109 protein-coding genes and 2 pseudogenes (2 of these 111 cut by a window edge) are annotated in these 115,343 nt (G+C 40.5%); 89 read left to right on the top strand and 22 right to left on the bottom strand.

Annotated features, from left to right (window positions below):
• The 14 genes from DF216_RS01100 to metK all read left to right on the top strand — a co-directional run.
• Positions 1-87 carry the end of an ABC transporter ATP-binding protein gene (locus DF216_RS01100; RefSeq protein WP_129325670.1) on the top strand. The gene continues 672 nt to the left of window position 1, outside the view, so only the last 87 of its 759 coding nucleotides appear in the window; its start codon lies off the left edge, out of view; it ends in the stop codon at positions 85-87.
• A 196-nt stretch (positions 88-283) separates the two neighbouring features.
• A complete protein-coding gene (gene dnaG / locus DF216_RS01095; RefSeq protein ID WP_129325669.1) occupies positions 284-2,044 on the top strand; it encodes a DNA primase in 1,761 nt (586 codons plus the stop codon).
• A gap of 2 nt (positions 2,045-2,046) precedes the next feature.
• Positions 2,047-3,156, top strand: a complete 1,110-nt coding sequence (gene rpoD / locus DF216_RS01090) for an RNA polymerase sigma factor RpoD (RefSeq protein ID WP_000201893.1) — start codon at positions 2,047-2,049, stop codon at positions 3,154-3,156.
• Between the two features lie 13 nt (positions 3,157-3,169).
• Positions 3,170-3,499 carry a metal-sulfur cluster assembly factor gene (locus tag DF216_RS01085; protein ID WP_000331930.1) on the top strand — a complete coding sequence of 110 codons (330 nt, stop codon included), beginning with the start codon at positions 3,170-3,172 and terminating at the stop codon, positions 3,497-3,499.
• A gap of 102 nt (positions 3,500-3,601) precedes the next feature.
• Complete coding sequence (locus tag DF216_RS01080) at positions 3,602-4,654, top strand: glycosyltransferase family 4 protein (RefSeq protein WP_164978978.1); 1,053 nt, start codon at positions 3,602-3,604, stop codon at positions 4,652-4,654.
• A gap of 8 nt (positions 4,655-4,662) precedes the next feature.
• On the top strand, positions 4,663-5,979 hold the full coding sequence (locus tag DF216_RS01075; RefSeq protein WP_129325668.1) for a glycosyltransferase family 4 protein: 1,317 nt from the start codon (positions 4,663-4,665) through the stop codon (positions 5,977-5,979).
• A gap of 22 nt (positions 5,980-6,001) precedes the next feature.
• A complete protein-coding gene (locus tag DF216_RS01070; protein ID WP_162279173.1) occupies positions 6,002-6,193 on the top strand; it encodes a PspC domain-containing protein in 192 nt (63 codons plus the stop codon).
• A 42-nt stretch (positions 6,194-6,235) separates the two neighbouring features.
• The gene (locus DF216_RS01065) at positions 6,236-6,370 is read left to right on the top strand and encodes a DUF4044 domain-containing protein (RefSeq protein ID WP_061453515.1); all 135 of its coding nucleotides are present in this window, start codon (positions 6,236-6,238) and stop codon (positions 6,368-6,370) included.
• A gap of 65 nt (positions 6,371-6,435) precedes the next feature.
• On the top strand, positions 6,436-7,746 hold the full coding sequence (gene obgE / locus DF216_RS01060; RefSeq protein ID WP_129325667.1) for a GTPase ObgE: 1,311 nt from the start codon (positions 6,436-6,438) through the stop codon (positions 7,744-7,746).
• A 9-nt stretch (positions 7,747-7,755) separates the two neighbouring features.
• Complete coding sequence (locus tag DF216_RS01055; RefSeq protein ID WP_061453516.1) at positions 7,756-7,929, top strand: hypothetical protein; 174 nt, start codon at positions 7,756-7,758, stop codon at positions 7,927-7,929.
• A gap of 288 nt (positions 7,930-8,217) precedes the next feature.
• Positions 8,218-11,970 carry an SHIRT domain-containing protein gene (locus DF216_RS01050; protein ID WP_129325666.1) on the top strand — a complete coding sequence of 1,251 codons (3,753 nt, stop codon included), beginning with the start codon at positions 8,218-8,220 and terminating at the stop codon, positions 11,968-11,970.
• Positions 11,971-12,244: 274 nt separating this feature from the next.
• Positions 12,245-13,588 carry a DEAD/DEAH box helicase gene (locus DF216_RS01045; protein ID WP_129325665.1) on the top strand — a complete coding sequence of 448 codons (1,344 nt, stop codon included), beginning with the start codon at positions 12,245-12,247 and terminating at the stop codon, positions 13,586-13,588.
• Positions 13,589-13,786: 198 nt separating this feature from the next.
• On the top strand, positions 13,787-15,166 hold the full coding sequence (locus tag DF216_RS01040) for a VWA domain-containing protein (RefSeq protein ID WP_129325664.1): 1,380 nt from the start codon (positions 13,787-13,789) through the stop codon (positions 15,164-15,166).
• Positions 15,167-15,629: 463 nt separating this feature from the next.
• Positions 15,630-16,820, top strand: a complete 1,191-nt coding sequence (gene metK / locus DF216_RS01030) for a methionine adenosyltransferase (protein WP_129325663.1) — start codon at positions 15,630-15,632, stop codon at positions 16,818-16,820.
• Positions 16,821-17,166: 346 nt separating this feature from the next.
• On the opposite strand, the pseudogene DF216_RS11135 reads toward metK, so the two are convergent.
• Positions 17,167-17,268 (bottom strand): annotated as a pseudogene (locus DF216_RS11135) (AraC family transcriptional regulator); the annotation flags it as partial.
• Between DF216_RS11135 and DF216_RS01025 the strand changes: the two are divergent.
• From DF216_RS01025 to DF216_RS00945, 17 genes are all read left to right on the top strand, one after another.
• Positions 17,261-18,169 (top strand): LysR family transcriptional regulator, encoded by a 909-nt coding sequence (locus DF216_RS01025; RefSeq protein ID WP_129325662.1) that lies wholly within the window; start codon positions 17,261-17,263, stop codon positions 18,167-18,169. The pseudogene DF216_RS11135 and the gene DF216_RS01025 sit on opposite strands and share 8 nt — an antisense overlap.
• A complete protein-coding gene (gene lspA / locus DF216_RS01020; protein ID WP_129325661.1) occupies positions 18,166-18,633 on the top strand; it encodes a signal peptidase II in 468 nt (155 codons plus the stop codon). Before DF216_RS01025 ends, lspA begins: the two co-directional genes overlap by 4 nt.
• Entirely contained in the window at positions 18,617-19,516 is a 900-nt protein-coding gene (locus DF216_RS01015; RefSeq protein ID WP_129325660.1) for an RluA family pseudouridine synthase, read from the top strand. Before lspA ends, DF216_RS01015 begins: the two co-directional genes overlap by 17 nt.
• A gap of 101 nt (positions 19,517-19,617) precedes the next feature.
• Positions 19,618-20,727 carry a glutamate 5-kinase gene (gene proB, locus DF216_RS01010; RefSeq protein ID WP_240659309.1) on the top strand — a complete coding sequence of 370 codons (1,110 nt, stop codon included), beginning with the start codon at positions 19,618-19,620 and terminating at the stop codon, positions 20,725-20,727.
• A 9-nt stretch (positions 20,728-20,736) separates the two neighbouring features.
• Positions 20,737-21,999 carry a glutamate-5-semialdehyde dehydrogenase gene (locus DF216_RS01005; protein WP_129325658.1) on the top strand — a complete coding sequence of 421 codons (1,263 nt, stop codon included), beginning with the start codon at positions 20,737-20,739 and terminating at the stop codon, positions 21,997-21,999.
• Positions 22,000-22,002: 3 nt separating this feature from the next.
• Complete coding sequence (gene proC, locus DF216_RS01000; protein ID WP_129325657.1) at positions 22,003-22,800, top strand: pyrroline-5-carboxylate reductase; 798 nt, start codon at positions 22,003-22,005, stop codon at positions 22,798-22,800.
• A gap of 120 nt (positions 22,801-22,920) precedes the next feature.
• Complete coding sequence (gene tmk / locus DF216_RS00995; RefSeq protein ID WP_129325656.1) at positions 22,921-23,559, top strand: dTMP kinase; 639 nt, start codon at positions 22,921-22,923, stop codon at positions 23,557-23,559.
• Positions 23,556-24,446, top strand: coding sequence for a DNA polymerase III subunit delta' (locus tag DF216_RS00990; RefSeq protein ID WP_129325655.1), 891 nt, complete (start codon positions 23,556-23,558; stop codon positions 24,444-24,446). The genes tmk and DF216_RS00990 overlap by 4 nt, the downstream gene beginning before the upstream one ends.
• 36 nt (positions 24,447-24,482) lie before the next feature.
• Positions 24,483-24,800, top strand: coding sequence for a DNA replication initiation control protein YabA (gene yabA / locus DF216_RS00985; RefSeq protein WP_000358227.1), 318 nt, complete (start codon positions 24,483-24,485; stop codon positions 24,798-24,800).
• A 2-nt stretch (positions 24,801-24,802) separates the two neighbouring features.
• Complete coding sequence (gene rsmI / locus DF216_RS00980; protein ID WP_129325654.1) at positions 24,803-25,681, top strand: 16S rRNA (cytidine(1402)-2'-O)-methyltransferase; 879 nt, start codon at positions 24,803-24,805, stop codon at positions 25,679-25,681.
• Positions 25,682-25,831: 150 nt separating this feature from the next.
• Positions 25,832-27,166 (top strand): methylenetetrahydrofolate--tRNA-(uracil(54)-C(5))-methyltransferase (FADH(2)-oxidizing) TrmFO, encoded by a 1,335-nt coding sequence (trmFO, locus tag DF216_RS00975; RefSeq protein WP_129325653.1) that lies wholly within the window; start codon positions 25,832-25,834, stop codon positions 27,164-27,166.
• Between the two features lie 83 nt (positions 27,167-27,249).
• Complete coding sequence (gene pyrH / locus DF216_RS00970; RefSeq protein ID WP_129325652.1) at positions 27,250-27,987, top strand: UMP kinase; 738 nt, start codon at positions 27,250-27,252, stop codon at positions 27,985-27,987.
• Between the two features lie 8 nt (positions 27,988-27,995).
• Entirely contained in the window at positions 27,996-28,553 is a 558-nt protein-coding gene (gene frr, locus DF216_RS00965; RefSeq protein WP_129325651.1) for a ribosome recycling factor, read from the top strand.
• 59 nt (positions 28,554-28,612) lie between these two features.
• The gene (gene cvfB, locus DF216_RS00960) at positions 28,613-29,467 is read left to right on the top strand and encodes an RNA-binding virulence regulatory protein CvfB (protein ID WP_129325650.1); all 855 of its coding nucleotides are present in this window, start codon (positions 28,613-28,615) and stop codon (positions 29,465-29,467) included.
• An 11-nt stretch (positions 29,468-29,478) separates the two neighbouring features.
• Positions 29,479-30,084 (top strand): GrpB family protein, encoded by a 606-nt coding sequence (locus DF216_RS00955; RefSeq protein ID WP_129325649.1) that lies wholly within the window; start codon positions 29,479-29,481, stop codon positions 30,082-30,084.
• On the top strand, positions 30,081-30,296 hold the full coding sequence (locus tag DF216_RS00950) for a YozE family protein (protein ID WP_001232085.1): 216 nt from the start codon (positions 30,081-30,083) through the stop codon (positions 30,294-30,296). Before DF216_RS00955 ends, DF216_RS00950 begins: the two co-directional genes overlap by 4 nt.
• A gap of 80 nt (positions 30,297-30,376) precedes the next feature.
• Complete coding sequence (locus DF216_RS00945; protein ID WP_129325648.1) at positions 30,377-31,363, top strand: PhoH family protein; 987 nt, start codon at positions 30,377-30,379, stop codon at positions 31,361-31,363.
• Between the two features lie 248 nt (positions 31,364-31,611).
• Here the strand turns inward: DF216_RS00945 and DF216_RS00940 are convergent, their stop codons facing one another.
• Positions 31,612-32,082: an arginine repressor gene (locus tag DF216_RS00940; protein ID WP_001043005.1), complete on the bottom strand. Its 471-nt coding sequence runs from the start codon at positions 32,080-32,082 to the stop codon at positions 31,612-31,614.
• Positions 32,083-32,098: 16 nt separating this feature from the next.
• Positions 32,099-34,372, bottom strand: a complete 2,274-nt coding sequence (locus tag DF216_RS00935) for a Xaa-Pro dipeptidyl-peptidase (protein ID WP_129325647.1) — start codon at positions 34,370-34,372, stop codon at positions 32,099-32,101.
• 266 nt (positions 34,373-34,638) lie between these two features.
• Between DF216_RS00935 and DF216_RS00930 the strand changes: the two genes are divergently transcribed.
• The 9 genes from DF216_RS00930 to sdbB all read left to right on the top strand — a co-directional run bounded on the left by DF216_RS00930 (position 34,639) and on the right by sdbB (position 45,940).
• Positions 34,639-37,740: a DNA polymerase III subunit alpha gene (locus DF216_RS00930; RefSeq protein WP_129325646.1), complete on the top strand. Its 3,102-nt coding sequence runs from the start codon at positions 34,639-34,641 to the stop codon at positions 37,738-37,740.
• A gap of 81 nt (positions 37,741-37,821) precedes the next feature.
• Positions 37,822-38,829 carry a 6-phosphofructokinase gene (pfkA, locus tag DF216_RS00925; RefSeq protein WP_000820883.1) on the top strand — a complete coding sequence of 336 codons (1,008 nt, stop codon included), beginning with the start codon at positions 37,822-37,824 and terminating at the stop codon, positions 38,827-38,829.
• 66 nt (positions 38,830-38,895) lie between these two features.
• Entirely contained in the window at positions 38,896-40,401 is a 1,506-nt protein-coding gene (gene pyk / locus DF216_RS00920) for a pyruvate kinase (protein ID WP_129325645.1), read from the top strand.
• A 173-nt stretch (positions 40,402-40,574) separates the two neighbouring features.
• Entirely contained in the window at positions 40,575-41,834 is a 1,260-nt protein-coding gene (locus tag DF216_RS00915) for a UDP-N-acetylglucosamine 1-carboxyvinyltransferase (protein ID WP_061453534.1), read from the top strand.
• Between the two features lie 15 nt (positions 41,835-41,849).
• The gene (locus DF216_RS00910) at positions 41,850-42,401 is read left to right on the top strand and encodes a GNAT family N-acetyltransferase (RefSeq protein ID WP_125827301.1); all 552 of its coding nucleotides are present in this window, start codon (positions 41,850-41,852) and stop codon (positions 42,399-42,401) included.
• On the top strand, positions 42,394-43,671 hold the full coding sequence (gene spxR, locus DF216_RS00905; protein WP_000033805.1) for a CBS-HotDog domain-containing transcription factor SpxR: 1,278 nt from the start codon (positions 42,394-42,396) through the stop codon (positions 43,669-43,671). Before DF216_RS00910 ends, spxR begins: the two co-directional genes overlap by 8 nt.
• Positions 43,672-43,686: 15 nt before the next feature.
• On the top strand, positions 43,687-44,547 hold the full coding sequence (locus DF216_RS00900; protein WP_061453536.1) for a methionyl aminopeptidase: 861 nt from the start codon (positions 43,687-43,689) through the stop codon (positions 44,545-44,547).
• 127 nt (positions 44,548-44,674) lie between these two features.
• Positions 44,675-45,382, top strand: coding sequence for a thiol-disulfide oxidoreductase-associated membrane protein CcdA2 (gene ccdA2, locus DF216_RS00895; protein WP_129325860.1), 708 nt, complete (start codon positions 44,675-44,677; stop codon positions 45,380-45,382).
• A 12-nt stretch (positions 45,383-45,394) separates the two neighbouring features.
• Complete coding sequence (gene sdbB, locus DF216_RS00890) at positions 45,395-45,940, top strand: thiol-disulfide oxidoreductase-associated lipoprotein SdbB (RefSeq protein ID WP_129325644.1); 546 nt, start codon at positions 45,395-45,397, stop codon at positions 45,938-45,940.
• A 34-nt stretch (positions 45,941-45,974) separates the two neighbouring features.
• Here the strand turns inward: sdbB and pbp3 are convergent, their stop codons facing one another.
• Positions 45,975-47,219, bottom strand: coding sequence for a D-alanyl-D-alanine carboxypeptidase PBP3 (gene pbp3, locus DF216_RS00885; protein ID WP_129325643.1), 1,245 nt, complete (start codon positions 47,217-47,219; stop codon positions 45,975-45,977).
• Positions 47,220-47,322: 103 nt separating this feature from the next.
• Here pbp3 and DF216_RS00880 point away from each other — a divergent pair, with 103 nt between their 5' ends.
• From DF216_RS00880 to ffh, 4 genes are all read left to right on the top strand, one after another.
• Complete coding sequence (locus tag DF216_RS00880; RefSeq protein WP_129325642.1) at positions 47,323-48,438, top strand: AI-2E family transporter; 1,116 nt, start codon at positions 47,323-47,325, stop codon at positions 48,436-48,438.
• 238 nt (positions 48,439-48,676) lie between these two features.
• On the top strand, positions 48,677-49,873 hold the full coding sequence (tuf, locus tag DF216_RS00875) for an elongation factor Tu (protein WP_001040719.1): 1,197 nt from the start codon (positions 48,677-48,679) through the stop codon (positions 49,871-49,873).
• Between the two features lie 140 nt (positions 49,874-50,013).
• Entirely contained in the window at positions 50,014-50,346 is a 333-nt protein-coding gene (locus DF216_RS00870; RefSeq protein WP_000402066.1) for a putative DNA-binding protein, read from the top strand.
• A gap of 11 nt (positions 50,347-50,357) precedes the next feature.
• Entirely contained in the window at positions 50,358-51,929 is a 1,572-nt protein-coding gene (gene ffh, locus DF216_RS00865) for a signal recognition particle protein (protein ID WP_129325641.1), read from the top strand.
• Between the two features lie 81 nt (positions 51,930-52,010).
• Here the strand turns inward: ffh and DF216_RS00860 are convergent, their stop codons facing one another.
• From DF216_RS00860 to guaA, 5 genes are all read right to left on the bottom strand, one after another.
• The gene (locus DF216_RS00860) at positions 52,011-53,009 is read right to left on the bottom strand and encodes a sensor histidine kinase (RefSeq protein WP_129325640.1); all 999 of its coding nucleotides are present in this window, start codon (positions 53,007-53,009) and stop codon (positions 52,011-52,013) included.
• On the bottom strand, positions 52,999-53,682 hold the full coding sequence (locus DF216_RS00855; RefSeq protein ID WP_129325639.1) for a response regulator transcription factor: 684 nt from the start codon (positions 53,680-53,682) through the stop codon (positions 52,999-53,001). Before DF216_RS00855 ends, DF216_RS00860 begins: the two co-directional genes overlap by 11 nt.
• Before the next feature lie 32 nt (positions 53,683-53,714).
• Positions 53,715-55,769 carry an FtsX-like permease family protein gene (locus DF216_RS00850; RefSeq protein WP_129325638.1) on the bottom strand — a complete coding sequence of 685 codons (2,055 nt, stop codon included), beginning with the start codon at positions 55,767-55,769 and terminating at the stop codon, positions 53,715-53,717.
• The gene (locus DF216_RS00845) at positions 55,759-56,532 is read right to left on the bottom strand and encodes an ABC transporter ATP-binding protein (RefSeq protein ID WP_129325637.1); all 774 of its coding nucleotides are present in this window, start codon (positions 56,530-56,532) and stop codon (positions 55,759-55,761) included. Before DF216_RS00845 ends, DF216_RS00850 begins: the two co-directional genes overlap by 11 nt.
• A gap of 259 nt (positions 56,533-56,791) precedes the next feature.
• On the bottom strand, positions 56,792-58,354 hold the full coding sequence (guaA, locus tag DF216_RS00840; protein ID WP_129325636.1) for a glutamine-hydrolyzing GMP synthase: 1,563 nt from the start codon (positions 58,352-58,354) through the stop codon (positions 56,792-56,794).
• 140 nt (positions 58,355-58,494) lie between these two features.
• Here guaA and DF216_RS00835 point away from each other — a divergent pair, with 140 nt between their 5' ends.
• The 11 genes from DF216_RS00835 (at position 58,495) to DF216_RS00785 (ending at position 67,508) form a co-directional block, all read left to right on the top strand.
• Entirely contained in the window at positions 58,495-59,193 is a 699-nt protein-coding gene (locus DF216_RS00835; protein WP_129325635.1) for a GntR family transcriptional regulator, read from the top strand.
• Between the two features lie 136 nt (positions 59,194-59,329).
• A complete protein-coding gene (locus tag DF216_RS00830) occupies positions 59,330-60,616 on the top strand; it encodes a peptidase U32 family protein (RefSeq protein WP_000169096.1) in 1,287 nt (428 codons plus the stop codon).
• Between the two features lie 14 nt (positions 60,617-60,630).
• Complete coding sequence (locus DF216_RS00825; RefSeq protein WP_008279616.1) at positions 60,631-60,942, top strand: CHY zinc finger protein; 312 nt, start codon at positions 60,631-60,633, stop codon at positions 60,940-60,942.
• Between the two features lie 231 nt (positions 60,943-61,173).
• Complete coding sequence (locus DF216_RS00820; RefSeq protein WP_001054551.1) at positions 61,174-61,374, top strand: F0F1 ATP synthase subunit C; 201 nt, start codon at positions 61,174-61,176, stop codon at positions 61,372-61,374.
• A 32-nt stretch (positions 61,375-61,406) separates the two neighbouring features.
• The gene (gene atpB, locus DF216_RS00815; protein ID WP_000392937.1) at positions 61,407-62,123 is read left to right on the top strand and encodes a F0F1 ATP synthase subunit A; all 717 of its coding nucleotides are present in this window, start codon (positions 61,407-61,409) and stop codon (positions 62,121-62,123) included.
• An 18-nt stretch (positions 62,124-62,141) separates the two neighbouring features.
• The gene (gene atpF / locus DF216_RS00810; protein ID WP_129325634.1) at positions 62,142-62,636 is read left to right on the top strand and encodes a F0F1 ATP synthase subunit B; all 495 of its coding nucleotides are present in this window, start codon (positions 62,142-62,144) and stop codon (positions 62,634-62,636) included.
• Positions 62,636-63,172: a F0F1 ATP synthase subunit delta gene (locus DF216_RS00805; protein WP_129325633.1), complete on the top strand. Its 537-nt coding sequence runs from the start codon at positions 62,636-62,638 to the stop codon at positions 63,170-63,172. The genes atpF and DF216_RS00805 overlap by 1 nt, the downstream gene beginning before the upstream one ends.
• A 14-nt stretch (positions 63,173-63,186) precedes the next feature.
• Positions 63,187-64,692, top strand: coding sequence for a F0F1 ATP synthase subunit alpha (atpA, locus tag DF216_RS00800; RefSeq protein ID WP_129325632.1), 1,506 nt, complete (start codon positions 63,187-63,189; stop codon positions 64,690-64,692).
• 15 nt (positions 64,693-64,707) lie between these two features.
• Positions 64,708-65,586 (top strand): F0F1 ATP synthase subunit gamma, encoded by an 879-nt coding sequence (locus tag DF216_RS00795; RefSeq protein ID WP_129325631.1) that lies wholly within the window; start codon positions 64,708-64,710, stop codon positions 65,584-65,586.
• Between the two features lie 85 nt (positions 65,587-65,671).
• Positions 65,672-67,078 (top strand): F0F1 ATP synthase subunit beta, encoded by a 1,407-nt coding sequence (gene atpD, locus DF216_RS00790; RefSeq protein ID WP_129325630.1) that lies wholly within the window; start codon positions 65,672-65,674, stop codon positions 67,076-67,078.
• Between the two features lie 10 nt (positions 67,079-67,088).
• Positions 67,089-67,508, top strand: coding sequence for a F0F1 ATP synthase subunit epsilon (locus DF216_RS00785; protein WP_061453553.1), 420 nt, complete (start codon positions 67,089-67,091; stop codon positions 67,506-67,508).
• 43 nt (positions 67,509-67,551) lie between these two features.
• Here DF216_RS00785 and DF216_RS00780 read toward each other — a convergent pair whose 3' ends face one another.
• The gene (locus DF216_RS00780; protein WP_129325629.1) at positions 67,552-68,565 is read right to left on the bottom strand and encodes a lactonase family protein; all 1,014 of its coding nucleotides are present in this window, start codon (positions 68,563-68,565) and stop codon (positions 67,552-67,554) included.
• 143 nt (positions 68,566-68,708) lie between these two features.
• Between DF216_RS00780 and DF216_RS00775 the strand changes: the two genes are divergently transcribed.
• From DF216_RS00775 to DF216_RS00755, 5 genes are all read left to right on the top strand, one after another.
• On the top strand, positions 68,709-69,875 hold the full coding sequence (locus DF216_RS00775; protein ID WP_061453555.1) for an AI-2E family transporter: 1,167 nt from the start codon (positions 68,709-68,711) through the stop codon (positions 69,873-69,875).
• Entirely contained in the window at positions 69,865-71,094 is a 1,230-nt protein-coding gene (locus DF216_RS00770; protein WP_164978977.1) for a tetratricopeptide repeat protein, read from the top strand. Before DF216_RS00775 ends, DF216_RS00770 begins: the two co-directional genes overlap by 11 nt.
• Before the next feature lie 151 nt (positions 71,095-71,245).
• Entirely contained in the window at positions 71,246-71,887 is a 642-nt protein-coding gene (locus tag DF216_RS00765) for an amino acid ABC transporter permease (RefSeq protein WP_061453557.1), read from the top strand.
• Positions 71,888-71,897: 10 nt separating this feature from the next.
• Positions 71,898-72,527 (top strand): amino acid ABC transporter ATP-binding protein, encoded by a 630-nt coding sequence (locus tag DF216_RS00760; RefSeq protein ID WP_129325628.1) that lies wholly within the window; start codon positions 71,898-71,900, stop codon positions 72,525-72,527.
• Positions 72,528-72,536: 9 nt separating this feature from the next.
• On the top strand, positions 72,537-73,376 hold the full coding sequence (locus DF216_RS00755) for an amino acid ABC transporter substrate-binding protein (protein WP_129325627.1): 840 nt from the start codon (positions 72,537-72,539) through the stop codon (positions 73,374-73,376).
• Positions 73,377-73,530: 154 nt separating this feature from the next.
• Here the strand turns inward: DF216_RS00755 and DF216_RS00750 are convergent, their stop codons facing one another.
• The 7 genes and pseudogenes from DF216_RS00750 to DF216_RS00720 all read right to left on the bottom strand — a co-directional run bounded on the left by DF216_RS00750 (position 73,531) and on the right by DF216_RS00720 (position 79,685).
• Positions 73,531-74,577 carry an FRG domain-containing protein gene (locus tag DF216_RS00750; protein WP_129325626.1) on the bottom strand — a complete coding sequence of 349 codons (1,047 nt, stop codon included), beginning with the start codon at positions 74,575-74,577 and terminating at the stop codon, positions 73,531-73,533.
• Between the two features lie 118 nt (positions 74,578-74,695).
• Positions 74,696-75,070, bottom strand: a pseudogene (locus DF216_RS00745) (transposase); the annotation flags it as partial.
• A gap of 132 nt (positions 75,071-75,202) precedes the next feature.
• Positions 75,203-76,693 carry a lysine--tRNA ligase gene (gene lysS / locus DF216_RS00740; RefSeq protein ID WP_129325625.1) on the bottom strand — a complete coding sequence of 497 codons (1,491 nt, stop codon included), beginning with the start codon at positions 76,691-76,693 and terminating at the stop codon, positions 75,203-75,205.
• 138 nt (positions 76,694-76,831) lie between these two features.
• A complete protein-coding gene (locus DF216_RS00735) occupies positions 76,832-77,455 on the bottom strand; it encodes a histidine phosphatase family protein (protein ID WP_125838676.1) in 624 nt (207 codons plus the stop codon).
• On the bottom strand, positions 77,455-77,937 hold the full coding sequence (locus DF216_RS00730; protein ID WP_049479415.1) for an aminoacyl-tRNA deacylase: 483 nt from the start codon (positions 77,935-77,937) through the stop codon (positions 77,455-77,457). The genes DF216_RS00735 and DF216_RS00730 overlap by 1 nt, the downstream gene beginning before the upstream one ends.
• Complete coding sequence (locus DF216_RS00725) at positions 77,937-78,779, bottom strand: DUF368 domain-containing protein (protein ID WP_129325624.1); 843 nt, start codon at positions 78,777-78,779, stop codon at positions 77,937-77,939. The genes DF216_RS00730 and DF216_RS00725 overlap by 1 nt, the downstream gene beginning before the upstream one ends.
• Before the next feature lie 105 nt (positions 78,780-78,884).
• Positions 78,885-79,685, bottom strand: a complete 801-nt coding sequence (locus tag DF216_RS00720) for a glycoside hydrolase family 25 protein (protein WP_084972302.1) — start codon at positions 79,683-79,685, stop codon at positions 78,885-78,887.
• Between the two features lie 156 nt (positions 79,686-79,841).
• On the opposite strand from DF216_RS00720, the gene glmU reads away from it, so the two are divergent.
• The 7 genes from glmU to DF216_RS00685 all read left to right on the top strand — a co-directional run bounded on the left by glmU (position 79,842) and on the right by DF216_RS00685 (position 85,822).
• On the top strand, positions 79,842-81,221 hold the full coding sequence (glmU, locus tag DF216_RS00715; RefSeq protein ID WP_129325623.1) for a bifunctional UDP-N-acetylglucosamine diphosphorylase/glucosamine-1-phosphate N-acetyltransferase GlmU: 1,380 nt from the start codon (positions 79,842-79,844) through the stop codon (positions 81,219-81,221).
• 9 nt (positions 81,222-81,230) lie between these two features.
• Entirely contained in the window at positions 81,231-81,776 is a 546-nt protein-coding gene (locus DF216_RS00710) for an NUDIX hydrolase (protein WP_084972304.1), read from the top strand.
• An 11-nt stretch (positions 81,777-81,787) separates the two neighbouring features.
• Complete coding sequence (gene macP / locus DF216_RS00705; protein ID WP_129325622.1) at positions 81,788-82,099, top strand: cell wall synthase accessory phosphoprotein MacP; 312 nt, start codon at positions 81,788-81,790, stop codon at positions 82,097-82,099.
• Positions 82,100-82,114: 15 nt separating this feature from the next.
• A complete protein-coding gene (locus DF216_RS00700) occupies positions 82,115-82,807 on the top strand; it encodes a 5'-methylthioadenosine/adenosylhomocysteine nucleosidase (protein ID WP_129325621.1) in 693 nt (230 codons plus the stop codon).
• Between the two features lie 76 nt (positions 82,808-82,883).
• A complete protein-coding gene (gene rocS, locus DF216_RS00695; RefSeq protein ID WP_061453567.1) occupies positions 82,884-83,378 on the top strand; it encodes a chromosome segregation protein RocS in 495 nt (164 codons plus the stop codon).
• Positions 83,379-83,459: 81 nt separating this feature from the next.
• A complete protein-coding gene (locus DF216_RS00690; RefSeq protein ID WP_129325620.1) occupies positions 83,460-84,050 on the top strand; it encodes a 3'-5' exonuclease in 591 nt (196 codons plus the stop codon).
• Positions 84,051-84,058: 8 nt separating this feature from the next.
• Positions 84,059-85,822 (top strand): glycerophosphoryl diester phosphodiesterase membrane domain-containing protein, encoded by a 1,764-nt coding sequence (locus DF216_RS00685; RefSeq protein WP_129325619.1) that lies wholly within the window; start codon positions 84,059-84,061, stop codon positions 85,820-85,822.
• Positions 85,823-86,018: 196 nt separating this feature from the next.
• Here DF216_RS00685 and DF216_RS00680 read toward each other — a convergent pair whose 3' ends face one another.
• Positions 86,019-86,318: a YbaB/EbfC family nucleoid-associated protein gene (locus DF216_RS00680; protein ID WP_061453840.1), complete on the bottom strand. Its 300-nt coding sequence runs from the start codon at positions 86,316-86,318 to the stop codon at positions 86,019-86,021.
• 954 nt (positions 86,319-87,272) lie between these two features.
• On the opposite strand from DF216_RS00680, the gene DF216_RS00675 reads away from it, so the two are divergent.
• From DF216_RS00675 to lacG, 17 genes are all read left to right on the top strand, one after another.
• The gene (locus DF216_RS00675) at positions 87,273-87,980 is read left to right on the top strand and encodes an IspD/TarI family cytidylyltransferase (RefSeq protein WP_129325618.1); all 708 of its coding nucleotides are present in this window, start codon (positions 87,273-87,275) and stop codon (positions 87,978-87,980) included.
• A 4-nt stretch (positions 87,981-87,984) separates the two neighbouring features.
• Positions 87,985-89,007, top strand: a complete 1,023-nt coding sequence (locus DF216_RS00670) for a ribitol-5-phosphate dehydrogenase (RefSeq protein WP_061416922.1) — start codon at positions 87,985-87,987, stop codon at positions 89,005-89,007.
• Between the two features lie 16 nt (positions 89,008-89,023).
• Complete coding sequence (locus DF216_RS00665) at positions 89,024-89,881, top strand: phosphotransferase family protein (RefSeq protein WP_129325617.1); 858 nt, start codon at positions 89,024-89,026, stop codon at positions 89,879-89,881.
• Between the two features lies 1 nt (position 89,882).
• Entirely contained in the window at positions 89,883-90,761 is an 879-nt protein-coding gene (locus DF216_RS00660; protein ID WP_129325616.1) for a DMT family transporter, read from the top strand.
• Between the two features lie 11 nt (positions 90,762-90,772).
• Entirely contained in the window at positions 90,773-91,462 is a 690-nt protein-coding gene (locus DF216_RS00655; protein WP_129325615.1) for a sugar phosphate nucleotidyltransferase, read from the top strand.
• A 219-nt stretch (positions 91,463-91,681) separates the two neighbouring features.
• The gene (locus tag DF216_RS00650; RefSeq protein ID WP_164978976.1) at positions 91,682-92,158 is read left to right on the top strand and encodes a PTS sugar transporter subunit IIA; all 477 of its coding nucleotides are present in this window, start codon (positions 91,682-91,684) and stop codon (positions 92,156-92,158) included.
• A 38-nt stretch (positions 92,159-92,196) separates the two neighbouring features.
• A complete protein-coding gene (locus DF216_RS00645; RefSeq protein ID WP_038805326.1) occupies positions 92,197-92,502 on the top strand; it encodes a PTS sugar transporter subunit IIB in 306 nt (101 codons plus the stop codon).
• Positions 92,503-92,546: 44 nt separating this feature from the next.
• Entirely contained in the window at positions 92,547-94,022 is a 1,476-nt protein-coding gene (locus DF216_RS00640) for a PTS galactitol transporter subunit IIC (protein ID WP_000382509.1), read from the top strand.
• 108 nt (positions 94,023-94,130) lie between these two features.
• On the top strand, positions 94,131-95,027 hold the full coding sequence (locus tag DF216_RS00635) for an aldose 1-epimerase family protein (RefSeq protein WP_129325613.1): 897 nt from the start codon (positions 94,131-94,133) through the stop codon (positions 95,025-95,027).
• A gap of 286 nt (positions 95,028-95,313) precedes the next feature.
• Positions 95,314-95,739 (top strand): galactose-6-phosphate isomerase subunit LacA, encoded by a 426-nt coding sequence (gene lacA, locus DF216_RS00630; protein ID WP_000029277.1) that lies wholly within the window; start codon positions 95,314-95,316, stop codon positions 95,737-95,739.
• A 30-nt stretch (positions 95,740-95,769) separates the two neighbouring features.
• Positions 95,770-96,285, top strand: coding sequence for a galactose-6-phosphate isomerase subunit LacB (gene lacB / locus DF216_RS00625; protein ID WP_045591451.1), 516 nt, complete (start codon positions 95,770-95,772; stop codon positions 96,283-96,285).
• A 10-nt stretch (positions 96,286-96,295) separates the two neighbouring features.
• Positions 96,296-97,225, top strand: a complete 930-nt coding sequence (locus DF216_RS00620) for a tagatose-6-phosphate kinase (protein ID WP_129325612.1) — start codon at positions 96,296-96,298, stop codon at positions 97,223-97,225.
• Position 97,226: 1 nt separating this feature from the next.
• Entirely contained in the window at positions 97,227-98,207 is a 981-nt protein-coding gene (lacD, locus tag DF216_RS00615) for a tagatose-bisphosphate aldolase (RefSeq protein ID WP_129325611.1), read from the top strand.
• Between the two features lie 234 nt (positions 98,208-98,441).
• On the top strand, positions 98,442-99,278 hold the full coding sequence (locus tag DF216_RS00610; RefSeq protein WP_129325610.1) for a PRD domain-containing protein: 837 nt from the start codon (positions 98,442-98,444) through the stop codon (positions 99,276-99,278).
• Positions 99,279-99,313: 35 nt separating this feature from the next.
• The gene (locus DF216_RS00605; RefSeq protein ID WP_001078323.1) at positions 99,314-99,631 is read left to right on the top strand and encodes a PTS lactose/cellobiose transporter subunit IIA; all 318 of its coding nucleotides are present in this window, start codon (positions 99,314-99,316) and stop codon (positions 99,629-99,631) included.
• Complete coding sequence (locus DF216_RS00600; RefSeq protein WP_129325609.1) at positions 99,631-101,325, top strand: lactose-specific PTS transporter subunit EIIC; 1,695 nt, start codon at positions 99,631-99,633, stop codon at positions 101,323-101,325. Before DF216_RS00605 ends, DF216_RS00600 begins: the two co-directional genes overlap by 1 nt.
• Before the next feature lie 84 nt (positions 101,326-101,409).
• On the top strand, positions 101,410-102,816 hold the full coding sequence (gene lacG, locus DF216_RS00595; protein ID WP_129325608.1) for a 6-phospho-beta-galactosidase: 1,407 nt from the start codon (positions 101,410-101,412) through the stop codon (positions 102,814-102,816).
• 40 nt (positions 102,817-102,856) lie between these two features.
• Here the strand turns inward: lacG and DF216_RS00590 are convergent, their stop codons facing one another.
• The 4 genes from DF216_RS00590 to nrdH all read right to left on the bottom strand — a co-directional run bounded on the left by DF216_RS00590 (position 102,857) and on the right by nrdH (position 107,378).
• Complete coding sequence (locus DF216_RS00590) at positions 102,857-103,624, bottom strand: DeoR/GlpR family DNA-binding transcription regulator (protein WP_000917581.1); 768 nt, start codon at positions 103,622-103,624, stop codon at positions 102,857-102,859.
• 138 nt (positions 103,625-103,762) lie between these two features.
• On the bottom strand, positions 103,763-104,725 hold the full coding sequence (nrdF, locus tag DF216_RS00585) for a class 1b ribonucleoside-diphosphate reductase subunit beta (protein ID WP_000451379.1): 963 nt from the start codon (positions 104,723-104,725) through the stop codon (positions 103,763-103,765).
• 194 nt (positions 104,726-104,919) lie between these two features.
• Positions 104,920-107,079, bottom strand: a complete 2,160-nt coding sequence (gene nrdE / locus DF216_RS00580; protein ID WP_129325607.1) for a class 1b ribonucleoside-diphosphate reductase subunit alpha — start codon at positions 107,077-107,079, stop codon at positions 104,920-104,922.
• A gap of 80 nt (positions 107,080-107,159) precedes the next feature.
• Positions 107,160-107,378 (bottom strand): glutaredoxin-like protein NrdH, encoded by a 219-nt coding sequence (gene nrdH / locus DF216_RS00575; protein ID WP_000259240.1) that lies wholly within the window; start codon positions 107,376-107,378, stop codon positions 107,160-107,162.
• A gap of 651 nt (positions 107,379-108,029) precedes the next feature.
• Here nrdH and DF216_RS00570 point away from each other — a divergent pair.
• From DF216_RS00570 to DF216_RS00550, 5 genes are all read left to right on the top strand, one after another.
• The gene (locus DF216_RS00570; RefSeq protein ID WP_009730105.1) at positions 108,030-109,250 is read left to right on the top strand and encodes an alpha/beta hydrolase family protein; all 1,221 of its coding nucleotides are present in this window, start codon (positions 108,030-108,032) and stop codon (positions 109,248-109,250) included.
• Between the two features lie 268 nt (positions 109,251-109,518).
• Positions 109,519-109,782, top strand: coding sequence for a phosphocarrier protein HPr (locus tag DF216_RS00565; protein WP_000146948.1), 264 nt, complete (start codon positions 109,519-109,521; stop codon positions 109,780-109,782).
• A gap of 5 nt (positions 109,783-109,787) precedes the next feature.
• The gene (gene ptsP / locus DF216_RS00560) at positions 109,788-111,521 is read left to right on the top strand and encodes a phosphoenolpyruvate--protein phosphotransferase (protein WP_129325606.1); all 1,734 of its coding nucleotides are present in this window, start codon (positions 109,788-109,790) and stop codon (positions 111,519-111,521) included.
• Positions 111,522-111,766: 245 nt separating this feature from the next.
• Entirely contained in the window at positions 111,767-114,304 is a 2,538-nt protein-coding gene (locus tag DF216_RS00555; RefSeq protein ID WP_129325605.1) for a pneumococcal-type histidine triad protein, read from the top strand.
• 195 nt (positions 114,305-114,499) lie between these two features.
• Positions 114,500-115,343, top strand: the 5' portion of a protein-coding gene (locus DF216_RS00550; RefSeq protein WP_129325604.1) for a metal ABC transporter substrate-binding protein. The gene runs 74 nt beyond the window's last position; the window shows 844 of its 918 coding nt (coding positions 1-844); it begins with the start codon at positions 114,500-114,502; its stop codon lies off the right edge, out of view.

Raw genomic sequence — 115,343 nt, 5'->3', positions numbered from 1 at the left:
ATGAAGGAAGGTCGTATCATCCAAGACCTCAATAAAGAAGAAAAAGCTAAGATGGAAATCTCAGACTACTATCAATTATTTGAATAGATGAGTTAAATAATCATCAAAAAATAGTGAAGATTAACTTAGAAACATGGAAGTGTTTCTGAGTTTTTTATCTTCCCATTCTATCAAGAAAAATAAGGCAAAGAGAATTACGGAAAGCGTATGAAATGGTTTACTTTTTTTCAGAAATAAGCTATACTAGTTTACGTGAAACTATGATAAGATGGAGGTATTGTGTATGGTTGACAAACAAGTCATTGAAGAAATCAAAAACAATGCCAACATTGTGGAAGTCATAGGTGATGTGATTTCTTTACAGAAGGCTGGACGGAACTATTTAGGGCTCTGTCCTTTTCATGGTGAAAAGACCCCCTCTTTCAACGTTGTGGAAGACAAGCAGTTTTATCACTGTTTTGGATGTGGGCGTTCAGGAGATGTCTTTAAGTTCATCGAAGAATACCAAGGTGTGTCCTTCATGGAAGCCGTTCAACTCTTAGGAGAGCGTGTCGGTATTCAACTAGCTATGCCTGTACAGTCTCGTCCTCAACAGGCTTCACCTCATCAAGCTCTATATGATATGCATGAAGAAGCCGCCCGTTTTTACCATGCCATCCTCATGACGACCAAGATGGGAGAAGAAGCAAGGGCTTATCTCTACAAACGTGGATTGACGGATGATGTTCTGAAGCACTTCCAGATTGGACTAGCTCCAGCAGAGAGAACCTATCTCTACCAACGTTTATCTGACAAGTTTGAGGAAAAGGATTTATTGGATTCGGGCTTGTTTTATCTGTCAGATGGTAATCAATTTTATGATACTTTTTTTGGACGGATCATCTTTCCTTTGACCAATGACAAGGGGCAGGTTATTGCATTTTCAGGTCGTATCTGGCAAGAAACGGATAGTCAGACTGCCAAATATAAAAATAGTCGCTCGACTGCAATTTTTAACAAGAGTTACGAATTGTATCATTTGGACAAGGCAAAAAAGGGAACAGGTAAGATTACAGAGCTCTATCTGATGGAAGGTTTCATGGATGTGATCGCAGCCTACCGTGCTGGTATAGAAAATGCTGTGGCTTCCATGGGAACAGCCTTAAGCAAGGAGCATGTTGACCACCTCAAACGCTTTACCAAAAAGATAGTTCTCAGCTATGATGGTGACAAGGCAGGGCAGGCAGCAACAGCCAAGGCTCTAGAGGAATTAGAAGACTTCTCAGTGGAGGTTGTTCGAGTACCTGATGCCATGGATCCAGATGAGTATTTGCAAAAGAATTCTCCTGAAGATCTGGCCTACCTCTTAACCAAGACACGTATCAGTCCCATAGAGTTCTATATTTACCAACTCAAACCTGAGAATAGTGATAACTTGCAAGCGCAAATTGAGTTCATTGAAAAGATTGCGCCCTTAATCGCCAAAGAAAAGTCAATCACAGCCCAGAATTCTTACATCCACATTCTGGCGGATAACCTACCTTCCTTTGATTACCAGCAGGTGGAACAGATTGTAAATGAAAGTCGGATTGTTCAAAGGCAGGAGAGGGTCAAAGAGCATCCTACGCCAGTAGCGATTAGTTTACCTGTGACGCGGCAACTGACAGCAGTCATGAGAGCAGAGGCTCATCTCCTTTATAGGATGGCTGAAAATCCAGTTGTGTTAAATGACTACCGATTAAGAGAAGATTTTTTCTTTGATACCCCAGAATTTCAGATTCTTTACGAATTATTAAGTGTAGAGGGAGAAATCGGATCAGAGGAACTTTCTCATCAGAGTCCTGAAGTTGAAAATGCTTGGTACCATGTGCTTAGTCTGGATTTGCCAGCTGAGATGTCGCCTCAGGAGCTAGTGGAAGTCGAAGAAACTCGAAACCGTGCCCTCCTCAGCAAGGACAACTTACGAATTAAAAAGAAAGTGCAGGAAGCTAGTCATGTAGGAGATACAGACACAGCCTTGGAAGAATTGCAACGATTGATTTCCCAAAAGAGAAGAATGGAGTAATAATGGCAACAAAACAAAAAGAAGTAACGACATTTGATGTGCAAGTAGCAGACTTTATCCGTAACCACAAAAAAACAGGAACAGCAACAGATGACGAAATCAATTCAAGTCTGGTTATTCCTTTTACCTTAGATGCAGACGGCATTGAAGACCTTTTGCAACGGATTCAGGATGCTGGAATTTCTATCACTGATAACGAAGGGAATCCAAGTGCGCGTGTGCTTAGTACAGAAGAAGAGCCAGAGCTCAGTGATGAGGACTTGATTGGTTCAACTTCTGCTAAGGTTAATGACCCTGTCCGTATGTATTTGAAGGAAATTGGGGTTGTTCCTCTCTTGACCAACGAAGAAGAAAAAGAATTGGCCCTAGCTGTTGAAGCTGGTGATATCGAAGCCAAACAACGTCTTGCAGAAGCCAACCTACGTTTGGTAGTTTCGATTGCTAAGCGCTACGTAGGTCGTGGTATGCAGTTTCTTGACTTGATTCAAGAAGGAAACATGGGCTTGATGAAGGCCGTGGATAAGTTTGACTATTCAAAAGGATTCAAGTTTTCTACTTACGCAACTTGGTGGATTCGTCAGGCGATCACTCGTGCCATCGCTGATCAGGCTCGTACCATTCGTATTCCTGTTCACATGGTGGAAACCATTAACAAGCTTGTCCGTGAACAGCGTAATCTCCTTCAAGAATTGGGCCAAGATCCAACTCCTGAACAAATCGCTGAGCGTATGGATATGACACCTGACAAGGTCCGTGAAATCTTGAAAATCGCCCAAGAACCAGTATCCCTTGAAACACCGATTGGTGAAGAGGACGATAGCCACCTTGGGGACTTTATCGAAGACGAAGTGATTGAAAATCCAGTGGACTACACAACTCGTATCGTTTTGCGTGAACAGTTGGATGAAGTCTTGGATACTCTCACAGACCGTGAAGAAAACGTTCTGCGCCTTCGTTTCGGTTTGGATGATGGGAAAATGCGCACCCTTGAAGATGTTGGCAAAGTTTTTAACGTAACTCGTGAACGTATCCGTCAGATCGAGGCCAAGGCTTTGAGAAAATTGCGTCAACCAAGTCGCAGCAAACCGCTTCGTGATTTTATTGAAGATTAGAGTGAGGATGAATATGGCTTATACAGAAGAGCAAATTGAGACTATCAAAACACGCATTTTAAATGCCTTGGAAGAAGTCATCGACCCTGAGTTGGGGATTGATATTGTCAACCTAGGTTTGATTTATGAAATTCGTTTTGATGGTGAAACTGGCCACACTGAAATTGATATGACCTTGACAACTATGGGCTGCCCATTGGCTGACCTTTTGACAGACCAGATACACGATGCGATGACAGATGTGCCTGAGGTAACTAATACCGAGGTCAAATTGGTCTGGTATCCAGCTTGGACGGTTGAAAAAATGAGCCGATACGCGCGTATCGCCCTAGGAATTAAATAAACAGTAGAAAAATATGAGAGACGATTGGAAAATAGGATAAATTCCTCCTTTTTCCACTGGTCTCTCTTTCTTTTGCTGATTTTCTAGAAATAAAATGGTATAATGAAAGGTATGGAAAACGAAAAATTGCGTATTAATATGCTAAGCTCAAGTGAAAAAGTGGCTGGTCAAGGAGTATCAGGAGCCTACCGTGAGTTGGTCCGTCTCCTACATCGTGACGCCAAAGACCAGTTAATTGTTACGGAAAATCTTCCTGTAGAGGCGGATGTAACTCACTTTCATACCATTGATTTCCCTTATTATTTGTCTACTTTCCAAAAGAAACGCTCTGGGAGAAAAATTGGCTATGTACATTTTTTGCCTGATACACTTGAGGGAAGTTTGAAAATTCCATTTTTCTTAAAGGGAATTATCAAACGCTATGTTTTCTCTTTTTACAACCGAATGGAACACTTGGTGGTGGTCAATCCCATGTTTATCGAAGATTTGGTGGCAGCTGGTATTCCACGTGAAAAAGTAACGTATATTCCAAATTTTGTAAACAAAGAAAAATGGCATCCGCTGCCAGCTGACCAAGTAGCAAAACTTCGTAAGGAAATGGATTTAGCTGAAGATCAGTTTGTTGTTGTCGGTGCAGGTCAGGTTCAGAAGCGTAAAGGAATTGATGACTTTATACGTCTTGCGGAGGAATTGCCAGAAATTACTTTTATCTGGGCCGGAGGTTTTTCATTTGGCGGGATGACAGATGGTTATGAACGCTATAAAAAAATTATGGACAATCCACCTAAAAATCTAATTTTCCCAGGTATTGTTCCTCCTGAGCGAATGCGAGAGCTCTACGCTTTGGCGGATATCTTCTTGCTACCAAGTTACAATGAATTATTCCCTATGACCATCTTAGAGGCTGCTAGTTGCGAGGCGCCTATTATGTTGAGGGATTTAGATCTATACAAGGTCATTCTCGATGGGAATTATCGTGCTACAAGTGATGTTTCAGAGATGAGAGAAGCCATTCTCGAATACAAAAATCATCCTGAAAAGTTGAAAGACTTGAAAGAAAAAGCTCGCGAGATCTCCAAAGAGTACTCAGAAGAGCATTTGTTGGAAATCTGGTTGAAGTTCTATCGGGAGCAGGCGGCTCTAGGCAAAAAGTGAGGTAATCTATGCGAATTGGTTTATTTACTGACACCTATTTTCCTCAGGTTTCTGGGGTTGCGACCAGTATTCGAACCTTAAAGACAGAGCTTGAAAAGCAAGGACATGCAGTTTTTATCTTTACAACCACTGATAAAGACGTGAACCGCTACGAGGATTGGCAAATTATCCGAATTCCGAGTGTTCCCTTCTTTGCATTTAAGGATCGACGTTTTGCTTATCGTGGCTTTACAAAGGCACTTGAAATTGCCAAACAGTATCAGCTAGATATCATTCATACGCAAACAGAGTTTTCGCTAGGTTTACTAGGGATTTGGATTGCAAGAGAATTGAAAATTCCTGTTATTCATACCTACCATACCCAGTACGAAGACTATGTACATTACATTGCCAAGGGTATGCTGATTCGGCCAAGTATGGTAAAATATCTGGTACGGGGCTTTCTTCACGATGTGGACGGAGTGATTTGTCCTAGTGAGATTGTTCGGGACCTTCTCTCTAAGTACAAAGTCAAGGTTGAAAAACGTGTTATCCCAACTGGTATTGAGCTAGCTAAATTTGAACGACCTGAGATTAAAGAAGAAAATTTAACTGCCCTTCGATCTAAACTTGGAATTCAAGAAGATGAGAAAATGTTACTGAGTCTTTCTCGTATCTCCTATGAGAAGAATATTCAAGCGGTTCTGGCCGCCTTTGCGCAGGTTTTGAAAGAAGAAGACAAGGTGAAACTGGTTGTTGCTGGTGACGGTCCTTATCTGGACAGTCTGAAAGAACAAGCAGTCCAGTTGCAAATTCAAGATCAGGTGATTTTTACTGGTATGATAGCCCCAAGTGAAACAGCCTTATACTATAAGGCGGCAGATTTCTTTATCTCTGCATCCACTAGTGAAACCCAAGGCCTGACTTATCTAGAGAGTCTAGCCAGTGGAACGCCTGTCATCGCTCATGGCAATCCTTATCTGGATAATCTGATTAGTGACAAGATGTTTGGAACCCTCTACTATGGAGAACAGGAACTTGCAGGTGCCATCTTGGAGGCTTTGATTGCCACTCCGGATATGGATGAGCAGAAGTTGGCTGACAAGTTGTATGAGATTTCTGCTGAGAATTTTGGGAAACGAGTCCATGAGTTTTATCTCGATGCCATTATTTCAAATAAATTTGAGCAGGAGCTACGTGGCGACGAACCCATGACACAGCGATTCCTGAAGACGGTTCTTTATCTACCTCAGCAGGCTGTTTCAGCTCCAGTTAAAGAATCCAAACGAATATTAAAGGCTTCTAAAAAGCAGTTGTCTAGCATCCGGGATTACTGGAGAGATTAGTAAAAATATAGGAGAATAAAATATGGCAAAAAAATTTATGAGAAGTGGTAGAGATCAAAAAATTGGAGGTGTTTGCGCAGGTGTAGCCCATTATTTTGATATTGACCCTACCATTGTCCGTGTGATTTGGGGAGTTCTTGCCTTTTGTTATGGGGCAGGGGTACTTGCTTACATAATCCTATGGATAATTGCGCCAGTCTCTACAGACTATTAAGCTATAATTTAAAAAATAAAAATAAATTGAAAAGGAGACCACATGGCTTTCGGAGATGAAGGAAAACGTAAAAAAACAATGTTTGAAAAATTAACATTATTGATTGTTATTGTCATGTTGCTTGCAAGTTTGCTTGGTATTTTTGCAACAGCAATAGGTGCGTTGAGTAATCTATAAAATGTGATAAATCAGGATTGTTTAGTGACTGGATTTTCCAGTCCTTTTTAAAGTGAGAAGAAAATATGAGTATGTTTTTAGATACAGCCAAGATTAAGGTCAAGGCTGGTAATGGTGGCGATGGTATGGTTGCCTTTCGCCGTGAAAAATATGTCCCGAATGGCGGTCCTTGGGGTGGTGATGGCGGACGTGGAGGTAACGTTGTTTTCGTTGTAGACGAAGGCTTGCGTACCTTGATGGATTTCCGCTATAACCGTCATTTTAAGGCCGAATCCGGTGAAAAAGGGATGACCAAAGGAATGCATGGGCGTGGTGCAGAAGACCTTCGTGTTCGCGTACCACAAGGAACGACTGTACGCGATGCAGAGACAGGTAAAGTCATTACAGACTTGATTGAGCATGGCCAAGAATTTATCGTGGCACATGGCGGTCGAGGTGGTCGTGGAAATATCCGCTTTGCAACACCAAAAAATCCTGCACCTGAAATTTCGGAAAATGGAGAGCCGGGTCAGGAACGTGAGTTGCAACTAGAATTAAAAATCTTAGCGGATGTCGGTTTGGTAGGTTTCCCCTCAGTCGGTAAATCAACCCTTCTTAGCGTGATTACCTCTGCTAAGCCCAAAATCGGTGCCTACCACTTTACGACTATTGTCCCTAATTTAGGCATGGTTCGTACACAATCAGGTGAATCTTTTGCCGTAGCGGATCTTCCCGGTTTGATTGAGGGAGCTAGTCAGGGTGTCGGCTTGGGGACTCAGTTCCTTCGTCATATTGAACGCACTCGAGTTATCCTTCATATCATCGATATGTCGGCCAGCGAAGGACGTGATCCTTACGAAGATTATCTTGCTATCAATAAAGAATTGGAATCATACAACCTTCGTCTGATGGAGCGTCCACAGATCATCGTAGCTAACAAGATGGACATGCCTGAAAGTCAGGAAAATCTGGAAGCCTTCAAGAAGAACTTGGCAGCAAACTACGATGAGTTTGAAGAACTTCCAGCCATCTTCCCTATTTCTGGTTTAACCAAACAAGGGTTGGCACCCCTTTTGGATGCGACAGCTGAATTGTTAGATAAGACTCCAGAGTTCTTGCTCTATGACGAGTCTGATATGGAAGAAGAAGCTTACTATGGCTTTAATGAGGAAGAAAAAGCCTTTGAAATTAGCCGTGACGATGATGCTACATGGGTACTTTCTGGTGAAAAACTCATGAAACTCTTTAACATGACCAACTTTGACCGTGACGAATCTGTCATGAAGTTTGCTCGTCAGTTACGTGGTATGGGAGTTGACGAAGCCCTTCGTGCGCGTGGTGCCAAAGATGGAGACTTGGTTCGAATCGGTAAATTTGAGTTTGAATTTGTAGACTAGGAGATTGATATGGGAGATAAACCGATATCATTCCGAGATGCAGATGGAAATTTTGTCTCCGCAGCAGACGTATGGAATGAAAAGAAACTAGAAGAATTGTTTAATCGTCTCAATCCCAAACGTGCCCTTAGATTAGCACGAGAAAAAAAAGACAATGAGAAGGTTGATAAAGAAGAAAAATAGCCTATCGATATTGATAAAAAACTCTTTGAAATTTGTAGTAGAAGTTGAAAAGCTAATAGTGGGAGAGAACAAAATTTGTTCTCCCCCTTTTGATATGTCTTGTAGAATCAAGTAAAATTAAATCTACAGAAGTTTATTATTATAATTATTTTATAGAATAAACTTTTAAAATAGTTGTATATTATAAAAAAATATCGCCAGATAATTTTTAAAAGATTTAGAGCAAAAATTCGATAATATCAGTCAGTTATGGTAGAATAAAAGTTATAAAAGAAAAGGAGGGCTGAAATGTTTTTTCAGGATAGAGAGATAAAATATTCAATTCGCAAGTTGTCAGTTGCTACTGTCTCCCTTGCAATTGGATTTTTATTTGCTCCGGCTTCTCTTGGAGCGACTCAGGTAACTCATGCAGATGAACTTGCGGTGACAGAGAAGGTGGAGCAGAAACTAGAGTCTCAAGTTTCGGCAGAGGCTGGTGAAATATCTCAAGCAGAGTCTAGCCGTGAAATGCAGAAATCTGCTGCGACAGAGACAAGTCAAGCGACAGATTCGATTGCCTTTAAAAATGCTCAGTCAGCTGTAGCCACTGTTCAACCAGCGACAGCAAATGCAAGTCTAAACAAGAGCACTTTAGAGAACTACCTCAAAAACTTGCGTAGCAAGGACTTCTCAAGTAAGACAGACGATAGTCTAGAAATCTTGAACGGCGTGATGACAGCCGCTGATGGTGTGCTTCAAACTGCAACCAAGCAAGAAGAAATTGATAAAGTTTATCGAAATCTGGTAACCTTCGTTAATTCGGGACTTCGTAATAAAAAACCGAAAATCATCTTGGGAAAGGATAAGATTCCTTCAAAAGAAGTAGAGTCTGGAGACACTTCCTCTAAAGGAAAATTGCCTGAGGATTCTACCAAACAGACGGATACTACCTACAGAGTAGAATATAAATTTAAGAACTCAACTCCGATCTATCCTCTGCCCAATAAGATTCGCGATATGCTTCCAGCTGGCACTGATTTCGTTGCAAGAGCTGACGATTATAAAGATGCAAGCAAACTTGATACATCCACAGTAACAGTTCCGACAGGTACATGGACCTTCCATGGTTTTGATGCGGATAAATACGGAAAAGCTATTGTAGGTACGAAAGTGAAGACCATCACAGGATCTTGGAGCTTTACGCCAAATGGTATAGACTATCAGTTCCAATCAACTGATCCTGATTTCGTATTGCCAGATCATATCACCAAGTTGACTCCGAAAAACCCAATTGATTATAAAATGGGCGGTCTGTTCCTTACAGAAGTAGACGCTGAGCAACCAAGTGAAGCGACTTATGTTGACAGAGCAAACAAGGTAACTTGGACATTTGCAGGATACGATAAAGAAAAAATCGTTGTAGCAAAAGGTAGACAGACTTTCCTTGGAAGCTGGGTACCTACTCCAAATCCAGAATATGTATTCAAATCTTCTAAAGCAGGTGTTCCATTGCCACAAAGTATTTTGGGAATGCTCCCAAGTGATGAGGCTTCTTATAAGGTTGGTGATACCATTGTAGCCAAGCAACTTGCTAAAGAATCAGTAGTTGAAGAAGAAAAAGATTATGTCTGGACCTTCAAAGGTTACGATCAGAAGAATGCGACGTATAATGGCAATCGCGTGACATTTACGGGTATCTGGGAAGTAACGCCTAGACCACATCATGTAAGCTATGCTTTTGTGAGCGAAACGGCTGGTGTTGATTTGCCTGAATTTATCCAGAAGAAAGCACCAAAAGATAGCTCAAGCTATTACAACACGCAAAAGGTTGTACCAGAAGAGTTGACTACAACAACTTACACAGATGATGTGAACGACGGTACCTGGACTTTCGCTGGTTACGATGCCAAAAGTAAGATTGTGAAAAAAGCTGATTTGACTTTCACAGGTAAGTGGGCATTTAAGGCGAATCAGTATCAAGCAGGTTACCGTTTCGAAAGTGCGACAGCCGGAAAAGATCTTCCAGTAGCTATTACAGCCTTGTCTCCAAATGATAGTGTAACTTATGTGAATGGCGCAGCGGTTTCAGCTAAACAGCCAGCGAAGACGATTTACACAGACACGGTACATGACGGTACCTGGACCTTCAAAGGCTACGCTGCAAATAATGCGGTCGTGAACAAGGCTAATGTAGAGTTTGTAGGTAAATGGTCATTTGAAGTCAATAAGTACCAAACAAATTACCGCTTCGAGAGCGCAACAGCAGGTAAGCAACTTCCTGCAGAAATCACAGGTTTGACTCCAAGCGACAGTGCAACATATCTGAATGGTGTTGCAGTTTCGGCTAAGCAGCCAATCCAAACCACTTACGTAGATTCAGCGAACGATGGGATATGGAAATTTAAGAGGTATATTCCAGCTGGTGCAGTGGTCAATAAGACAAATGTCACCTTTGTTGGTCAGTGGGAGTTTAGAGCCAACAAGTATCAAGCAAGTTACCGCTTCGAAAGTGCGACAGCCGGAAAAGATCTTCCAGTAGCTATTACAGCCTTGTCTCCAAATGATAGTGTAACTTATGAGAATGGTAACCCTGTTTCAGCTAAACAGCCAGCGAAGACGATTTACACAGACACGGTACATGACGGTATCTGGACCTTCAAAGGCTACGCTGCAAATAATGCAGTCGTGAACAAGGCTAATGTAGAGTTTGTAGGTAAATGGTCATTTGAAGCCAATAAGTACCAAACAAATTACCGCTTCGAGAGCGCAACAGCAGGTAAGCAACTTCCTGCAGAAATCACAGGTTTGACTCCAAGCGACAGTGCAACATATCTGAATGGTGTTGCAGTTTCGGCTAAGCAGCCAATCCAAACCACTTACGTAGATTCAGCGAACGATGGGATATGGAAATTTAAGAGGTATATTCCAGCTGGTGCAGTGGTCAATAAGACAAATGTTACCTTTGTTGGTCAGTGGGAGTTTAGAGCCAACAAGTATCAAGCAAATTATCGCTTCGAGAGCGCAACGACGGATAAAGCACTTCCAGCAGCCATCACCGCTTTGACTCCAAGCGACAGTGCAACTTATGAAAATGGTAATACTGTTTCCGCTCAGCAACCATCACAAACCACATACACAGATTCAGTGAATGATGGCACTTGGACCTTCAAGGGCTATGATGCAGCTAGCGCCGTTGTCAACAAGGCTGATGTAGAGTTTGTAGGAAAATGGGAATTCAAGGCGAATCCGACAAATGCTGAAACTTATACGCCTCAAGTAACGGAAGAAACTATCAAGGTTGGAGAAACACCAGACTTGACCGATAATGTGACGAACTTGCCAAGCCTTCCAGCTGGCACTAAGGTAGTAGATATCACGCCTGCGGATCAAATAGATACTACAAAACCAGGTACTTATAGCGGTACAGTTCGTGTTGATTATCCAGATGGTTCTTCTACTAAAGTTCTTGTACCAGTTAATGTTTTACCTGCACCGGTAATTGAAACCTATAAAGCAACCTACCGCTTCGAGAGTGCTACAGCAGACAATAACTTGCCAACAGAAGTATTGAGTTTACTTCCACAAAGTGGAACATATACTACAAGTTCTTCTGCAGCGATTACTTTTGTTCCAGAAGCACCGATGCCTGTAGAAGTTGCTGTTGCAAATGGTACATGGACATTCCTAGGTTATCAAGAAGTGGAAGAGGGAGGAAATCTGACCTTAGTTGGTAAGTGGGGCTTTGAAGCCAAGCAAGCTCCTAGTCCACAGCCACAACCTCAGCCAAGTCCAGTTCCACCAGTGACTCCAGAAGTGAAGCCAACTCAAGAGACTGATTCAGCAGCTAAAGTTCAAACGGATCAGTTAGAGAAGAAGCTTGAAAGAAAACCTGTTGCAAATGATAAGCCAGCTGTTCCAATTCCTGCAGGAGATAAGACTAAACAAGCGACTTTGCCAAATACAGGTAGCACTTCTCTAATTTCAATTGAGGGAGCAACGACAAGTGCTATTCTTGCAGGTCTAGGAGGATTACTTCTTGGTCGCAAGCGGGAAGATGATTAAGTACTGATTTTATCTAGAGTATATCGACTTTTAAAAGATTCTTAAGCATCTGCTTGACTGTTTGACAAATCTATCTGAGTCACTAGCTTTAAGGCAAAGAGAAGACCAATTTGGTCTTCTCTTTTTGAATTTTGGATAGAAATAAAATGTGTGATTTCAAGTCTAAGAGTGGTATTTAGAGAAGTTGATAGCCTTGTGATAGGTCAGACTAGTTGAACTACTGAAAATGCTCAAAATATGGTATAATGGTTAGATGAATAGAAGCGAGGATAATATGTCATTTACGAAATTTCAGTTTAAAAACTATATAGAAAAGGCTTTGGAGGAGATGGAATTTACAACTCCGACAGAGGTACAGGATAAGTTAATTCCTATTGTCTTAGCAGGTCGAGACTTGGTCGGTGAGTCAAAAACAGGTTCAGGAAAGACTCATACTTTTTTACTCCCCATTTTCCAGCAATTAGATGAAACTAGCGATAGTGTGCAAGCGGTCATTACTGCACCGAGTCGTGAGTTGGCTACTCAAATCTACCAAGCAGCTCGTCAGATTGCAGCTCACTCAGATGTCGAAGTTCGTGTGGTTAATTATGTGGGTGGGACGGATAAGGCGCGTCAGATTGAAAAACTTGCCAGCAACCAACCACATATCGTTATCGGAACGCCAGGTCGCATCTATGATTTGGTCAAATCTGGTGATTTGGCTATTCACAAGGCCAAGACCTTTGTCGTCGATGAAGCCGATATGACCTTGGATATGGGATTCTTGGAGACAGTCGATAAGATTGCAGGGAGCCTTCCAAAAGACTTGCAATTCATGGTCTTTTCAGCGACAATTCCACAAAAATTACAACCGTTCTTGAAAAAATACTTGTCAAATCCTGTCATGGAAAAAATCAAGACCAAGACAGTCATCTCAGATACGATTGATAACTGGTTGATTTCGACCAAGGGCCGCGACAAGAATGCTCAAATTTACCAGTTGACTCAAGTCATGCAACCGTATTTGGCAATGATTTTTGTTAACACCAAAACGCGTGCAGATGAATTGCATTCTTATTTGACTGCTCAAGGTTTGAAGGTAGCGAAGATTCATGGAGATATTGCCCCTCGCGAGCGCAAGAGAATCATGAATCAGGTGAAAAATCTTGATTTTGAGTATATTGTTGCAACAGACTTGGCAGCACGTGGAATTGATATTGAAGGTGTCAGTCATGTCATCAATGACGCCATTCCGCAAGACTTGTCCTTCTTTGTTCACCGTGTGGGACGTACTGGACGCAATGGTCTTCCTGGTACAGCTATTACCCTTTACCAGCCAAGTGATGACTCGGATATCCGTGAGTTGGAGAAACTAGGAATCAAGTTTACTCCTAAGATGGTCAAAGACGGAGAGTTTCAAGATACCTATGATCGTGATCGTCGTGCCAACCGTGAAAAGAAGCAGGATAAGCTTGATATTGAAATGATTGGCTTGGTTAAAAAGAAAAAGAAAAAAGTCAAACCAGGCTATAAGAAGAAGATTCAATGGGCGGTGGATGAAAAACGTCGCAAAACCAAGCGTGCTGAAAATCGGGCGCGTGGCCGTGCTGAACGGAAAGCCAAACGCCAAACTTTTTAAAAATTATTCAAAAAGTATAATAATTATATCTTTAAAATAATTTGACAAATAAAATAGTAATAGCCTTAAAATTTATTTTTAGTTCGATATGATATCGAAAATGTAAGAAAAAAATTGAAAACTATACAAATTTGTGTTATTATACTATAAAACAATCGGATTATATAATTTGATCCGTGAAAAGAAAAGGGGACTTCTATGGATAAAACATTTATGAAACAACAACGTTTTTCATTTCGTAAAATGAAAGTTGGGTTGGCTTCTGTAGCAATTTTGTTTGCTTTTGCTCAGGTCGGACAAGTGTCTGCAGATGAAGCAACAAAAACAGCGTCTACTTCAACTGAAACAGTAAAGAAAACCGAAGCAAGTATGTCTGCTGCCGAAACTGCTGTAGCAGAAATCAAAGCTGACGAGGCAAAACCAGTCGTTAACAAATCAGATGCAAAACCTGGAGAACTTGTAGACGTTTCTAAGAAGGTTTCACCTATTGACGTGAAAGAACGCCAAGAGGGTAACCAAAAGATTCATGAAGAAACTGCAACAGTCGAAGTCACAAAGACAGAAGTGGCACCTGTAAAAAGCGAAGAACTTCCTGCTCCAAAGACTGAAACAACTGAGAGTACAGTGAGCGGGAAAGATGAAGATGGAAATTCTTATACCCAATATGAACGTGTTGATAAAACAACTACAGTCGAAATCAAGAAAGCGACAAGGACGATTTCAGAATCTAAATCAGCCGATATCGTTTTTGTTGTTGACCGTTCAGCATCTATGTATCGAACTATTGACACTGTCCGTAACAATATCAATGAGTTTGCAAGAAATCTTACTAAAGATGGAGTAGCAGCACGTTTTGGATTAGCTACCTTTAGTGATGAAGTATATGGACGTAAAAGTGGAGAAGCAGATGAGGGTACAATTTTAACAAAATTTAATGGATCTTATTTTACCTCTGACCCAGCTGAGCTTGAAAAAGCCTTAGCAGGCATTAAGATTGCACATGGTGGAGACTTCCCTGAAACACCTACACCTGCTCTTACACAAATTGTTTCAACCTACGACTGGTCTAAGTCACCTAAAAATAAAAAGTTTGTCGTATTGTTGACAGATGCTCCAATGAAGGAGGATCCTTCAATTCCAACGATTGCGAATACTCTTGCGTCTTTGAAAGCCGCAAAAATCGAAAGAATTGTTGCAACTTCGAAGGTGATTGGTATTGGCTATAAAGATTTTGTATCTGAAGGTCGATTAATGGATATTGATCATAACTTAGCTGATTCTTTAACTAAGGATGCAACTACATGGATTGTAGAAACTGTGACTGAAGGACACAATTATAAGGTAACGAAAGATAATTATCGTTTTTACTTAGAACGTCGTACAACATTACCAGTTGTTCAGACAGAGAATCCGATTCAAACGACCTCTCTTCCAGTAGCTACAGCTCATAAACAAGAATCAGCTAAACTCCCTGATACAGGAAGTAATGATACAGCGAACTATGGTATTGCTGGACTTGGCCTCCTAATAGCTGGACTCGGCTTAACTGTAAGCAATAGAAAGTCAAAGGAACAGTAACCTAAAACTGGCAGATTGTTTGTAAAAATATCATGAGAAAATAAAAGCAGATAATAAAAAGTAGGTAGTATGTATACCTATGCATAGAAGCATAGGTATATATTTCGTATTGTAGAATACAAGCCGAATTTTTATGACGAAAAAAGAGCCGTAAGGTTCTTTTTTCGACTTAGAGAAAATACTGCAAAAAAAATTAAAAAGTGGTATAATGATAAGGTTATATAGTCCCGATAAGATGGTAGAAATATCTATCAGTACTTTGTAACTCGCAAAGAATGACGGCTCCAAAGTCGCTCGTCATTCTACGGTTGCCGCTATAATGCGGTCACCCTATGCGCCTTACTAGCTTCAGAAATAAAAAAGTATCGTTTTTATTTCTTTCGCGTCGTAACTCTTAGACAATAGAAATATCTACCAGTACTTTGTAACTCTATAACAATATTTTTTAAGGGGGGACATTTTTATGTCAGAACGTAAATTATTCACGTCTGAATCTGTATCTGAGGGGCATCCGGATAAGATTGCAGACCAAATTTCAGATGCGATTTTGGATGCTATTTTAGCTAAGGATCCAGAGGCGCACGTTGCTACTGAGACAGCTGTATATACAGGTTCTGTCCATGTTTTTGGTGAAATTTCTACAAATGCCTATGTGGATATTAACCGTGTAGTTCGTGATACCATTGCAGAGATTGGCTATACCAATACCGAGTATGGATTTTCTGCGGAGACGGTGGGAGTCCATCCGTCTTTAGTGGAACAATCTCCAGATATTGCTCAAGGTGTTAACGAAGCCTTGGAAGTTCGTGGAAATGCAGATCAAGACCCATTGGACTTGATTGGAGCTGGCGACCAAGGTCTTATGTTTGGATTTGCTGTGGATGAGACTGAGGAACTCATGCCATTGCCAATCTCACTTAGCCACAAACTGGTTCGTCGTTTGGCAGAACTTCGCAAGTCTGGTGAAATCAGCTATCTTCGCCCAGATGCCAAATCCCAAGTGACTGTTGAATACGATGAGAATGACCGTCCAGTGCGCGTGGATACAGTCGTTATTTCTACTCAGCATGATCCAGAAGTCAGCAACGAACAAATTCACAATGATGTTATTAACAAGGTTATCAAAGAGGTCATTCCAGCCTCTTACTTGGATGAGCAAACAAAATTCTTCATCAATCCAACTGGTCGCTTTGTCATCGGTGGACCTCAAGGAGACTCAGGTTTGACTGGTCGTAAGATTATCGTGGATACTTATGGTGGTTACTCTCGTCACGGTGGTGGTGCCTTCTCTGGTAAGGATGCGACTAAGGTGGACCGTTCAGCCTCATATGCGGCTCGTTATATTGCCAAAAATATTGTTGCAGCGGGTCTAGCTAAAAAGGCAGAGGTTCAATTGGCTTATGCTATCGGTGTTGCCCAGCCTGTTTCTGTCCGTATCGATACCTTTGGTACGGGCACAGTAGCTGAAAGCAAACTTGAAAAAGCGGCTCGTCAAATCTTTGACCTTCGCCCTGCAGGAATTATCCATATGCTGAACCTCAAACGCCCAATTTATCGTCAAACAGCGGCTTATGGACATATGGGACGTACAGATATTGACCTTCCATGGGAACGTTTGGACAAGGTAGAGGCCTTGAAAGAAGCTGTGAAATAAAAAATTTCCAATGTACTGACTCTCAAAAGTTAGACAGCTAATTTAAGTAAAGGATTTAGTTCTGTATTGTACAGGGCCAAGTCCTTTTAGTTTGACTTTAAGTGGGTAAGGAATCCAGTGGGAGTTGACCTTCTCAAGGTTTGCTAATGATTAAATATCTTTGAGTTGAAAGTAAAACAACATTTTTTGAAAGCTTTTTTAAACGGGCTCTTTATTCCCCTAATTTATGATTTTAGACTCTATTGTCATAACAGATAACTTCTAAAAGAATGTATTCTTGTGTCGAACTTCTGGGAAATTATAGATGAAATCTTATGTTTTTATTAGCTCTATATACCCGATTTGAGTGTAGTTGAATTTTATGATGGATATTCTTTTTCCTTTGTGGAAAACTTCTGAATTATGGTATAATGAACAGATAGAGAAGTTGGGGGTAAAAGATGAACATTCAACAATTACGCTATGTTGTGGCTATTGCCAATAGTGGTACTTTCCGTGAAGCTGCTGAAAAGATGTATGTTAGTCAGCCGAGTCTGTCAATTTCTGTTCGTGATTTGGAAAAAGAGCTAGGTTTTAAGATTTTTCGTCGGACCAGCTCAGGGACTTTCTTGACCCGTCGTGGTATGGAATTTTACGAGAAAGCGCAGGAATTGGTCAAAGGATTTGATGTTTTTCAAAATCAGTATGCCAATCCTGAGGAAGAAAAAGATGAATTCTCTATTGCTAGTCAGCACTATGACTTCTTACCACCAACTATTACGGCTTTTTCAGAGCGCTATCCTGACTATAAGAGCTTCCGTATTTTTGAGTCTACTACAGTTCAAATCTTAGACGAAGTAGCTCAGGGTCACAGTGAGATTGGGATTATCTACCTCAACAACCAAAACCAAAAGGGCATCATGCAACGGGTTGAAAAATTAGGTCTCGAAGTCATTGAGCTGATTCCTTTTCATACCCACATCTATCTGCGTGAAGGACATCCCTTGGCGGAAAAAGAAGAACTGGTCATGGAGGATTTAGCTGATTTACCAACAGTTCGCTTTACTCAGGAAAAGGACGAGTACCTTTACTATTCAGAGAACTTTGTCGATACCAGTGCTAGCTCCCAGATGTTCAATGTGACGGACCGTGCTACCTTGAACGGTATTTTGGAGCGGACGGATGCTTATGCGACTGGGTCTGGATTTTTAGATAGTGACAGTGTTAATGGCATTACAGTTATTCGTCTCAAGGATAATTTAGATAACCGCATGGTTTATGTCAAACGTGAAGAAGTGGAGCTGAGTCAAGCTGGGACACTCTTCGTTGAGGTTATGCAAGAATATTTTGATCAGAAGAGGAAATCATGAAAAAAAGAGGAATAGTGGCAGTGATTGTACTGCTTTTGATTGGGCTGGATCAGTTGGTCAAAAATTATGTTGTCCAGCAGATTCCACTGGGTGAGGTGCGCTCTTGGATACCCAGTCTCGTTAGCTTGACCTATCTGCAAAATCGTGGGGCGGCTTTTTCCATGTTGCAAGACCAGCAGTGGCTATTTGCTGTCATTACACTGGTCGTCATGGTCGGTGCTATTTGGTATCTACATAAACACATGGAGGATTCTCTCTGGCTGGTTTTTGGACTGACTTTGATAATCGCGGGAGGTCTAGGCAACTTTATCGACAGAATGAGTCAAGGTTTTGTGGTGGATATGTTTCACCTAGACTTTATCAACTTTGCGATTTTTAATGTGGCTGATAGCTATTTGACGGTTGGTGTCATCGTTTTATTAATTGCAATGCTTAAAGAGGAAGTAAATGGAAATAAAAATTGAAACGGGTGGGCAACGTCTTGATAAGGCTCTGTCGGACCTGACAGAATTATCACGTAGTCTCGCTAATGAACAAATCAAAGCAGGACAAGTTTTGGTCAATGGCCAAGTCAAGAAAGCTAAATACACTGTCCAAGAGGGGGATGTCGTCACTTATCATGTGCCAGAACCAGAGGTTTTGGAGTATGTTGCCGAGGACCTTCCTCTGGAAATTATCTACCAAGATGAGGACGTAGCCGTTGTCAATAAGCCACAGGGTATGGTGGTTCATCCCAGCGCCGGTCATACCAGTGGAACCTTGGTCAATGCCCTCATGTACCATATCAAGGACTTATCAGGTATCAATGGGGTTCTCCGCCCAGGAATCGTTCACCGCATTGACAAGGATACGTCAGGTCTTCTCATGATTGCTAAGAATGATGAGGCCCACTTAGCACTTGCCCAAGAACTCAAGGATAAAAAGTCTCTCCGCAAATATTGGGCGATTGTTCATGGCAATCTTCCCAATGATCGTGGTGTGATTGAAGCGCCGATTGGTCGGAGTGAAAAAGACCGTAAGAAACAGGCTGTGACTGCTAAAGGGAAGCCAGCAGTGACCCGTTTTCAGGTCTTGGAACGTTTTGGTAATTATAGTTTGCTCGAGTTGCAACTGGAGACAGGGCGTACCCACCAAATTCGTGTTCACATGGCTTATATTGGCCATCCCGTCGCTGGGGATGAGGTCTATGGTCCTCGCAAGACCTTGAAAGGACATGGACAATTTCTCCATGCTAAAACTCTAGGTTTTACCCATCCGAGAACAGGTGAGACCTTGGAATTCACAGCAGATATTCCAGAGATTTTTAAAGAAACGCTGGAAAGATTGCGTCAAACTGAGAATAGATAAAAGAGTTGAGATGCCTTGTCTCAACCTTTTTTATTTCAAGTCTTTTCTATTTTAAAGCATTCATGTTATAATGGATAAATATGAAGAATCGGAGTGAGAATATGAACTACAAACGAATCGTCTTTAAGGTGGGGACTTCGTCCTTGACAAATGAAGACGGAAGTTTATCAAGGAGTAAAGTAAAGGCCATTACCCAACAATTAGCTATGTTGCATGAAGCTGGGCATGAGTTGATTTTGGTATCTTCTGGGGCAGTAGCGGCTGGCTTTGGAGCTTTGGGTTTTAAAAAACGTCCGACCAAGATTGCAGATAAGCAGGCTTCGGCTGCAGTAGGACAAGGTTTGCTCCTAGAAGAATACACAACCAACCTCCTCATGCGCCAAATCGTCTCTGCGCAAATCTTGCTGACACAGGATGATTTTGTAGATAAACGTCGCTATAAGAATGCCCATCAGGCCTTGTCTGTATTGCTTCATCGTGGTGCCATTCCTATCATCAACGAGAATGACAGTGTTGTTATTGCTGAACTCAAGGTTGGGGACAATGATACTCTAAGTGCTCAGGTAGCGGCTATGGTTCAAGCTGACCTTTTGGTTCTCTTGACAGATGTGGACGGTCTCTATACTGGAAATCCCAACTCAGATCCAAGAGCCAAACGTCTTGAGAAAATCGAGACTATCAATCGTGAGATTATTGATATGGCTGGTGGAGCAGGTTCGTCTAATGGTACTGGGGGTATGCTAACAAAAATCAAAGCAGCTACGATCGCAACGGAGTCAGGGGTGCCAGTCTATATCTGCTCGTCCATGAAATCAGATGCCTTGATTGAGGCAGCGGAAGAGACCAAGGATGGTTCTTTCTTTGTTGCGCAAGAGAAGGGACTTCGTACTCAGAAACAATGGCTAGCCTTCTATGCTCAAAGTCAGGGAACGATTTGGGTAGATGGTGGAGCTGCAGAAGCACTTTCAAAAAACGGAAAAAGTCTCCTTTTATCAGGTGTGGTAGAAGTGGAAGGCAACTTCTCTTACCATGATATTGTTACAGTAGCAGATAAAGAAACAGGTCAATCTCTTGGAAAGGGACGAGTCCAATTTGGTGTCTCAGCCCTAGAAGATATGCTCCGTTCTCAAAAAGTCAAGGGAGTCTTGATTCACCGTGATGACTGGATTTCCATCACTCCTGAAATCCAGCTACTCTTTACAGAATTTTAGAGGTGAGCGATGGTAAGGATACAAGAACAATTTGAACAAGTACAGGCTGTTAAAAAGTCGATCAACACAGCCAGTGAAGCAGTGAAAAACCAAGCCTTGCTAGCCATGGCTGATCATTTATTGGCAGCTACTGAGGAGATTTTAGCGGCCAATGCCCTCGATATGGTATCAGCCAAGGGGAAAATTTCAGATGTCATGCTGGACCGTCTTTATTTGGATGCGGGACGTATAGAAGCGATGGCAAGAGGGATTCGTGAAGTGGTTACTTTACCAGATCCCATTGGTGAAGTCCTAGAGACAAGTCATCTTGATAATGGCTTGCTTATTACCAAGAAACGTGTGGCTATGGGTGTTATCGGTATTATCTATGAAAGCCGTCCAAATGTGACATCTGACGCGGCTGCCTTGGCTCTTAAGAGTGGAAATGCGGTCGTTCTTCGTAGTGGTAAAGATGCCTATCAAACTGCCCATGCTATTGTCTCAGCTTTGAAGAAGGGCTTGGAGACGACTACCATTCATCCTGATGTGATTCAACTAGTGGAAGATATCAGTCGAGAAAGTAGCTATGCCATGATGAAGGCTAAGGGTTATCTAGACCTTCTCATTCCTCGTGGAGGGGCTGGTTTGATCAATGCCGTGGTTGAAAATGCTATCGTGCCTGTTATTGAGACAGGAACTGGGATTGTCCATGTCTATGTAGATAAGGATGCAGACGAAGACAAGGCTCTAGCCATCATCAACAATGCTAAAACCAGTCGTCCTTCTGTCTGCAATGCTATGGAGGTTCTGCTGGTTCATGAAGACAAGGCAGCAAGCTTCCTTCCTCGTTTGGAGCAAGTTCTGGTTACAGATAGAAAAGAAGTTGGACTGGAACCGATTCAATTCCGCCTAGATAGCAAAGCAAGTCAGTTTCTTTCAGGTCGAGCAGCTGAGGCTCAAGACTTTGACACCGAGTTTTTAGACTATATCTTAGCGGTTAAGGTCGTTAGCAGTTTAGAAGAAGCGGTTGCGCATATTGAAGCCCACAGTACCCATCATTCGGATGCCATTGTGACAGAAAATGCTGAATCTGCGGCTTACTTTACAAATCAAGTGGACTCTTCAGCGGTTTATGTCAATGCCTCAACGCGTTTCACTGATGGTGGGCAATTTGGGCTTGGATGTGAGATGGGGATTTCTACTCAGAAACTGCATGCGCGTGGTCCAATGGGCCTGAAAGAGTTGACTAGCTACAAGTATGTGGTTACTGGTGACGGACAGATAAGGGAGTAAGAGATGAAGATTGGATTTATCGGTTTGGGGAATATGGGAGCTAGCTTGGCCAAGGCTGTCTTGCAGGCCAAGACGGGTGCTCAGATTCTCCTTGCCAATCGTAGTCAAACCAAGGTGGATGCTTTCATTGCTAACTTCGGTGGTCAGGCTTCCAGCAATGAAGAAATTTTTGCAGAAGCAGATGTGGTTTTTCTAGGAGTTAAGCCTGCTCAGTTTTCTGAACTGCTTGCTCAATATCAGACCATCCTTGAAAAAAGAGAGAGTCTTCTTTTGATTTCAATGGCGGCTGGATTGACCTTGGAAAAACTGGCAAGACTTCTTCCGAGTCACCACCGAATCATTCGCATTATGCCCAATACTCCAGTGGCTATCGGCCAAGGAGTGATTAGTTATGCCATGTCCGCAAACTGTCGTGCTGAGGACAGTGAACTCTTTTGTCAATTATTAGCCAAGGCTGGTCTCTTGGTTGATCTTGGAGATGGCTTAATCGATGCAGCGACAGGTCTCGCAGGTTGTGGACCAGCTTTTGTCTATCTCTTTATCGAGGCTATGGCAGATGCGGGTGTACAGACAGGATTGCCACGAGAAATGGCTTTGAAAATGGCAGCCCAAACAGTAGTCGGCGCTGGACAAATGGTCCTCGAAAGTCAGCAACATCCTGGAGTCTTGAAAGACCAAGTTTGTAGCCCAGGAGGTTCGACTATCGCTGGTGTAGCAAGTCTGGAAGAACATGCCTTTAGAGGCACAGTCATGGATGCAGTTCATCAAGCCTATAAACGAACACAAGAACTAGGTAAATGAGAGGTTGGATGAATTCCAGCCTCTTTTATGGTCGATTGAATAGAGAGGACGCAAAAAGATTGTCACAAAACCCCATTTTTTTGATAGAATAGAAGGTAGAAAAAAAGAAATGAGTTAGACATGTCAAAAGGATTTTTAGTCTCTCTTGAGGGACCAGAGGGAGCAGGAAAGACCAGTGTTTTAGAGGCTTTACTCCCAATTTTAGAGGAAAAAGGAGTAGAGGTGCTGACAACTCGTGAGCCAGGCGGAGTCTTGATTGGGGAGAAGATTCGTCAAGTGATTTTGGATCCAAGTCATACTCAGATGGATCCTAAAACAGAGCTCCTTCTCTATATCGCTAGTCGCAGACAGCACTTGGTGGAAAAAGTTCTGCCTGCTCTTCAAGCTGGTAAGTTGGTCATTATGGACCGCTTTATCGATAGTTCCGTTGCTTATCAGGGATTTGGTCGTGGCTTGGATATTGAAGCCATTGATTGGCTCAATCACTTTGCAACAGATGGTCTCAAACCCGATTTGACACTCTATTTTGACATCGAGGTGGAAGAAGGAATGGCTCGCATTGCTGCTAATAGCAATCGTGAGGTCAATCGTTTGGACTTGGAAGGTTTGGACTTGCATAAAAAAGTCCGTCAAGGCTACCTTTCTCTTCTGGAAAAAGAAGGAAATCGTATTGCCAAGATTGATGCCAGTCTCCCTTTGGAGGAGGTTGTGGAAACTACCAAGGCTATCTTGTTTGAGAGAATGGGATTGGCAAAATGAAACAAGATCAACTAAAGGCTTGGCAACCAGAGCAGTTTGACCGTTTTGTCCGTATCCTAGAACAAGGGCAGCTCAATCACGCCTACCTTTTTTCAGGTTTCTTTGGAAGTTTGGAAATGGCGCAATTTTTAGCTAAGAGCCTCTTTTGTAGGGATAAGGTAGGTGTTTTACCGTGTGAGAAATGCCGAAATTGCAAGCTGATTGAACAGGAAGAATTTCCCGATGTCACCTTGATTAAGCCAGTCAATCAGGTCATCAAGACAGAACGGATTCGAGAATTGGTGGGGCAGTTTTCCCAAGCAGGGATTGAAAGCCAGCAACAGGTCTTTATCATCGAGCAGGCGGAGAAAATGCATCCCAACGCAGCCAACTCTCTGCTTAAGGTCATTGAAGAACCCCAGAGTGAAGTTTACATTTTTTTCTTAACCAGTGATGAGGAAAAGATTTTACCGACCATTCGTAGTCGGACCCAGATTTTTCACTTTAAAAAGCAAGAAGAAAAGCTCATCCATCAATTAGAACAAGCCGGTCTGGTCAAGAAAAAAGCGATTCTCTTAGCTCAGTTTAGTCAATCACAAGCTGAAGCTGAAAAGTTGGTAAATCAGGCAAGCTTTTGGACTATAGTTGATGAAAGCGAGCGCTTACTGACCTGGTTAGTAGCCAAGAAAAAAGAAAGTTATCTCCAAGTAGCTAAATTAGCGAGTTTGGCAGATGACAAGGAAAAACAAGATCAGGTTTTGCGCATCCTCGAAGTTCTCTGTGGACAGGATTTCTTGCAAGCAAGGATTCGTCAGATTTTACAAGATTTGCTAGAAGCTAGAAAAATGTGGCAAGCCAATGTTAGCTTTCAAAATGCCATGGAATATCTGGTCTTGAAAGAAATATAAACTCAATGAAGAATAAAGAAAGGAAAGGGCTGGTTTATGGATAAGAAAGAATTATTTGATGCGCTGGACGATTTTTCCCAACAGTTATTGGTGACCTTGGCCGATGTGGAAGCCATCAAGAAAAATCTCAAGAGCCTGGTAGAGGAAAATACAGCTCTTCGCTTGGAAAATAGTAAGTTACGAGAACGCTTAGGTGAGGTGGAAGCAGATGCTCCCGTCAAGGCCAAGCATGTTCGTGAAAGCGTCCGTAGGATTTATAAGGACGGGTTTCATGTATGTAATGATTTTTATGGACAGCGTCGAGAGCAGGACGAGGAATGTATGTTCTGTGACGAGTTGTTGTATAGGGAGTAGGCATGCAAATTCAAAAAAGTTTTAAGGGGCAGTCTCCCTATGGCAAACTTTACCTAGTAGCAACGCCGATTGGCAATCTAGACGATATGACCTTTCGTGCCATCCAGACATTGAAAGAGGTGGACTGGATTGCTGCTGAGGACACGCGCAATACTGGTCTTTTGCTCAAGCATTTTGATATTCAAACCAAGCAGATCAGTTTTCATGAGCACAATGCCAAGGAAAAAATTCCTGATTTGATTGGTTTTCTGAAAGCGGGGCAGAGTATTGCTCAGGTTTCGGATGCGGGGCTGCCTAGCATATCGGATCCTGGTCACGATTTAGTCAAGGCAGCCATCGAGGAAGAGATTGCTGTTGTCACGGTTCCAGGTGCCTCTGCTGGGATTTCAGCCTTGATTGCTAGTGGTTTAGCGCCACAACCACATATCTTTTATGGTTTTTTACCGAGAAAATCAGGCCAGCAAAAGCAATTTTTCGACTCAAAAAAAGAGTATCCAGAAACTCAGATTTTCTACGAATCACCCCATCGTGTGGCAGATACATTAGAAAATATGCTAGAAGTCTACGGTGACCGCTCAGTAGTCTTGGTTAGAGAATTATCCAAAATCTATGAAGAATACCAAAGAGGAAAGATCTCTGAATTGCTGGAAAGCATGGCTGAAACTTCACTCAAAGGCGAGTGCCTTCTCATCGTTGAAGGTGCTAGTCAGGATGTGGAGGAAAAAGACGAGGAGGACTTGTTCTTAGAAATTCAAGCTCGTATCCAGCAAGGCATGAAGAAAAATCAAGCTATTAAGGAAGTTGCGAAACTCTACCAGTGGAATAAAAGTCAGCTCTACGCAGCCTACCACGAATGGGAAAAAAATCAAGAAAATGACTAAACAGGGAAGTTTGCCTTCTTCCCTTTTTTTGTTATACTAGTAAGAGTGATTATCTATAGAAAGCTTATGGGAGGCTGTTACTAATAGCTAAGAAAAGGAGGAGCGAATTGTTCTCTTCGGATTTTACTCTCATAATGGTAAAAAAGTCTTATGTCTCAATCTTATATCAATGTTATCGGTGCAGGTTTAGCGGGGTCTGAAGCTGCCTACCAAATTGCAGAACGTGGTATTCCAGTTAAACTCTATGAAATGCGTGGTGTCAAGTCAACACCCCAGCACAAAACAGACAATTTTGCAGAGTTGGTTTGTTCCAATTCTCTTCGTGGAGATGCTCTAACCAATGCTGTTGGGCTTCTCAAGGAAGAAATGCGTCGCTTGGGTTCGGTCATCTTGGAATCTGCTGAGGCTACTCGTGTTCCTGCAGGAGGAGCTCTTGCAGTGGATCGTGACGGTTTCTCTCAAATGGTGACCGAGAAAGTAGCCAACCATCCCTTGATTGAGGTGGTGCGTGATGAAATTACAGAATTACCGACAGATGTTATTACGGTTGTCGCTACTGGTCCTTTGACCAGCGACGCCCTAGCTGAAAAGATTCATGCCCTTAATGGCGGCGATGGCTTCTATTTCTACGATGCGGCGGCACCTATCATCGATGTCAACACCATTGATATGAGTAAGGTTTATCTCAAGTCCCGTTATGATAAGGGAGAAGCGGCCTATCTCAACGCTCCTATGACCAAACAAGAGTTTATGGATTTCCATGAAGCCTTGGTTCATGCGGAAGAAGCTCCTCTCAATTCTTTTGAAAAAGAAAAGTACTTTGAAGGTTGTATGCCGATCGAAGTCATGGCCAAGCGTGGTATTAAAACTATGCTTTATGGTCCTATGAAGCCAGTTGGTCTGGAGTATCCAGATGACTACACAGGCCCGCGTGATGGTGAATTTAAAACACCTTATGCGGTTGTCCAGCTCCGTCAGGATAATGCGGCTGGTAGCCTCTACAATATCGTCGGTTTCCAGACCCACCTCAAATGGGGAGAACAAAAGCGTGTCTTCCAAATGATTCCAGGTCTTGAAAATGCTGAGTTCGTCCGTTATGGGGTTATGCACCGCAATTCTTACATGGATTCACCAAATCTTCTTGAGCAGACCTATCGTTCTAAGAAACAGTCCAATCTCTTCTTTGCTGGTCAGATGACGGGTGTGGAAGGCTATGTCGAGTCAGCAGCTTCAGGCTTAGTTGCAGGTATTAACGCGGCTCGTCTTTTCAAGGGAGAAAGCGCAGCTATTTTCCCAGAGACAACAGCGATTGGCAGTCTGGCTCATTACATCACCCATGCGGACAGCAAGCATTTCCAACCGATGAATGTCAATTTCGGGATTATCAAGGAGTTGGAAGGTGAGCGTATCCGTGATAAGAAGGATCGTTATGAAAAAATTGCAGAGCGTGCTCTTGCTGACTTAGAGGAATTTTTAACTGTCTAATTTTTTTGAAAGAATTGCTCATGATACTATAAAAATCTTAGAAATTGTGATAAAATAGGTAGGATGAAAAAAGGAGAGTAAAAATGGCGAACCCCAAGTATAAACGTATTTTAATCAAGTTATCAGGTGAAGCCCTTGCAGGCGAACGTGGCGTAGGAATTGATATCCCAACAGTTCAAAAAATTGCAAAAGAGATTCAAGAAGTTCATAGTCTAGGGATCGAAATTGCCCTTGTAATTGGTGGAGGAAATCTCTGGCGTGGTGAACCTGCTGCTGAGGCAGGTATGGACCGCGTTCAGGCAGATTACACTGGAATGCTTGGGACCGTTATGAATGCTCTTGTAATGGCAGATTCATTGCAGCAAGTTGGTGTAGATACGCGTGTGCAGACAGCTATTTCTATGCAACAAGTGGCTGAACCTTACGTACGTGGACGTGCCCTTCGTCATCTTGAAAAAGGCCGTATCGTTATCTTTGGTGCCGGAATTGGTTCACCTTACTTCTCAACCGATACAACAGCGGCACTTCGTGCAGCTGAAATCGAAGCAGATGCCATCCTTATGGCTAAAAATGGTGTCGACGGTGTTTACAATGCCGATCCTAAGAAAGACAAGACAGCCGTTAAGTTTGAAGAATTGACTCACCGTGATGTTATCAATAAAGGTCTTCGTATCATGGACTCAACCGCTTCAACCCTCTCAATGGATAACGACATTGACTTGGTTGTCTTCAACATGAACCAACCAGGCAACATCAAACGTGTCGTATTTGGTGAAAATATCGGAACAACAGTTTCAAATAATATCGAAGAAAAGGAATAAGAAAGATTATGGCTAACGCAATTATTGAAAAAGCTAAAGAGAGAATGACTCAGTCTCACCACTCACTTGCTCGTGAATTTGGTGGTATCCGTGCCGGTCGTGCCAATGCAAGCTTGCTGGACCGTGTCTATGTAGAATACTATGGAGTCGAAACTCCTCTTAACCAAATTGCTTCAATTACTATTCCAGAAGCGCGTGTCTTGTTGGTAACACCATTTGACAAGTCTTCATTGAAAGACATCGAACGTGCCTTGAACGCTTCTGATCTTGGTATTACACCAGCTAATGACGGCTCTGTGATCCGCTTGGTTATCCCAGCTCTTACTGAGGAAACACGTCGTGACCTTGCTAAAGAAGTGAAGAAGGTCGGTGAAAATGCCAAAGTAGCTGTTCGTAACATCCGTCGTGACGCTATGGATGAAGCAAAGAAACAAGAAAAAGCAAAAGAAATCACTGAAGACGAATTGAAGACTCTTGAAAAAGATATTCAAAAAGTAACAGACGATGCTGTCAAACACATCGACGACATGACTGCCAACAAAGAAAAAGAACTCTTGGAAGTCTAAAAATAAACAGAAAAACTCAGTTGGCATTGCTGGCTGAGTTTTATTCGAAAGAAGGAAATATGAATACAAATCTTGCAAGTTTTATCGTTGGACTCATCATCGATGAAAATGACCGTTTTTACTTTGTGCAAAAGGATGGTCAAACCTATGCACTTGCCAAGGAAGAAGGTCAACATACAGTAGGGGATACGGTCAAAGGTTTTGCCTACACGGATATGAAGCAAAAACTCCGCTTGACCACTCTAGAAGTGACTGCGACTCAGGACCAATTTGGTTGGGGAACCGTAACAGAAGTTCGTAAAGACTTGGGTGTCTTTGTGGATACAGGTCTACCTGACAAGGAAATCGTTGTGTCACTCGATATTCTCCCTGAACTTAAGGAACTCTGGCCTAAGAAGGGTGACCAACTCTACATCCGTCTTGAGGTGGACAAGAAAGATCGTATCTGGGGACTATTGGCTTATCAAGAAGACTTCCAACGTCTGGCTCGTCCTGCCTACAACAACATGCAGAACCAAAACTGGTCAGCCATTGTTTATCGTCTCAAATTGTCAGGAACCTTTGTCTATCTACCAGAGAATAACATGCTTGGTTTTATCCATCCTAGTGAGCGCTACGCAGAGCCACGTTTGGGACAAGTGTTAGATGCGCGTGTCATTGGTTTCCGTGAGGTTGACCGCACTCTGAACCTCTCCCTCAAGCCGCGTTCATTTGAAATGTTGGAAAATGATGCCCAGATGATTTTGACTTACTTGGAAAGCAATGGCGGTTTCATGACTTTGAATGATAAGTCATCTCCAGAGGACATCAAGACAACCTTTGGCATTTCTAAAGGTCAGTTCAAGAAAGCACTCGGTGGCTTGATGAAGGCTGGTAAAATCAAACAAGACCAGTTTGGGACAGAGTTGATTTAGGCTTTTTAAGTATGATAAAGAAACTTGAAGAAATGAGTTTAGAGGAACTCTGGCAACTTTTTCCTATTTTTCTGGTAGAGCATAAATCAGAGTGGAAAGACTGGTATGAATCGGAAAAAGCAAATCTGAAAAAAATATTGGGTGAAAATGTCATTAAAAGAATAGAACATATCGGTAGCACTGCTATCCCTAATATTTGGGCCAAGAACATCGTTGATATTCTATTAGAAGTAGGCAAAATAGAGGATTTAGCAAAGGTCAGGGATCTATTGGTGAAGAATGGTTGGCTAGTGATGTCGGAGAGTCCTAACAGGATTTCGCTAAATAAAGGCTACACAGAGCAGGGCTTTGCCGAAAAAGTTTTTCATCTACATTTGCGACTGATGGGAGATCATGACGAGATCTATTTTAGAGATTATCTCTGTCAGCATCCAGACATCGCCCAAGCGTATCAGGAATTAAAACTGGATTTGTGGAAAAAATTTGAACACAATCGAGACGCCTATACTGATGCGAAAACGGATTTTATAAACCACTACGTTTCAGAGGCTAAGTCCAGTAATTTTCAAGAATTAGAAAAGTGTCATCAAAAAACTCTTGATAGGAGAAAGAATTGAGAAAATCATTTTACACTTGGCTCATGACCGAGCGCAATCCTAAAAGTAACAGTCCTAAAGCTATCTTGGCAGATCTCGCTTTTGAAGAGTCAGCCTTTCCAAAACACACGGATGATTTTGATGAGGTGAGTCGCTTTTTGGAGGAACATGCCAGTTTCTCTTTCAACCTAGGGGATTTTGACTCTATTTGGCAAGAATACTTAGAACACTAGAGACAATGAGATGAGGCTAGTATTTTATTGTTCTCTTTGTTATAATAAAAAGAAATAAACGGATTAGAGAGGTTCTTTATTTGAAGGAACATTCAATAGACATTCAACTGAGTCATCCAGATGACCTGTTTCATCTTTTTGGTTCCAATGAACGCCATCTTCGTTTGATGGAAGAAGAGCTCGATGTGGTGATTCATGCCCGTACGGAGATTGTTCAGGTTTTGGGAGAAGAGACTGCCTGTGAGGAAGCACGTCAGGTTATCCAAGCATTGATGGTTTTGGTGAATCGAGGAATGACGGTTGGGACACCAGATGTGGTGACTGCGATTAGCATGGTCAAAAACGATGAAATCGATAAGTTTGTCGCCCTTTACGAAGAAGAAATCATCAAGGACAATACTGGGAAACCAATCCGTGTCAAAACCTTGGGTCAAAAGCTTTATGTGGACAGTGTCAAACAGCATGATGTGACCTTTGGAATTGGGCCAGCAGGGACAGGGAAGACCTTTCTTGCAGTGACCTTGGCCGTGACTGCTCTTAAACGTGGGCAGGTTAAGCGGATTATCCTAACTCGTCCAGCAGTTGAGGCAGGAGAGAGTTTAGGTTTTCTTCCGGGTGATCTCAAGGAAAAGGTGGATCCTTACCTTCGACCTGTTTACGATGCCTTGTATCAGATTCTCGGCAAAGACCAAACGACTCGTCTCATGGAGCGTGAAATCATTGAGATTGCGCCCCTTGCCTACATGCGTGGACGGACCTTGGATGATGCTTTTGTTATTCTCGATGAGGCGCAAAATACGACCATCATGCAGATGAAGATGTTCTTGACGCGTTTAGGTTTTAATTCTAAGATGATTGTCAATGGAGATATTAGTCAGATTGACCTACCGCGTAACGTCAAGTCCGGTTTGATTGATGCCCAAGAAAAACTCAAGAACATTCACCAAATTGACTTTGTTCATTTTTCAGCCAAGGATGTGGTTCGTCATCCAGTTGTCGCTCAAATTATCCGGGCCTATGAACCAGCTCCAGTTAAAGATGAAGAAAAGAATCAAGAAGTAGAATAACTTGCATAAAGCCTGAAAGCATAATATTGAGAGAATATATTTTGATCCCCCTTTTATCTTAAGGTGATGAAAATCAATTTCTTAAAGTTGAAGCCATTTCTAACATGAGATCATGTTCATTATAGATTATATGGGATTTTTCCCTATGGTAACAGAGGGTTTATAACCCTTACATTGGTTTTGCATATTGTAGAAATTATACCGTTATAAAACAGAACCCCGTGATTGGATTCATCACGGGGGATTTTTTAGTCATTGAAGAAAAAAGGTGGCGCAAATTTTTTAAGAATTTCAAAGCAAGTCTGTGCTTCTTCAGCATTTTCACAGATAAGAAGGCAGACATCATCACCACATACGGTGGCAATGATTTGTTTAAAATCAAGTGCATCAAGAACAGCTCCAAACGATTGGGCAAGGCCTGGCAAGGTCTTGAGGACAACCTGATGCTGAACAGGGCGTAGCATGACCAAGCCATCTTCCATATAGTTTTCTAGGCGTTTTTCCCATTTGGAGATGGAACCAGTATTTAAAACGTAGTAAGAATGATCTGCTTCGCGAACCTTTGATAGATTCATGGTTTTGATATCGCGTGAGAGAGTGGCCTGTGTGACTTGAATATCATTTTCAGCTAGTAAAGCTTGCAACTCTGCCTGTGTATGAATCTTATTTTTAGCTACAAGTGCACGGATGAGTTGGTGTCTATGTTCAGATTTATTCATATAAAGCTGCCTCCTTTTATGAGGGGATGATGATAGTGGACTGTGCTAAATCAACAGTCAAGTGATAGTCTGTATTATCTCGAATTGTAATCTCAAAGTCTGTTGTATAGAGGACCAAGCGGAGAGTGTCACCTTTTTGAAGTTTGTAGATAGTTGGTTGAAGCTCTAGCTTGAAATCCATCCATTCATTGGGTTGAATTGCTTCAATCCTTAAGAGCTCACTTCGATTTTGCAAATTAAGGTAGCCTTTGGTGATGACACGTTGGGCGCTTGGATTGAATGGCAGTTCACAGAGATTTTCAAGTATGTGGTAGCGACCGTTGTCAATGGTTCTAGCACTTAAAACAGCTGGATAAGGCTGTAGGTACTTCTTTTGTCCAAGTTCTAGCAGTTGGGCAGAAAGTAGACCCTTGTTTGTACTTGATTTGACCCGAAGTTTCAGCTCCACTCGGCCATTTAAATGAATGTCTTGGTTTACTGGAAGGTCAATGGTGATCTGATTGGCTTTTCCTTGGTAAAGTTCTGTGTTAAAGGTTTGGTAAGTCTTGTCATAACGCTCAAAATCTTTTTGACTATACTGGTTTTGAATCACTTTTTCTTCAGTTCCAAGTGAGAAAGTATGCAATTCATCTTGTTTGCCAAAACCATCAAGACTCTGCCATGTTTGCGGTGCTGTATTGTCCTGCCAGATAACAGTAGGAAGTTGATAGCCTGAGTCAAGTCCTAACAATTTCTTACTTAACAAGGCATTCATGGACTCGCGGAAGTCAATCGACTGCCAGTTATTCATATAAACATGAGCACCATGATGGAAAAAGAGGTGCTTTCGAATATTGTCAGGAAGAGCATGAAACATCTGATATACATGAAGTGGTTTGACGTTCCAATCCTGGGAACCATGCGTAAAGACTACCTCAGCTTTAACCTTGTGAGCATTGAGTAGATAGTTGCGGTCATGCCAAAATTGATTGTAGTCACCAGTCTTGCGATCTAATTGTTCTTTTACCTTCTCTAAGTCTGCTTGGTGGGCTTCATTAGCACGGATATAGTCACCGGCTAAGAGATTGCGGGAGTAGGTCAATTCAGCAAGTGAGTCAAAATCCTCACCTGGATAACCACCAGGGCTGGTTACCAGACCATTTTCACGATAGTAGTTATACCAAGAGGAAATACCTGCTTCTGCGATGATTACTTCTAAGCCATCCACACCAGTTGTCGCAAGACCATTGGACATGGTGCCTAGATAGGAAATACCTGTTGTTGCGACTTTTCCGTTTGACCAGTCGGCCTTGACTTGACGTTTGCGTGTGTGATCCGTGAAAGCACGGCAACGGCCATTAAGCCAGTCAATCACATTTTTATATGCTTCAATCTGCTGGTAGTCCCCATTGGTCATGAGACCTTGGGAATCCTTGGTTCCAACACCTGATACATAGAGATTGGCAAATCCTCGTGGGAGGAAGTAATCGTTGAGAGTGTAAGAGCTATTGATGTGAGTTAGCTTTTCCTCAGCCTCAGAGACGAGTTCGGCTTGACCAAGAGGCTCGACTAAATTTAGCTTAGGCTTCTCAAGTTCAATGGTGTGGGGCGGTTTGACCTCAATCTCTCCTTCCATTTTGTAGAGAGCCTTGTCGCTGGCTTTGTCGTTAGTCCCTTGGTGATAAGGGCTTGCAGTCATAACCGCAGGAATTTTTCCTTCATAGCGAGGACGAATAACACTAACCTTGACTAAGTCAGGGAGACCGTCTTTATCAGTATCCACACGACTCTCTACATAAACAACTTCACGAATAACATCGTGACTAGAGAAGGTTGCCAAGCTCTTGCCGTTAAAGTAGTGGTAGTGATTATCTTCTGCAATTAGCCCATCACTAACAAGCTGATCTATGAGTGTATTTCCCTTTTTGGTTCGAGTGTTGAGCAAATGATAGATATTTTCAATCAAATCTCCGTAAATAATAGGAAATCCAGTTTCTTTACGGAATTGTTCAGCATCCCCAAAGTCAATAAGAAAGTTGAAGCCCAAAAGTTGAAAAACTACGGTATAGAAAATATCAGCAGTCAACTCTTTATCAGACTGAAAGAAGCTCAGTAGATCCGTTTCTCTATCTGCAGCTAAAGTGGATAGGGCATAATCCGTGTTAGAATAAGTGAAAAAACTCCAGCGGACAAATTGTTCAAGTTGTTTTTTTGATGCTTGTTCTGGTACCAGCTTCAAACCAAGCTGAGATAACTCGCGTAAAATTTGCGAATGAGAAACAGGCAAGTAGCTGAATTGATTAAAACGCATGGCGCTCTCCTTTAGAAATATTCTAAATTTAGTATATCAAAAATAAGGTAAAAAAGATATTGTTGACCCATGATGAAGTCAATTTAAAAAGAAGCAGAAACATGACTCAAACCATCTTAAAACGTGGAGATTTCAGCACGATAGCATTCAGATTATGAAAACAGTTTAGTTTTATAGGTGAGAGATAAAGGAATGGTCTTCTACCTTTTCATTCTAGTTTTTAAAATGGTATAATAGTAATAAAACGAAAGCAAGGAGGAGATGGAATGATTGCGCAGCTCGACACCAAGACTGTTTACAGTTTTATGGAAAGTGTGGTTTCGATTGAAAAATACGTACAAACAGCTAAAGAGTATGGCTATTCTCACCTTGCTATCATGGATGTGGATAATCTCTATGGAGCCTATCACTTTTTAGAAGTGACTCGGAAATATGGAATCCAACCTTTAATTGGTCTTGAAACGACCTTGATTATAGACGAGAAGGCGACCTCTTTCCGTTTTCTAGCTCTATCTACTAAAGGTTACCAAGAGTTGATGAAGTTATCAACTTTAAAAATGACTGGACGAAATAACTGGTCTGATTTCACCTCCCACCTCGAAGATGTTGCCATTATTGTTCCCTATTTTGATGGAATCGAACAGCTGGATTTGGGACTTGAATATTTTATCGGCGTCAGTCCAGATACTCCTCAAGAGGTCTTTACCAAACCCATTCTTCCACTGTATCAGGTCAACTCTTTTGAGAAAGAAGACATACAGGTTTTGCAAATCTTGTCAGCAATCAAGGATAATGTCAGTCTGAGAGAAGTGGATGTGCATTCACAACAAGGAATCTTTCTACCAGCCTCAGACTTAGAAGCTCGATTTAAAAATCGCTTCCCTCAGGCACTTACCAATCTCCAAGGTGTGATAGAGAATGTTAGCTACCAAATTGATCCAAGTTTAAAACTCCCTCGCTTTAACCCGGAAAGACCAGCGGTAGAAGAACTTAGAGAGAGGGCTGAGCAAGGGTTGATAAGCAAGGGGCTAACCTCAGCTATCTATCGTGAACGACTGAATGAAGAATTAGCTGTGATTCATGATATGGGATTTGACGACTATTTCCTTGTGGTTTGGGATTTGTTGCGTTTTGGACGTTCTCAAGGCTACTATATGGGAATGGGACGAGGCTCAGCTGTAGGTAGCTTGGTAGCCTACTCACTTGACATCACAGGGATTGATCCAGTCGAGAAGAACTTGATTTTCGAGCGCTTTTTAAATCGTGAGCGTTACACCATGCCTGATATTGATATTGACATTCCAGACCTTTATAGACCAGAGTTCATTCGTTATGTTCGTGATCGGTATGGAAGTCAACACGTGGCGCAGATTGTCACTTATTCGACCTTTGGAGCCAAACAAGCAATTCGGGATGTTTTCAAACGTTATGGTGTCCCTGAGTATGAATTAACAAATATTACGAAAAAAATCAGTTTCCGAGATACGCTAACGACAGCTTATGAGAAGAATTTGCAATTTAGGCAGGTCATCAATAGCAAGATTGAATACCAAAAAGCTTTTGAGATTGCTCGAAAGATTGAAGGTTATCCTCGTCAGACCTCTATCCATGCGGCAGGAGTCGTTATGAGTGACCAAGATCTGACAGACTATATTCCTCTAAAATACGGTGAGGACATGCTAATCACTCAATATGATGCACATGCAGTTGAAGCAAATGGCCTTCTAAAAATGGATTTCCTAGGTCTGCGTAACTTGACTTTCGTACAGAAAATGCAGGAATTACTTGCGGAATCAGAGGGCGTTCATCTAAAAATCGAAGAGATTGATCTGGAAGACAAAGAAACCTTAGCTCTCTTTGCTACTGGAAATACGAAAGGTATTTTCCAATTTGAACAACCAGGAGCCATTCGACTCTTGAAACGAGTTCAGCCGCAAGTCTTTGAAGAAGTGGTAGCAACGACATCCCTCAACAGACCTGGTGCTAGTGATTATATCGATAATTTTGTGGCTCGTAAGCATGGCAAAGAAAAGGTGACGGTGCTGGATCCTGCCTTGGAGGACATCCTCTCATCAACCTACGGTATCATGCTCTATCAAGAGCAAGTCATGCAGGTAGCTCAGCGCTTTGGAGGCTTTAGTCTTGGAAAAGCTGACATTCTCAGACGAGCCATGGGTAAGAAAAATGCTAAAGAGATGCATTTGATGAAGGAAGATTTTATCGCTGGTGCAGTTAAACTCGGGCATTCAGAAGAAAAAGCCAATCAAGTTTTTGCAGTGATGGAAAAGTTTGCAGGCTATGGATTTAATAGATCCCACGCCTATGCCTACTCAGCCCTGGCATTTCAGCTTGCTTATTTCAAGACGCATTATCCTGCTATTTTCTTCCAAGTCATGTTGAATTACTCCAGCAGTGATTACATAGTAGATGCTCTGCAGATGGGATTTGAAGTAGCGTCTTTAGCAATCAACAGCATTCCCTATCATGATAAGATTACCCAGAAGACAATCTATCTTGGTTTGAAAGCCATTAAGGGTATGCCAAGAGATTTTTCTTATTGGATTATTGAAAACCGTCCCTTCTCAAGCATTGAAGATTTTGTCACACGTCTTCCAAAGAATTACAAGAAACTATCGCTTTTATCTCCTTTGGTTGAACTTGGGCTCTTTGATGACTTTGACAAGAACCGCCAGAAAATCCTAGTGAACCTACCAAACCTATTTGTCTTTGTTGAGGAGTTGGGAGGACTATTTGCAGATGCAAGCTATAGTTGGACGGAGGCTGATGATTTCTCAGAAGCAGAGAAATTTTACAAGGAGCAGGAACTGATTGGGGTTGGTATCAGTGCTCATCCTATCCAAACGCTTGCCAAACAAGCCCTTTATCCAACGACACCCATTGCTACTCTTACTGAGGGGAGTCAAGCAACACTTCTAGTTGAAGTGCAAAAGCTAAAAGTCATTCGAACCAAGAAGGGCGAAAGCATGGCCTTTCTACAGGTTCATGATAGTAAGTCTCGGATGGATGTGACTGTATTTTCGGATCAGTATCGAAAATTCGCCTCTATCCTATCCGAAGGGAAATTTTACTATATCAATGGGAAGGTTCAATCTCGAGATGGTCGTCTGCAAATGATTGCACAAGATTTGAAAGAAGCAGTGGCTGAGCGATTCTGGATTCAAGTTAAAAATCACGACTACGATAAAGAAATTTCAACTATCTTGGAACAATATAAAGGATCAATTCCTGTTATTATCAGGTATGTAGAGGAAGAAAAAACAATTGTTTCCTCCCGCCATTTTGTAAGAAAAGATTCTACTCTACAGGAAAAATTAGAGGGAATTGCTATGAAAACGATTTATCGCTAAAAATACGGAAAATAGAAGAATTTTCGATTTAAATGTGGTATAATCAGTAAGAATGTTAAAAGAAAAAGGAGCATAAACCAAATGAAACGTATTGCTGTTTTGACCAGTGGTGGAGACGCCCCTGGTATGAATGCTGCCATCCGTGCGGTAGTTCGCCAAGCAATCTCAGAAGGAATGGAAGTTTTTGGTATCTATGATGGATACGCAGGTATGGTTGCCGGTGAAATTTATCCACTTGATGCTGCTTCAGTAGGAGACATCATTTCACGTGGTGGTACTTTCCTTCACTCTGCTCGTTATCCTGAGTTTGCACAACTTGAGGGCCAACTTAAAGGGATTGAGCAGTTGAAAAAACACGGTATCGAAGGAGTCGTAGTTATCGGTGGAGATGGTTCTTATCATGGAGCTATGCGCTTGACTGAACATGGGTTCCCAGCTATTGGACTTCCAGGAACTATTGATAATGATATCGTAGGAACTGATTTCACAATTGGATTTGATACTGCAGTTACTACTGCAATGGATGCGATTGATAAAATTCGTGATACATCATCAAGTCATCGTCGAACTTTCGTTGTTGAAGTAATGGGACGTAATGCTGGTGATATCGCTCTTTGGGCAGGTATCGCAACTGGTGCTGACGAAATCATCATCCCTGAAGAAGGTTTCAAGATGGAAGAAATCGTAGCAAGCATCAAAGCTGGTTATGAGCACGGTAAAAAACACAACATTATCGTTTTGGCAGAAGGTGTTATGTCGGCAGCTGAATTTGGTCAAAAACTAAAAGAAGCTGGAGACACAAGCGACCTTCGTGTAACAGAACTTGGTCACATCCAACGTGGTGGTTCACCAACCGCTCGTGACCGTGTATTGGCATCACGCATGGGTGCACACGCTGTTAAACTCCTTAAAGAGGGAATCGGTGGTGTTGCTGTTGGTATCCGAAACGAAAAAATGGTTGAGAATCCAATTCTTGGCACAGCAGAAGAAGGAGCTTTGTTTAGCCTAACAGCTGATGGTAAGATTGTTGTTAACAACCCTCATAAAGCTGATCTTGAACTTTCTGCGTTGAACAAGAGCTTGTCCTAATCAACTTTCATTAATTTGGTAACATGACCATAAAAGGTCGAATTATATAAAGGAGTCACAAAAATCATGAACAAACGTGTAAAAATCGTTGCAACTTTAGGTCCTGCGGTTGAAATCCGTGGAGGTAAAAAATTCGGTGAAGACGGATACTGGGGTGAAAAACTTGACGTTGAAGCTTCAGCTAAAAATATTGCTCAGCTGATTGAAGCTGGAGCAAACACTTTCCGTTTCAACTTCTCACACGGTGACCACCAAGAACAAGGTGAGCGTATGGCAACTGTTAAACTTGCTGAAAAAATTGCAGGTAAAAAAGTTGGTTTCCTTCTTGATACTAAAGGACCTGAAATCCGTACTGAATTGTTCGAAGGTGATGCAAAAGAGTACTCTTACAAAACTGGTGAAAAAATCCGCGTTGCGACAAAACAAGGAATCAAATCAACTCGCGATGTGATTGCTTTGAACGTTGCTGGTGGACTTGATATCTACGATGATGTTGAAGTAGGTCGCCAAGTATTGGTTGACGATGGTAAACTTGGTCTTCGCGTTGTAGAAAAAGACGATGCAAGCCGTGAATTTGTAGTTGAAGTTGAAAATGACGGTGTTATCGCTAAACAAAAAGGTGTAAACATTCCTAACACTAAAATTCCTTTCCCAGCTCTTGCTGAGCGCGATAACGATGATATCCGCTTCGGTCTTGAACAAGGTATCAACTTCATCGCGATTTCATTTGTACGTACTGCTAAAGACGTTAACGAAGTTCGTGCAATCTGTGAAGAAACCGGAAACGGCCATGTTCAATTGTTCGCGAAAATCGAAAACCAACAAGGTATCGACAACTTGGATGAAATCATCGAAGCTGCTGACGGTATCATGATTGCCCGTGGTGATATGGGTATCGAAGTACCATTCGAAATGGTTCCGGTTTACCAAAAAATGATCATTACTAAAGTCAATGCAGCTGGTAAAGTTGTTATCACAGCAACAAACATGCTTGAAACAATGACTGAAAAACCACGTGCAACTCGTTCAGAAGTATCAGACGTATTTAACGCTGTTATCGACGGAACTGACGCTACAATGCTTTCAGGTGAGTCTGCAAACGGTAAATACCCACTTGAGTCAGTAACAACAATGGCTACAATTGACAAGAATGCACAAACTCTTCTTAACGAGTACGGACGTTTGAACTCAGATACTTTCGAACGTAACTCTAAGACAGAAGTTATGGCTTCAGCTGTTAAAGATGCTACGAACTCAATGAACATCAAATTAGTTGTTACCCTTACTAAGACTGGTCACACAGCACGTTTGATTTCTAAATACCGTCCAAATGCTGATATCTTAGCATTGACATTCGATGAATTGACAGAGCGTGGATTGATGTTGAACTGGGGTGTTATCCCAATGTTGACTGAAGCTCCATCATCAACTGATGATATGTTCGAAATCGCTGAACGTAAAGCAGTTGAAGCAGGACTTGTAGAATCTGGTGACGATATCGTTATCGTGGCAGGTGTGCCGCTTGGAGAAGCTGTCCGTACAAACACAATGCGTATCCGTACAGTACGTTAATCTAACATTTCAAAGCCTATCATATCAAGCTTCATGGCTTGTGTGATAGGTCTTTTTTCTATCTTAGAAGATAAAAAGAGAGAGAATTTTATTAAACAGAAATGGGAAAAATAGGAGAACTATGGTATAATAGAATGTAAAGACCTTTTTAGTAAATTTTGAAAGAGTATAACATGAGAAAAATTGTCATCAATGGTGGACATCCATTGCAAGGTGAAATCACTATTAGCGGTGCTAAGAATAGTGTTGTAGCATTAATTCCTGCTATTATACTGGCAGATGATGTTGTCACTTTGGATTGTGTCCCAGATATTTCAGACGTTGCTAGTCTTGTAGAGATTATGGAAATCATGGGAGCGAAAGTAAAACGCTACGATGATGTTTTGGAGATTGATCCTAGAGGTGTTCAGAATATTCCAATGCCTTATGGCAAGATCAATAGCCTTCGTGCATCTTATTATTTCTACGGAAGTCTTTTAGGTCGCTTTGGTGAAGCTACGGTTGGACTTCCTGGCGGATGTGATCTGGGGCCTCGTCCGATTGATCTTCATCTCAAAGCTTTCGAAGCTATGGGAGCTAAGGTGAGTTATGAGGGAGACAATATGAATTTGTCTGCTCAAGGAATGGGTCTTCATGGTGCAAGTATCTACATGGATACAGTCAGTGTTGGTGCGACGATTAATACCATGATTGCGGCTGTTAAGGCTAAGGGACGTACTGTCATTGAAAATGCAGCTCGTGAACCAGAAATCATAGATGTGGCTACCCTTTTGAATAATATGGGGGCCCACATTCGTGGTGCAGGGACTGATATTATCATTATTGATGGTGTCGAGAAACTTCATGGAACGCGCCACCAGGTCATTCCAGACCGCATTGAAGCTGGAACCTATATTTCACTTGCGGCAGCGGTCGGTAAAGGAATTCGTATTAACAATGTTCTCTATGAGCACTTAGAAGGCTTTATCGCCAAACTTGAGGAAATGGGCGTTCGTATGACGGTCTCTGAGGATAGTATCTTCGTTGAAGAACAATCTGATTTGAAGGCTATCAATATCAAAACAGCTCCCTATCCAGGATTTGCAACCGATTTGCAACAGCCTATCACACCGCTTTTGCTGACAGCTCAAGGTCGTGGTACTATTATTGATACCATTTATGAAAAACGTGTCAACCATGTCTTTGAGTTAGCAAAAATGGATGCGGATATTACGACTACAAATGACCATATTTTCTACACTGGTGGACGTGTTCTACATGGTGCCAAGGTGAAAGCGACAGACCTTCGTGCTGGTGCCGCACTTGTGATTGCTGGATTAATGGCTCAAGGCCAGACTGAAATTACAAATATTGAGTTTATCCTTCGTGGCTACTCAGATATTATTGAAAAACTACGTAGTCTTGGAGCAGATATTACACTTGTTGAAGACTAAACCGTTGAGGTGATTATGAATATTTGGACCAAATTAGCAATGTTTTCTTTTTTTGAAACGGAGCGCTTGTATTTGCGTCCTTTCTTTTTTAGTGACAGCAAAGCCTTTTATGAAATTGCTTCTAATCCTGAAAATCTGCAATTTATTTTTCCCAGTCAAGCAAGTTTAGAAGAGAGTCAATATGCTCTTGCTAACTATTTTATGAAGGCTCCTCTAGGTGTCTGGGCAATCTGTAGCCAAGACAATCAGGAAATGATTGGCTCCATTAAATTTGAAAAGATCGATGAAATCAAGAAAGAGGCAGAAATTGGTTACTTCTTAAAAAAGGATTCTTGGTCACAGGGTTTTATGACAGAAGTAGTTACCAAACTATGTCAGCTTTCATTTGAAGAATTTGGTTTAAAACAATTATCCATCATCACTCATCTGGAGAATCAAGCTAGTCAGAAAGTCGCCTTAAAATCGGGATTTAGTCTCTTCCGACAGTTTAAGGGAAGCGATCGCTATACACGAAAAATGAGGGACTACCTTGAATTTCGATACATAAAAGGAGAGTTCAGTGAGTAAACACCAAGAAATCTTAAGTTATCTGGAAGAGTTACCAATAGGAAAACGTGTCAGTGTTCGTAGCATTTCCAATCACTTGGGTGTCAGTGATGGGACGGCTTATCGTGCCATTAAAGAAGCTGAAAACCGTGGAATTGTAGAAACTCGACCTCGTAGTGGAACCATTCGTGTCAAATCTCAGAAAGTGGCGATTGAAAAACTGACCTATGCAGAGATTGCAGAAGTAACCTCATCTGAAGTCTTGGCTGGTCAGGAAGGGTTGGACAGGGAATTCAGCAAATTTTCAATCGGGGCTATGACCGAGCAGAATATCTTGTCCTATCTGAATGATGGTGGTTTGTTAATCGTTGGAGACCGTACTCGTATTCAACTTTTGGCTTTGGAAAATGAAAATGCAGTTCTGGTGACGGGTGGTTTTCATGTGCATGAGGATGTACTGGAACTTGCCAATCAGAAAGGAATCCCTGTTTTACGAAGCAAGCATGATACCTTTACAGTTGCAACCATGATCAATAGAGCTTTGTCAAATGTGCAGATTAAGACAGACATTTTAACAGTTGAAAAAATCTATCGTCCTAGTCATGAGTATGGCTTTTTGAGGGAAACGGACACAGTGAAAGACTATTTGGACTTGGTACGTAAGAACAGAAGTAGTCGTTTCCCAGTCATTAACCAACACCAAGTGGTTGTTGGGGTTGTTACCATGCGAGATGCGGGGGATAAATCACCAAGCACAACGATTGATAAGGTGATGACTCGTAGTCTCTTCCTGACAGGATTGGCAACGAATATAGCTAATGTCAGTCAACGGATGATCGCAGAAGATTTTGAGATGGTCCCAGTTGTGAGAAGCAATCAAACTTTGCTCGGGGTGATTACAAGACGAGATGTCATGGATAAGATGAGTCGTTCTCAGGTTTCGGCTTTGCCGACTTTTTCAGAGCAAATCGGTCAAAAGTTGTCTTATCATCACGACGAAGTTGTGATTACAGTTGAGCCCTTTATGCTTGAGAAAAACGGGGTTTTGGCAAATGGTGTTCTTGCTGAAATTTTAACTCATATGACACAGGATTTGGTGGCAAATAGCAGACGCAATCTCATCATTGAGCAGATGCTAATTTACTTCTTGCAGGCTGTGCAGATAGATGATACTCTGAGAATTCAGGCTCGTATTATACATCACACAAGACGCTCAGCTATTATTGATTATGATATTTATCATGGTCATCAGATTGTATCAAAAGCAAATGTTACAGTTAAAATCAATTAGAATCTAGGAGAAAAAATGATAACTTTAAAATCAGCACGTGAAATCGAAGCCATGGATAAGGCAGGTGATTTCCTCGCTAGTATCCATATCGGCTTACGTGATTTGATTAAGCCTGGCGTAGATATGTGGGAAGTAGAAGAGTACGTTCGTCGACGTTGTAAAGAGGAGAATTTCCTTCCTCTACAGATTGGAGTGGATGGTGCTGTCATGGATTACCCTTATGCCACTTGTTGCTCTCTCAACGACGAAGTAGCTCACGCTTTTCCACGTCATTACATCTTGAAAGATGGCGATTTACTCAAGGTTGACATGGTTCTAGGTGGTCCGATTGCCAAATCCGACCTCAATGTGTCAAAACTCAACTTTAATAATGTTGAGCAAATGAAAAAATACACCCAAAGTTATACTGGTGGTCTAGCAGACTCGTGCTGGGCTTATGCTGTTGGTACCCCCTCTGAAGAAGTGAAAAACTTGATGGATGTGACCAAGGAAGCTATGTATATAGGGATTGAGCAAGCAGTTGTTGGAAACCGTATCGGAGATATCGGTGCAGCCATTCAAGAATACGCTGAAAGTCGCGGTTATGGTGTAGTGCGTGATTTGGTTGGTCACGGAGTTGGTCCAACTATGCACGAGGAGCCAATGGTCCCTAACTACGGTGTTGCAGGTCGTGGTCTTCGTCTCCGTGAAGGAATGGTGCTGACTATTGAACCCATGATTAATACTGGAGATTGGGAAATTGATACAGATATGAAGACTGGCTGGGCTCATAAAACCATCGATGGCGGCCTGTCTTGCCAATATGAACACCAGTTCGTAATTACCAAAGACGGTCCTGTAATCTTGACTAGTCAAGGTGAAGAAGGAACTTATTAAAATGAAGGGAGCTTAGCTCCTTTTTTTATATTCAGTTTAGATAAAACAGACAAGCGTAGCAAAGTTGTCACAAATTTTTTCTTTTGTAGTAAAATAAGATTAGAATTTTGTGAAAGTAGGTAATTCGTTGGAGTCTATTATATTTTTAGTATCAGTTTTTTTAGCCGGCATACTGTCTTTCTTTTCACCCTGCATCTTCCCTTTGCTACCAGTCTATGCTGGTATTTTACTGGATGATCAGGGAAATTCGAAAAGCTTTCGCTTTTTCGGAAGAGACGTTGCATGGTCGGGCTTAATTCGGACCTTGTGCTTTATTGCTGGAATCTCCCTCATTTTCTTTATTTTAGGATTTGGAGCTGGATTCTTAGGGCACATGCTCTATGCTGACTGGTTTCGTTATGTAATGGGAGCAGTCATTATCCTTTTGGGCCTTCACCAGATGGAAATCTTACATTTCAATAAACTGGAAGTTCAAAAGACAGTCACCTTCAAACAATCAAAGTCGAATCACTATTTGTCAGCCTTTTTACTTGGGATAACCTTTAGTTTTGGATGGACCCCTTGTATCGGACCAGTTTTAAGTTCGGTCTTGGCTCTGGCGGCTTCAGGAGGGAATGGTGCTTGGCAAGGAGCATTACTAACCTTAGTGTACACATTGGGAATGGCTCTACCTTTCATCATTTTGGCCTTGGCTTCGGGTTGGATTATGCCCTACTTTAGTAAACTAAAACCCCATATGATCCTACTAAAGAAAATTGGGGGAGCTTTGATTATTTTGATGGGATTATTATTAATGCTAGGGCAGTTAAATGCCTTGTCAGGAATTCTTGGATAAAAGGAGAAAAAGATGAAAAAAATGATTTTTGCGGGATTGAGTCTCATGTCTTTATTTTTGTTGATTGCCTGTGGCGAAAAAGAAACCAAACAAACGAGCAGTTCCAAACAACCTACTGTACAACAAATCGCAGTAGGAAAGGATGCGCCAGACTTCACCCTGCAGTCTATGGATGGCAAAGAAGTGAAATTATCAGACTATAAAGGAAAAAAGGTCTATTTGAAATTCTGGGCCTCTTGGTGTGGACCATGTAAAAAAAGCATGCCTGAACTGATGGAATTAGCTGCCAAACAAGATCGAGACTTTGAAATCTTGAGTGTCATTGCACCTGGCCTACAAGGTGAAAAAACAGTTCAAGACTTTCCAAAATGGTACCAAGATCAAGGCTATAAGGATATACCAGTCTTGTATGATACCCAAGCAACTACCTTCCAAGCCTACCAAATTCGTAGTATTCCAACGGAATACTTAATTGACAGTCAAGGAAAAATTGGAAAAATCCAATTTGGTGCTATTAGCAATGCTGATGCGGAAGCTGCTTTTAAAGAGATGAAATAAAATAAAGAAAAAATCGCGATTCTACGCGATTTTTTTATAGTTTTTCATTGATAAAGCGGATAAATTGATTCCACCAAACCTTCAAAAAGAAGGCTTTTTCTACTTTCTTTTCAGAAACCATTTCAAAAGATGGTTTATCGGAGGCGAGATAGCCTTGGCCGACCAAATCCTGATCATCATAGGTTAGGGTACCGACAACCTTGCCTTCTTCCAATGGAGCCATTTCTGATCTTGCTTTCGGTGTGAATTGCAGAGCTGGTGTAGTACTGCTTCCAATGCGTTGGACGATGGAAATATCTGACTTAGCGACAGCTGACACATTATCTTCTTTACCATCAAGAACAGTCACTTTACTATCATTGTATGCTTCGCCTTTCTGAACGACAGTTTTTAAGGCAAAATTTGCAGAAATATAATCTAAAAGTGCAGAAGTAGCAGTAAAACGTGCATATGGGTTGGTATCTTGTTGATCTGCATTTAAAACAACCGTAATAATACGCATTCCTTTTTCGACGGTTGTTCCAACGAAAGAAGCGCCGGCTTTATCAGTAGTACCTGTCTTTAGTCCATCAACCCCCCCACGATAGGCAGGCATTTCCTCCAACATATAGTTAGTTGAGTGGATTTCAAGTCCTGCAAAGGTAGAAGTTGGTTTTTTGGTGATTTCCAAAACTTGAGGATAATCTCGGATGAGATTACGAGCAACAATTGCAACATCGTAGGCACTCAACTTGTTTTCATCATCTTTTTTAGAACCAGGATAGATATTATCGCCAAGGGTCTCATTATTTAAACCAGTTGTGTTTACAATAGTTGCATCTTGAATTCCCCATTCAAGAAGTTTCGCTCTCATCTTGTCAACGAAGTCTTTCTCTGAACCAGCAATTTTTTCTGCTAGCGCAATAGCAGCACTGTTGGCGCTGGATACCATTGTAGCCTCTAATAATTGTTCAACAGTATAATTTCGAGCTTCCATAGGGACGTTACTGGCCTCAGAATTAGTTGTAAGTTTGTAAGGGTAGTCCGAAATATCGACGGGTGTAGATAGGCTGATGGTTCCTTGTTCCAAGGCTTCATAGACTAGGTAGACAGTGAGAATCTTGGTGATTGAAGCAATTTCAACAGCTTGAGTAGCATCTTTTTCGTAGAGAATTTTCCCAGTGTTTGCTTCAACAGCAATGGCATGCTTGGCAGCGACATCAAAATCTTGCGCAGATACAGTAGGAATGGCTGTACCAAAAATGATAAGAGTTAGTAAGGATAAAATTATTTTCTTCATAGTAGTTTTATTCTATCACAAAGCAAAAAAATATTCTTGTTTTTATAACAAAGCGACTCAATATTTTTAAGAAATATGATAAAATAGAAAGAAGGAGGTAGCTATGTTCCGTAGAAACAAGTTATTTTTTTGGACAGCTGAAATTTTACTACTAACTCTTATTTTATATCTTTGGAGAGAGATGGGAGCGATTGTCACACCTTTTGTGATGGTTGCCAATACCATTATGATTCCATTTTTGCTCGGAGGATTTTTCTATTACCTGACAAATCCCATCGTAACATTTTTAGAAAAGAAATGTAAAATCAATCGTTTGATAGGTGTGCTCATCACTCTTTGTGCCTTGATTGGCACAATAGTAGTAGGAGTAGTCTACTTGCTACCGATTTTGATCAATCAGTTGACAAGCTTGATTATTTCTAGCCAAAATATCTATAGCCGCTTGCAAGATTTGATATATGATTTATCAATGAATCCAATCTTTCAAAATATTGATATTCAAAAAACCATTCAACAATTGAATTTATCTTACGTCGATATTTTACAAAACATTCTAAACAGTGTAAGCAATAGTTTAGGCAGCGTTCTTTCAGCCTTGTTTAGTACTGTTTTGATTCTCATTATGACACCAGTCTTTTTGATTTATTTCTTGCTTGATGGTCATAAGTTCCTCCCGATGTTGGAACGAACAGTCCTAAAACATGATAAATTAAACTTCTCCAGTCTCTTGAAGAATTTGAACGCTACTGTAGCACGTTATATCAGTGGAATTGCGATTGATGCGGTCATAATCGGATGTTTGGCCTATGTTGGTTACAGTATTATTGGCTTGAGGTACGCCTTAGTCTTTGCTATTTTTTCTGGCATTGCCAATCTGATTCCCTATGTTGGTCCAAGTATCGGTCTGATTCCTATGATTATCGCCAATGTCTTTACTGATCCGCACAGAGCTCTCATTGCAGTAATTTATATGCTGATTATTCAACAGGTGGATGGGAATATCCTCTACCCCCGTATCGTCGGAGGGGTTATGAAAGTTCATCCAATCACCATTCTGGTTCTTCTCTTGCTATCTAGCAATATTTATGGTGTTATCGGAATGATTGTAGCAGTGCCAACTTATTCTATCCTAAAAGAAATTACTAAGTTCTTGGCGAAATTATATGAAAATCATAAAGAAGCCCAAGAAAAAGAACAAGAAAAATCAGAATCAATCTAAAAATCAGGGAGACCTGATTTTTTTGATAAAAAGACTTGAGGTTAGACTGGTCAAAAGTGTTTAAAATGATTCTGTTGGAGAAGGAGAAGAATGGGAAAGTGTGAGATTTAGAATAATTCACAAAATGTGTGTAAAACACTTGCAATTTAGCTGAAATTTGATAAAATAGTAAGGAAAGTTAGACTGTATTGCCTACTGTCTATCTATAAAATATATTTTATTGGAGGCTTTTACTCAAATGGCAAAAGAAAAATACGATCGTAGTAAACCACACGTTAACATTGGTACTATCGGACACGTTGACCACGGTAAAACTACCCTAACTGCAGCTATCACAACTGTATTGGCACGTCGCTTGCCTTCAGCAGTTAACCAACCTAAAGACTATGCGTCTATCGATGCTGCTCCAGAAGAACGCGAACGCGGTATCACTATCAACACTGCGCACGTTGAGTACGAAACTGAAAAACGTCACTACGCTCACATCGACGCTCCAGGACACGCGGACTACGTTAAAAACATGATCACTGGTGCCGCTCAAATGGACGGAGCTATCCTTGTAGTAGCTTCAACTGACGGACCAATGCCACAAACTCGTGAGCACATCCTTCTTTCACGTCAGGTTGGTGTTAAACACCTTATCGTCTTCATGAACAAAATTGACTTGGTAGATGACGAAGAATTGCTTGAATTGGTTGAAATGGAAATCCGTGACCTCTTGTCAGAATACGACTTCCCAGGTGACGATCTTCCAGTTATCCAAGGTTCAGCTCTTAAAGCTCTTGAAGGTGACTCTAAGTACGAAGACATCATCATGGAATTGATGAACACTGTTGATGAGTACATCCCAGAACCAGAACGTGACACAGACAAACCATTGCTTCTTCCAGTCGAAGACGTATTCTCAATCACTGGACGTGGTACAGTTGCTTCAGGACGTATCGACCGTGGTACTGTTCGTGTCAACGACGAAATCGAAATCGTTGGTATCAAAGAAGAAACTCAAAAAGCAGTTGTTACTGGTGTTGAAATGTTCCGTAAACAACTTGACGAAGGTCTTGCCGGAGATAACGTAGGTGTCCTTCTTCGTGGTGTTCAACGTGATGAAATCGAACGTGGACAAGTTATCGCTAAACCAGGTTCAATCAACCCACACACTAAATTTAAAGGTGAAGTTTACATCCTTACTAAAGAAGAAGGTGGACGTCACACTCCATTCTTCAACAACTACCGTCCACAATTCTACTTCCGTACTACTGACGTTACAGGTTCAATCGAACTTCCAGCAGGTACTGAAATGGTAATGCCTGGTGATAACGTGACTATCGACGTTGAGTTGATCCACCCAATCGCCGTAGAACAAGGTACTACATTCTCTATCCGTGAGGGTGGACGTACTGTTGGTTCAGGTATGGTTACAGAAATCGAAGCTTAATTCGATTAAGTTCCCAGAAGAACAATTATTTAAGTCAGACACTAAAAGAATCTTGCTTGCAAGGTTCTTTTTTTTATTCAATCTGTTTTTGAAGTCCTCTACTATAGCGATATGATAGATTTTTTGATATAATAAAACTTATGGAAATCGAAAAAACCAATCGCATGAATGCACTTTTTGAATTTTATGCTGCGCTTTTGACAGACAAGCAAATGAACTATATTGAACTCTACTATGCTGATGATTACAGTCTTGCTGAGATTGCTGAAGAGTTCGGTGTCAGCCGTCAAGCCGTTTATGACAATATAAAGCGGACAGAAAAGATTCTAGAAGATTATGAGATGAAATTGCACATGTACTCGGACTACATCGTTCGTAGTCAGATTTTTGACCAGATCTTGGAGCGTTATCCTAAGGATGACTTTCTGCAGGAGCAGATAGAAATTTTAACAAGCATTGATAATAGAGAATAAGAGGAAAAAAAATGGCATTTGAAAGTTTAACAGAACGTTTACAGAACGTCTTTAAAAATCTACGTAAAAAAGGGAAAATCTCTGAGGCTGATGTTCAAGAAGCAACCAAAGAAATCCGTCTAGCTTTGCTTGAAGCTGACGTCGCTTTGCCTGTTGTAAAGGACTTTATCAAGAAGGTTCGTGAACGTGCGGTCGGACATGAGGTCATTGATACCCTTAATCCGGCACAACAGATTATTAAAATCGTTGATGAGGAATTGACAGCTGTTTTAGGTTCTGATACAGCAGAAATTATCAAGTCACCTAAGATTCCTACAATCATCATGATGGTCGGTTTGCAGGGGGCTGGTAAAACAACCTTTGCTGGTAAGCTGGCCAACAAACTCAAGAAGGAAGAAAATGCCCGTCCTTTGATGATTGCGGCGGATATCTATCGTCCTGCTGCCATTGATCAGCTTAAAACATTGGGGCAACAGATTGATGTTCCAGTCTTTGCACTTGGAACAGAAGTACCAGCTGTTGAGATTGTTCGCCAAGGTCTGGAGCAAGCCCAAGCCAATCATAATGACTATGTCTTGATTGATACAGCGGGTCGTTTGCAGATTGATGAGCTCTTGATGAATGAGCTTCGTGATGTTAAGGCCTTGGCTCAACCAAACGAAATTCTGCTCGTCGTTGATGCCATGATTGGTCAAGAAGCGGCCAATGTCGCCCGTGAGTTTAATGCTCAGTTAGAAGTGACTGGGGTTATTCTTACCAAGATTGATGGGGATACTCGTGGTGGTGCGGCTCTATCTGTTCGCCATATCACTGGGAAACCAATCAAGTTCACTGGTACGGGTGAAAAGATTACAGATATCGAAACCTTCCACCCAGATCGTATGTCTAGTCGTATCCTTGGCATGGGGGATATGCTCACTTTGATTGAGAAAGCTTCTCAGGAATACGATGAGCAAAAAGCTCTTGAAATGGCTGAGAAGATGCGTGAAAACACCTTTGATTTCAATGATTTCATTGATCAATTGGATCAGGTGCAAAACATGGGGCCGATGGAAGACTTGCTCAAGATGATTCCAGGTATGGCTAACAATCCAGCCCTTCAAAATATGAAGGTAGATGAGCGCCAGATTGCTCGTAAACGTGCCATTGTGTCTTCGATGACACCTGAAGAACGTGAAAACCCTGATTTGTTAAATCCAAGTCGTCGCCGTCGTATCGCTGCAGGTTCTGGAAATACTTTTGTTGAAGTCAATAAATTCATCAAAGACTTCAACCAGGCTAAACAGCTCATGCAAGGTGTCATGTCTGGGGATATGAACAAAATGATGAAGCAAATGGGAATCAATCCAAATAACCTCCCTAAAAATATGCCAAATATGGGAGGCATGGATATGTCTGCCCTTGAAGGCATGATGGGACAGGGTGGCATGCCAGATATGTCAGCTCTCGGAGGAGCAGGAATGCCAGATATGAGCCAGATGTTTGGTGGGGGACTCAAGGGTAAAATCGGTGAATTTGCCATGAAACAGTCTATGAAACGCATGGCCAACAAAATGAAAAAAGCTAAAAAGAAACGCAAATAAAAAGGGAAGCAGAAGTGCTTTCCTTTTTTATATAAAATATGTACTTTCTATGATTAGACAATTTTCTTAATCGAAAAATTACTAAATAGAAAGAGTGATTTCAAAGCCTTGCATCCATTCGGATTTTACTGTAATTTCGATTTTTAAAGCATCTGCTAATTGTTTGACCAGATAGAGGCCCATGCCTGTTGATTTTTTTCTGGTATCTCCCGAGTCTCCTGTAAATCCTTTTTCAAAGATATGAGGGAGATCGCAAGCTTTAACTCCGCAGCCATTATCCCTGATAATCAGAGTGGTGCGCCCCTTGGCTCTTGACATAGAAATCCTAAGTTCAGGCTTGTCAGAGCTATATTTAAGGGCATTGGCGAGGATTTGAGAGAGGATAAATTCAAAACTGCGTTGATCGGTGTAGCAGGTTCCTTGTATCTTTTCTAACTTAATCGAAAAATTCTTTTCTTTGAACAAGGGACCAAAGTTTTCCAAAAGATCATGGACACACTCTTCTAGGTCAAGGTCTTCAAATAGAAAATCATTTTTCTCACTTTTCACCCTATAATAGAATAAGATCTGTGATACATTTTCTTGTATTTGATTTCTCACATAGTCCAACTTAAAAGCTGTATCCTCAGGCAACTGGTCGCTTTGATTGTCCAAAAGGAGGGAAAGAAGCGATAGAGGGAGTTTAATCTCATGCGCCCATTTTTCAACATAGTCCTCATACTCGGCTAGTAATGAGTTGAGCTTTCCTATTTCAGCTTGCTTTTGATAAAGTGTATCTGCCATTTTTTCAATGCTTTCTTTCTCTGAGGCACTCGATAAATGCAATAATTCAAGCTCAGTATCCGTCTTGGGATTGGCTATGAAGGCTTTGTAGGCAGCGGATTTTTTTCTTTCTTTTCTTATAAGTAGGAATGATAGGATGAAAAAGAGCAGGACGGTGGCTAAAAGATAGAGAAGGATGAGAGCTTGAAACATTCTCACATCTGAAAGCCAAAGTAGGACAGCAGTAAATAGATCAAATGCTAAGAGAACAAGTAACCAAGGCAGGTAAGTAGCTAGATATTTTAGATTATGTTTCATCTGGACTTACCTCTTCTAGCTTGTAACCAATACCTCTGACGGATTTGACTTGAAGGGCAATGCCAGCCTGTTTCATCACCTTTTTGAGTCTTGCAATATTTACTTGTAGGGCATTTTCATCGATGAACTCAGTTGTATTCCACAGTTTCATGCTTAGTTCTTCTTTTGTGACGACAGAATCAGTTGCCACTAATAAGGTTTCTAACAATTTTCCTTGATTTTGGGGGAGTAAAATCGAATGTCCGTTGATATAAAGGGTATAGGTCTGTCTATCTAGCAGGAAATTATCTTTTTCAAGTAGATTTTGTCTACCTTCATAGCGTTTCAAGATATTTTCTATACGTGCCAAGAATCTTTCTTTTTTGAAAGGTTTTGTTAGGTACTCATCTGCCCCTAATTTTAGGGCGTAGATCTCATCTTTTAGTTGTTCACGAGAGGTGAGAACCAATATGGGCACAGAGCGTTTGGACTTGAGATTTTTACAAATTTGAAAACCTGTTTCTCCCGGCAAATTCAAATCCAGTATGATTAAATCTGTATTGTATTGCAGCACTTGCTGGCTTGTATCTTTGAAGTCAGTCAACTTATCAACTTGATAACCCGCTTTCTCTAACAAGATGACAATTTCCTCTCGAATCAAGACTTCATCTTCAATAACCAGAATATGCTTCATATCGGTTCCTCCTTTTCCTCGCTTTTTAAATTTTATTCTTCTCTTTTTGGTTCCATTAAGGATAACAAATACTTGTTGCTATTTTTCTTTACAATTCTGATATAGATGACTTCAAAGCCAGCTAGGAGCAGTACTATCAGCATGGCTGTGATAAATTTTTGCCCCATGTCCATTCTTACACTAGCAGGTACTATTCCTGTGAGGAGGGAGCTCACTCCGAAGCTACTACTGATAAGTGCAAGGGCTATTGGCAGACCGAAATACCAGTTGATTTGTTTTTCTGAAGATTTACAAAGAGTTTCGTAGTTGGCGCCAAGATGAATCAAGGTTTGGTATCGTCTGTAGGATTGTCTCTGACCCATCAAAAATTGAACGCCGATGATTGTATTTGCCACGACAAGGAAGATGATAGCCAGATAGATGGTGATATAGCTGGCAGAGATAATGTAAAATAATTGTCTTCCCATATTTTGTATATAGCTTTCATAGCCAAGAGAGGTTTGATTTAGCTTTTCATTGGTATCTGAGATAGCTCTCATCAGGCCTTTTTCCTTGACCAGCTCAGGAGCCAAGATACCGCTGACATAGTTCGAATACTGACCATCTGTATAGCTCATAAGGACCTCATCTGGGACTATGAGAGCTACAGAGAGGGTGATTTCACGGTCCGTTACAATCGGTAAAGACTGTACTTCGCCAATCAATTTTACATCATTTCCCATGACTTTGATTTGAGGGGTTGCTTTCAGAACAGAGTTAACCAAGTTCTCATCAGGGAGAAAATCTTTCCCCATATACAAGTAGGCTTCCTTGCTAGTTAGTTCTAGAGGTAGCAGACCTGCAGCCCTTCTAAGTTCATTGTATTCGGAAACTGGTATGAGGTGGGAAGTAGTAGACTGTTTAAATTTATGGAGCAAAATTTCCTTGTTTTTACTGTCTTTTTGCTCTTTCAACACCTTGATGAACTGTTCAAAGGACACGGACTCGTGTTCTTTCGGTTTGCCGACTTTGATTTGCAGAATCTTTGAAAACTGTGATGCTAGTCCAGAAGCTTCAAGCTCTTTTTTTACTGTATTTACATCAAGATTTTCATCTGTTTCTTGCTTGTTATCTCTAAATGTATAATCCAACACGTGGGTTTGATTGCCTGAATTGCCGCTTGCAATGGCAACACCTGCTCCAAAGAGGCACAAGGCAGAGAAGATTAAGAGGGAGCAGATAGCCAGTATAGTTGAGCGCTGGATAACTAATTCCTGAATCTGTCTAAAATTATAGGTATGAAGTTTTCGATTGCTTCCAAGATTGACCAAAATGTCTATAAATAAACGCATACCAAAGAAGAGTAGGATCGTTCCTAGAGTTCCCAAAAGAACAGTGATGCCCATGGTTATGACACTTTCCCAAGCTCGTCCACTCATACCCAAGTAATAGGCCGTTCCTAGGAGCAAAATTCCGAAGACGGAAGCAAGAAGGTACACCCCCTTGGGGAGTAGTTTCTTCATACCGGAAGGAGAATATGATAGCAGATTTCCGATTTCTTTATTGGCCGTCTTTGCACTTAAAAGAATAAAGACAGCTAATTTTACGGCTAGGAAGCCGATGACTGTATAGAGTAGAGCTGTGGTAGATAGAGAAAATTGATGCTCGATAATCCCTAGTCCCACAATTTTAGCGGTTATTAGGCTAATCAGTTCTGAAATCAAGATGGAAATAGGAAGGCCTATCCCAAGAGCAAGGACACTGTTTCTCAAATCCTCGAGTAGGAGTAGCAAGAACAGTTTGCTTCTTCGCATGCCCAGCGTTAGATACACGCCAAATTCATGTTTTCTCCTTTCCATCTGCATACTGCTTGCGAAGTAGACTAGAAAAAAGAGAATAAAGAGAGTTGCCACATAAAGAATGGGAATCATGCTAAAGATTTTATTTACAGCGTCACTCTCTATTTGTTTTAGAAAGATCATCACATCTTGATGAGATAAAGAAAGGATGATGTAAAAGGAGATAATAGAAAGAACCATGGAACTGAAGTACAAGCCATTATTTTTTCGATCTCTCTTGCTATTTCTTGAAACTAATTTAGAAAACATTGCCATCACCTCCAGCTAGCGCTGCCATGACCTTTAGTATTCTGTGGTAGAAATCTTCTTGACTTTCTCTTGGATAATCGCGTCGGATTTCATGAAATAGTTTTCCGTCTTGGATAAACAAGATGCGGTTGCAAAAGCTGGCTGCAACTGAATCGTGGGTCACCATGAGAATAGTGGTTTCTTCTACTTGATTCATTTCGGATAATTTTTGCATCAAAATGGTTGCATTTTTAGAGTCTAAAGCTCCTGTGGGCTCATCCGCAAATACAATCTTAGGGTCTAAAATCAAGGCACGCGCAGCAGCGACCCTTTGCCGTTGACCACCCGATAATTGAGATGGGAACTTATCCAGAAGTTCAGAAATATCCAGATATTGGGAAAGCAATTCTAACCGAACCTTGCTTTCGTTGGCATCGACCTTGTGCAAAGACAAGGGAAGTAAAATATTTTCTTTGGCTGTCAGATTGTCCAAAAGTTCAAAATTTTGAAAGAGGTAACCAATTTCCTTGCCACGATAATCAGCTAACTGACTACCTTTTAACTGACCTAAATCCTTTTCTTGCATTTGAATGGAACCGTCAGTTGGCTTGATGATAGTAGCGAGACAGTTAAGAAGGGTTGTTTTTCCAGAACCGCTACTCCCCATAATCCCTAGGAACTCGCCTTTTACAACTTGAAAAGATATGCCGTCCAAGGCTTTTGTGATATTGGGCTCTTTCCCATAATGCTTTTTTAATGATTCTACTCGTAAAATTGTTTCCATGTGAAACACCTCCATCTTTTGTTACTTTCATTATAGTATGAATCAGAGTAGAATAACACTTACGGATGATGTAAGAAATCTTTGTCGTTGACTTTGATAGTCAGGTTATTGTATTTATACTTACTATATTATAGCATGGTTTTAGGGATTTAAAAAGAGGAGTAGAGAGTCGAGAAATTTTTCTAATATTGAAATAATAAAAAATAATACCACTGAAGTTCATGCTCCAGCAGTATTATTTTTTATTTTATAGAAAACTCTATTCCCACTCAACTGTTGCAGGTGGTTTACTTGTAATGTCGTAGACGATACGGTTGACGTGGTCGACTTCGTTAACGATACGAACAGAGATTTTTTGAAGAACTTCCCAAGGAATTTTGGCAAAGTCAGCTGTCATGCCATCGATAGAAGTGATAGCGCGAATAGCAATGGTGTAGTCATAAGTACGACCGTCACCCATAACACCGACTGAACGAACACCTGTGTTGACAGTGAAGTATTGCCAGATATCACGGTCAAGTCCTGCTTTAGCGATTTCTTCACGAAGGATTGCGTCTGACTCACGGACTGTTTCCAGTTTTTCTTCAGTGATTTCACCCATGATGCGGATAGCAAGTCCTGGACCAGGGAATGGTTGGCGCCATACGATGTGGTCTGGCATACCAAGTTCCGTACCGAGGGCACGAACCTCGTCTTTGTAGAGGGTATTGAGCGGTTCAATGAGTTCAAACTGCATATCTTCTGGAAGACCACCCACGTTGTGGTGTGACTTGATAGTTTGAGCTGTATCCGTTCCAGACTCAATCACGTCAGTGTAAAGTGTTCCTTGGGCAAGGAATTTCACATCTTTGAGCTTGCTTGCTTCGTCATCAAAGACATAAACAAACTCGTTACCGATGATTTTGCGTTTTTGTTCAGGATCAGAAACACCTGCAAGTTTATCAAGGAAACGTTTAGCAGCATCTGCTTTGACGATATTCAAACCAAACTTACCACCAAGCATGTCCATAACTTGGTCTGCTTCCCCTTTACGAAGAAGACCGTGGTCAACAAAGATACAGATCAATTGATCGCCAATAGCCTTTTGGAGAAGAACTCCAACAACAGAAGAGTCAACACCACCAGAAAGTCCGAGGAGAACACGTTTGTCCCCAACTTTTTCACGAATTTGTTTGATTTGCATCTCGATAAAGTTATCCATAGTCCAGTCGCCTTTGGCACCACAGATATTCAATGCAAAGTTACGAAGGATATCATAGCCATGAACTGAATGACGAACTTCAGGGTGGAATTGGATACCGTAGATATGTTTGTCTGGATTTTCAATAGCAGCGTAAGGACAGTCAGCAGAAGTTCCAGTACGAACAAAGTTAGCAGGAATCTCAGTAACAGCATCACCGTGGCTCATCAAAACAATCTGTTCTTCTGGTGTTCCTTCAAAGAGGGCAGAAGAGGTATGAGTAAGTGGCGATTGACCGTACTCGCGGTTTCCAGCATCACCCGCAGGGACAACCTTACCTCCAAGTTTATGAGTTAAAAGTTGCATACCGTAGCAGATTCCCAAAATTGGAATGCCAAGTTCAAAAATTTCTGGGTCAATATCAAATGAACCCTCTTCATAAACAGAGTTTGGTCCACCAGAGAGGATAATCCCTACAGGGTTAATTTCACGAACTTCTGCAGCTGAGATTTTGTGGCTTTTTAGCTCTGAAAAAACACCAATCTCTCGGATACGGCGTGAAATCAGCTGGTTGTATTGGCTACCATAGTCCAGTACGATGATTTTTTCGACATCTTGCAAATCAGTTGAAATGTTGCTCATCTTTTTCCTTTCTCAAAAGAAATATCTTTTTCAATATTCTATCACAAATAGGGGCGAATTACCAACTAAACAAGGCAAAGTTTGACTTTTTCTTAGCAAATACGGTACAATGGAAAAAATAAAAAAAAGAAGTGAGAATCATGTTACCAGCTTATATGAAAATCCATGACCAGATCAAAAAGGATATAGATGAGAGTCGTTGGAAAATCGGGGAGAGACTTCCAAGTGAGCGAGATTTAGCTGAACAGTTTCAAGTTAGCCGGATGACATTACGTCAAGCTATCTCTCTCTTGGTTGAGGAAGGGGTTTTGGAGCGTCGTGTAGGGAGTGGGACTTTTGTCTCTAGTACTCGTGTCCAAGAAAAAATGCGGGGAACGACTAGTTTTACGGAGATTGTCAAATCTCAGGGGAAAGTACCTTCTAGCCAACTCATTTCTTACAGAAGAACCATTCCAAATGAGCAAGAGGTCGCAAAGCTGGGGATTACTCCGACAGAGAATATTATCCGCATGGAGCGGGTGCGTTATGCTGACCAAGTACCACTAGTCTATGAAGTAGCATCTATTCCTGAGAAATTTATTAAGGACTTCAAAAAAGAAGAAGTAACTAGTCACTTCTTTCAAACCCTGCAGCAACATGGCTACCGGATTGGCAAATCCCAACAGACCATTTATGCGAGATTGGCTAAGGAAAAGATAGCTCACTATCTGGAAGTCGAAAAGGGGCATGCGATTCTAGCCTTGACTCAGGTTTCCTATCTTGATGATGGGACGGCTTTTGAATATGTTAAGAGTCAGTATGTGGGTGAACGTTTTGAATTTTATCTTGAAAACAACTAGTCTCAGAAGATTAGTTTTTTCTTTTTGAAAAGATTAGAATTGTCAAAACAATCTGTCTAGACTTGATTTTATCTATTATTTACTATAAAATGAGAAGGAAAAACGTCAAACTTTTATATTGCAAATAGGAGAAGAAATGACAAAAACATTAAAACGTCCTGAGGTTTTATCACCTGCAGGGACTTTAGAGAAGCTGAAAGTAGCTGTTCAATATGGTGCGGACGCAGTCTTCATCGGTGGACAGGCCTATGGTCTTCGTAGCCGTGCAGGAAACTTCACCTTTGAACAGATGGAAGAAGGCGTGCAGTTTGCTGCTAAGTACGGTGCCAAGGTCTATGTGGCTGCTAACATGGTTATGCACGAAGGAAACGAAGCTGGTGCTGGAGAATGGTTCCGTAAGTTGCGTGACATCGGGATTGCCGCAGTTATCGTGTCAGATCCAGCCTTGATTATGATTGCAGCAACCGAAGCACCAGGTCTTGAAATCCACCTTTCAACCCAAGCTAGTGCGACCAACTATGAAACTTTAGAGTTCTGGAAAGAACTTGGTCTAACTCGCGTGGTTTTGGCCCGTGAAGTTTCAATGGAAGAATTGGCAGAGATTCGCAAACGTACTGATGTAGAAATTGAAGCCTTTGTCCATGGAGCCATGTGTATTTCTTACTCAGGTCGCTGTACGTTATCAAACCACATGAGTATGCGTGATGCCAACCGTGGGGGCTGTTCTCAGTCTTGTCGTTGGAAATACGATCTTTATGACATGCCTTTTGGTCAAGAACGTAAGAGTCTGAAAGGTGAAATTCCAGAAGAATTTTCGATGTCAGCCGTTGACATGTCCATGATTGACCATATTCCAGATATGATCGAAAACGGTGTAGACAGTCTCAAGATTGAAGGTCGTATGAAGTCGATCCACTATGTTTCAACTGTGACCAACTGTTACAAGGCGGCTGTAGATGCTTATCTCGAAAGTCCCGAGAAATTTGAAGCCATCAAACAGGACTTGGTAGACGAGATGTGGAAGGTTGCCCAACGTGAATTGGCAACAGGTTTCTACTACGGTACACCGTCTGAAAACGAACAGTTGTTTGGCGCTCGTCGTAAAATTCCTGAATACAAGTTTGTCGCTGAAGTGGTTTCGTATGATGATGCGACTCAAACGGCAACCATTCGTCAACGGAATGTTATCAATGAAGGAGACCAAGTTGAGTTTTACGGACCAGGTTTCCGACATTTTGAAACTTATATCGAAGATCTTCATGATGCCAAGGGCAATAAAATAGACCGTGCTCCAAATCCAATGGAACTCTTGACAATCAAGGTTCCACAACCTGTTCAAGCAGGGGATATGGTCCGCGCTCTCAAGGAAGGGCTCATCAACCTCTATAAGGAAGACGGGACAAGTGTTACAGTTCGTGCCTAGATAAGGAAAAGGGAATGATACAAGCTCAAGGTTTATTGGTAGATGATGAAAGCAGATGTGTTCATTATCATAGTGAAAAGGATATTGTTTCACTCCAATGTTATGAATGCAAAAAATACTACGCATGCTATCAGTGTCACAATACTATGGAGACACATGTTTTTTCTCCCTATCCCTTGGCGCTTTTTGAGGATCGACCAATCTTATGTGGGGGTTGTAAGAGGACAATGACTTTCCAAGAATACCAAAAACAGATGGCTTGTCCTTACTGCAGTGCACCATTTAATCCAGGTTGTAAACAACACTATTCCTACTATTTTAAATAAAATGAATCGATCCAAGTTCTTAACTTGGATTTTTCAGTTTGTTTCAGAAAATAGAGTAAAATCAAGAAAAATTCGCAATCTAAAATGGAAAAACTTTCTATAGAATGGGGTAAAAACAGCAAAAATAGAAATAAATCATATGAAACGCTTTCAATGTTAGTAAAAAGTTGACAAAAACAAATTTTAGGACTAAACTAAGGAAGTAAATTTAAATAAAAAGGAGAATTCATCATGAATTTAACATTTTTCGGTCTATGTCTTGCCTGTATGGGTGTATCCCTTGCAGAAGGATTTTTGATGAACGGTTTGTTCAAGTCTGCAGCACGCCAACCAGACATCATCCCACAATTGCGTAGTTTGATGATCATGGGGATTGCCTTTATCGAAGGAACATTCTTTGTAACCTTGGCGATGTCATTTGTCATTAAATAGACAACTCTATTTAGAAATGGAGGTGTCAAACCATGGAAGAAAGTTTGAATCCAACCGTTAATATTGGACCAATATCCTTTGATTTGACCCTGCTTGCCATGTCTCTTGTAACTGTTTTGATGGTTTTTGCCTTTGTCTACTGGGCAAGTCGTAAAATGACCATCCGTCCAAAGGGCAAACAAAATGCTCTTGAGATGATTTACGACTTTGTGATTGGTTTTACCAAACCAAACATTGGAGAATCATACATCAAGGATTATTCCTTATTTCTGTTTTCTCTATTTCTGTTTATCTTGGTTGCCAATAATATCGGCTTAATGGCAAAAGTACAAACAACAAACGGTTATAACTTGTGGACTTCCCCAACAGCCAACCTTGGATACGATTTATCCCTATCATTCTTGATCACTTTGATCGCCCATGTAGAAGGAGTTCGTCGTAGAGGCGTTAAAGAATATTTGAGAGCATTTGTTACACCTGGCTTTATGACTCCGATGAACATTTTAGAAGAGTTCACCAATTTTGCTTCCTTGGCGATTCGGATCTACGGAAATATTTTTGCCGGTGAGGTCTTAGCTGGATTGCTATTAGCCTTGTCACAAAATGCTTTGTATTGGTATCCTTTTGCCTTTATCGCAAACATGTTATGGACAGCCTTTTCGATTTTCATTTCATGTATTCAAGCCTATGTCTTTACCATGTTGTCATCGATGTACATTGGTAAGAAGATAAATGCTGGGGAAGAGTAAGTAGAGGAGGATTAGAAGATGGATTTAACTATTAGTACCATTATTGGTGACTTTATTCTTATCGCTGGTTCCTTCCTTTTATTAATTTTTTTAGTGAAAAAATATGCCTGGGGAAATCTTACCAATATTTTAGATGAACGTGCTGAAAAAATTTCTTCAGATATTGACGGAGCAGAAGCTGCCCGTAAGAAGGCCGAAGAACTCGCTAGCAAACGTGAAGCTGAGTTGGCAGGTAGCCGTTCGGAAGCTAAGACAATTATCGAGAATGCAAAGGAAACAGCTGAGAAAAGTAGAGCTGACATCTTGGCTGAGGCGAAACTGGAAGCAGGACGCTTGAAAGAAAAAGCTAACCAAGAAATTGCTCAAAATAAAGCTGAGGCTTTACAAAGCGTTAAGGGTGAGGTAGCAGATTTGACAGTTAGTTTAGCTGGAAAAATCATCTCACAAAACCTTGACGGACAAGCCCATAAAGAACTCATTGATCAGTACATCGATCAGCTAGGAGAAGCTTAATGGACAAAAAGACAGTAAAGGTAATTGAAAAATACAGCATGCCTTTTGTCCAATTGGTGATTGAAAAGGGAGAAGAAGACCGTATCTTTTCTGACTTAGCTCAAATCAAGCAAGTCGCAGAAGAAACAGACTTGCCTTCTTTTTTAGCTCAAGTGGCAGTAGGTGAGTCGGATAAGGAAAAAACCGTTCGTTTCTTCCAAGACTCAGTGTCACCATTAATGCAAAACTTTTTTCAGGTGCTGCTATACAATCACAGAGCAAATTTATTTTATGAAGTAATTGTAGATTGTTTGAGTCGACTTGAAAAAGAAACGAATCGATTTGAAGTAACGATTGCCTCCGCTCATCCATTAACAGATGACCAGAAGGCGCGATTGCTTCCTTTGATTGAGAAAAAAATGTCTCTGAAAGTTCGGACTATCAAAGAACAAATCGATGAAGGACTCATTGGTGGTTTTGTCATTTTTGCCAATCACAAGACAATTGATGTGAGTATTAAACAGCAACTTCGTGTTGTTAAAGAAAATTTGAAATAGAAAGTGGTGTTCTTTTGGCAATTAACGCACAAGAAATCAGCGCTTTAATTAAGCAACAAATTGAAAATTTCAAACCCAATTTTGATGTGTCTGAAACAGGTGTTGTAACCTATATCGGGGACGGTATTGCTCGTGCTCACGGTCTTGAAAATGCCATGAGTGGAGAGTTGTTGATTTTTGAAAACGGCTCTTATGGTATGGCGCAAAACTTGGAGTCAACAGATGTTGGTATTATCATCCTAGGTGATTTTACAGATATCCGTGAAGGCGATACAATCCGCCGTACAGGTAAAATCATGGAAGTCCCTGTAGGTGAGAGTCTGATTGGTCGTGTTGTGGACCCACTCGGTCGTCCTGTTGACGGTCTTGGAGAAATCCACACGGATAAGACTCGTCCAGTAGAAGCGCCAGCTCCAGGCGTTATGCAACGTAAGTCTGTATCAGAACCATTGCAAACCGGTTTGAAAGCTATTGACGCCCTTGTACCGATTGGTCGTGGTCAACGTGAGTTGATTATCGGCGACCGTCAGACAGGGAAAACAACCATTGCGATTGATACAATCTTGAACCAAAAAGGTCAAGATATGATCTGTATCTATGTCGCGATTGGACAAAAAGAGTCAACCGTTCGTACGCAAGTTGAAACGCTACGTCAGTACGGCGCCTTGGACTATACCATCGTTGTGACAGCCTCTGCATCACAGCCTTCTCCATTGCTTTTCCTAGCTCCTTATGCTGGGGTTGCCATGGCGGAAGAATTTATGTACCAAGGTAAGCATGTTTTGATCGTTTATGATGATCTTTCCAAACAAGCGGTGGCTTATCGTGAACTGTCCCTCTTGCTTCGTCGTCCTCCAGGTCGTGAAGCCTTCCCAGGGGATGTTTTCTACCTACACAGCCGTTTGCTTGAGCGTTCAGCTAAAGTTTCTGATGAGCTTGGTGGTGGTTCAATCACAGCCCTACCATTTATCGAAACGCAAGCAGGAGATATCTCTGCCTATATTGCAACCAACGTAATTTCAATTACAGATGGGCAAATCTTCCTTGGAGATGGTCTCTTTAATGCAGGGATTCGTCCAGCTATTGATGCAGGATCATCTGTATCTCGTGTAGGTGGTTCCGCACAAATCAAAGCCATGAAAAAGGTTGCTGGTACACTTCGTATTGACCTAGCATCATATCGTGAGTTGGAAGCCTTCACTAAGTTTGGTTCTGACTTGGATGCAGCAACACAGGCTAAGTTGAACCGTGGACGTCGTACTGTAGAAGTATTGAAACAACCAGTTCACAAACCATTACCTGTTGAGAAACAAGTAACCATTCTTTACGCTTTGACACATGGTTTCTTGGATACTGTTCCAGTAGATGATATTGTTCGTTTTGAGGAGGAGTTTCATGCCTTCTTTGACGCTCACTATCCAGAGATTTTGGAAACCATTCGTGAAACAAAAGACTTGCCAGAAGAAGCAGTCTTGGATGCTGCGATTACCGAGTTTCTCAATCAATCCAGCTTCCAATAAGAATAGAGGTGTCAGATGGCAGTATCTCTAAATGATATTAAAACAAAAATCGCCTCAACTAAAAATACGAGTCAAATCACTAATGCTATGCAAATGGTGTCAGCGGCTAAGTTAGGCCGCTCTGAAGATGCGGCGCGCAACTTCCAGGTTTATGCTCAGAAGGTTCGTAAGCTTTTGACGGATATTCTACATGGCAATGGATCTGGTGGTTCAACCAATCCTATGTTGCTTAGTCGTCCAGTCAAAAAGACAGGCTATATTGTCATCACTTCAGACCGTGGTTTGGTTGGGGGTTACAATGCTTCCATCCTTAAAGCCGTGATGGAGTTGAAAGAAGAATACCATCCAGACGGTAAAGATTTTGAGATAATCTGTATCGGTGGAATGGGAGCTGATTTCTTTAAGGCTCGTGGTATTCAGCCGATCTATGAACTACGTGGATTGGCAGATCAACCTAGTTTTGATGAAGTTCGTAAAATTATTTCAAAAACGATTGAGATGTACCAAAACGAACTTTTTGATGAATTGTATGTCTGCTACAATCACCACGTTAATACGCTCACAAGTCAAATGCGTGTAGAGCAAATGCTTCCGATTGTAGACCTCGATCCAAACGAAGCAGACGAGGAGTATAGCTTGACCTTTGAGTTGGAAACAAGCCGAGATGAGATTCTAGAGCAGTTGTTGCCGCAGTATGCCGAAAGTATGATTTATGGGGCTATTATCGATGCCAAGACAGCTGAAAATGCCGCAGGTATGACAGCTATGCAGACAGCGACTGATAATGCCAAGAAAGTTATCAATGATTTGACAATCCAGTATAACCGTGCTAGACAGGCGGCGATTACACAAGAAATTACAGAAATCGTAGCGGGAGCTAGTGCCTTAGAATAAGGTTCTGCCCTGTACGTATCAAAATGAACTTAGGACCTAGGTAAACTAGGAACCGACAGTATCTTATATAGAATAGGAGAAGGAGATGAGTTCAGGTAAAATTGCTCAGGTTATTGGACCCGTTGTAGACGTCTTGTTTGCAGCAGGGGAAACACTTCCTGAGATTAACAATGCACTTGTCGTCTACAAGAATGACGAAAGAAAAACAAAAATCGTCCTTGAAGTAGCCTTGGAGTTGGGAGATGGTATGGTCCGTACGATCGCCATGGAATCAACTGATGGTTTGACTCGTGGAATGGAAGTTTTGGACACAGGTCGTCCAATCTCGGTTCCAGTAGGTAAAGAAACTTTGGGACGTGTCTTCAATGTTTTGGGAGATACCATTGACTTGGATGCTCCTTTTGCTGAAGACGCTGAGCGTCAGCCAATTCATAAAAAAGCTCCAACTTTTGATGAATTGTCTACCTCTTCTGAAATTCTTGAAACTGGGATTAAGGTTATCGACCTTCTTGCCCCTTACCTTAAAGGGGGGAAAGTTGGACTCTTTGGTGGTGCCGGAGTTGGTAAAACTGTCCTGATCCAAGAATTGATTCACAATATTGCCCAAGAACACGGTGGGATTTCAGTATTTACCGGTGTTGGGGAACGTACTCGTGAGGGGAACGACCTTTACTGGGAGATGAAAGAATCAGGAGTTATCGAGAAAACAGCCATGGTATTTGGTCAGATGAATGAACCACCGGGAGCACGTATGCGTGTTGCCCTTACTGGTTTGACAATCGCTGAATACTTCCGTGATGTAGAAGGCCAAGACGTACTTCTCTTTATCGACAACATCTTCCGTTTCACTCAGGCTGGTTCGGAGGTATCTGCCCTTTTGGGTCGTATGCCATCAGCCGTTGGTTACCAACCAACACTTGCTACGGAAATGGGGCAATTGCAAGAACGTATCACATCAACGAAGAAGGGCTCTGTAACCTCTATTCAGGCTATCTATGTGCCAGCGGATGACTATACTGACCCAGCGCCAGCAACAGCCTTCGCTCACTTGGATTCAACAACAAACTTGGAACGTAAGTTGGTACAGTTGGGTATCTACCCAGCCGTTGACCCATTGGCTTCAAGCTCTCGTGCCTTGGCGCCTGAGATTGTCGGAGAAGATCACTATGCAGTTGCTGCTGAAGTTAAACGTGTCCTTCAACGTTACCATGAATTGCAAGATATCATTGCTATCCTTGGTATGGATGAGCTTTCTGATGAAGAAAAGACCTTGGTTGCACGTGCCCGTCGTATCCAGTTCTTCTTGTCTCAAAACTTCAACGTTGCGGAGCAATTTACTGGCCAACCTGGTTCGTATGTACCAGTAGCAGAAACAGTTCGTGGCTTTAAGGAAATCCTTGAAGGAAAACATGACCAGCTACCAGAAGATGCCTTCCGTGGTGTCGGTTCAATCGAAGACGTCATTGCTAAGGCAGAGAAAATGGGATTTTAAGAGGTGATATATGGCTCAATTAACTGTCCAGATCGTGACGCCAGATGGCCTCGTCTATGATCACCATGCCAGCTTTGTATCGGTACGAACTCTGGATGGTGAGATGGGGATCTTGCCACGACATGAAAATATGATTGCGGTTTTAGCGGTTGATGAAGTAAAGGTAAAACGAATTGATGACGATACTCATGTGAACTGGATTGCAGTGAATGGAGGGATTATCGAGATTGCCAATGACATCATTACCATCGTAGCAGACTCGGCAGAGCGTGCTCGTGATATCGATATTAGTCGTGCAGAGCGTGCGAAACTTCGTGCTGAACGTGAAATTGAAGAAGCGCAAGATAAACACTTGATTGACCAAGAACGGCGAGCTAAGGTTGCTTTGCAACGTGCCATTAACCGTATCAATGTCGGAAATAAACTATAAAATAAAAATGAACTTGATTAAGCAAGTTCATTTTTATTTTACCTTAATTATTAAAGGTGATGCAAACGGCTTCGGGAACTCGGAAATCGTTAGAAAGTTCAGCTAATCGACCAGTTTCGGGATTACGTTTAAAGACGGTTGCGTTATCAGAATCTTGATGAACAGCAATGAGAAACTCTTGATCAGGAGTTAGGTCGAAATCGCGTGGCGTTTTACCATGACTTGGAACAATCTCTAATAATTCCAAACTACCATCAGCGAGGATTGTATAGACTGCAATGGAATCATGACCACGGTTGGATGCATAGAGGTAGTTGCCATCTTTTGAAAGACGAATGGCAGCAGTAGCATTGAAGCCTTTGTATCCATCTGGTAAGGTTGAAATGACTTGCATGCGTTCAAATTCACCAACACCATCATAAATCAAGACCTCAATAGTGCTATTAAGTTCGCAGATGAGATAGGCAATCTTATAGTGGTGGTGGAAAACGATGTGGCGAGCACCTGCTCCGGCTTGGCTGTGATAAGTGTAGAGTTTACTTAGTATTCCTTCTGGACTAACATCATAGGTTGTTACCTCATCTGTTCCTAAATCACATGTGACAAGGTACTGATCAGGTGTTAGATCCGTAAAGTGTACATGTGGGGAAGTTTGGTTTTCATGAGGACCTTGTCCACTATGCTGATCCAGATCTGTTTGGAAGAGGCTACCATCCGTTTGACGTTTATAAACCAGAACTTGCCCCTTATGATAATTGGCTCCGTAAACGAGACTACGCTTTTCATCCACTGCCACATAACAATGGGGAGCGCCTTCTTCAACTACATGATTTAGCAAAGTGCCATCTGTCTTGTATGCAGCGATGCCACCAAAGCCATCCTTGCTCCCTACGGTGTATAAGTGTTGCTGTTGGTCAAAGGCAAGGTAGGTCGGACTTGGTTCGGTAGCAAAAAGCTCAAGATTTGCAAGCTGGCCTGTTTCTGTATCAAAATCTGCCTTGTATATCCCTTTAGATGAGCGACGAGTATAAGTTCCAAAATAAATAGTTTCTTTCATGTCCATACCTCTTAATAATGATAAGTTCATTATACCACAAAATGACAGTCAGGCAGTGTCCATTTAGTCTATGTAAGCACTTTAATAAGAGTTATTTTAGATTAAAAATGGTATAATGAGAGAATGACAGAAAGGATGTATTTATGGAACATAAAGAGAAACATTTTAGCCTATCCTGGTTCTTTAAGTGGTTTTTAGATAACAAAGCTATCACCGTATTTTTAGTAACCTTGTTACTGGGGCTAAACATTTTCATTCTAAGTAAGATTAGTTTTATCTTTTTACCCGTTTTAGACTTTTTAGGGGTTGTTATGTTGCCAGTTATTTTATCTGGTTTACTTTATTACCTCCTCAATCCGATTGTTGACTGGATGGAGAAGCACAAGATCAATCGTGTTCTTGCTATCAGTATTGTTTTTATCATCATTGGACTTTTTATCATTTGGGGGCTGGCAGTCGCTATTCCAAATCTCCAACGTCAGATCTTAAACTTTGCAAAGAATGTACCGACTTATCTTAAGGATGCTGATAAGGTTATCAATGACCTTGTAACCAAACGCTTGCCAGATGATTTTAGACCGCAGTTGGAGCAAGTTCTTGCCAATGTTTCTAGTGAGGCGACGATGTGGGCCAGCAAAATCTCTTCTCAAGCAGTTAACTGGGTCAGCGCCTTTATCAGTAGCGTTTCTCAGGTCATTGTGGCGATTATCATTGTTCCATTCATGCTCTTTTATCTTTTGAGAGATGGGAAAGGCTTGCGGGATTACCTCACTAAATTCATCCCAAACAAGTTAAAAGAACCAGTCGGACAAGTTTTGTCAGATGTTAATAAACAGTTGTCAAACTACGTTAGAGGACAGGTTACAGTTGCTATTATTGTAGCGATTATGTTTATTATCTTCTTTAAGATTATTGGTCTCAGATATGCTGTGACTCTAGGTATCACGGCTGGTATCCTCAATCTAGTACCTTATCTAGGAAGTTTTCTAGCGATGTTGCCTGCTCTTGTTTTGGGCTTGATTGCAGGACCTGTTATGCTTTTGAAAGTAATTATTGTCTTTATTGTTGAACAAACGATTGAAGGACGTTTCGTATCTCCGCTTATTTTAGGTAGTCAGCTCAATATTCATCCCATCAATGTCCTCTTTGTTCTCCTGACTTCAGGTTCTATGTTTGGTATTTGGGGAGTCTTACTGGGAATCCCTGTCTATGCCTCCGCTAAGGTGGTTATTTCTGCTATCTTTAACTGGTACAAAAAGATCAGTGGTTTGTATGAAGAAGAAGGGGAGGAAATCAAGAGTGAACAATAGTCAACGCATGCTCCAGGCTTTGGATGAACAAGATCTAAACAAAGCAGATCAGTATTTTCATAAGGCACTTGAAACTGATTCGACCGAAGCTCTTTACGAACTAGCAAATTATCTTGAGGGAATTGGCTTTTATCCTCAAGCAAAAGAAATTTACCAAAAAATCGTTACAGAATTTCCAGAAGTGAATCTGAACTTAGCAAGCATTGCTAGCGAGGATGGCAATGTTGAGGAAGCTTTTGTCTATTTAGAAGAAATCACACCTGAAAGTGACTGGTATGTATCGGCTTTGGCTTTGAAGGCCGACCTCTATCAGTTGGAGGGTTTGACAGATGTAGCGCGTGAAAAGTTACTGGAAGCCTTAAACTACTCAGATGATCCCTTATTAGTTTTTGGTTTAGCTGAGTTGGATAGTGAGTTAGGAAATTATCAGGAAGCCATTCAAGGCTACGCTCAGTTGGATAATCGCTCCATCTATGAGCAAACAGGTGTCTCGACTTATCAACGAATTGGCTACGCTTATGCCCAGTTAGGCAAGTTTGAATCTGCAACGGAATTCCTAGAAAAAGCCTTAGAACTAGAATACGATGACCAAACTGCTTTTGAGTTGGCCAGTCTATACTTTGACCAAGAAGAGTATCAAAAATCTGTTCTTTACTTTAAGCAGATTGACACTATTTCACCTGAATTTGAAGGATATGAGTACGGCTATAGTCAAGCCTTGCACAAGGAACATCAGGTAGAAGAGGCCCTTCGTATCGCTAAACAAGGTTTGGAGAAAAATCCATTTGAAACTCGTCTTTTGTTAGCGGCCTCTCAGTTTTCTTATGAATTGCATGATGCTAAGGCAGCGGAGGACTTTCTCCTTACTGCCAAAGAAGATGCAGAAGACCTCGAGGAGATTTTCCTTCGCCTTGCGACCATTTATATGGAACAAGAACGATTTGAGGATATTATTGCTCTTCAAAGTCAAGAACCTGAAAATCTCCTGACCAAGTGGATGATTGCTCGTTCTTACCAGGAAATCGAAGATTTAGATAAGGCTCATGAACGCTATCAAGAACTGTCGTCTGACCTTAAGGACAACCCAGAGTTTCTGGAGCAATATACTTATCTCTTGCGGGAATTGGGGTATTTCGAAGAAGCTAAGAAGCAAGCAGAAGCATATTTAAAACTGATTCCAGATGATATTCAGATGCAAGAACTGCTAGAAACACTTTAAAAATATTCTATAAAGCGAAACTGTATCTCATTATTTTTGATAGATACGGTTTTTACTTTTAAAAAGAAATAGAATTTTTTTACAAAAAAAACTCCTTGATAAATTGTTTATTTATGCTATAATAGGAATAATTATTTTCAGGAGGTGTAGTATGTCTTATATATTCGAGATTTTACCAAGTTTATTGAACGGTGCAAGTATGACTCTCCAAGTCTTTGCTCTGGTCTTAATCTTTTCTATTCCTTTAGGGATTGTCATTGCCTTTGCTTTGCAAGTTCATTGGAAACCCCTCCATCATTTGATTAATCTTTATATATGGGTGATGCGAGGAACTCCCTTGCTCTTGCAATTAATCTTTATCTACTATGTTCTCCCTAGCATTGGCATTCGTTTAGATCGCCTTCCTGCGGCTGTTATCGCCTTTGTGCTCAACTATGCTGCCTACTTTGCAGAAATCTTTCGTGGCGGAATTGAAACTATACCACGAGGACAGTACGAAGCTGCAAAAGTGTTAAAATTTAGCTCATTTGATACAGTTCGCTATATCATTCTTCCTCAGGTGACAAAGATTGTCTTACCGAGTGTCTTTAATGAAATTATGAGTTTGGTCAAGGATACTTCTTTGGTCTATGCCCTTGGGATTTCAGATTTGATTTTAGCAAGTCGGACAGCAGCCAATCGAGATGCCAGTCTTGTTCCAATGTTTTTAGCTGGAGCGATTTATTTGATTATGATTGGTCTTGTAACCATTGTAGCGAAGAAACTTGAGAAGAAGTACAGTTATTACAGATAGGAGGATTGCTATGTTAGAATTACGAAACATTAATAAAGCCTTTGGTGGCAAACAAATCTTAACCAATTTCAGCCTATCAATTCCTGAAAAGCAAATCCTCGCAATCGTAGGTCCATCAGGAGGTGGAAAAACTACCTTATTACGTATGCTGGCTGGACTGGAGACCATTGATTCTGGAGAGATTTACTATAATGGCGAATCTCTAGCTATAGACGAACTAGAAAAGCGTAATCTACTAGGATTCGTTTTCCAAGACTTTCAACTCTTTCCGCATTTGTCAGTTCTAGAAAACCTAACCTTGTCACCTATTAAAACCATGGATATGGATAAGGAAGCTGCTGAGAAGAAGGCGCGTGCTTTGTTAGAACAACTTGGATTAGCAGGACATGCTGATGCCTTTCCGTTTTCCTTATCTGGTGGACAAAAACAGCGTGTCGCCTTAGCGCGTGCCATGATGATTGACCCAGAAATTATCGGTTATGATGAGCCTACATCAGCCTTAGATCCCGAGTTACGATTAGAAGTGGAAAAACTCATCCTTCAAAATAAAGAGCGTGGCATGACCCAGATTGTTGTGACGCACGACCTTCAGTTTGCTGAAAACATTGCTGATCAGATCCTTAAGGTTGAGCCAAAGTAGGAGGTGCCTATGAAGAGAAAGAAAATTGCCCTAGTACTTGCTCTGTTCTTCAGCTTCTTCCTGGTTGCTTGTACGCAAAAGGTCAGTGATCCGAAGCAGGATAATTGGTCCAAATATCAAGAACAGGGCAGCATTACCATTGGATTTGACAATACCTTTGTACCCATGGGATTTGAAGAAAAGAATGGTCAATATGCAGGTTTTGATATTGACCTAGCCCAAGCTGTTTCTGAAAAGCTTGGAATTCAGATTAAATTTCAACCCATCGACTGGGATATGAAAGAAACCGAACTACAAAATGGTACCATTGATGCCATCTGGAATGGTTATTCTGCGACAGATGAACGGAGAGAGAAGGTTGCCTTTACCATTCCTTATATGGAAAATCAACAAGTTTTAGTTTCTAAAAAATCTCAGAACATCCAGTCAATCAAAGATATGAATAACAAGGTTTTGGGAGCTCAGGCTGGATCTTCTGGCTATTTGGACTTTGAAGCGCAGTCAAATTTGCTAAAAAATCAGGTAAAAGATCAGAAGGCCAATCAATACCAAAGTTTCAACGAAGCTTTGATTGATTTGAAAAATGATCGGATTGATGTCTTGTTGATTGATCGTGTCTATGCTAATTACTACCTCCAGTTTGAAGGGATATTAAATGACTACAATGTCTTTTCAGCTGGATTTGAAAGTGAATCTTTTGCAGTGGGTGTTAGACCTGCTGATAAAACTTTGTTAGCTACTTTGAACCAAGCCTTTGTTGAACTATACAAAGAAGGAAAGTTCCAAGAAATCAGCCAAAAATGGTTTGGAGAAGATGTAGCGACCAAAGAAGTGAAAAGTAGAGACTGAGTTTTAACTGCATCCTAAAAATTAGACACGAAAAATCTAACTTTTAGGGTGTTTTATTATGTAACTATTAGTCCAATTCTTGAGAGTCATTACAATATTGTTCTCTTTTTATTTATAGTATAGTGTAGGAGAAGAATTAAATGTAATGTTTTGCTTAATTATCATTAGTTAAAATATTTAACAAAGCTCTAGACTGATGTTCAATATCTGGATAGACAAAGCCTTCGGTAATTCCAAGCAGTTCTAATTCTCTACGAATTTCCTTTTTATTAGCAGGATCAATTTTAATAACAGAAAATGAAATATAGTCCTTTGAGGAAGATGTTTTTGGAGTAAATAGAGTTACGGCTAGTTTATCTATTGATTTAGAGATTTCTTGTTTGATTGTTTCGTGTTCTTTATTTGAAGTGTTTACAAATCGTGGGTAAATAAATGCTCCTTGTTGTTGTCGGATTCTATCAGTTGCCTTTGATGGAATGACGATATGGGATCTTTGCAAATCGTTATATATTTTAAAAGGGAAGTTCAATCTTTCTCTAACCTTAGCTCTTTGATTTAATAGTTCCATAAATTCTCTTATTGATTCAGAGTAGCCTGTTGTGAGTAAACCAATATCTTTGAGACTATCTGTAGTATAAAGTTCAAAATCTTCAAGTTGTTTACTATTAACTTTTTTAAAATATTCAATGGCAGTAAAAAAATTATTAATAATATTTTGAGGCATGAAGTTTAGTGCAGATTTAATGGCTATAGTGTGGCCTGTGTCAAATTTTTCATTGAGTCTATCGGAATAAATATAAACATAACCAGGTTTATCATCATCTTTTTCAACAGCGAAGTATAGAGCAATTAATGGATTTTTTGTGATATCAAGCATTCTTGTTTTGGCACCATAATGTTGTAATTCAGAAATCAGCCTTACTAATGAGGTGTTCTCTTGATAATCATTTCTTCCTAGTTCGTTGAGAAGCACTCTGTAGTAGTATTCACTTCCATTATTTGTTAAGTTTTTTTGAAGATAAAGAGAAGGGGTACGAAATTCATAGTAGGAACTTTCTCCTCTGAAATATAAATTGTGTTTTTTATTTAAGTTATTTTTATAGTTATTAAATTCAATATGCTCATAATTAAATAAATCTCTTAGTATAGTATTAACACTTTTACGTGTAATAGTATTTTTTGTTTCTTTTAAACTATTCATATTCTAAAATCTTTCTAATGATATTTGTCCCATCATATTAGGAGCTTATATTAATATTATACCATAACTGATTATCTTTATTCAATCAATAAAGAAATGACATAATGCTTTTGGAAATATTGTCATACTTATTTTTTCGGAAAATAGAAATCGTTTGATAACTAATAACAGCTTTTCCATACTCTAATCGCAACCGACCTTCTATTTCTTCAGGAGACCATTGGCAATCGAGAAATAGATGTTTGATGGTATTGCTTAAATGATAATCTATTTCAAGTATCTGTTTCCGCCCACAGTGTGATTTAGCAATACGATAAGATTCCTGTACATGACTTGGAGAATAACTCCCTGATTCTGTATGTCGCTTCCATTCCCGACTAATGCTGGAAGGATGACGATGAAGTAATTTTCCGATTTGAGAAAAGTTTAGTCCTTTTGTACGGTAAATCAGAATACTTTCGCGCTCATCTACGGTAAAATGATGGTAGCTCATAAAAGATTTCCTTTCGTAACTAGTTCATTCAATTCCATTTTACTAGAAAATCTTATGAGTTTTTTTATTGTGCACTTATATTGTATGTTCAAGTATCAAAAAATCCTCTGGCAAGTACCAGAGGATAAGAGTTTATTTCATTGTTGGGAAGAGCAATACATCACGGATAGTAGTTGTATCAGTGAGGAGCATGCAGAGACGGTCGATACCAATCCCCAAACCACCTGTTGGTGGCATACCATATTCAAGAGCCTCAATGTAGTCGTAGTCGATACCTGTTGCTTCATCATCCCCAAGTTCTTTGGCTTTCGCTTGGGCTTCAAAACGGCTAAGCTGATCGATTGGGTCGTTCAACTCAGTAAAGGCATTACCGTATTCCTTGGTCATGATGAAGAGTTCAAAACGGTCTGTAAAGCGTTTGTCTTCAGGATTTTTCTTAGCGAGTGGAGAGACAGCTACTGGATGTCCGTAGACAAAGGTTGGTTGGATTAAGGTTTCTTCAACAAATTCTTCAAAGAAAGCGTTGATGATGTGACCAACTTCAGTGTAGTGTTTCTCAACTGGAACTTTCTTCTCAACAGCTATAGCTTTAGCTTCCTCGAAAGTCATGTCTTGCCAGAAATCTACACCAGTAATTTCTTTGATAGCATCCACCATGTGAACGCGTTTAAATGGTTCGTTGATTTTGATTTCAGTTCCTTGATAGTTTACTGGACCATCACCCTTAACTGCCTTAGCAGCGTGTTGGATAATACCTTCCGTCAAGTCCATAATATCTTGGAAATCTGCATAAGCTTGGTAAACTTCGATTGAAGTGAATTCAGGGTTATGAGTAGCATCCATTCCTTCGTTACGGAAGATACGGCCAATTTCATAAACACGTTCCATACCACCAACGATAAGGCGTTTCAAGTGAAGCTCAGTCGCGATGCGAAGCACCATGTCAATGTTTTGGGCATTGTGGTGAGTGATAAATGGACGAGCAGCAGCACCACCGGCTTCATTATGAAGAACAGGTGTTTCTACTTCAAGGAAACCTTTTTGATCAAGATAACGACGGATTTCTGAGATGATTTTTGAACGAGTGACAAAGCGCTCAAAGCTTTCACGGTTAGAAATCAAGTCAAGGTAACGTTTACGGTAAATGGTTTCAACGTCAGTCAAACCGTGGAATTTCTCTGGAAGCGGGCGAAGTGCTTTAGACAAGTGAGTGATATGTGTTGCCTTGATAGAGAGCTCTCCCATATCTGTACGCATGACTTCACCTTCGACACCAAGGAAGTCACCAAGGTCAGCCTTTTTGAAGATTTCGTAGTTTTCTTCACCGACTTCATCTTTACGAACGTAAATCTGAATTTGACCTTCGCGGTCTTGAAGATGGGCAAAGCCGACTTTCCCTTTACCACGTTTAGTTACTAAGCGTCCAGCGATAGTAGCAGTTTCGTTTAATTCATGTAATTGTTCTTTATCGAGTTCTGCGAATTTGTCTTTTAGTTCTTGAGAGTTAGCAGTACGTTCAAAACGTTTTCCGAAGGGATCGATTCCTTGTTCACGGAGCGCAGCCATTTTTTCACGGCGAACGATCTGCTGGTCATTTAGTTCTTCCATATGTTCTGTAGACATGGGTTCCTCCTAATTTTACTCAAAATTTGATACGATGAGTCATTTTTTGCGATACTCCCATTTTATCATAAATAGCAGAGAAATTCACGGATATTCTTTGAAAACTAAAAAGAACTTGTCTATTAAGATCAAGTTCCATTATTTTTCTTGATAGGAAGTGTCATTCCATCTTTCCAGAGTGAAGGTTTCAAAATCATCGGTCTCTAAAACTGTCAGACTAGCATTGGCCAAGCCTCCTTCTTTACGGAGGTGAGCCTCTTTATAGCCTAAGAGTGTACGCAGGCTAGCAGTGAGATTTGCCCCATGACCAACGATCAGAATGTTTTCAGCCGGACTTTCTTTCAGAGATTTGATAAACTGAATGGTTCGCTGAGTCGTAGAGTAGAGAGATTCGGCTTCAAACATCCTCGTATCAAACTGAGCCAGATTAGAGCGAAAGGCCTTGATTTGTTGTGGGTAGATGGCATTAAGCGTAGCAATTTTTAATCCCTCTAGTTTGCCAAGTTGCCATTCACGTAGGTCAGGAATTCTCTTTAAAGGACAAGGGGGCTGGAGTTGACTTTGGATAATTTCAGCAGATTTAACTGCTCTGGGTAAATCACTAGAATAAATCGTATCAAAAGGAATTTCCTTGAGATACTGCCCCAGTTGTTTTAAAACGTCAATGGACTCTGGAAGAAGAGGAGAGTCGCCGCTAGCACCTTGAAAACGTCCTTCAAGATTCCAGACAGTCCGACCATGACGGACAAAATAGAGTTTCATCAGTTGTTTTCCTCCAAGATGTCAGCAAAGTCCGCTTTTACAAAGCTGGCTAAGTCTTGAGGTCGGATGATGATACTATGCCCGACTTCTCCAGCAGAGACAATCATTTTGTCTAAATCCAAAGCAGTCTGATCAATAAAAATAGGATAATTGTGTTTTTGGCGAATGCCGACGGGGTTATTAGCCCCATGAATATAGCCTGTCGTTTTTTCCAGATCTTTTTGTGGAATCATGCTGACTTTTTTATTACCAGAAACCTTTGCTAGTTTTTTCTCAGCGAGGTGTTCTGTTATGGGAACGATTCCGATGATTGGCCCCGTCTTATCACCCAGCAGAGCCAAGGTTTTAAAGATATGTGTTCGATCATATTCCGAAGGAAGTTCACCCTCAAGCGCGTTGATCTGAATACCAGTATGGTCAATACCCGCCTTGGTCAAGATTTGCTCGACCAAGGTTTTTTTAATCTTGACTTTTTTTGCCATTATTTATACTTATCCTCCAATTGACTCATCCAGATACCAAGCCAAATTCCAAGCGCAAAGAAGAAGGCGATGAGAACATAACTCACGATAGAAAGTCCAGTGTATTGGATACTTTCAGCATTTCCAGCATTTGGAATCAAAATTAAGAGAGTGCTCGACAGCACAATCCCAATGATAAAGTGATAAACACGGGAGTGGTAGTTGTTCAAGGCATAATCCATCAATTTTGAAAAAATAATGAGGGTTGCTCCTGCACCAATGCCGATAGGAAGGAAGGTGCCAAATAAATCAAAGGTTTTAAAACCAGTCAACATAGGAGCGTACAGTCCCAAAATCAAGAGGAGATTTGACGGACTTAAACCAGGAACCAAGACACCCAGAGCTAAAAGAGCACCTGCCAAGATGAAGTTTGCAAAACTAGCACTGAGTGATCCTACGACAAAATTGAGAGCGTAAAGCCCCAGCCCAGAAATGATAAAGGTAGCCCAGAACCAGACTAGGTCAATCTTGTCCCGATCAGATTCTCGAGTAGATTCTTTAAGGAGGCTAGGAACTGTACCGATGATAGCTCCAGCAAAGCTCCATAAAACATAGACTTGGTAATTTTCTAGCAAATACTCGATTGGATACGAAAATAGCCCAATACCTAGTAGCATCCCGATAGCTACTGGGATAAAGTAAAGGACATTTGATTTAAAATCCTTAAAAGGATGAGCTAGAAAAGCAATCATTCGCTCGTAGATACCCAATATTGCAGCCAGAACTCCTCCAGAAATCCCGGGCAAGATAAATCCTAGGGCGATGACGATTCCTTTAATAACTCGTGCAATCCATGAAAACATAATAAAATCCTCAATTTCATAAAATTCTTCTCTATGCTATCAATTATAACACAGACGGGGAGAAAATGAAAAAACAAGTGAAAAAGTTTGTTATTTTCACTTGTCTTATGGTCTCAAAAATAGTTTTCTGAAGGTTTCTTCCTTCTCTTTAGCAGTGGAAATCAAATTGATGTCCAAATGATGTTCAAATCCAGCAATTCTTCCTTTAGATGTGTACTGGTGGAGATCGTAGTCCAGATCAGTATTTGGCTTAGTTTCAAAATAACCAGAGTCAGTTCCATAGGAAGGAATCCAAATAGCAGTAAACTTATCTGTATTGATACTATGTTCCTGCATAAAGTAAACCCCAATGTAGATGCCGATGTTTTTAGCACCTAAAGATTCCAGTTTAGCACGAAAGGCTTCAACACCTTCATTCATATCAGACATTGTTTTTTCTTCAACGTCCAACCAGTAGTAGCTAGGATTGTAGGGAGAAGCAGCATTATAGAAGACTTCAGCAGCCTTTTCCATATCTTCTTTACTTTTTCCAGCTACGTAAGCATAAACACCCACAGGGACATTGCGTTTTTGAAATTCTGCTATGTGATTTTGATAGGCTTTATCTACACCATTGATAAAGGCAGCATTATTTGTTTCAGTATGCTGAGCCCCATTGTGCACGCGAACGATAACACCAGAAATGTTTTGAGATAAGGTGTCGTAGTTGATCTCCTCAGGCCTTTGCCAACCAGAGACGTCGATAATGGGTTTGTCAAGATTATGCAAGGCTTGTGTTTCAACTTGAAGAGTATTTGGCTTAGTTTTGATAGGATGGTCCTCAAAACTTGGTTTGTTGAGGAGTAAAATCGCTATGAAAATTCCAAATAAACTAAAAATAATAGCAGGATGAATCTGTTTTCTCATACCTATTTAGTTTATCGTAAAATCTAAAAAAAATCAAAGAAAACACTTGAGAAACGAGGGATAGCAGGATGTCTTACTGCTTTTTCCTATTTGATTACTCCTCACAACTTAAATTATGGTATAATATAAGGGAATTTCTAGAGAAAAGAGAATAGTATGTCAAATTATGCCATTATTTTAGCAGCGGGTAAAGGTACTCGCATGAAATCAGATCTTCCAAAAGTACTTCATAAAGTAGCAGGAATTTCAATGTTGGAACACGTTTTTCGTAGTGTTGGTGCTATTCAGCCTGAAAAGACAGTTACTGTAGTGGGACACAAGGCTGAGCTAGTTGAGCAAGTCTTGGCTGGACAGACAGACTTTGTTACCCAGTCAGAACAGTTAGGAACTGGTCATGCTGTCATGATGGCAGAGCCAATCTTAGAAGGCCTGACAGGTCACACCTTGGTTATCGCTGGTGATACACCTCTGATTACAGGTGAAAGCTTAAAAAATCTCTTGGATTTCCATATCAATCACAAGAATGTTGCGACTATCCTGACAGCTGAAGCGGCAAATCCTTTTGGATACGGTCGAATTGTCCGCAACGATAATGCGGAAGTTCTTCGTATTGTTGAGCAAAAAGATGCCTCGGATTTTGAAAAACAAATCAAGGAAATCAATACAGGAACTTACGTTTTTGATAACCAACGTCTTTTTGAAGCCCTTAAAAATATCAACACCAACAATGCTCAGGGAGAATACTATATTACAGATGTGATTGGGATTTTCCGTGAAGCTGGTGAGAAGGTTGGTGCCTATACTCTGAAAGACTTTGATGAAAGTCTTGGGGTAAATGACCGTGTAGCTCTTGCGACTGCAGAAGCAGTGATGCGTCACCGTATCAATCAAAAGCACATGGTTAATGGTGTTAGCTTTGTTAATCCAGAAGCAACTTATATTGACATTGATGTCGAGATTGCTCCTGAAGTTCAAATCGAAGCTAACGTTACCTTGAAAGGTCAAACGAAGATTGGGGCAGAGACTGTTTTAACAAATGGAACTTATATTGTGGATAGTACTATTGGAGCTGGTGCCGTGATTACGAATTCTATGATTGAGAAAAGTAGTGTTGCGGACGGAGTGACTGTTGGTCCTTATGCCCATATCCGTCCAGGTTCAAGTCTAGCTTCCCAAGTTCATATTGGAAACTTCGTAGAAGTAAAAGGATCTTCTATTGGTGAAAATACCAAGGCTGGTCATTTGACCTATATCGGAAACTGTGAAGTGGGTAGCCATGTTAACTTTGGCGCAGGTACGATTACAGTAAACTATGACGGGAAAAACAAGCACAAGACTATCATTGGCAACAATGTCTTTGTTGGATCAAACTCAACCATCATCGCCCCTGTAGAACTTGGGGATAATTCTCTCGTTGGTGCTGGTTCAACCATTACTAAGAATGTTCCTGCTGATGCCATTGCGATTGGTCGTGGACGACAAGTAAACAAAGATGAGTACGCAACACGATTGCCTCATCATCCGAAGAACCAGTAGGAGTCGATTATGGAATTTGAAGAAAAAACGCTTAGTCGAAAAGAAATCTATCAAGGTCCTATTTTTAAACTGGTGCAAGATCAGGTGGAACTACCAGAAGGAAAAGGCACTGCTCAACGTGACTTGATTTTCCACAATGGAGCCGTTTGTGTTCTAGCCGTGACAGCTGAGGATAAAATTATCCTCGTTAAGCAATATCGGAAGGCCATCGAGGCTGTCTCTTATGAGATTCCCGCTGGAAAACTTGAAGTTGGCGAAAATGCAGATCCAATGGCAGCGGCTCTTCGTGAATTGGAAGAAGAGGTTGCCTACACAGCTAAGTTAGAACTCTTATACGATTTCTATTCTGCAATTGGTTTTTGTAATGAAAAATTGAAACTCTACCTTGCAAGTGATTTGACGAAGGTAGAAAATCCTCGTCCGCAAGACGATGATGAAACCTTGGAAGTTCTAGAAGTGAGTCTAGAGGAGGCCAAGAACCTGATCCAGTCAGGTCATATCTGTGATGCCAAGACTATCATGGCAATCCAGTACTGGGAACTACAAAAGAAATAGAGGAGCAACCCATGGGAAAACCTTTATTAACAGATGAAATAATTGAACGTGCTAACCGCGGTGAGAAAATCTCAGAGGCACCTCTTCAAGATGATGAGGAAACTAAGATTCTACCAACTGCTTCACAACATTTTGGGAATTCACGTTCTAGAGATCATGGTTTTAGTCAAGATACCTTAACGATCGAAGTAGAGCCAACGATTCATAAGAGTCGTCGTATTGAAAACACCAAGAGAAATGTTTTTAATTCAAAACTCAATCGCATCTTGTTTGCAGTCATTCTACTCTTAGTTTTGTTAGTGTTGGCAATGAAACTCTTGTAATTGAAAGGATATGAAATGAAAATTGGAATCATTGCTGCCATGCCAGAAGAGCTCCTACATCTGACTCAGAATTTGGACAAAACCCAAGAAGTCCAGGTCTTGGGAAACACCTACTATACTGGCACTATTGGCAAGACAGAAGTTGTCCTTGTTCAGAGTGGGATTGGGAAGGTCATGTCGGCTATGAGTGTAGCTGTCCTAGCTGACCATTTTCAGGTAGAAGCCATTATCAATACAGGATCAGCAGGTGCTCTTGCAGAAGGGATTGCTGTTGGCGATGTAGTGATTGCGGATAAACTGGCTTATCATGATGTGGATGTGACCGCATTTGGCTATGCTTATGGTCAGATGGCTGGTCAACCCCTCTACTTTGAATCCGATAAGAACTTTATCGCTAGGATTCAAACAAATTTATCTCAGTTAGACCAGACCTGGCACCTAGGCTTGATTGCTACAGGGGACAGTTTTATAGCTGGAGAAGACAAGATTGCTAGTATCAAGTCCCACTTTCCAGCTGTTCTAGCAGTTGAAATGGAAGGGGCAGCCATTGCTCAGGCGGCTCAGGCTCTTGACCTACCTTTCCTAGTCATTCGCGCTATGAGTGACAATGCCAATCACGAGGCCTCTATCTCATTTGATGAGTTTATTATAGAAGCAGGACGTCGTTCTGCCCAAGTCTTACTAGCCTTTTTAAAGACCTTGGATTAAGCGGAAATTTGACAGTTTATCTAGCTTATGATAAGATTTAAATAAAGAAAAGCTAGAAAACGTTTCAGAGGATATTATGAGTATTGAAATGACCGTCAGTGAGATTGCAGAGGTCTTAGGCCTATCTCGTCAGGCAATCAACAATCGTGTCAAAGAACTTCCCGAAGAGGACACGAAAAAAAATGACAAAGGTGTAACAGTAGTTACTCGAAGTGGCTTAATCAAGCTAGAAGAAATCTATAAAAAAACGATTTTTGAAGATGAACCAGTCAGTGATGATGTCAAACAACGTGAACTGATGGAAATCTTGGTCGATGAGAAAAATGCTGAAATTCTTCGATTGTACGAGCAACTCAAGGCCAAGGACCAGCAGCTGGCAGAAAAAGATGAGCAGATGCGCATCAAAGACCGCCAGATTGCTGAAAAGGACAAACAATTGGATCAACAGCAACAGTTAACTCTTCAAGCAATGAAGGATCAAGAAAGCTTGAAACTAGAGTTGGACCAAGCAAAAGAAGAAGTCCAAGCAACCAAAAGAGGCTTTTTTGCTCGCCTGTTTGGAGGAAAATAAAGAAGCTGTTTGGGTTATTCACTAACCTAATAGCTTCTTTTATTATTTATAGTTTAAATTGAGTCGGAATTGAGGTAAAAGATGGAAAAATTAAGAGACTATATCGCCTTTGACTTAGAATTCAATCAACACGAAGGGGTTACCCATTTAATTCAGGTATCAGCAGTTCATTTTCAAGATGGTCATGAAATAGATGCCTTTGATTCTTATGTCCATACCAGCGTGCCTTTAAAGAGTTTTATCAATGGTTTGACAGGAATTACAGCTGAAACCTTGAAAGATGCGCCAAAAGTAGAACAAGTTTTACAGGACTTTCAGGGATTTGTAGGCACCTTACCCATTGTTGGCTACAATGCAGCCAAGAGTGATTTGCCTATTCTCATGGAGCATGGTTTGGACTATCGTGACCAGTATAAGGTCGACCTATATGATGAGGCTTTTGAACGTCGTAGTTCCGACCTACACGGCATAGCTAACCTCAAACTGCAAACTGTTGCGAATTTTTTAGGCTTTAAAGGTCAATCGCATAATAGTTTAGAAGATGCCCGCATGACAGCGCGTGTTTACGAAGCCTTTTTGGAATCGGATGAAGGGAAGCTATTATTGAAAGAACAGAGTAATCTATCCATGAATCCCTTTGGTGGGCTAGACTTATCTCAATTTCTAGACTAGGAGTGCTTATGAAACCTGAAAAACCTAAAAAACTAGGTTTTAGGAAAATTTACCTCAACCTAGATAAAGTTCTCCTCCTCTTTTTCTTAATTTTCATGATGGTGGAATATCTGTGGTTACCTCTCAATTCTTTTCTTGCTGGTCTTTTACTCAGCCAGACGGGCTATTTGTTTATTTCTTACAATAATATTTTTGCCATTATCACGAGTTCTCCTTTAATCAGTCTGGCCTTTCTCGTCTTGATTGTAATCAATCTTTTGGTGGCCTATTTCCAGATTTGCCTCCTCTTTATTGGGGCGCGTCACCTTCTCTACCACGAAAAGAGAACCTTGATTGAGTACAGTCGCAAAGTTTTCCAGCAAAGTTTTCTGTTCATGAAACGCTTGAGCTTCTGTAAGATGGCCTTTGTATTCTTCTACGTAGCCATGCTCTTTCCTTTCATCAGGAAAATTTTAAAAATTTATTACTTAAATAAAATCGTTATTCCAGACTTTATCGTAACTTATCTGGAAGACAAGTACTGGCTAGTAGGTTTGATGATTTTTGCATCTGCTTGGATTTTGCTCTATGTGTCTGTCCGACTCATGTTTGTCCTTCCAAAGATTCTCTTTGAAAAGAAGACTGTGAGAGAAGGAGTAAAATTTAGTCTGCAAAAGACAAAAAAACAAGTTCTCTTTTATGCTTGGAACTTGCTGCTCATTATTATTAAAACCTATCTCTTTTTCTTCCTCCTCTTGACTCCCTTGCTATTGGGACAGATTGTAATTGACCATTTAACACAGAAAGAATCACTGATTCTTGGAGTTATCAACTTTGTCTTGATAAAAAACATCCACTATATGGCGTTGACCTATTTCCTTGTTAAGTTTGTCTCCTTTTTGACAGGTGAGGAACTGGAGATTATGCCAAGAAGAAAAAAAGACCATTTGATGAGATGGGGAGTTATGGGCTGCGCTAGTATCTTTTTTGCGCTGGAAGGTTATATCTATCTGGAAGCTCCTGTGACAAATACCCCTTTAGTCATTTCACATAGGGGCGTTTCAAATAAAAATGGTGTACAAAACACTGTACAGTCTTTGGAAAAAACAGCGCAACTGAAACCAGATTTGATTGAAATGGATGTACAGGAGACCAAAGATGGTCAGTTTGTGATGATGCATGACGCCAATCTTAAGAACTTAGCAGGTATCAACGTCAGTCCTCAAGACTTGACTTTGGAGGAGTTGAAAGGGTTAGATATTTCTGAAAATGGCTATCGAACCAAGATATCTAGTTTTGATGACTATCTCAATCGCGCGAATGAACTTCATCAAAGATTGTTGATTGAAATCAAAACCAGTAAAAAAGACAGTCCGCAAATGATAGAACGTTTTCTAGAGAAATATGGCCCTATTATCAAGCAGTACGGTCATCAGATGCAATCACTAGACTATCATGTGATTGACCAAGTTTTGAAATATGATTCGACTATTCCAGCTTATTTCATCTTGCCTTATAATAGTATTTTCCCAAAAACCAAGGCAACTGGCTATACCATGGAGTATTCAACATTGGATGAATATTTTGTCACTAAACTTTGGTATACAGAACAGAAGCTTTACGTATGGACTGTGAATGGTTCTGAGGCTTTTGATAAAGCCGTTCAGCTCGGAGCTGATGGGATGATTACGGATGATCTTGAAATGGTTCAGTTACAAGTAACAACGGCGCAAGATGATCCTGAGTATACGGAACTACTACTAAAAAAAGCAACGGAGTTCTTTAATTTCTAAACTAGTCATTTATAGTAGTTAAGAACTAATATAAAAATAGATAAGTAGAAAAGTGTTTGAATTTCAGTTTACAATATGTGGATTGAAATTATAGACTGAAATAATAAAAAGGAGAGGAACGAACCTCTCCTTTTTATTATAGGGTGTAACTTTGATGCAATTAACAAATAGTTATAAATGCTAAAAGTCAATAGAATTAGAAAGACAATCCGCCTGAAAAAGCACTTAATTTTTGTTTAGCAGTTTCATTAATTTGATCAATGGCATGATTGATAGCTTGACTAGTCAAATCAGATAGAGTATCCAAGTCTTCTGGATCAACAACTTCAGGTTTAAATTCAATCTTAACAACTTTTTTATCACCAGTTAGAGTTGCAATGACTAAATCTTGGCTAGATTTTCCAGTAAATTCTGTTGCAGCTAATTCTGCTTGAGCAATATCCATGTCTTTTTTAAGTTTTTGGGCTTGCTTCATCATATTTTGCATGTTCATCATAATAGTTTCTAGGTTCCTTTCTTGGTCAGGGAATTTCATCCTCTGATATCGTTTTTCTTGAGAAAAGTAACCACCTTCAAACATATATCGTATAGAGTGGTATCTTCTGTGTGTTTAATAAAGGAGAGCTTTTAATATCTAAGCTACAAAAGAATTTAGTTCTTTAAATCATAGGCTGATATTTACTCTTGAAAGTGAAGTGATGTAGGTCAGGGTACTGATTTTGTTGTTTTCATCCCTCCCTCATTTTAAAAGCGATCACCTCATTTTCTAGGCTATTTTTCTTTCAAATTCATTTGAAAGAAACCATTTCTATCTATAAGGCATATCAAGCTGCTAAGTTCTATTAGCAATCCCTATAGAAATCAGTATTCTCCTCTTTCAATACACAGTAAATTATAGCATGTTTTTACTACGCTGTCAATTTCCCAAATACTTTACACTAAAGCAAATGAAGAATGGCTATGCCTTGTAAATCATATCTCTAGTTTATGGCTGACTTCAAGTGAGATATTGCGGACATTTATACTGTTTATAAAAAATAAAATGAATTGATTTCGGTTGACTTTTCTATACTCTTTTCAAGTTTATTCGATTTTGTGCTCCAATGGACTAGACTTGATGTTATGAGTAAAAAAGGATTTATTAATCCCTAATTTAAGAAATTTATGGATTTCCTAGTTTTTTGTATTTTTAAAAATAACTTTAAGGTTCGTATTATATTCTAAAGAACTCTATGTTAACCGAACGTTAAATAGAGAATGTAGAGGATAACCTAATTTTATTTTTAAATTTGTTATGATTTTTTCAAATTCATTTGGATATTGTTCACTTTTTGACCGAAATAGTGAGTTGGTTCAGATAAATGGTGCTCTATCTTTTCTTCATGATAAGGGCAGATTGTGATATAATAGATGGTAATGAGTTTTTAAGAATAAACAAAGGAGAATATATATGATCTATGCAGGAATTCTAGCCGGAGGAACTGGCACACGCATGGGAATCAGTAATTTACCGAAACAATTTTTAGAGTTGGGTGATCGTCCCATTTTAGTCCACACAATCGAAAAATTTGTCTTGGAGCCAAGCATTGAAAAAATTGTAGTTGGAGTTCATGGAGATTGGGTATCACACGCTGAGGACTTAGTTGACAAGTACCTCTCTCTCCATAAGGATCGTATCATCATTACCAAGGGTGGTGCTGATCGTAATAGCAGTATCGAGAAGATTATAGAAGCCATTGATGCCTACCGTCCAATTACTCCAGAAGACATCGTGATTACCCACGACTCTGTTCGTCCATTTATTACACTTCGAATGATTCAGGACAATATCAAACTCGCCCAAAATCATGATGCAGTTGACACAGTAGTAGAAGCGGTTGATACCATTGTTGAAAGTACCAATGGTCAGTTCATCACTGATATTCCAAATCGTGCTCACCTCTACCAAGGTCAAACACCTCAAACTTTTCGCTGCAAGGATTTCATGAATCTGTATGGTTCCCTATCTGATCAAGAAAAGGAAATCCTGACAGATGCATGTAAGATTTTTGTTATCAAAGGGAAAGACGTTGCTCTAGCAAAAGGGGAATATTCGAACCTTAAAATCACAACTGTGACAGACTTGAAAATCGCGAAAAGTATGATTGAGAAAGACTAAGGCTATGATTAATCAAATTTATCAACTGACCAAACCAAAGTTTATTAATGTAAAATACCAAGAAGAGGACATTGATCAGGAAAATCATATCCTGATTCGTCCAAATTATATGGCGGTCTGTCATGCGGATCAACGTTACTATCAAGGGAAACGTGATCCTAAGATATTGGCTAAAAAGCTTCCTATGGCTATGATTCACGAGTCTTGTGGAACTGTTATTTCAGATCCAACTGGGACTTATGAAATCGGTCAAAAGGTAGTTATGGTCCCAAATCAACCGCCTATGCAGAGTGACAAGGAGTTCTACGAGAACTACATGACAGGAACCTACTTCCTATCTAGTGGTTATGATGGCTTTATGAGAGAATTTGTCTCTCTTCCAAAAGATCGTGTTGTCTCTTATAATGACATTGAGGACACAGTTGCAGCCATTACCGAGTTTGTGAGTGTGGGTATGCATGCTATGGATCGTTTCTTGAATCTCGCCCACAGCAAACGAGAGCGTATCGCAGTTATCGGAGATGGTAGTTTGGCTTTTGTGGTTGCCAATATTATCAATTACACTCTACCAGAAGCAGAGATTATCGTGATTGGTCGCCATTGGGAAAAACTGGAACTCTTCTCTTTTGCAAAAGAGTGCTACATCACGGATAATATTCCCGAGGATCTGACCTTTGATCATGGATTTGAATGTTGTGGTGGCGATGGAACAGGTCCCGCTATCAATGATTTGATTCGTTACATTCGCCCACAAGGAACGATCCTCATGATGGGAGTGAGCGAGTACAAGGTCAATATCAATACACGAGATGCTTTAGAAAAAGGTTTATTATTGGTTGGTTCGTCACGATCAGGACGGATTGATTTTGAAAATGCAATACAGATGATGGAAGTTAAAAAGTTTGCGAATCGTCTGAAAAATATCCTTTATATTGAAGAACCAGTGAGAGAAATCAAGGATGTTCACCGAGTCTTTGCTACAGACCTAAATACTGCTTTTAAAACAGTGTTCAAGTGGGAAGTGTAGAAGATGGAGGTAAATTGTGGAGAAACTTATCAAAGAAAAAATCTCTTCCTTGCTATCTGAGGAAGAGGGAGTCCTCAGTGTTGAACAACTGGGGGGCATGACTAATCAGAATTATTTGGTTAAAACAACCTCTAAACCCTATATCGTTAAATTTTTCGGGAAAGGGACTGAAAAGCTCATCAATCGTCAAGATGAAAAATACAATCTTGAATTGTTGAAAGATTTAAATCTTGATGTCAAGAATTATCTTTTTGATATTGAGTCAGGAATCAAGGTAAATGAGTACATTGAATCTGCAACAACTCTTGATTCCACTTCGATTAAGACCAAATTTGAAAAGATTGCTCCGATTCTACAGACCATTCATGCATCAGGCAAAGAACTAAGAGGGGAATTTGCACCTTTTGAAGAAATCAAAAAATACGAAGCCCTGATTGATGGGAATATCCCTTACGCCAATTATGAAGCTGTAAGAAAAGATGTATTTTCACTAGAGAAAAAATTGGCTGACTTAGGTGTTGACAGAAAGTCTTGTCATATTGATTTGGTACCAGAAAACTTTATCGAGTCACCCCAAGGACGCATGTATTTGATCGACTGGGAATACTCTTCCATGAATGACCCGATGTGGGATTTGGCAGCTCTCTTTTTGGAGTCTGAATTTACAAATCAGGAAGAAGAAGATTTCCTAACCTACTATGAGAGTGACAAAACTCCAGTATCTCGTGAAAAGATTCGAATCTATAAAATTTTGCAAGATACCATCTGGAGTTTGTGGACAGTGTACAAAGAAGCTCAGGGTGCTGACTTTGGAGAGTATGGTGTGAGTCGTTACCAAAGAGCTGTTGACGGTTTGGCCTATTATGGAGGTTAGGATGAAGAATAAAAATGGTGTTTCTTTCGGTCTGCTCTCAGGGATCTTCTGGGGGCTAGGACTGACAATCAGTGCTTATATCTTTTCAATTTTTACAAATCTTTCCCCCTTTGTGGTAGCAGCAGCGCATGACTTCTTGAGTATCTTTATTTTATTAGCTTTTCTCTTGATTAGAGAAGGGAAAGTTCGCTTTTCAATTTTCCTAAATATCCGAAATGTCAGTGTTATTATCGGAGCCTTGCTAGCTGGACCAATAGGAATGCAGGCCAATCTTTATGCGGTTAAGTATATCGGTAGTTCTCTTGCATCTTCAGTATCAGCCATCTACCCAGCAGTCTCTGTTTTACTCGCATTTTTCATTTTGAAACACAAGGTATCTAAGAATACTGTCTTTGGTATTCTGTTGATTATCGCTGGTATTATTGCCCAGACATACAAAGTTGAGCAGGTTAATTCTTTTTATATCGGAATTCTTTGTGCATTAGTTTGTGCCATCGCTTGGGGAAGTGAGAGTGTTCTTAGTTCCTACGCCATGGAAAGTGAATTAAGTGAAATTGAAGCACTATTAATCCGTCAAGTAACCTCATTCTTGTCCTATCTTGTGATTGTGCTCTTTTCACACCATTCATTTGCAGAAGTGGCAGATGGACAATTACTCGGTTTGATGTTAGTCTTTGCAGCATGTAATATGATTTCTTATTTGGCTTATTACATTGCAATCAATCGGCTACAACCAGCAAAAGCAACTGGTTTGAACGTAAGCTATGTCGTTTGGACAGTACTGTTCTCAGCAATGCTTTTAGGTACACCACTCGATATGGTGACCATTATTACATCGCTTGTTGTTATGGCTGGTGTTTATATTATTATTAAAGAATAAAGGAGAATAGCGTGAAAGCAATTATCTTGGCAGCGGGGTTGGGAACTCGTCTGCGCCCTATGACTGAAAATACCCCTAAAGCCTTGGTTAAGGTCAACCAAAAACCTTTGGTAGAATACCAAATTGAATTTTTGAAAGAACGAGGAATTGATGAGATTATCATTGTTGTCGGCTACCTTAAAGAACAATTTGATTATCTAAAAGAAAAATATGGTGTTCGTTTAGTCTTTAACGATAAGTATGCCGATTACAACAATTTTTACTCACTTTATCTCGTTAAAGAAGACTTAGCTAACAGCTATGTTATTGATGCGGATAACTATCTTTTCAAAAATATGTTTAGAGACGATCTTAAACGTTCAACCTATTTCAGTGTTTATCGTGAAGACTGTGAGAATGAATGGTTCTTGGTTTATGGTGATGACTATAAAGTTCAAGACATCATCGTTGATAGCAAGGCTGGTCGTATTCTGAGCGGCGTATCATTCTGGGATGCTCCAACTGCAGAAAAGATTGTTGGCTTTATTGACAAAGCTTACGAAAGTGGTGAATTTGTTGATCTCTATTGGGATAACATGGTTAAGGATAATATCAAAGAATTAGATGTGTATGTTGAAGAATTAGAAGCCAACAGCATCTATGAAATCGATAGTGTTAAGGACTATCAAAAGCTAGAAGAAATTTTATCTTCCATTAACTAAATAACATTAGAAATTAGTAACAGAAAGACCCATTTTGGTCTTTTTTTTGTTTGAAATGCACGAAAACAGAATTTAAAAAGATTGTTTGATAATGATTATAATTAATTAACAAAACACAATCAACAAAAAAGAAACAAAATAAAACAAAAAGTATTGACAACGATTTCATATAGTGTTATACTTATAACGTAAAAGTTAATTGAAAGAAGGGAAACTCTTATGGGATTAGATCATTTCTTTGACAAAAACCTGGTGTTTTGCTTAGAAGCGGATAATCAAGAACAACTCTTTGATCAGGTAGCAACCCTGTTGGAAAAACGAGAAATAGTGACTCCAACTTATCGTGAAGCCTTGATCACGCGTGAAAAGTCATTTCCAACTGGCTTAGATATGGAATTTCTGGGAAAGGACTTGCCAAATGTAGCGATTCCTCATACAGATATTGTTCACAATCTAGCTGAGAAAGTGGTGGTTGTTCGATTAGAAAAACCAGTAACTTTTCACAATATGATTGCTCCTGATAAGGAAGTGGAAGTATCTCTACTCTTCTTTATCATTAACAATTCAAGTTCGAGTCAAACCAACATTCTTGCTCAGTTGATGGACTTTTTCACAGGGAATAGCCATCTGGAAGATTTATCAAAAATTTCTGAACCAGAAAAACTTTATGCTTATATAGCTGAAGCGACAGCTTAATCTTGTCTATTAAAAAAATAAAATCGGAGGAAATCCTAATGATTAAAATTCTCGCTGCCTGCGGTGCAGGTGTAAACTCAAGTCACCAAATTAAAAGTGCTCTTGAAGAAGAACTCGCAAATCGCGGTTACGATGTTCACTGTGATGCAGTTATGGTAAAAGATGTGAATGAAGACCTTATGAAAGGCTACGATATCTTTACACCAATCGCTGCAACAGATCTTGGCTTTGAACCAGGTATTCCAGTTATCGAAGCTGGACCAATCTTGTTCCGTATTCCAGCAATGAGCGCTCCTGTATTTGACAATATTGAGGCAGCTATCAAAGAACACGGACTAAGTTAATTATTATTTTGTAAGATTCCATAAAAATAAAGGGAGGAACTATTATGGATGTCATTATCGAACTAGCCAATAAGATTTTCAAGCCAGTCTTGGAAATGGGTGGTCCTATCATCATGCTGATCATCTTGACAGTATTGGCTCTACTTTTTGGAGTGAAATTCTCCAAAGCGCTTGAAGGTGGTATCAAACTTGCCATCGCTCTTACTGGTATCGGTGCTATCATCGGTATGCTCAACGGAGCTTTCTCAGCATCTCTTGCGAAATTCGTTGAAAATACTGGTATTCAATTGAACATCACTGACGTTGGTTGGGCACCACTTGCAACCATCACTTGGGGATCTGCTTGGACACTTTACTTCTTGCTTGTAATGTTGATTGTCAACGTTGTGATGCTTGCAATGAAGAAAACGGATACCCTTGACGTTGATATCTTCGATATCTGGCACTTGTCTATCACAGGTCTTTTGATCAAATGGTACGCAGACAACAATGGAGTTAGCCAAGGGGTTTCACTTTTCATCGCAACTGCAGCAGTTGTCCTTGTAGGTGTTTTGAAAATCATCAACTCTGACTTGATGAAACCAACATTCGATGACCTTCTTAACGCACCAAGTTCATCACCAATGACTTCAACACACATGAACTACATGATGAACCCAGTTATCATGGTCTTGGATAAGATCTTCGATAAAGTATTGCCAGGTCTTGATAAATATGACTTTGACGCTGCAAAATTGAACAAAAAAATCGGTTTCTGGGGATCTAAATTCTTCATCGGTTTCATTCTTGGTATCGTTATTGGTTTGATGGGAACTCCACACCCAGTTGCTGGTGTAGAAGGAGCCGATAAATGGGAACTTGTTATTAAAGGTTGGTTGAGCCTTGGTTTGACTGCCGGTGTCTGCTTGGAGCTCTTCTCACTTATCGGATCTTGGTTCATCGCAGCCGTAGAACCACTTTCACAAGGTATCACAAACGTTGCTACTAAACGTCTTCAAGGACGTAAATTCAACATCGGTCTTGACTGGCCTTTCATCGCTGGTCGTGCTGAAATCTGGGCTTGTGCCAACGTACTTGCTCCAATCATGCTAGTAGAAGCTGTGCTTCTTTCAAACGTCGGAAACGGTATCTTGCCACTTGCAGGTATCATCGCTATGGGTGTAACTCCAGCTCTCTTGGTTGTTACTCGTGGTAAATTGCTCCGTATGATCATCTTCGGAACACTCTTGTTGCCACTCTTCCTTCTTTCAGGTACTCTTATCGCTCCATTTGCAACTGAACTTGCTAAAGGTGTAGGTGCCTTCCCAGAAGGTGTGAGCCAAACTCAATTGATCACTCACTCAACTCTTGAAGGACCAATCGAAAAACTATTTGGTTGGGCAATTGGTAATGCTACAACAGGTGACATCAAAGCAATCCTTGGTGCAGCTGCCTTCCTTGTATTCTATGTGGGTATCTTTGCTTGGTATAGAAAACAAATGATCAAACGTAACGAAGAATACGCAGCAAATGCTAAATAATTCGCTCCTATAAAATGTAAATTGTGAAAACTAGGTTGTCAATTTCCGACATTGGGAGTGGCAACCTAGTTTTTTTATATAAAAATCTAAAAATAGTTGGAGAATATTATGGTAATTGAAGTAAAATCAGATCAGTTAACGGTTCAGTTTAAAACCTTAGGTGGCGCCTTGTCATCAATCAAGGATCGAGATGGAATTGAGTACTTGTGGCAAGGAGATTCCAGCTATTGGAGTGGACAAGCTCCAGTACTTTTTCCAATCTGTGGTTCTTTGAGAGAAGACACAGCCTTATATAGCCACAAAGATGGAACGGAGACGAAAGGAATCATTCCTCGTCATGGTTTGGTCCGTAAAAAAGAATTTGAATTAGTTGATCAAACAGAAAACAGCGTAACTTTTGCCATCGAAGACGATGAGAATAGCTATCAAAACTATCCTTATCATTTCCGTCTTGAAATCACTTATCTAGTGACCGGCAAGACTGTTCGTACTCAATACAAAGTCTTTAATAAAGAAACGAATAAAGTAATGCCATTCTTTATAGGAGGACATCCAGGATTTAATTGTCCTCTACTTGATGATGACGTCTATGAAGATTACTATTTAGAGTTTGAAAAAGAAGAGACTTGCTCTGTTCCACGTCCTTTCCCAGAAACAGGAATGTTAGACTTCCAAGATAGGAGTCCATGGCTAGATGGGCAAAAAGAATTAGACCTTAGCTATGATTTGTTTAGCACAGATGCAGTGACTTTGGATGAGTTGCAATCCAGAACAATTGCCCTTCGTTCTCGTAAACATGAGAAGGGATTGAAAGTGCACTTTGCAGAGTTTCCAAATCTCATTATCTGGTCAACTTTGAATAAAGGTCCTTTCATTGCCTTTGAACCTTGGTCTGGATTATCTACATCTCTTGAAGAAGGAGATCATTTAGAAGATAAGAAGAATGTTCGTCTCTTAGAAGCTGGTCAAGTGGATCAAATTGGTTTTGATATTGAAATATTTTAGATAAAAAACCACAAAAACAAACATTTACTGTTGACTTTTTTCAAAAATAGGAGTATATTATGTTTGTAAGCAACAAATGATGTTTGTAACAAACAAATAATCACTTGTTATATTCTCTTTCGCGGAGAAAGATTGTTTTTAGGAAATTGGTTTCCTGGACTTGGATAAGGTGGTATTCATCTCATTCAATCAAATTTGTCAATAAACTGCTAGAAAGTCTTTTGTAGGTAAACTGCTAGCTATAAAAGTCTTTACTGGCCTAGAATAATAAAAAGGAGTAAACAATATGTCTATTGTTATTGGTGCAGACGCTGCAGGTTTGAGATTGAAAGAAGTTGTGAAAGACTTCTTGGAAAAAGAAAACTTCCACGTTGTGGATGTTACAGCTGAAGGTCAAGACTTTGTTGATGTGACTCTTGCTGTTGCTGCGGAAGTAAACAAAGAAGAACAAAACCTTGGTATCGTGATTGATGCTTATGGTGCTGGTCCATTCATGGTCGCAACTAAAATCAAAGGAATGGTTGCTGCTGAAGTTTCTGATGAACGTTCAGCTTATATGACTCGTGGCCACAACAACTCTCGTATGATTACTATGGGGGCACAACTTGTTGGTGACGAATTGGCTAAAAACATCGCTAAAGGATTTGTTAATGGTAAATACGACGGTGGACGTCACCAAATCCGTGTCGACATGTTGAACAAAATGTGCTAATTGGTAGAGAGTAAGAAAGGTAAGATAAAAATGAGAATTGCAATTGGATGTGACCACATCGTAACAAATGAAAAAATGGCGGTTTCAGAATTCTTGAAATCAAAAGGACATGAAGTCATTGACTTTGGTACTTACGATCATGCTCGTACACACTACCCAATTTTTGGTAAAAAAGTAGGGGAAGCAGTTGTTAGCGGTCAAGCTGATCTTGGGGTATGTATCTGTGGTACAGGTGTCGGTATCAACAATGCTGTAAATAAGGTTCCTGGTGTCCGTTCTGCCTTAGTTCGTGATATGACAACAGCTCTTTATGCTAAAGAACAATTGAACGCCAACGTTATTGGTTTTGGTGGTAAAATCACTGGTGAATTGCTTATGTGCGATATCATTGAAGCTTTCATCAATGCTGAATACAAGCCATCTGAAGAAAACAAAAAATTGATTGCGAAAATCGAGCATGTTGAAACTCACAATGCTCATCAAGCAGATGCAAACTTCTTTACAGAATTCCTTGAAAAATGGGATCGCGGTGAATACCACGACTAAGAGGTGACGTATGATTTTAACAGTCACAATGAATCCATCCATTGATATTTCTTATCCTTTGGATGAATTGAAAATTGACACTGTCAACCGTGTGGTGGACGTGACCAAGACAGCTGGCGGTAAAGGGCTCAATGTTACACGAGTTCTTTCAGAATTTGGTGATTCTGTTGCTGCTACTGGTTTGGTCGGTGGTAAACTTGGTGAGTTTTTGGTTGAAAATATCGATAATCAAGTAAAGAAAGATTTCTTCTCCATTCAGGGAGAAACTCGTAACTGTATCGCTATTCTACACGGTAAAAACCAAACAGAAATTCTTGAGAAAGGGCCTGAAGTTCTAGAACAAGAAGGGCAAGATTTCTTGGCTCATTTCGAAAATCTTCTTGCCACTGTGGAAGTAGTAGCCATCTCTGGTAGTCTGCCAGCAGGTCTTCCAGTTGACTATTATGCAAACTTGGTGAAGCTTGCTAATAAAGCAGAGAAACCAGTTGTTCTGGACTGCTCAGGTGCTGCCCTTCAGGCTGTCCTTGAATCACCACACAAACCAACAGTTATCAAACCAAATAACGAAGAATTGTCTCAGCTTCTTGGGAAAGAAGTTTCAGAAGATTTGGATGAATTAAAGGAAGTTCTTCAAGAGCCTCTATTTGCAGGGATTGAGTGGATTATCGTTTCACTTGGTGCAAATGGTGCTTTTGCAAAACATGGGGATACTTTCTACAAGGTAGATATTCCTAGAATTCAGGTAGTCAACCCTGTCGGATCTGGAGATTCTACTGTAGCAGGAATTTCTTCAGGACTTCTTCATAAAGAATCGGATGCAGAATTACTCATCAAGGCAAATGTCCTTGGTATGCTCAATGCTCAAGAAAAAATGACTGGTCATGTAAATATGGCTAACTATCAAGGTCTATACGACCAACTAATCGTAAAAGAGGTATAAAATGGTTTTAACAGAACAAAAACGTGCACGCTTAGAAAAACTTTCAGATGAAAATGGCATTATCTCAGCTCTTGCCTTTGACCAACGTGGCGCTTTGAAACGCCTCATGGCTCAATACCAAACAGAAGAGCCAACAGTAGCTCAAATGGAAGAACTTAAAGTATTGGTTGCAGATGAATTGACAAAATACGCTTCATCAATGCTTCTAGACCCTGAATATGGTCTCCCAGCTACAAAAGCGCTTGATGCCAATGCTGGTCTTCTCCTTGCTTATGAGAAAACTGGCTACGACACAACAAGCACCAAACGCTTGCCTGACTGTTTGGATGTTTGGTCTGCCAAACGCATCAAAGAACAAGGTGCGGATGCAGTCAAATTCTTGCTTTACTACGATGTAGACAGTTCTGACGAACTCAACCAAGAAAAACAAGCCTACATCGAACGTATCGGCTCTGAGTGTGTGGCGGAAGACATTCCATTCTTCCTTGAAATCTTGGCTTACGATGAAAAAATTGCTGACGCAGGTTCTGCAGAATACGCAAAAGTGAAACCACACAAGGTTATCGGTGCTATGAAGGTCTTCTCAGACCCACGCTTTAACATCGATGTCTTGAAAGTAGAAGTTCCAGTCAATGTGAAATACGTTGAAGGCTTTGGTGATGGTGAAATCGTCCATACTCGCGAAGAAGCAGCAGCTTTCTTCAAAGCACAAGACGAAGCAACAAATCTTCCATACATCTACTTGAGTGCAGGTGTGTCAGCTAAACTCTTCCAAGAAACCCTTGTCTTTGCCCACGAATCAGGCGCAAACTTCAACGGCGTTCTTTGTGGCCGTGCAACATGGGCTGGATCAGTTGAAGCTTATATCAAAGATGGTGAAGCAGCAGCTCGAGAGTGGTTGCGCACAACTGGTTTTGAAAACATTGACGAACTCAATAAAGTTCTTCAAACAACAGCGACTTCATGGAAAGAACGTGTGTAAGCAAGTCCTCCTAGGTTAGGAACATGAATCTAAAAAAATTTTAAAAAAAGTTGAATGTAAAGGTTTACAAAAAAACTTACTTGTGCTATACTTAAATCACAAGTTAATACAAGGTGAGTGTTACTAAGTAATATTAGGCATGATCACAGGTGGATTAGAAATCAAAGGATTTTCTAGTTCATTTGTGGTCATTTTTTGTACTCATATACCTTTAAGCTGCAAAAGGAGGTTGCCATGTATCGAATTCTAAACCCAATGAATCACAACGTCTCGCTGGTCAGAAACGACAAGGGAGAAGAAGTGATTGTGATTGGTAAGGGGATTGCATTTGGGAAAAAGAAGGGGGATTTGATTGCTGAAGAACAAGTTGAAAAAATCTTTCGGATGAAGACAGAAGAGTCCAGAGAGAACTTTATGGCTCTGCTCAAAGATGTCCCGCTTGATTTTATCACAGTGACCTATGAGATTATTGATAAGCTATCAAAGAAATATCATTATCCGATTCAAGAGTATCTCTATGTGACCTTGACAGATCATATTTACTGTTCTTATCAAGCTCTAACACAAGGAAGGTACAAGGATAGCAATCTGCCAGATATTTCTACCAAGTATCCTATTGCTTTTCAAATTGCTAATGAAGCCTTTGAAATCTATCGTCAGAAGTTGACAGATCATTTCCCCGAGGATGAAATTATTCGGATCGCTTATCATTTCATCAATGCCGAAGGGGAGAATGAAGTGGAGGTTGTGGAGTCGATTGATAAGAGGAAAGAAATTCTCAGGAATGTTGAAGAAGTGCTGAAGAGTTATGCAATTCAACGAACCAAAGAGAATAATCATTTCTATGATCGTTTTATGATTCATCTCAACTATTTTTTGGATTATTTAGACCGTTCCAGAGATGATAACCAATCACTTCTGGATATGGAAGACCATATCAAACAATCCTATCCAAAAGCCTTTGAAATTGGCTCCAAGATTTATGATGTGATTACGCAACATACGGGTCTTGATTTGTATAAAAGTGAACGAATTTATCTAGTTCTACATATCCAACGTTTATTGTCATAAAAATTTAATTAAAAATACATAAGGAGAATTCTATCATGAATAGAGAAGAAGTAACATTATTAGGTTTTGAGATTGTTGCCTATGCTGGTGATGCTCGATCAAAACTATTGGAAGCCTTAAAGGCTGCTGAAGCTGGCGATTTTGCGAAAGCAGACAGCTTAGTCGAGGAAGCTGGTTCTTGCATTGCAGAGGCTCACCACGCGCAAACAAGTCTATTAACTAAGGAAGCAGCTGGTGAAGATTTGGCCTATAGTGTAACCATGATGCACGGTCAAGACCACTTGATGACAACTATCTTGTTAAAAGATTTGATGCACCATTTAATCGAACTCTATAAGAGAGGAGTTAAGTAATGAATAAATTAATTTCATTTATCGAGAAAGGAAAGCCTTTCTTTGAAAAACTGTCTCGTAATATCTACCTTCGTGCTATTCGTGATGGTTTCATTGCTGGTATGCCTGTCATTCTCTTCTCAAGTATCTTTATCTTGATTGCTTTTGTACCAAACTCATGGGGCTTTAAATGGTCTGATGATGTTGTTAATCTCCTCATGAAACCTTATAGTTATTCAATGGGGATTCTGGCTCTCTTGGTAGCTGGGACAACAGCTAAGTCATTGACCGACTCAGTAAACCGTAGCATGGAGAAAACCAATCAAATCAACTATATGTCAACACTTTTGGCTGCGATTGTTGGTTTGTTGATGTTGGCAGCTGATCCGATTGAAGGTGGATTTGCGACAGGTTTCCTTGGGACAAAAGGTTTGCTTTCAGCCTTCCTTGCTGCCTTTGTTACTGTAGCTATCTATAAGGTTTGTGTTAAGAACAACGTTACCATCCGTATGCCTGACGAAGTTCCACCCAATATCTCACAAGTTTTTAAAGATGTGATTCCATTCACTCTTTCAGTTGTTTCTCTATATGCTCTTGATTTACTAGCTCGTCATTTTGTTGGTGCAAGCGTAGCTGAATCAATCGGTAAATTCTTTGCACCATTATTCTCTGCTGCTGATGGTTATCTAGGTATTACGATTATCTTTGGTGCTTTTGCCTTCTTTTGGTTTGTTGGTATCCACGGTCCTTCAATCGTCGAGCCAGCAATCGCAGCTATTACCTATGCAAATGCCGAAGTCAACTTGAACCTTCTCCAACAAGGTATGCACGCTGACAAGATTCTTACTTCTGGTACACAAATGTTTATCGTTACCATGGGTGGTACTGGTGCGACACTGGTTGTTCCATTCATGTTCATGTGGTTAACAAAATCCAAACGGAACCGTGCAATCGGACGCGCGTCTGTTGTACCAACCTTCTTCGGAGTTAACGAACCAATTCTGTTTGGTGCACCGCTTGTCTTGAACCCAATCTTCTTTATTCCTTTCATCTTTGCGCCAATTGCCAACGTATGGATCTTTAAATTCTTCATTGAAACGCTTGGCATGAACTCATTTACTGCCAACCTTCCTTGGACAACACCAGGTCCGCTCGGTATTGTTCTCGGTACAAACTTCCAATTCTTGTCATTTGTACTTGCTGCTTTGTTAATCCTTGTTGACGTAGCCATCTACTATCCATTCCTCAAGGTTTATGATGAACAAATTCTTGAAGAAGAGCGTTCCGGTAAAGCCAATGATGAATTGAAAGAAAAAGTAGCAGCAAACTTCAATACTGCCAAAGCAGATGCTATTCTTGAAAAAGTAGGTGTAGAAGCAGCGCAAAACACAATCACAGAAGAAACAAATGTTCTCGTTCTCTGTGCAGGAGGAGGTACAAGTGGTCTCCTTGCAAATGCTCTAAACAAGGCTGCCGCAGAGTACAATGTTCCTGTTAAAGCAGCAGCTGGTGGCTATGGAGCTCACCGTGAAATGTTGCCTGAGTTTGATCTGGTTATCCTTGCTCCTCAGGTAGCTTCTAACTTTGAAGACATGAAGGCCGAAACCGACAAACTTGGTATCAAACTTGCTAAGACAGAAGGTGGCCAATACATTAAATTGACTCGAGATGGAAAAGGCGCTCTTGCCTTTGTTCAAGCGCAGTTCGAAGAATAAAATGTAAATAGTGAAGAAGTGAGATGGAGGAACTCCTCCCAACTATATCCCCATCTCATTTCTATTTCTTGAAAGGTGAATCAAATGACAAAAACACTTCCAAAAGACTTTATTTTTGGTGGCGCAACAGCTGCCTATCAAGCAGAAGGCGCTACACATACTGATGGAAAAGGCCCAGTTGCCTGGGATAAATATCTTAAGGATAACTACTGGTACACTGCTGAGCCAGCCAGTGATTTCTACCACAAATATCCAGTTGATCTCAAACTTGCAGAAGAGTATGGTGTTAATGGTATCCGTATTTCAATCGCTTGGTCACGTATCTTTCCAACTGGTTATGGGAAAGTCAATGACAAGGGAGTTGAGTTCTATCACAATCTATTTGCAGAGTGTCACAAACGGCATGTTGAGCCCTTCGTGACTCTTCATCATTTTGACACGCCAGAAGCACTTCATTCAAACGGAGATTTTCTGAATAGAGAAAACATTGATCACTTTGTGGATTATGCAGCCTTCTGTTTTGAAGAATTTCCTGAAGTTAACTTTTGGACAACCTTTAATGAAATTGGGCCGATAGGAGATGGTCAGTATTTGGTTGGGAAGTTCCCTCCAGGTATCCAGTACGACCTTGCCAAAGTCTTCCAATCTCATCACAATATGATGGTGTCGCATGCGCGTGCAGTAAAACTTTTCAAGGATAAGGGATATAAGGGTGAAATTGGTGTGGTTCATGCACTGCCTACTAAGTATCCTCTGGATCCAGATAATCCAGCAGATGTTCGTGCAGCCGAGTTAGAAGATATCATCCATAACAAGTTTATCCTAGACGCGACTTATCTAGGACGATATTCCGAAGAAACGATGGAAGGTGTCGACCATATCCTAGCAGTCAATGGTGGTAGCTTAGATTTGCGTGAAGAAGATTTCGCAGTCCTAGAAGCAGCAAAAGACTTGAATGACTTCCTCGGTATTAACTACTATATGAGTGATTGGATGCAAGCCTTTGATGGCGAAACAGAAATCATTCATAACGGTAAGGGTGAAAAAGGAAGCTCTAAGTATCAGATTAAGGGAGTTGGACGTCGAGTAGCTCCAGATTATGTACCACGTACGGATTGGGACTGGATTATCTACCCTCAAGGTTTGTATGATCAAATCATGCGCGTGAAGAAAGATTACCCAAACTACAAGAAAATCTACATCACAGAGAATGGTCTCGGATACAAAGATGAGTTTGTGGATGGGACAGTCTATGATGATGGACGGATTGATTATGTTAAGAAACATATGGAAGTGATTGCAGATGCAATCTCCGATGGAGCCAATGTCAAAGGCTACTTTATCTGGTCGCTGATGGATGTCTTTTCTTGGTCAAATGGTTACGAAAAGCGTTACGGCCTCTTCTATGTTGATTTTGACACCCAGGAGCGTTATCCAAAGAAATCGGCTCACTGGTACAAGAAACTAGCTGAGACGCAGATTATTGACTAAAACTAACAAAAAAATTCCCCGCCAAAAAGCAGGGGAATTTTTATGGTTTTGATAAAAGAATGGTTGTTTGTTTCGATAAATCTTCAAATGTCTCCTGACTCAGTTTTGCATCTGAAACGATAGTATCAATCTCTGAGATATTGTAGAAAGTGTAAAAATCAAACTTATTAAACTTGCTGTGGTCTGCCAGTAAGTATTTTTTATTGGCATTGTTCAAGGCGATTCGTTGCGCTTCGCCTTCCTCCTCACTGAAGGTGGCAATAGCCTTATCCTTGATACCATTACAACTTACAAAAGCCTTAGAGAACTGAAGGTTAGTCAAATCCTGCAAGGTGAGTGTCCCTACAAAAGCACCAGTGATAGAGCGATAATTTCCGCCAATCAAGATCAAATCTGTTAGTTTTCGTTCGTTTAGGATGAGAAAAACAGGAAGACTGTTTGTTACAACACGAATATTATCAATTGGGAGTTCACGAGCAAAACATTCTAAGGTTGTTCCTGGCCCGATAAAAATGGTTTCACCTTCGTCAATCAAATGACCTGCAAAACGGCTAATTTCTTGTTTTTCAGCAATCTGCAAGCCTTGTTTTTCAACATTTGAGCGTTCGTTGTTTAAGAGAGAACCTGTACGAAGTTTTTCAGCGCCACCGTGCACACGAACAAGCAAATCCTTATCTGCCAATTCTTGTAAGTAGCGGCGAGCTGTCATATCTGACACATCAAGACTCTCCATAATCTCTTTTACAGTAATAGTGCCTTTTGTGTTTACTGCTTCTAGAATACTATCTAGTTTTTCTTGCTTTAGCATCCTTATCACCTCGATTTCTACTATTATTATCTTACCATAAAACGCTCAATCAATCAAATAGAAAAAACAAAATAAAACAAAAACAAAAATACCATGGTTGTTTTAAACAAACCATGATATTTTGAATGATTGGTCAAATTAGTCTAAACCGTAGTTGTAATCCTCGTCTTGCATGGCTTCAACTTCACCAAGGAGATAACCATTTCCGACTTGAGAGAAGAAGTCGTGGTTAGAAGTTCCTGTTGAAATACCGTTCATGACGATAGGATTGACATCATCAGCTGAATCTGGGAAGAGTGGATCTTGTCCTAGGTTCATAAGGGCCTTATTGGCATTGTAACGAAGGAAGGTTTTGACTTCTTCGGTCCAGCCAACACCGTCATAGAGGCTTTCTGTATAGCCCTCTTCGTTCTCGTAGAGGGTATAGAGCAGGTCGTACATCCATTCTTTGAGTTTTTCTTGCTCTTCTTCAGGCAATTCGTTGAAACCAAGTTGGAATTTGTAACCAATGTATGTTCCATGAACAGACTCATCACGGATGATCAGTTTGATGATTTCCGCAACGTTGGCTAGTTTGTTGTTACCGAGATAGTAGAGCGGTGTAAAGAAACCAGAGTAGAAGAGGAAGGTTTCAAGGAAGACGCTGGCAACCTTCTTTTCAAGAGGCGTACCATTGAGGTAGATTTCATTGATAATTTCTGCTTTTCTTTGTAGGTAAGGGTTGGTGTTGGTCCATTCAAAGATTTCTTCAATCTCAGCCTTGGTATTCAAGGTAGAAAAGATAGATGAATAAGATTTTGCGTGGACAGATTCCATAAATTGGATGTTGTTAAAAACAGCTTCCTCATGCGGTGTACGGATGTCTGAACGAAGAGCCTGAACCCCTGTTTCTGATTGCATGGTATCCAAAAGGGTCAAACCACCAAAGACTTTTCCTACCAAGTCCTTTTCCTTGTTTGATAGTTTTCTCCAGTCGTCTAGGTCATTTGACAAGGGGATACGCGTATCGAGCCAGAATTGCTCCGTCAATTTTTCCCAAGTTGATTTGTCGATGACATCTTCGATGGCATTCCAGTTAATGGCTTTGTAGTAAGTTTCCATTTGAAATCTCTTTCTGTATGTAATAATGCGATGAAGGAATCTTCTCTATTTTATCATAGTCTGAGAAGAGTATCGCACAAAAAGTCGGAAGCCCGACTTTTTAGTTTTTCATAGTATTTAAGATACTTATCAAGTTTTGTATGACGGGTAACTTAATCAGTAGTCTGAGAAAATGTGGTTGCCTTAGACTAAAATTAAATCACACAGCTTTCACATTGGTTAGCACCAACTTCCCCACCGTCGTCTGTAAAGGTACGGACGTAGTAAATGGACTTGATTCCCTTGTTAAAGGCATAGTTACGAAGGATTGACAGGTCACGTGTCGTTTGTTTGTTTTCCTTCTTCCATTCGTAAAGACCTTTTGGAATGTCGCTACGCATGAAGAGAGTGAGCGAAAGCCCTTGATCTACGTGCTTAGTTGCAGCCGCGTAAACATCAATCACCTTACGCATATCCATGTCATAAGCAGAAGTGTAGTAAGGGATAGTGTCTGTTGACAAGCCTGCGGCAGGGTAGTAGATCTTACCAATTTTCTTCTCTTGGCGTTCTTCGATACGTTGTGTAATAGGATGGATAGAAGCAGAAACGTCGTTGATGTAGCTGATAGAACCATTTGGAGCAACAGCTAGACGGTTTTGATGGTAAAGTCCATCTGCTTGAACCTTTTCTCGAAGTTCAGCCCAGTCAGTAGCGCTTGGAATAAAGACATCTTTAAAGAGCTCTTTGACACGGTCTGATTTTGGAACAAATTCGCCTGTCACATACTTGTCGAAGTAGCTTCCGTTAGCATAGTCTGATTTTTCAAAGTTGTGGAAGGTGATACCACGTTCACGCGCGATGTTATTAGATTCTACCAAGGTCCAGTAGTTCATAAGCATAAAGTAGATGCTTGTAAATTCAACTGACTCAGCTGATCCATATTCGATCAGTTGTTGGGCAAGGTAACTGTGAAGTCCCATTGCACCAAGCCCAAAGGTGTGGGCCAAGCTATTTCCGTGGTCGATAGTAGGAACAGCTACGATGTGTGAACTATCTGTAACGAAAGTAAGGGCACGAACCATAGCGCGGATAGAACGACCAAAGTCAGGTGACGTCATCATGTTGACCACGTTGGTTGAACCAAGGTTACATGAAACGTCCGTTCCCATTTGAAGGAATTCTTGAGCATCGTTGATCAAGCTTGGTTCTTGAACTTGAAGAATCTCGGAACACAAGTTACTCATGATAATCTTTCCATCGACAGGATTTGCACGGTTAGCCGTATCAATGTTGACGACATAAGGGTAACCAGATTCTTGTTGCAATTTAGAGATTTCAGTTTCCAAATCACGCGCCTTGATTTTTGTCTTGCGGATGTTTGGATTTGCGACCAATTCATCGTATTTTTCAGTGATGTCGATGTAGTTGAACGGTACACCGTACTCAAGCTCTACAGAGTAAGGGCTAAAGAGATACATTTCTTCATTTTTACGAGCTAATTCGTAGAATTTATCGGGCACCACAACACCGAGTGAAAGGGTCTTTACACGAACTTTTTCATCAGCATTTTCTTTCTTAGTGGAAAGGAAGGCGATGATATCTGGGTGAAAGACATTGAGGTAGACAACCCCAGCACCTTGACGCTGACCCAATTGGTTAGAGTAGGAGAAACTGTCTTCGAAGAGTTTCATAACTGGTACGACACCAGAAGCAGCACCTTCATAACCTTTGATAGGTGCGCCAGCTTCACGAAGGTTGCTGAGGGAAATTCCCACACCACCACCGATACGTGAAAGTTGGAGAGCTGAGTTGATAGAACGGCCGATAGAGTTCATATCATCAGTTACTTGGATTAAGAAGCAAGATACCAACTCCCCACGACGAGCACGACCAGCATTCAAGAAGGAAGGAGTAGCAGGTTGGTAGCGTTGGTGGATGATTTCATTGGCAATATCAGTCGCAATCGCTTCATCCCCGTCAGCAAAATAAAGTGCATTAAAGAAGACACGGTCTTCCATACTTTCAAGGTAATATTCACCGTCATTAGTCTTCAAGGCATACTGGTTGTAAAACTTATAGGCAGCCATGAATGATTTGAATTGGAAGTTTTGGTCTTTGATAAATTGATGCAATTCTTCCAAAAACTCTGGACGGTATTTCTTGAGAAATGCAGTTTCGATGTAGTTGTGTTCAATGAGGTAGTTGATTTTATCAGTAATTGAATCAAAAACCATGGTATTTGGAACCACATTTTCTTTAAAGAAGGCATCCAAGGCTTCCTTATCTTTATGAAGCATGATTTGTCCATTGACAGGACGGTTGATTTCGTTATTGAGACGGAAGTAAGTTACGTCCTCAAGATGTTTTAATCCCATAAAATTTCCTTTATCTAATTACAAAAGAAAGGCCTCTAAGTTAGCCCTAGAAGCAATCTCTTCTGGATGATGTACTAAAATTATGCTAACTGTTTTAGTTTTCCTGGTTGGAAACCTGAAAAGACTTCAGTTGGTGTTTGGATGACAGGAGCAGCGCTGAAACCGAGCTCTTTAACTTGATCGATGTACTCTGGTTGCTCGTCGAGATTGATCTCACGATAAGCGACATTGTTGCTGTCCAAGAAACGCTTGGTCATCTTACATTGGACACAGTTGTTTTTAGAATAAACGGTTACCATTTTCGTAACTCCTCTTTCAAAATAGATTACTTTCTTAGTATATCAGAAAAAAAAACTTTGTCAAACTTTTTAAACTAAATCTTGTGCCAAAAAGTTACGGTTTTGAAATCAAAACACAAGATATAGTGTTTTCGAAAACATAAATTTTGATTTCCGTTGAACTGTCAAACTTTCTCAAAATAAAAAAACTACATACTGTATATTGGCAATATAAATAGAAGATTTTCAGCAAGTTATCAGAAAGGAAATCGAAGAAAATAGCAAAAATCGTAAGAACAGGAATAAGTATAGCTGAGATAATACTTTAACAAAATAGAAACTGTAATATTTACGAAAAAAGAAATTTTCTACACAAGATGTCCCAATATTTGTATTAGAATATCTAAAATATAACCAAAATGGAAATGACAGATTATGATGTATTCATAAAAATGGATCATTGGTTAATTTTATATAGGATACTTATGAGTTTCGTATCCTTTCATAAGGAGTATATAAATACAATGTTTGAAAAAGTTCATTTTATGTGATACACTATCTGTGATTATAAGATTAAAAAATGGATATCTGGATACTTTTGTTTGATAGAGAATGTTATCAGATTATAATTAGATTAAATGAATGAAAGAATACAGAATTAGGAGGCGCGTGGTGAAAGAAAATGATGTTATTTTAAAACGGCAATCGACTCAAATATTTTTTAAGAATGGTGATACGGATTTTTTCTTCAATTGGTTGTTAGGAATCGGTGAAATTTTTGGTTTCTCTCATGGAGAGCTTTATTATCTTGCTCAAAGATTGGGGAACTCACCAAAGCCTGATGACTGGAAAAATGTATTTTTATCGCATGTAAACTACCTTGAACAAGAAGCAAGTAATTCAGGGTTGAGTGAACAAACAAAGGCGCAGTATTATCTTGCACAGACCTACTCACTTCGCTCGGCAATCCAATTTACCGATCCATTTTCTGAAGAGTATTTACCGACCGTTCGTCAAATGGAGAAGGTGTTTTCTAGTGCAATTCATTCACTAGGTGCACCGATTGAAAAATTAACTATTACCTATCAGGGTTCTTACTTGCCTGGTTATTATCTTCATAGCGGCGATAATTGCCCAACGCTAATCATGATTGGTGGAGGTGATACTTATCGCGAAGATTTATTTTACTTTGCAGGATATCCTGGATGGATACGAAATTATAATGTTTTAATGGTTGACCTTCCCGGTCAAGGGAGCAATCCTAGTAGAGGGCTGGTCTTTGATGTGGATGCCTCTATTCCAATTTCATTATGCATAGACTGGTTGGAAAATAGAAATCCTAAACTAAATTATTTAGCCATTTATGGTGTCAGCGGAGGGGGATATTTTACCGCACAAGCTGTTGAAAAGGATCCAAGAATTCATGCTTGGATTGCTAGTACCCCTATTTACGACGTTGCAGAACTTTTCAGAAAAGAATTTGGATCAAGTTTGAAAGCACCTAGTTGGTTAATAAATGCCATTTTAAAATTAGCTGGAAATTTGAATGAATCAGCAAATTTGAATCTTAAAAAGTATGCATGGCAGTTTGGTACTTCTGATTTTAAGAGTGCTATTGATGATGTATTTAACCACGCAAAGATTGTAGATTATCAAAAAATTCAATGTCCTTGCCTGTTTATAATGGGAAAGGGAGAAGGTACTGAGCTGCAACGACAAACTAAGGTAATTTATGAAGCGCTTAAATCTAAAAATCCGCAAACTAAACTTCAGGTTTTTGACTCCGAAAGCGGTGCAGATGCTCATTGTCAAGTCAATAATTTAAGACTCGCCCATAATATAGTTTTTGATTGGTTGGACACTTTATTTGAATGGAATAGATTGAATTTTTAGCCACGCTTACACTACTTAGGTATATCTATTTTAATGTGAGACATCAAAAGATTATTTTACGTTAAGTGGCTAACTAGATAATTCTATACTATTAATAATTTGTGCCCAAATTTCCCATAGTACCTGTATGATAGAAAAAGAAGCAAGTTCATTTTCAGTAAAAGTCCATAAAATACTTGAAAAATTATCTAGAAGGTGATATAATACAGTCTTGTAAGGGTTATCACATATAATCCAAAAAAAGAAATAACTAAAGGAGAGTCAAACTATGGCTTCTAAAGATTTCCACGTAGTGGCAGAAACAGGTATTCACGCACGTCCAGCAACATTGTTGGTTCAAACAGCTAGCAAATTTGCTTCAGATATCACTCTTGAATACAAAGGTAAATCAGTAAACCTTAAATCTATCATGGGTGTTATGAGTCTTGGTGTTGGCCAAGGTGCTGACGTTACAATTTCAGCTGAAGGTGCAGATGCTGACGACGCAATTGCTGCTATCACTGAAACTATGGAAAAAGAAGGATTGGCATAAGGAAAATGACAGAAATGCTTAAAGGAATCGCAGCATCTGATGGTGTTGCAGTTGCAAAAGCATATCTACTCGTTCAACCGGATTTGTCATTTGAGACTATTACAGTCGAAGATACAAACGCAGAAGAAGCTCGCCTTGATGCCGCTCTACAGGCATCACAAGACGAGCTTTCTGTTATTCGCGAGAAAGCAGTAGGTACGCTCGGTGAAGAAGCAGCTCAAGTTTTTGATGCTCACTTAATGGTTCTTGCTGACCCAGAAATGATCAGCCAAATCAAGGAAACTATCCGTGCGAAAAAAGTGAATGCAGAAGCAGGTCTGAAAGAAGTTACAGATATGTTTATCACTATCTTTGAAGGCATGGAAGACAACCCATACATGCAAGAACGCGCAGCGGATATCCGCGACGTGACAAAACGTGTATTGGCAAACCTCCTTGGTAAAAAATTGCCAAACCCAGCTTCTATCAATGAAGAAGTGATCGTGATTGCGCATGACTTGACTCCTTCAGATACAGCTCAATTGGACAAAAACTTTGTAAAAGCTTTTGTAACCAACATCGGTGGACGTACAAGCCACTCAGCTATCATGGCACGTACACTTGAAATTGCTGCTGTATTAGGTACAAACAACATCACTGAAATCGTTAAAGACGGTGACATCCTTGCTGTTAACGGTATCACAGGTGAGGTTATTATCAATCCAACTGATGAGCAAGCGGCTGAATTCAAGTCTGCTGGTGAAGCTTATGCGAAGCAAAAAGCTGAATGGGCGCTCTTGAAAGATGCACAAACAGTAACTGCTGATGGCAAACATTTCGAATTGGCTGCCAACATCGGTACTCCAAAAGACGTTGAAGGTGTCAATGACAACGGTGCTGAAGCTGTTGGTCTTTACCGTACAGAGTTCTTGTACATGGATTCTCAAGACTTCCCAACAGAAGACGAGCAGTACGAAGCTTACAAGGCTGTACTTGAAGGAATGAACGGTAAACCTGTTGTTGTTCGTACAATGGATATCGGTGGAGATAAGGAACTTCCTTACTTCGATATGCCTCACGAAATGAACCCATTCCTTGGATTCCGTGCCCTTCGTATCTCTATTTCTGAAACTGGAGATGCTATGTTCCGTACACAAATCCGTGCCCTCCTTCGTGCTTCTGTTCACGGTCAATTGCGTATCATGTTCCCAATGGTTGCACTCTTGAAAGAATTCCGTGCAGCGAAAGCAGTCTTTGATGAAGAAAAAGCAAACCTTCTTGCTGAAGGTGTTGCAGTTGCGGACAATATCCAAGTTGGTATCATGATCGAGATTCCTGCAGCGGCAATGCTTGCAGACCAATTTGCTAAAGAAGTTGACTTCTTCTCAATTGGTACAAACGACTTGATCCAATACACAATGGCAGCAGACCGTATGAACGAACAAGTTTCATACCTTTACCAACCATACAACCCATCAATCCTTCGTTTGATTAACAACGTTATCAAAGCAGCTCACGCTAAAGGTAAATGGGCAGGTATGTGTGGTGAGATGGCTGGTGACCAACAAGCTGTTCCACTTCTTGTCGGAATGGGCTTGGATGAGTTCTCTATGTCAGCAACATCAGTACTTCGTACACGTAGCTTGATGAAGAAACTCGATACAGCTAAGATGGAAGAGTACGCAAACCGTGCCCTTACAGAATGCTCAACAATGGAAGAAGTTCTTGAACTTCAAAAAGAATACGTTAATTTTGATTAATCGAAAAATCCCTGCAACTCAGTTGCAGGGATTTTTTTAAAGAATTTTCAAGCTAATTTTTCTTATATAAAGTCCAATCTTGAGAAAGTTGTGGTCAGAACAAAAAAATACTTAACTGGTTCATAAAATTCTTGACAAGTTGCAAATTTAGGAGTAAACTATTAACCAGTTAATTAATAGAGAGGAGTTTCTGCAATTTAGAAATGAATTGCAAATAGAAATATTAAAAAAGAAAGAGAGTTTCGATGAAAATTAATAAAAAATACCTTGCTGGTTCTGCGGCAGCTTTAATTTTAAGTGTTTGCTCTTACGAGTTGGGACTGTATCAAGCCAGAACGGTCAAGGAAAATAACCGTGTGTCTTACGTTGATGGTAAACAAACTGCGCAAAAAACGGAGAATCTGACTCCTGATGAGGTTAGCAAGAAAGAAGGCATCAATGCCGAGCAAATCGTCATCAAGATAACAGACCAAGGCTATGTCACTTCACATGGTGACCACTATCATTATTACAATGGCAAGGTTCCTTATGATGCCATCATCAGTGAAGAGTTGCTGATGAAGGATCCAAACTACCAGCTCAAGGACGAGGATATTGTCAGTGAAATCAAGGGCGGTTATGTTATCAAGGTAGATGGAAAATACTATGTTTACCTTAAGGACACTGCACATGCGGATAATGTCCGTACGAAAGAAGAAATCAATCGGCAAAAACAAGAACATAGTCAGCATCGTGAAAGAGGGACTTCAGCAAACGATGGTGCGGTAGCCTTGGCACGTTCACAGGGACGCTACACCACAGATGATGGTTACATCTTTAATGCATCCGATATCATTGAAGATACTGGTGATGCTTATATCGTTCCTCATGGCGACCATTACCATTACATTCCCAAGAGCGAGTTATCAGCCAGCGAATTGGCTGCAGCAGAAGCCTTTCTATCTGGTAGAAGTGGCCAATCAAATACGCCTACTTATCGCCGTACCAATAACAACAGTGCTAGCAGCGATGTAGATAGATGGACTCCATCCTATAATAATCAAGGCAACAGCTATACGAACACGAACACAGCTAACAACAGTAGCGACGATAACCAAGCAAGTCAGAGTGATGAGGATATTGATAGCCTTCTGAAACAACTTTACGCCTTGCCGCTCAGCCAACGACACGTAGAATCTGATGGTCTTGTCTTCGACCCAGCACAGATTACAAGTCGAACAGCTAGAGGAGTTGCTGTACCTCATGGTGACCATTACCATTTTATCCCTTACGAACAAATGTCTGAATTGGAAGAGCGAATCGCTCGCATCATCCCGCTTCGCTATCGTTCGAACCATTGGGTGCCGGATTCAAGACCAGAACAACCAAGTCCACAACCGACTCCGGAACCTAGTCCAAGCCCGCAACCTGCACCAAATCCTCAACCAGCTCCAAGCAATCCAATTGATGAAAAATTGGTTAAACAAGCGATTCGAAAAGTAGCTGATGGCTATGTATTTGAGGAGAATGGAATCTCACGTTATATTCCTGCCAAGGAACTTTCAGCTGAAACTGCTACAGCCATTGATAGCAAACTAGCTAAGCAAGAAAGTTTAGGTCATAAGCTAGGAGCTAAGAAAACTAACCTCCCATCTGCTAATCGAGGATTTTACAATAAGGCTTATGATTTACTAGCAAAAGTTCATCAAGACTTACTTGATAATAAAGGGCGCCAAGCTGATTTTGACGCTTTGGATAAACTCTTGGAACGTCTCAATGATGCCTCAAGTGATAAAATCAAGTTGGTGGATGATATCTTGGCCTTTCTAGCACCGATTCGTCATCCAGAACGTTTAGGAAAACCAAATGCGCAAATTGCCTACACTGATGATGAGATTCAAGTAGCCAAGTTGGCAGGTAAGTATACAACAGAAGACGGTTATATCTTTGATCCTCGTGATATCACCAGTGATGAGGGGGATGCCTATGTAACTCCACATATGACCCATAGTCATTGGATTAAGAAAGATAGTTTGTCTGAAGCTGAAAGAGCGGCAGCCCAGGCTTATGCTAAAGAGAAAGGTTTAACGCCTCCTTCAACAGACCATCAGAATCCAGGAAATACGGAGGCTAAAGGAGCAGAAGCTATCTACAACCGCGTGAAAGCAGCTAAGAAGGTGCCGCTTGATCGTATGCCTTACAATCTCCAACATACCGTGGAAGTTAAAAACGGTAGTTTAATCATTCCTCATTATGATCATTACCATAACATCAAATTTGAGTGGTTTGACGAAGGACTTTATGAGGCACCTAAGGGGTATAGTCTAGAAGATCTCTTTGCGACTGTCAAGTACTATGTCGAACATCCAAACGAACGTCCGCATTCAGATAGTGGTTGGGGCAATGCAAGTAACCATGTTCAAAGAAACCAAAATGGTCAAGCTGATACCAATCAAACGGAAAAACCATCAGAGGAGAAACCTCGTACAGAAAAACCTGAGGAAGAAAAACCTCGCGAAGAGAAACCTCAGAGTGAGAAACCAGAATCTCCAAAACCAACTGAGGAGCCAGAAGAAGAATCACCAGAGGAACCAGAAGAACCTCAGGTTGAAACTGAAAAGGTTGAAGAAAAACTGAGAGAGGCTGAAGAGCTACTTGCAAAGATCCAAGACCCCATTATCAAGTCCAATGCCAAAGAAACTCTCACTGGCTTAAAAAATAACCTGCTATTTGGCTCCCAGGACAACAATACTATTATGGCAGAAGCTGAAAAATTATTGGCTTTGTTAAGGGAGAGTAAGTAGTTGTAACAACATTTTCTAACTCCTAAAAACAGGATAGGAGAACTAGAAAAGTTAAAATCGAAAATGAGAACAGAATGTAAGTTCTAGTTCTCATTTTTTTCATGAAAATGTGCAAAATATCTTGACATATAGTGTAAATAAAGATAAACTATTTACTAGTTAATTAAATGGTTAAATACTAGTTAAGGAGTAATGATGAAAAAAAGAACATTTCTATTATTAATGACAGGTCTGTTGGTTCTTGTCTTAGGAGCATGTAGCCAAAAAGAAAAACAAGAGGCAAAAGGGATGAAGATTGTAACAAGTTTTTACCCAATCTACGCCATGGTAAAAGAGGTATCAGGTGACTTGAATGATGTTCGGATGATTCAGTCAAGTAGTGGAATTCACTCATATGAACCTTCAGCGAATGACATTGCTGCCATTTATGATGCGGATGTCTTTGTCTACCACTCTCATACGCTCGAATCTTGGGCTGGAAGTCTAGATCCTAACTTGAAAAACTCAAAAGTTAAAGTTTTAGAAGCTTCTGAAGGGATGACCTTGGAGCGTGTACCGGGCTTAGAAGATGTAGAAGCTGGTGACGGTATCGATGAAAAAACACTCTACGATCCTCACACTTGGTTAGATCCAGAAAAAGCAGGTGAAGAGGCACAGATTATTGCGGACAAACTTTCGGAGCTTGATAGTGCTAATAAAGAGACTTATCAAAAGAATGCCAAGAATTTCATCTCTAAGGCCCAAGAATTGACTAAAAAATACCAGCCTATTTTTGAAAAAGCTAGTCAAAAGACTTTTGTTACACAACATACAGCCTTTTCTTATCTTGCTAAACGGTTTGGGTTGAAACAGCTTGGAATTGCTGGTATCTCTCCTGAACAAGAGCCAAGTCCGAGACAACTAACAGAAATCCAAGAATTTGTCAAAACCTATAAGGTCAAAACCATCTTTACTGAGAGCAATGCTTCTTCTAAAGTCGCTGAGACCTTGGTCAAATCAACAGGAGTTAGCCTAAAGACACTCAATCCTTTGGAAGCAG

Origin of the sequence: Streptococcus oralis (genome assembly GCF_004127215.1) — a bacterium.
Classification (GTDB): Bacteria; Bacillota; Bacilli; order Lactobacillales; family Streptococcaceae; genus Streptococcus; species Streptococcus oralis_BD.
The sequence above is the reverse complement of the archived record's forward strand: the minus strand, read 5'-3'. Positions and strand labels throughout refer to the sequence as shown.

What these genes read in the sequence shown, in the direction of transcription:
- dnaG (WP_129325669.1), top strand. Translation starts at nt 284, where the DNA reads ATGGTTGACAAACAAGTCATTGAAGAAATCAAAAACAATGCCAACATT.
- rpoD (WP_000201893.1), top strand. Translation starts at nt 2,047, where the DNA reads ATGGCAACAAAACAAAAAGAAGTAACGACATTTGATGTGCAAGTAGCA.
- DF216_RS01085 (WP_000331930.1), top strand. Translation starts at nt 3,170, where the DNA reads ATGGCTTATACAGAAGAGCAAATTGAGACTATCAAAACACGCATTTTA.
- DF216_RS01080 (WP_164978978.1), top strand. Translation starts at nt 3,602, where the DNA reads ATGAAAGGTATGGAAAACGAAAAATTGCGTATTAATATGCTAAGCTCA.
- DF216_RS01075 (WP_129325668.1), top strand. Translation starts at nt 4,663, where the DNA reads ATGCGAATTGGTTTATTTACTGACACCTATTTTCCTCAGGTTTCTGGG.
- DF216_RS01070 (WP_162279173.1), top strand. Translation starts at nt 6,002, where the DNA reads ATGGCAAAAAAATTTATGAGAAGTGGTAGAGATCAAAAAATTGGAGGT.
- DF216_RS01065 (WP_061453515.1), top strand. Translation starts at nt 6,236, where the DNA reads ATGGCTTTCGGAGATGAAGGAAAACGTAAAAAAACAATGTTTGAAAAA.
- obgE (WP_129325667.1), top strand. Translation starts at nt 6,436, where the DNA reads ATGAGTATGTTTTTAGATACAGCCAAGATTAAGGTCAAGGCTGGTAAT.
- DF216_RS01055 (WP_061453516.1), top strand. Translation starts at nt 7,756, where the DNA reads ATGGGAGATAAACCGATATCATTCCGAGATGCAGATGGAAATTTTGTC.
- DF216_RS01050 (WP_129325666.1), top strand. Translation starts at nt 8,218, where the DNA reads ATGTTTTTTCAGGATAGAGAGATAAAATATTCAATTCGCAAGTTGTCA.
- DF216_RS01045 (WP_129325665.1), top strand. Translation starts at nt 12,245, where the DNA reads ATGTCATTTACGAAATTTCAGTTTAAAAACTATATAGAAAAGGCTTTG.
- DF216_RS01040 (WP_129325664.1), top strand. Translation starts at nt 13,787, where the DNA reads ATGGATAAAACATTTATGAAACAACAACGTTTTTCATTTCGTAAAATG.
- metK (WP_129325663.1), top strand. Translation starts at nt 15,630, where the DNA reads ATGTCAGAACGTAAATTATTCACGTCTGAATCTGTATCTGAGGGGCAT.
- DF216_RS01025 (WP_129325662.1), top strand. Translation starts at nt 17,261, where the DNA reads ATGAACATTCAACAATTACGCTATGTTGTGGCTATTGCCAATAGTGGT.
- lspA (WP_129325661.1), top strand. Translation starts at nt 18,166, where the DNA reads ATGAAAAAAAGAGGAATAGTGGCAGTGATTGTACTGCTTTTGATTGGG.
- DF216_RS01015 (WP_129325660.1), top strand. Translation starts at nt 18,617, where the DNA reads ATGGAAATAAAAATTGAAACGGGTGGGCAACGTCTTGATAAGGCTCTG.
- proB (WP_240659309.1), top strand. Translation starts at nt 19,618, where the DNA reads ATGAACTACAAACGAATCGTCTTTAAGGTGGGGACTTCGTCCTTGACA.
- DF216_RS01005 (WP_129325658.1), top strand. Translation starts at nt 20,737, where the DNA reads ATGGTAAGGATACAAGAACAATTTGAACAAGTACAGGCTGTTAAAAAG.
- proC (WP_129325657.1), top strand. Translation starts at nt 22,003, where the DNA reads ATGAAGATTGGATTTATCGGTTTGGGGAATATGGGAGCTAGCTTGGCC.
- tmk (WP_129325656.1), top strand. Translation starts at nt 22,921, where the DNA reads ATGTCAAAAGGATTTTTAGTCTCTCTTGAGGGACCAGAGGGAGCAGGA.
- DF216_RS00990 (WP_129325655.1), top strand. Translation starts at nt 23,556, where the DNA reads ATGAAACAAGATCAACTAAAGGCTTGGCAACCAGAGCAGTTTGACCGT.
- yabA (WP_000358227.1), top strand. Translation starts at nt 24,483, where the DNA reads ATGGATAAGAAAGAATTATTTGATGCGCTGGACGATTTTTCCCAACAG.
- rsmI (WP_129325654.1), top strand. Translation starts at nt 24,803, where the DNA reads ATGCAAATTCAAAAAAGTTTTAAGGGGCAGTCTCCCTATGGCAAACTT.
- trmFO (WP_129325653.1), top strand. Translation starts at nt 25,832, where the DNA reads ATGTCTCAATCTTATATCAATGTTATCGGTGCAGGTTTAGCGGGGTCT.
- pyrH (WP_129325652.1), top strand. Translation starts at nt 27,250, where the DNA reads ATGGCGAACCCCAAGTATAAACGTATTTTAATCAAGTTATCAGGTGAA.
- frr (WP_129325651.1), top strand. Translation starts at nt 27,996, where the DNA reads ATGGCTAACGCAATTATTGAAAAAGCTAAAGAGAGAATGACTCAGTCT.
- cvfB (WP_129325650.1), top strand. Translation starts at nt 28,613, where the DNA reads ATGAATACAAATCTTGCAAGTTTTATCGTTGGACTCATCATCGATGAA.
- DF216_RS00955 (WP_129325649.1), top strand. Translation starts at nt 29,479, where the DNA reads ATGATAAAGAAACTTGAAGAAATGAGTTTAGAGGAACTCTGGCAACTT.
- DF216_RS00940 (WP_001043005.1), bottom strand. Translation starts at nt 32,082, where the DNA reads ATGAATAAATCTGAACATAGACACCAACTCATCCGTGCACTTGTAGCT.
- DF216_RS00935 (WP_129325647.1), bottom strand. Translation starts at nt 34,372, where the DNA reads ATGCGTTTTAATCAATTCAGCTACTTGCCTGTTTCTCATTCGCAAATT.
- DF216_RS00930 (WP_129325646.1), top strand. Translation starts at nt 34,639, where the DNA reads ATGATTGCGCAGCTCGACACCAAGACTGTTTACAGTTTTATGGAAAGT.
- pfkA (WP_000820883.1), top strand. Translation starts at nt 37,822, where the DNA reads ATGAAACGTATTGCTGTTTTGACCAGTGGTGGAGACGCCCCTGGTATG.
- pyk (WP_129325645.1), top strand. Translation starts at nt 38,896, where the DNA reads ATGAACAAACGTGTAAAAATCGTTGCAACTTTAGGTCCTGCGGTTGAA.
- DF216_RS00915 (WP_061453534.1), top strand. Translation starts at nt 40,575, where the DNA reads ATGAGAAAAATTGTCATCAATGGTGGACATCCATTGCAAGGTGAAATC.
- DF216_RS00910 (WP_125827301.1), top strand. Translation starts at nt 41,850, where the DNA reads ATGAATATTTGGACCAAATTAGCAATGTTTTCTTTTTTTGAAACGGAG.
- DF216_RS00900 (WP_061453536.1), top strand. Translation starts at nt 43,687, where the DNA reads ATGATAACTTTAAAATCAGCACGTGAAATCGAAGCCATGGATAAGGCA.
- sdbB (WP_129325644.1), top strand. Translation starts at nt 45,395, where the DNA reads ATGAAAAAAATGATTTTTGCGGGATTGAGTCTCATGTCTTTATTTTTG.
- pbp3 (WP_129325643.1), bottom strand. Translation starts at nt 47,219, where the DNA reads ATGAAGAAAATAATTTTATCCTTACTAACTCTTATCATTTTTGGTACA.
- DF216_RS00880 (WP_129325642.1), top strand. Translation starts at nt 47,323, where the DNA reads ATGTTCCGTAGAAACAAGTTATTTTTTTGGACAGCTGAAATTTTACTA.
- tuf (WP_001040719.1), top strand. Translation starts at nt 48,677, where the DNA reads ATGGCAAAAGAAAAATACGATCGTAGTAAACCACACGTTAACATTGGT.
- DF216_RS00870 (WP_000402066.1), top strand. Translation starts at nt 50,014, where the DNA reads ATGGAAATCGAAAAAACCAATCGCATGAATGCACTTTTTGAATTTTAT.
- ffh (WP_129325641.1), top strand. Translation starts at nt 50,358, where the DNA reads ATGGCATTTGAAAGTTTAACAGAACGTTTACAGAACGTCTTTAAAAAT.
- DF216_RS00860 (WP_129325640.1), bottom strand. Translation starts at nt 53,009, where the DNA reads ATGAAACATAATCTAAAATATCTAGCTACTTACCTGCCTTGGTTACTT.
- DF216_RS00855 (WP_129325639.1), bottom strand. Translation starts at nt 53,682, where the DNA reads ATGAAGCATATTCTGGTTATTGAAGATGAAGTCTTGATTCGAGAGGAA.
- DF216_RS00850 (WP_129325638.1), bottom strand. Translation starts at nt 55,769, where the DNA reads ATGTTTTCTAAATTAGTTTCAAGAAATAGCAAGAGAGATCGAAAAAAT.
- DF216_RS00845 (WP_129325637.1), bottom strand. Translation starts at nt 56,532, where the DNA reads ATGGAAACAATTTTACGAGTAGAATCATTAAAAAAGCATTATGGGAAA.
- guaA (WP_129325636.1), bottom strand. Translation starts at nt 58,354, where the DNA reads ATGAGCAACATTTCAACTGATTTGCAAGATGTCGAAAAAATCATCGTA.
- DF216_RS00835 (WP_129325635.1), top strand. Translation starts at nt 58,495, where the DNA reads ATGTTACCAGCTTATATGAAAATCCATGACCAGATCAAAAAGGATATA.
- DF216_RS00830 (WP_000169096.1), top strand. Translation starts at nt 59,330, where the DNA reads ATGACAAAAACATTAAAACGTCCTGAGGTTTTATCACCTGCAGGGACT.
- DF216_RS00825 (WP_008279616.1), top strand. Translation starts at nt 60,631, where the DNA reads ATGATACAAGCTCAAGGTTTATTGGTAGATGATGAAAGCAGATGTGTT.
- DF216_RS00820 (WP_001054551.1), top strand. Translation starts at nt 61,174, where the DNA reads ATGAATTTAACATTTTTCGGTCTATGTCTTGCCTGTATGGGTGTATCC.
- atpB (WP_000392937.1), top strand. Translation starts at nt 61,407, where the DNA reads ATGGAAGAAAGTTTGAATCCAACCGTTAATATTGGACCAATATCCTTT.
- atpF (WP_129325634.1), top strand. Translation starts at nt 62,142, where the DNA reads ATGGATTTAACTATTAGTACCATTATTGGTGACTTTATTCTTATCGCT.
- DF216_RS00805 (WP_129325633.1), top strand. Translation starts at nt 62,636, where the DNA reads ATGGACAAAAAGACAGTAAAGGTAATTGAAAAATACAGCATGCCTTTT.
- DF216_RS00795 (WP_129325631.1), top strand. Translation starts at nt 64,708, where the DNA reads ATGGCAGTATCTCTAAATGATATTAAAACAAAAATCGCCTCAACTAAA.
- atpD (WP_129325630.1), top strand. Translation starts at nt 65,672, where the DNA reads ATGAGTTCAGGTAAAATTGCTCAGGTTATTGGACCCGTTGTAGACGTC.
- DF216_RS00785 (WP_061453553.1), top strand. Translation starts at nt 67,089, where the DNA reads ATGGCTCAATTAACTGTCCAGATCGTGACGCCAGATGGCCTCGTCTAT.
- DF216_RS00780 (WP_129325629.1), bottom strand. Translation starts at nt 68,565, where the DNA reads ATGAAAGAAACTATTTATTTTGGAACTTATACTCGTCGCTCATCTAAA.
- DF216_RS00775 (WP_061453555.1), top strand. Translation starts at nt 68,709, where the DNA reads ATGGAACATAAAGAGAAACATTTTAGCCTATCCTGGTTCTTTAAGTGG.
- DF216_RS00765 (WP_061453557.1), top strand. Translation starts at nt 71,246, where the DNA reads ATGTCTTATATATTCGAGATTTTACCAAGTTTATTGAACGGTGCAAGT.
- DF216_RS00760 (WP_129325628.1), top strand. Translation starts at nt 71,898, where the DNA reads ATGTTAGAATTACGAAACATTAATAAAGCCTTTGGTGGCAAACAAATC.
- DF216_RS00755 (WP_129325627.1), top strand. Translation starts at nt 72,537, where the DNA reads ATGAAGAGAAAGAAAATTGCCCTAGTACTTGCTCTGTTCTTCAGCTTC.
- DF216_RS00750 (WP_129325626.1), bottom strand. Translation starts at nt 74,577, where the DNA reads ATGAATAGTTTAAAAGAAACAAAAAATACTATTACACGTAAAAGTGTT.
- lysS (WP_129325625.1), bottom strand. Translation starts at nt 76,693, where the DNA reads ATGTCTACAGAACATATGGAAGAACTAAATGACCAGCAGATCGTTCGC.
- DF216_RS00735 (WP_125838676.1), bottom strand. Translation starts at nt 77,455, where the DNA reads ATGAAACTCTATTTTGTCCGTCATGGTCGGACTGTCTGGAATCTTGAA.
- DF216_RS00730 (WP_049479415.1), bottom strand. Translation starts at nt 77,937, where the DNA reads ATGGCAAAAAAAGTCAAGATTAAAAAAACCTTGGTCGAGCAAATCTTG.
- DF216_RS00725 (WP_129325624.1), bottom strand. Translation starts at nt 78,779, where the DNA reads ATGTTTTCATGGATTGCACGAGTTATTAAAGGAATCGTCATCGCCCTA.
- DF216_RS00720 (WP_084972302.1), bottom strand. Translation starts at nt 79,685, where the DNA reads ATGAGAAAACAGATTCATCCTGCTATTATTTTTAGTTTATTTGGAATT.
- glmU (WP_129325623.1), top strand. Translation starts at nt 79,842, where the DNA reads ATGTCAAATTATGCCATTATTTTAGCAGCGGGTAAAGGTACTCGCATG.
- DF216_RS00710 (WP_084972304.1), top strand. Translation starts at nt 81,231, where the DNA reads ATGGAATTTGAAGAAAAAACGCTTAGTCGAAAAGAAATCTATCAAGGT.
- macP (WP_129325622.1), top strand. Translation starts at nt 81,788, where the DNA reads ATGGGAAAACCTTTATTAACAGATGAAATAATTGAACGTGCTAACCGC.
- DF216_RS00700 (WP_129325621.1), top strand. Translation starts at nt 82,115, where the DNA reads ATGAAAATTGGAATCATTGCTGCCATGCCAGAAGAGCTCCTACATCTG.
- rocS (WP_061453567.1), top strand. Translation starts at nt 82,884, where the DNA reads ATGAGTATTGAAATGACCGTCAGTGAGATTGCAGAGGTCTTAGGCCTA.
- DF216_RS00690 (WP_129325620.1), top strand. Translation starts at nt 83,460, where the DNA reads ATGGAAAAATTAAGAGACTATATCGCCTTTGACTTAGAATTCAATCAA.
- DF216_RS00685 (WP_129325619.1), top strand. Translation starts at nt 84,059, where the DNA reads ATGAAACCTGAAAAACCTAAAAAACTAGGTTTTAGGAAAATTTACCTC.
- DF216_RS00680 (WP_061453840.1), bottom strand. Translation starts at nt 86,318, where the DNA reads ATGATGAACATGCAAAATATGATGAAGCAAGCCCAAAAACTTAAAAAA.
- DF216_RS00675 (WP_129325618.1), top strand. Translation starts at nt 87,273, where the DNA reads ATGATCTATGCAGGAATTCTAGCCGGAGGAACTGGCACACGCATGGGA.
- DF216_RS00670 (WP_061416922.1), top strand. Translation starts at nt 87,985, where the DNA reads ATGATTAATCAAATTTATCAACTGACCAAACCAAAGTTTATTAATGTA.
- DF216_RS00660 (WP_129325616.1), top strand. Translation starts at nt 89,883, where the DNA reads ATGAAGAATAAAAATGGTGTTTCTTTCGGTCTGCTCTCAGGGATCTTC.
- DF216_RS00650 (WP_164978976.1), top strand. Translation starts at nt 91,682, where the DNA reads ATGGGATTAGATCATTTCTTTGACAAAAACCTGGTGTTTTGCTTAGAA.
- DF216_RS00645 (WP_038805326.1), top strand. Translation starts at nt 92,197, where the DNA reads ATGATTAAAATTCTCGCTGCCTGCGGTGCAGGTGTAAACTCAAGTCAC.
- DF216_RS00640 (WP_000382509.1), top strand. Translation starts at nt 92,547, where the DNA reads ATGGATGTCATTATCGAACTAGCCAATAAGATTTTCAAGCCAGTCTTG.
- DF216_RS00635 (WP_129325613.1), top strand. Translation starts at nt 94,131, where the DNA reads ATGGTAATTGAAGTAAAATCAGATCAGTTAACGGTTCAGTTTAAAACC.
- lacA (WP_000029277.1), top strand. Translation starts at nt 95,314, where the DNA reads ATGTCTATTGTTATTGGTGCAGACGCTGCAGGTTTGAGATTGAAAGAA.
- lacB (WP_045591451.1), top strand. Translation starts at nt 95,770, where the DNA reads ATGAGAATTGCAATTGGATGTGACCACATCGTAACAAATGAAAAAATG.
- DF216_RS00620 (WP_129325612.1), top strand. Translation starts at nt 96,296, where the DNA reads ATGATTTTAACAGTCACAATGAATCCATCCATTGATATTTCTTATCCT.
- lacD (WP_129325611.1), top strand. Translation starts at nt 97,227, where the DNA reads ATGGTTTTAACAGAACAAAAACGTGCACGCTTAGAAAAACTTTCAGAT.
- DF216_RS00610 (WP_129325610.1), top strand. Translation starts at nt 98,442, where the DNA reads ATGTATCGAATTCTAAACCCAATGAATCACAACGTCTCGCTGGTCAGA.
- DF216_RS00605 (WP_001078323.1), top strand. Translation starts at nt 99,314, where the DNA reads ATGAATAGAGAAGAAGTAACATTATTAGGTTTTGAGATTGTTGCCTAT.
- DF216_RS00600 (WP_129325609.1), top strand. Translation starts at nt 99,631, where the DNA reads ATGAATAAATTAATTTCATTTATCGAGAAAGGAAAGCCTTTCTTTGAA.
- lacG (WP_129325608.1), top strand. Translation starts at nt 101,410, where the DNA reads ATGACAAAAACACTTCCAAAAGACTTTATTTTTGGTGGCGCAACAGCT.
- DF216_RS00590 (WP_000917581.1), bottom strand. Translation starts at nt 103,624, where the DNA reads ATGCTAAAGCAAGAAAAACTAGATAGTATTCTAGAAGCAGTAAACACA.
- nrdF (WP_000451379.1), bottom strand. Translation starts at nt 104,725, where the DNA reads ATGGAAACTTACTACAAAGCCATTAACTGGAATGCCATCGAAGATGTC.
- nrdE (WP_129325607.1), bottom strand. Translation starts at nt 107,079, where the DNA reads ATGGGATTAAAACATCTTGAGGACGTAACTTACTTCCGTCTCAATAAC.
- nrdH (WP_000259240.1), bottom strand. Translation starts at nt 107,378, where the DNA reads ATGGTAACCGTTTATTCTAAAAACAACTGTGTCCAATGTAAGATGACC.
- DF216_RS00565 (WP_000146948.1), top strand. Translation starts at nt 109,519, where the DNA reads ATGGCTTCTAAAGATTTCCACGTAGTGGCAGAAACAGGTATTCACGCA.
- ptsP (WP_129325606.1), top strand. Translation starts at nt 109,788, where the DNA reads ATGACAGAAATGCTTAAAGGAATCGCAGCATCTGATGGTGTTGCAGTT.
- DF216_RS00555 (WP_129325605.1), top strand. Translation starts at nt 111,767, where the DNA reads ATGAAAATTAATAAAAAATACCTTGCTGGTTCTGCGGCAGCTTTAATT.